The sequence below is a fragment of the Caballeronia sp. HLA56 genome (genome assembly GCF_054655155.1).
The window spans coordinates 1,139,154-1,226,598 of the sequence record NZ_BAAHOB010000002.1 but is presented as its reverse complement, the minus strand read 5'-3'; the positions used below and the strand labels follow the sequence as shown (position 1 = coordinate 1,226,598).

At 62.2% G+C, this 87,445-nt stretch carries 81 protein-coding genes (1 of these 81 running past the window's edge); 52 read left to right on the top strand and 29 right to left on the bottom strand.

From position 1 onward, the window contains the following. Positions 1–71: 71 nt before the first annotated feature. Positions 72–998 carry a LysR family transcriptional regulator gene (locus ACYQ47_RS11950; RefSeq protein WP_250468380.1) on the bottom strand — a complete coding sequence of 309 codons (927 nt, stop codon included), beginning with the start codon at positions 996–998 and terminating at the stop codon, positions 72–74. Positions 999–1,232: 234 nt separating this feature from the next. Here ACYQ47_RS11950 and ACYQ47_RS11945 point away from each other — a divergent pair, with 234 nt between their 5' ends. From ACYQ47_RS11945 to ACYQ47_RS11925, 5 genes are all read left to right on the top strand, one after another. Next, positions 1,233–2,564: a flavin-containing monooxygenase gene (locus ACYQ47_RS11945; RefSeq protein ID WP_459905473.1), complete on the top strand. Its 1,332-nt coding sequence runs from the start codon at positions 1,233–1,235 to the stop codon at positions 2,562–2,564. 57 nt (positions 2,565–2,621) lie between these two features. Beyond that, positions 2,622–3,053, top strand: coding sequence for a RidA family protein (locus tag ACYQ47_RS11940; RefSeq protein ID WP_244830202.1), 432 nt, complete (start codon positions 2,622–2,624; stop codon positions 3,051–3,053). A gap of 15 nt (positions 3,054–3,068) precedes the next feature. Beyond that, entirely contained in the window at positions 3,069–3,746 is a 678-nt protein-coding gene (locus tag ACYQ47_RS11935) for a DUF1028 domain-containing protein (protein WP_459905472.1), read from the top strand. Continuing rightward, entirely contained in the window at positions 3,739–4,902 is a 1,164-nt protein-coding gene (argE, locus tag ACYQ47_RS11930) for an acetylornithine deacetylase (protein ID WP_459905471.1), read from the top strand. The genes ACYQ47_RS11935 and argE overlap by 8 nt, the downstream gene beginning before the upstream one ends. A 108-nt stretch (positions 4,903–5,010) precedes the next feature. Beyond that, positions 5,011–6,447 carry a purine-cytosine permease family protein gene (locus tag ACYQ47_RS11925; protein ID WP_250468377.1) on the top strand — a complete coding sequence of 479 codons (1,437 nt, stop codon included), beginning with the start codon at positions 5,011–5,013 and terminating at the stop codon, positions 6,445–6,447. Positions 6,448–6,503: 56 nt separating this feature from the next. Here the strand turns inward: ACYQ47_RS11925 and hpxZ are convergent, their stop codons facing one another. From hpxZ to ACYQ47_RS11900, 5 genes are read right to left on the bottom strand one after another with little or no spacing between them, the layout of a single operon-like run. After that, positions 6,504–6,881, bottom strand: coding sequence for an oxalurate catabolism protein HpxZ (gene hpxZ / locus ACYQ47_RS11920; RefSeq protein ID WP_250527876.1), 378 nt, complete (start codon positions 6,879–6,881; stop codon positions 6,504–6,506). After that, a complete protein-coding gene (locus ACYQ47_RS11915) occupies positions 6,878–8,281 on the bottom strand; it encodes an AtzE family amidohydrolase (protein WP_250527875.1) in 1,404 nt (467 codons plus the stop codon). The genes hpxZ and ACYQ47_RS11915 overlap by 4 nt, the downstream gene beginning before the upstream one ends. Further along, positions 8,278–8,475 (bottom strand): AtzG-like protein, encoded by a 198-nt coding sequence (locus tag ACYQ47_RS11910; protein WP_250468374.1) that lies wholly within the window; start codon positions 8,473–8,475, stop codon positions 8,278–8,280. The genes ACYQ47_RS11915 and ACYQ47_RS11910 overlap by 4 nt, the downstream gene beginning before the upstream one ends. Before the next feature lie 50 nt (positions 8,476–8,525). Continuing rightward, a complete protein-coding gene (locus tag ACYQ47_RS11905; RefSeq protein WP_459905470.1) occupies positions 8,526–9,659 on the bottom strand; it encodes an amidase in 1,134 nt (377 codons plus the stop codon). Then, positions 9,656–10,459 (bottom strand): cysteine hydrolase family protein, encoded by an 804-nt coding sequence (locus tag ACYQ47_RS11900; RefSeq protein WP_250528106.1) that lies wholly within the window; start codon positions 10,457–10,459, stop codon positions 9,656–9,658. The genes ACYQ47_RS11905 and ACYQ47_RS11900 overlap by 4 nt, the downstream gene beginning before the upstream one ends. Positions 10,460–10,634: 175 nt before the next feature. Between ACYQ47_RS11900 and ACYQ47_RS11895 the strand changes: the two genes are divergently transcribed. The 6 genes from ACYQ47_RS11895 to ACYQ47_RS11870 all read left to right on the top strand — a co-directional run bounded on the left by ACYQ47_RS11895 (position 10,635) and on the right by ACYQ47_RS11870 (position 16,423). After that, positions 10,635–11,642, top strand: coding sequence for a BMP family protein (locus ACYQ47_RS11895; protein WP_459905469.1), 1,008 nt, complete (start codon positions 10,635–10,637; stop codon positions 11,640–11,642). Further along, on the top strand, positions 11,639–13,210 hold the full coding sequence (locus ACYQ47_RS11890; protein WP_459905468.1) for an ABC transporter ATP-binding protein: 1,572 nt from the start codon (positions 11,639–11,641) through the stop codon (positions 13,208–13,210). The genes ACYQ47_RS11895 and ACYQ47_RS11890 overlap by 4 nt, the downstream gene beginning before the upstream one ends. Then, complete coding sequence (locus ACYQ47_RS11885; RefSeq protein WP_459905467.1) at positions 13,207–14,313, top strand: ABC transporter permease; 1,107 nt, start codon at positions 13,207–13,209, stop codon at positions 14,311–14,313. The genes ACYQ47_RS11890 and ACYQ47_RS11885 overlap by 4 nt, the downstream gene beginning before the upstream one ends. Next, a complete protein-coding gene (locus tag ACYQ47_RS11880) occupies positions 14,310–15,227 on the top strand; it encodes an ABC transporter permease (RefSeq protein WP_250510672.1) in 918 nt (305 codons plus the stop codon). The genes ACYQ47_RS11885 and ACYQ47_RS11880 overlap by 4 nt, the downstream gene beginning before the upstream one ends. Positions 15,228–15,268: 41 nt before the next feature. Then, positions 15,269–15,973 carry a TetR family transcriptional regulator gene (locus ACYQ47_RS11875; RefSeq protein WP_250468368.1) on the top strand — a complete coding sequence of 235 codons (705 nt, stop codon included), beginning with the start codon at positions 15,269–15,271 and terminating at the stop codon, positions 15,971–15,973. Between the two features lie 174 nt (positions 15,974–16,147). Next, on the top strand, positions 16,148–16,423 hold the full coding sequence (locus tag ACYQ47_RS11870; RefSeq protein WP_244831042.1) for a hypothetical protein: 276 nt from the start codon (positions 16,148–16,150) through the stop codon (positions 16,421–16,423). A 29-nt stretch (positions 16,424–16,452) separates the two neighbouring features. On the opposite strand, the gene ACYQ47_RS11865 is transcribed toward ACYQ47_RS11870, so the two are convergent. Next, entirely contained in the window at positions 16,453–17,343 is an 891-nt protein-coding gene (locus ACYQ47_RS11865; protein WP_244830215.1) for a LysR family transcriptional regulator, read from the bottom strand. 219 nt (positions 17,344–17,562) lie between these two features. Between ACYQ47_RS11865 and sdhC the strand changes: the two genes are divergently transcribed. The 8 genes from sdhC (at position 17,563) to ACYQ47_RS11825 (ending at position 25,908) form a co-directional block, all read left to right on the top strand. Continuing rightward, positions 17,563–17,973 carry a succinate dehydrogenase, cytochrome b556 subunit gene (gene sdhC / locus ACYQ47_RS11860; protein WP_244829107.1) on the top strand — a complete coding sequence of 137 codons (411 nt, stop codon included), beginning with the start codon at positions 17,563–17,565 and terminating at the stop codon, positions 17,971–17,973. A 4-nt stretch (positions 17,974–17,977) separates the two neighbouring features. After that, positions 17,978–18,346 carry a succinate dehydrogenase, hydrophobic membrane anchor protein gene (gene sdhD / locus ACYQ47_RS11855; RefSeq protein ID WP_250511816.1) on the top strand — a complete coding sequence of 123 codons (369 nt, stop codon included), beginning with the start codon at positions 17,978–17,980 and terminating at the stop codon, positions 18,344–18,346. A gap of 5 nt (positions 18,347–18,351) precedes the next feature. Further along, on the top strand, positions 18,352–20,127 hold the full coding sequence (gene sdhA / locus ACYQ47_RS11850; protein ID WP_459905466.1) for a succinate dehydrogenase flavoprotein subunit: 1,776 nt from the start codon (positions 18,352–18,354) through the stop codon (positions 20,125–20,127). 19 nt (positions 20,128–20,146) lie between these two features. Beyond that, positions 20,147–20,851, top strand: a complete 705-nt coding sequence (locus ACYQ47_RS11845) for a succinate dehydrogenase iron-sulfur subunit (protein WP_244829110.1) — start codon at positions 20,147–20,149, stop codon at positions 20,849–20,851. 361 nt (positions 20,852–21,212) lie between these two features. Further along, a complete protein-coding gene (locus tag ACYQ47_RS11840; protein WP_459905465.1) occupies positions 21,213–23,645 on the top strand; it encodes a glucose/quinate/shikimate family membrane-bound PQQ-dependent dehydrogenase in 2,433 nt (810 codons plus the stop codon). A 75-nt stretch (positions 23,646–23,720) separates the two neighbouring features. Then, on the top strand, positions 23,721–24,752 hold the full coding sequence (locus ACYQ47_RS11835) for a porin (protein ID WP_250511115.1): 1,032 nt from the start codon (positions 23,721–23,723) through the stop codon (positions 24,750–24,752). A gap of 192 nt (positions 24,753–24,944) precedes the next feature. Next, a complete protein-coding gene (locus ACYQ47_RS11830; RefSeq protein WP_459905464.1) occupies positions 24,945–25,361 on the top strand; it encodes a rubredoxin in 417 nt (138 codons plus the stop codon). A 148-nt stretch (positions 25,362–25,509) separates the two neighbouring features. Next, complete coding sequence (locus tag ACYQ47_RS11825) at positions 25,510–25,908, top strand: hypothetical protein (RefSeq protein ID WP_250494272.1); 399 nt, start codon at positions 25,510–25,512, stop codon at positions 25,906–25,908. A 15-nt stretch (positions 25,909–25,923) separates the two neighbouring features. Here ACYQ47_RS11825 and ACYQ47_RS11820 read toward each other — a convergent pair whose 3' ends face one another. After that, positions 25,924–27,087, bottom strand: coding sequence for a GNAT family N-acetyltransferase (locus ACYQ47_RS11820; RefSeq protein WP_459905463.1), 1,164 nt, complete (start codon positions 27,085–27,087; stop codon positions 25,924–25,926). 300 nt (positions 27,088–27,387) lie between these two features. Here ACYQ47_RS11820 and ACYQ47_RS11815 point away from each other — a divergent pair, with 300 nt between their 5' ends. Then, positions 27,388–27,966 carry a DUF1993 domain-containing protein gene (locus ACYQ47_RS11815; RefSeq protein ID WP_244830222.1) on the top strand — a complete coding sequence of 193 codons (579 nt, stop codon included), beginning with the start codon at positions 27,388–27,390 and terminating at the stop codon, positions 27,964–27,966. On the opposite strand, the gene ACYQ47_RS11810 is transcribed toward ACYQ47_RS11815, so the two are convergent. Beyond that, the gene (locus ACYQ47_RS11810) at positions 27,961–28,827 is read right to left on the bottom strand and encodes a LysR family transcriptional regulator (RefSeq protein ID WP_250494336.1); all 867 of its coding nucleotides are present in this window, start codon (positions 28,825–28,827) and stop codon (positions 27,961–27,963) included. The genes ACYQ47_RS11815 and ACYQ47_RS11810 overlap by 6 nt on opposite strands. Positions 28,828–28,944: 117 nt before the next feature. Here ACYQ47_RS11810 and ACYQ47_RS11805 point away from each other — a divergent pair, with 117 nt between their 5' ends. Then, complete coding sequence (locus ACYQ47_RS11805) at positions 28,945–29,523, top strand: DUF4865 family protein (protein WP_250527514.1); 579 nt, start codon at positions 28,945–28,947, stop codon at positions 29,521–29,523. 75 nt (positions 29,524–29,598) lie between these two features. Here the strand turns inward: ACYQ47_RS11805 and ACYQ47_RS11800 are convergent, their stop codons facing one another. The 3 genes from ACYQ47_RS11800 to ACYQ47_RS11790 all read right to left on the bottom strand — a co-directional run bounded on the left by ACYQ47_RS11800 (position 29,599) and on the right by ACYQ47_RS11790 (position 35,539). Then, positions 29,599–30,771 carry an acyl-CoA dehydrogenase family protein gene (locus tag ACYQ47_RS11800; RefSeq protein ID WP_459905462.1) on the bottom strand — a complete coding sequence of 391 codons (1,173 nt, stop codon included), beginning with the start codon at positions 30,769–30,771 and terminating at the stop codon, positions 29,599–29,601. A 150-nt stretch (positions 30,772–30,921) separates the two neighbouring features. Next, positions 30,922–32,778 carry an AAA family ATPase gene (locus ACYQ47_RS11795; RefSeq protein WP_459905461.1) on the bottom strand — a complete coding sequence of 619 codons (1,857 nt, stop codon included), beginning with the start codon at positions 32,776–32,778 and terminating at the stop codon, positions 30,922–30,924. 328 nt (positions 32,779–33,106) lie between these two features. Then, positions 33,107–35,539 (bottom strand): two-partner secretion domain-containing protein, encoded by a 2,433-nt coding sequence (locus tag ACYQ47_RS11790; RefSeq protein WP_459905460.1) that lies wholly within the window; start codon positions 35,537–35,539, stop codon positions 33,107–33,109. Between the two features lie 344 nt (positions 35,540–35,883). Between ACYQ47_RS11790 and ACYQ47_RS11785 the strand changes: the two genes are divergently transcribed. The 11 genes from ACYQ47_RS11785 (at position 35,884) to ACYQ47_RS11735 (ending at position 46,399) form a co-directional block, all read left to right on the top strand. Further along, positions 35,884–36,162, top strand: a complete 279-nt coding sequence (locus tag ACYQ47_RS11785) for a hypothetical protein (protein ID WP_459905459.1) — start codon at positions 35,884–35,886, stop codon at positions 36,160–36,162. Between the two features lie 69 nt (positions 36,163–36,231). Next, a complete protein-coding gene (locus ACYQ47_RS11780; protein WP_244830228.1) occupies positions 36,232–37,476 on the top strand; it encodes an urea ABC transporter substrate-binding protein in 1,245 nt (414 codons plus the stop codon). A gap of 14 nt (positions 37,477–37,490) precedes the next feature. Next, complete coding sequence (locus tag ACYQ47_RS11775) at positions 37,491–38,363, top strand: branched-chain amino acid ABC transporter permease (RefSeq protein ID WP_250468144.1); 873 nt, start codon at positions 37,491–37,493, stop codon at positions 38,361–38,363. Then, positions 38,360–39,403, top strand: a complete 1,044-nt coding sequence (locus tag ACYQ47_RS11770) for a branched-chain amino acid ABC transporter permease (protein ID WP_244830230.1) — start codon at positions 38,360–38,362, stop codon at positions 39,401–39,403. The genes ACYQ47_RS11775 and ACYQ47_RS11770 overlap by 4 nt, the downstream gene beginning before the upstream one ends. Continuing rightward, the gene (locus ACYQ47_RS11765) at positions 39,400–40,125 is read left to right on the top strand and encodes an ATP-binding cassette domain-containing protein (protein ID WP_244830231.1); all 726 of its coding nucleotides are present in this window, start codon (positions 39,400–39,402) and stop codon (positions 40,123–40,125) included. The genes ACYQ47_RS11770 and ACYQ47_RS11765 overlap by 4 nt, the downstream gene beginning before the upstream one ends. Then, on the top strand, positions 40,122–40,838 hold the full coding sequence (locus tag ACYQ47_RS11760) for an ABC transporter ATP-binding protein (protein WP_244830232.1): 717 nt from the start codon (positions 40,122–40,124) through the stop codon (positions 40,836–40,838). The genes ACYQ47_RS11765 and ACYQ47_RS11760 overlap by 4 nt, the downstream gene beginning before the upstream one ends. A gap of 43 nt (positions 40,839–40,881) precedes the next feature. Next, positions 40,882–42,417 carry an amidase gene (locus ACYQ47_RS11755; protein ID WP_250511125.1) on the top strand — a complete coding sequence of 512 codons (1,536 nt, stop codon included), beginning with the start codon at positions 40,882–40,884 and terminating at the stop codon, positions 42,415–42,417. A 40-nt stretch (positions 42,418–42,457) separates the two neighbouring features. Next, a complete protein-coding gene (locus ACYQ47_RS11750) occupies positions 42,458–43,207 on the top strand; it encodes a DeoR/GlpR family DNA-binding transcription regulator (protein ID WP_244830234.1) in 750 nt (249 codons plus the stop codon). Further along, a complete protein-coding gene (locus ACYQ47_RS11745) occupies positions 43,182–44,492 on the top strand; it encodes an allantoate amidohydrolase (RefSeq protein ID WP_459905458.1) in 1,311 nt (436 codons plus the stop codon). Before ACYQ47_RS11750 ends, ACYQ47_RS11745 begins: the two co-directional genes overlap by 26 nt. Beyond that, the gene (locus ACYQ47_RS11740; RefSeq protein WP_459905457.1) at positions 44,489–45,445 is read left to right on the top strand and encodes a phosphotransferase; all 957 of its coding nucleotides are present in this window, start codon (positions 44,489–44,491) and stop codon (positions 45,443–45,445) included. The genes ACYQ47_RS11745 and ACYQ47_RS11740 overlap by 4 nt, the downstream gene beginning before the upstream one ends. 12 nt (positions 45,446–45,457) lie before the next feature. Beyond that, positions 45,458–46,399, top strand: a complete 942-nt coding sequence (locus ACYQ47_RS11735) for a phosphotransferase (RefSeq protein ID WP_459905456.1) — start codon at positions 45,458–45,460, stop codon at positions 46,397–46,399. A 242-nt stretch (positions 46,400–46,641) separates the two neighbouring features. Here the strand turns inward: ACYQ47_RS11735 and ACYQ47_RS11730 are convergent, their stop codons facing one another. Beyond that, positions 46,642–48,825 carry a hybrid sensor histidine kinase/response regulator gene (locus ACYQ47_RS11730; RefSeq protein WP_309958433.1) on the bottom strand — a complete coding sequence of 728 codons (2,184 nt, stop codon included), beginning with the start codon at positions 48,823–48,825 and terminating at the stop codon, positions 46,642–46,644. Positions 48,826–49,339: 514 nt separating this feature from the next. On the opposite strand from ACYQ47_RS11730, the gene ACYQ47_RS11725 reads away from it, so the two are divergent. Beyond that, on the top strand, positions 49,340–50,890 hold the full coding sequence (locus ACYQ47_RS11725; RefSeq protein ID WP_309848008.1) for a GGDEF domain-containing protein: 1,551 nt from the start codon (positions 49,340–49,342) through the stop codon (positions 50,888–50,890). Positions 50,891–50,908: 18 nt separating this feature from the next. Here the strand turns inward: ACYQ47_RS11725 and ACYQ47_RS11720 are convergent, their stop codons facing one another. Then, positions 50,909–51,628: a GNAT family N-acetyltransferase gene (locus tag ACYQ47_RS11720; protein ID WP_459905455.1), complete on the bottom strand. Its 720-nt coding sequence runs from the start codon at positions 51,626–51,628 to the stop codon at positions 50,909–50,911. Between the two features lie 94 nt (positions 51,629–51,722). On the opposite strand from ACYQ47_RS11720, the gene ACYQ47_RS11715 reads away from it, so the two are divergent. The 7 genes from ACYQ47_RS11715 (at position 51,723) to ACYQ47_RS11685 (ending at position 60,342) form a co-directional block, all read left to right on the top strand. Continuing rightward, positions 51,723–52,682, top strand: coding sequence for a GlxA family transcriptional regulator (locus ACYQ47_RS11715; RefSeq protein WP_459905454.1), 960 nt, complete (start codon positions 51,723–51,725; stop codon positions 52,680–52,682). Positions 52,683–52,726: 44 nt separating this feature from the next. Then, positions 52,727–53,701 (top strand): LysR family transcriptional regulator, encoded by a 975-nt coding sequence (locus tag ACYQ47_RS11710; RefSeq protein WP_244830242.1) that lies wholly within the window; start codon positions 52,727–52,729, stop codon positions 53,699–53,701. 202 nt (positions 53,702–53,903) lie between these two features. Then, positions 53,904–54,839: an ABC transporter substrate-binding protein gene (locus tag ACYQ47_RS11705; RefSeq protein ID WP_370652268.1), complete on the top strand. Its 936-nt coding sequence runs from the start codon at positions 53,904–53,906 to the stop codon at positions 54,837–54,839. A gap of 77 nt (positions 54,840–54,916) precedes the next feature. After that, positions 54,917–56,431 (top strand): sugar ABC transporter ATP-binding protein, encoded by a 1,515-nt coding sequence (locus ACYQ47_RS11700; protein ID WP_459905453.1) that lies wholly within the window; start codon positions 54,917–54,919, stop codon positions 56,429–56,431. Continuing rightward, a complete protein-coding gene (locus ACYQ47_RS11695; protein WP_250494290.1) occupies positions 56,428–57,465 on the top strand; it encodes an ABC transporter permease in 1,038 nt (345 codons plus the stop codon). The genes ACYQ47_RS11700 and ACYQ47_RS11695 overlap by 4 nt, the downstream gene beginning before the upstream one ends. Beyond that, the gene (gene yjfF / locus ACYQ47_RS11690) at positions 57,462–58,550 is read left to right on the top strand and encodes a galactofuranose ABC transporter, permease protein YjfF (RefSeq protein ID WP_250468155.1); all 1,089 of its coding nucleotides are present in this window, start codon (positions 57,462–57,464) and stop codon (positions 58,548–58,550) included. Before ACYQ47_RS11695 ends, yjfF begins: the two co-directional genes overlap by 4 nt. 49 nt (positions 58,551–58,599) lie before the next feature. Further along, on the top strand, positions 58,600–60,342 hold the full coding sequence (locus tag ACYQ47_RS11685) for an IlvD/Edd family dehydratase (RefSeq protein ID WP_459905452.1): 1,743 nt from the start codon (positions 58,600–58,602) through the stop codon (positions 60,340–60,342). Positions 60,343–60,361: 19 nt separating this feature from the next. On the opposite strand, the gene ACYQ47_RS11680 is transcribed toward ACYQ47_RS11685, so the two are convergent. Next, positions 60,362–60,556, bottom strand: a complete 195-nt coding sequence (locus ACYQ47_RS11680; protein WP_244830248.1) for a YqaE/Pmp3 family membrane protein — start codon at positions 60,554–60,556, stop codon at positions 60,362–60,364. A 123-nt stretch (positions 60,557–60,679) separates the two neighbouring features. Between ACYQ47_RS11680 and ACYQ47_RS11675 the strand changes: the two genes are divergently transcribed. The 3 genes from ACYQ47_RS11675 (at position 60,680) to ACYQ47_RS11665 (ending at position 64,721) form a co-directional block, all read left to right on the top strand. Next, the gene (locus ACYQ47_RS11675) at positions 60,680–61,708 is read left to right on the top strand and encodes a phosphotransferase family protein (RefSeq protein WP_459905451.1); all 1,029 of its coding nucleotides are present in this window, start codon (positions 60,680–60,682) and stop codon (positions 61,706–61,708) included. A 2-nt stretch (positions 61,709–61,710) separates the two neighbouring features. Further along, positions 61,711–62,994, top strand: a complete 1,284-nt coding sequence (eno, locus tag ACYQ47_RS11670; RefSeq protein ID WP_459905450.1) for a phosphopyruvate hydratase — start codon at positions 61,711–61,713, stop codon at positions 62,992–62,994. Between the two features lie 503 nt (positions 62,995–63,497). Further along, positions 63,498–64,721 (top strand): glycosyltransferase, encoded by a 1,224-nt coding sequence (locus ACYQ47_RS11665; RefSeq protein WP_250511134.1) that lies wholly within the window; start codon positions 63,498–63,500, stop codon positions 64,719–64,721. A gap of 16 nt (positions 64,722–64,737) precedes the next feature. Here ACYQ47_RS11665 and ACYQ47_RS11660 read toward each other — a convergent pair whose 3' ends face one another. From ACYQ47_RS11660 to ACYQ47_RS11640, 5 genes are all read right to left on the bottom strand, one after another. After that, positions 64,738–66,069 carry a hypothetical protein gene (locus ACYQ47_RS11660; RefSeq protein WP_250511135.1) on the bottom strand — a complete coding sequence of 444 codons (1,332 nt, stop codon included), beginning with the start codon at positions 66,067–66,069 and terminating at the stop codon, positions 64,738–64,740. A 556-nt stretch (positions 66,070–66,625) separates the two neighbouring features. Then, entirely contained in the window at positions 66,626–67,495 is an 870-nt protein-coding gene (locus ACYQ47_RS11655; RefSeq protein ID WP_459905449.1) for an ATP-grasp fold amidoligase family protein, read from the bottom strand. A gap of 334 nt (positions 67,496–67,829) precedes the next feature. Beyond that, positions 67,830–68,618 (bottom strand): MipA/OmpV family protein, encoded by a 789-nt coding sequence (locus ACYQ47_RS11650; protein WP_459905448.1) that lies wholly within the window; start codon positions 68,616–68,618, stop codon positions 67,830–67,832. Then, positions 68,615–69,490: an alpha/beta hydrolase gene (locus ACYQ47_RS11645; protein ID WP_459905447.1), complete on the bottom strand. Its 876-nt coding sequence runs from the start codon at positions 69,488–69,490 to the stop codon at positions 68,615–68,617. Before ACYQ47_RS11645 ends, ACYQ47_RS11650 begins: the two co-directional genes overlap by 4 nt. Positions 69,491–69,498: 8 nt before the next feature. Continuing rightward, a complete protein-coding gene (locus tag ACYQ47_RS11640) occupies positions 69,499–70,284 on the bottom strand; it encodes a DUF4118 domain-containing protein (RefSeq protein ID WP_250527533.1) in 786 nt (261 codons plus the stop codon). 161 nt (positions 70,285–70,445) lie between these two features. Between ACYQ47_RS11640 and ACYQ47_RS11635 the strand changes: the two genes are divergently transcribed. Beyond that, the gene (locus ACYQ47_RS11635) at positions 70,446–71,252 is read left to right on the top strand and encodes an alpha/beta hydrolase (RefSeq protein WP_250468164.1); all 807 of its coding nucleotides are present in this window, start codon (positions 70,446–70,448) and stop codon (positions 71,250–71,252) included. 44 nt (positions 71,253–71,296) lie between these two features. Here the strand turns inward: ACYQ47_RS11635 and ACYQ47_RS11630 are convergent, their stop codons facing one another. From ACYQ47_RS11630 to ACYQ47_RS11610, 5 genes are all read right to left on the bottom strand, one after another. Then, positions 71,297–72,172, bottom strand: coding sequence for a YsnF/AvaK domain-containing protein (locus ACYQ47_RS11630; protein WP_250527535.1), 876 nt, complete (start codon positions 72,170–72,172; stop codon positions 71,297–71,299). Between the two features lie 62 nt (positions 72,173–72,234). Further along, positions 72,235–72,696 carry a YsnF/AvaK domain-containing protein gene (locus ACYQ47_RS11625; protein WP_250468166.1) on the bottom strand — a complete coding sequence of 154 codons (462 nt, stop codon included), beginning with the start codon at positions 72,694–72,696 and terminating at the stop codon, positions 72,235–72,237. Positions 72,697–72,735: 39 nt separating this feature from the next. Continuing rightward, positions 72,736–73,458: a hypothetical protein gene (locus ACYQ47_RS11620; RefSeq protein ID WP_459905446.1), complete on the bottom strand. Its 723-nt coding sequence runs from the start codon at positions 73,456–73,458 to the stop codon at positions 72,736–72,738. Positions 73,459–73,697: 239 nt separating this feature from the next. Beyond that, positions 73,698–74,786: a zinc-binding metallopeptidase family protein gene (locus ACYQ47_RS11615; protein ID WP_250468168.1), complete on the bottom strand. Its 1,089-nt coding sequence runs from the start codon at positions 74,784–74,786 to the stop codon at positions 73,698–73,700. Between the two features lie 40 nt (positions 74,787–74,826). After that, entirely contained in the window at positions 74,827–75,636 is an 810-nt protein-coding gene (locus ACYQ47_RS11610) for a transglutaminase-like domain-containing protein (protein WP_250468169.1), read from the bottom strand. A 479-nt stretch (positions 75,637–76,115) separates the two neighbouring features. Here ACYQ47_RS11610 and phaP point away from each other — a divergent pair, with 479 nt between their 5' ends. The 4 genes from phaP (at position 76,116) to ACYQ47_RS11590 (ending at position 81,156) form a co-directional block, all read left to right on the top strand. Then, a complete protein-coding gene (gene phaP, locus ACYQ47_RS11605; RefSeq protein ID WP_250468170.1) occupies positions 76,116–76,658 on the top strand; it encodes a TIGR01841 family phasin in 543 nt (180 codons plus the stop codon). Positions 76,659–76,766: 108 nt separating this feature from the next. Then, positions 76,767–78,371: an acyl CoA:acetate/3-ketoacid CoA transferase gene (locus ACYQ47_RS11600; RefSeq protein ID WP_459905445.1), complete on the top strand. Its 1,605-nt coding sequence runs from the start codon at positions 76,767–76,769 to the stop codon at positions 78,369–78,371. Next, positions 78,368–80,032: an acetolactate synthase large subunit gene (locus tag ACYQ47_RS11595; RefSeq protein WP_250468172.1), complete on the top strand. Its 1,665-nt coding sequence runs from the start codon at positions 78,368–78,370 to the stop codon at positions 80,030–80,032. Before ACYQ47_RS11600 ends, ACYQ47_RS11595 begins: the two co-directional genes overlap by 4 nt. Beyond that, positions 80,029–81,156 carry a zinc-dependent alcohol dehydrogenase family protein gene (locus tag ACYQ47_RS11590; RefSeq protein WP_250468173.1) on the top strand — a complete coding sequence of 376 codons (1,128 nt, stop codon included), beginning with the start codon at positions 80,029–80,031 and terminating at the stop codon, positions 81,154–81,156. The genes ACYQ47_RS11595 and ACYQ47_RS11590 overlap by 4 nt, the downstream gene beginning before the upstream one ends. Before the next feature lie 196 nt (positions 81,157–81,352). Here the strand turns inward: ACYQ47_RS11590 and ACYQ47_RS11585 are convergent, their stop codons facing one another. The 3 genes from ACYQ47_RS11585 to tauA are packed head-to-tail and all read right to left on the bottom strand — an operon-like array spanning position 81,353 to position 84,029. Then, complete coding sequence (locus ACYQ47_RS11585; protein ID WP_309958749.1) at positions 81,353–82,171, bottom strand: ABC transporter permease subunit; 819 nt, start codon at positions 82,169–82,171, stop codon at positions 81,353–81,355. 50 nt (positions 82,172–82,221) lie between these two features. Next, positions 82,222–83,001, bottom strand: a complete 780-nt coding sequence (locus ACYQ47_RS11580; RefSeq protein WP_459905444.1) for a taurine ABC transporter ATP-binding protein — start codon at positions 82,999–83,001, stop codon at positions 82,222–82,224. Beyond that, a complete protein-coding gene (gene tauA, locus ACYQ47_RS11575; protein WP_244830267.1) occupies positions 82,998–84,029 on the bottom strand; it encodes a taurine ABC transporter substrate-binding protein in 1,032 nt (343 codons plus the stop codon). The genes ACYQ47_RS11580 and tauA overlap by 4 nt, the downstream gene beginning before the upstream one ends. A gap of 390 nt (positions 84,030–84,419) precedes the next feature. On the opposite strand from tauA, the gene ACYQ47_RS11570 reads away from it, so the two are divergent. Continuing rightward, positions 84,420–84,872: a DUF2501 domain-containing protein gene (locus ACYQ47_RS11570; protein ID WP_255784742.1), complete on the top strand. Its 453-nt coding sequence runs from the start codon at positions 84,420–84,422 to the stop codon at positions 84,870–84,872. A 138-nt stretch (positions 84,873–85,010) separates the two neighbouring features. Here ACYQ47_RS11570 and ACYQ47_RS11565 read toward each other — a convergent pair whose 3' ends face one another. Next, complete coding sequence (locus ACYQ47_RS11565; protein ID WP_250468176.1) at positions 85,011–85,898, bottom strand: SDR family oxidoreductase; 888 nt, start codon at positions 85,896–85,898, stop codon at positions 85,011–85,013. A 98-nt stretch (positions 85,899–85,996) separates the two neighbouring features. Here ACYQ47_RS11565 and ACYQ47_RS11560 point away from each other — a divergent pair, with 98 nt between their 5' ends. From ACYQ47_RS11560 to epsC, 3 genes are all read left to right on the top strand, one after another. After that, positions 85,997–86,827, top strand: coding sequence for a helix-turn-helix transcriptional regulator (locus ACYQ47_RS11560; RefSeq protein ID WP_250468177.1), 831 nt, complete (start codon positions 85,997–85,999; stop codon positions 86,825–86,827). Positions 86,828–86,956: 129 nt separating this feature from the next. After that, positions 86,957–87,184 carry a hypothetical protein gene (locus ACYQ47_RS11555; protein ID WP_244830270.1) on the top strand — a complete coding sequence of 76 codons (228 nt, stop codon included), beginning with the start codon at positions 86,957–86,959 and terminating at the stop codon, positions 87,182–87,184. A gap of 187 nt (positions 87,185–87,371) precedes the next feature. Continuing rightward, positions 87,372–87,445, top strand: partial view of a serine O-acetyltransferase EpsC gene (epsC, locus tag ACYQ47_RS11550; protein ID WP_244830271.1) — the 5' portion only. The gene runs 904 nt beyond the window's last position; only the first 74 of its 978 coding nucleotides appear in the window; its start codon is at positions 87,372–87,374; its stop codon lies beyond the right edge, outside the window.

The following is an 87,445-nucleotide window of genomic DNA, read 5'->3' as shown; positions in this document are numbered from 1 at the left end:
CCAGCCAAAATATTGTTTTCGGATACAAAGCAGAGCTTTTGCCTATGTAGCGTTCCTGGCTTTAGCGTTTCTTAGGCGTCTAGATGCAGCCGCCGGATATAGTTCTCACAAAACGAGGCGAAGCGTTGCACCACTTGGCGCGGCTTCATGGTGCGCGATTGCGCAATGCCTAGCGTCGTTGCGTTGACGTTGTCCTTGAAGCGCTTAATCACGAAGTCTTCACCATCTACGGTGCGATTCGATTTGAGCGGAAAATTGAGGATGCTATAGCCTAAGCCGTTAGCCACCATGCCGCGCACGACTTCAGGCTGCGACGACCGAAATGCGGGAACCGGCCGGTTGCCGACGGCATCGAAAAGGGCCGCGAAATATTCTCGGCTATGCGGTAAATCCAGCATCACGTAAGGCTCCGCTTCGAGATCCGCTAATGAGACCTTGCGCGCGCGGGCTAGCCGGTGCGTCTTTGGCAAGATGACATAAGGCGGCAGAGAGAGCAGTGGCGTAAACGCGATGTCCTCGGTCAAATCCAGGCTGTAGGTCAGCGCAATATCGAGCGAGCCGTCGTGCAAGCCTCTTAGCAGGCCATCCTGATGCGCCTCGACGGTCCTAAAGGAGATCCCTGCATGCTCGCCGGTAAAGCGGCTTATGAGCCCCGGCATGAGCGGCGGCGCAAGTGAAACGAGGCAGCCGAGCGCGATCGAGCCCGTCATGCCGCCATCCATTTCCTTAGCGGCCATTTGCAATTCTTCGGCTATTTTTAGCAGATTGCGCGCTTGCCCCAGAAGGTCTCGGCCTGCTTGCGTAAGCGACAGTCCCGCCGCGTGATGCCGTATGAAGAGCTGCACGCCAAACGATATTTCGAGGTCCGCGAGCGCGGTCGAGATCGACGGCTGCGAAATGTGCAGGCGCCGCGCGGCGGCTGTAAAAGACAGCACTTCCGCCGTCACGACGAAGTAGCGCAATTGCCGAAGCGAGTAACGCAAAGGGTGGTTTTCCATCGGAAACGCTCCGCCTCTAACCGGTTGACCGGCCGAATTGTGGCTTCGCCAAAAAGGATTGCATAGCCAAAACCGATGCTAAGCATTTTTTAAATATATTTTTAGAATTCTGCGCTCAAGCGTAAATTTGGGCTTCATTGGCAGCATGCCAGCCACGCACGACTGCACGTATCTCAAGGACGCTGACTTCGCCGGACACTTCCGCGAAGTAAAGCCATATCGAAGGACATAGCCATGACAGTGGAAATAACCTCAATCGACACGCTCGTCGTTGGCGCCGGTCAGGCCGGCGTGGCGATGAGCGAGCATCTGAGCAAGCTCGGCGTGCCGCACCTCGTTCTTGAACGCGACCGCATTGCGGAACGCTGGCGCACGGGACGTTGGGACTCGCTCGTGGCGAACGGTCCGGCGTGGCACGATCGTTTCCCCAATCTCGAGTTCGATGAAGTCGATCCCGATGGCTTTGCCAATAAAGATCAGGTCGCCGATTACTTCGTCACCTACGCCGAAAAGTTCGATGCACCCATTCGCACGGGCGTCGAAGTCAAGAAGGTGGTTCGCAATGTCGGGCGGCAAGGCTTCACCGTCGAAACATCGGAAGGCGTGATCGAAGCGAGCCGTGTAGTCGTCGCTACTGGTCCGTTCCAGAAGCCGGTCATCCCGGCTATCGCCCCGAAGGACGAGCGTCTTACGCAGCTTCATTCGGCTGATTATCGGAATCCCGAGCAATTGCCGGAAGGCGCGGTGCTCGTGGTCGGCGCGGGATCGTCGGGCGTGCAGATTGCGGATGAACTGATGCGCGCCGGCAGGAAGGTGTATTTGTCGGTCGGCCCGCATGACCGTCCGCCGCGCGCGTATCGTGGCCGTGATTTTTGCTGGTGGCTGGGCGTGCTCGGCGAGTGGGATGCGGAAGTCATGCGGCCGGGCAAGGAGCACGTCACGATTGCAGTGAGTGGCGCGCGTGGCGGACAAACAGTCGATTTCCGCCGTCTCGCGCATCAGGGCATGAACCTCGTCGGTCTCACGAAGTCATTCGAGAATGGCATTGCAACGTTTCAGCCAGACCTCACGGCCAACATCAACAACGGCGACGACAACTACTTGTCTTTGCTGAGCGCCGCAGACGCGTATGTGGCGCGCAATGGTATCGATCTGCCGGACGAGCCCGAGGCACGCATCATTCCGTCCGATCCGGAATGCATGAAGCAACCTGTTCTCGAACTGAACCTTGCCGATGCTGGCGTGAGTTCGATCATCTGGGCAACCGGCTACGCCGTCGATTTCAGCTGGCTCGATGTCAACGCCTTCGACGATAACGGCAAGCCCAAGCATCAGCGAGGCGTTTCCAAGGAGCCCGGCGTTTATTTCCTTGGCTTGCCCTGGCTTTCGCGGCGCGGCTCCGCTTTCATCTGGGGCGTCTGGCACGATGCAAAACATATTGCCGATCATATCGTCACGCAGCGCAAGTATCTCGCGTATCACGATGCGTCGCGCCGTCATGCCGACCAAGCCGCGACTTTCAGCGATCCGCGCGTGCACAAGGTCAGCGAGATGGGCGTGAACTGACGATCGCCCAAGACGCCGCATTCACTATTCAATCATTCTCAGCTTCGAGGTGCATCGATGAGCCAACCCACGCATACGCGTATCCGCATGTTCAACACGAAGGATACGTACCCGAACCAGACGCTCGATAACGATCTTTGCCAGGCCGTGCGCGCCGGCAACACGGTCTATGTGCGTGGTCAGGTGGGAACGGATTTCGAAGGCAATCTGGTGGGTCTCGGCGATGCACGCGCGCAAGCCGAGCAGGCGATGAAGAATCTCAAGCAGTTGCTCGAAGAGGCGGGCAGCGACATGAGCCATATCGTCAAGACGACCACGTATCTGATCGATCCGCGTTATCGCGAGCCGGTGTACCAGGAAGTCGGCAAGTGGCTCAAGGGCGTGTTTCCCATTTCGACGGGGCTGGTGGTGAGCGCGTTGGGACAGCCGGAATGGCTGATGGAAATCGATGTGATCGCGGTCATTCCTGAAGGTTGGAAGCCCGCCTAAGTCGAGGAGCCTTGCATGACATTCTCCGTGATCGGACGTTGCCAGGAAACCGGCCAGCTTGGCATTGCAATCAGTTCGTCGAGTATCGCCGTGGGCGCGCGATGTCCGTGGGCACGCGGCGGCGTGGGCGCGGTGGCCACGCAGAACGTGACTTTGCCCGCACTTGGGCCGCAGATCCTCGACCTCATCGACACTGCGCAACTCGATCCTCAGGCGGCGCTCGACCGTGCGCTCGATGCGAACGCGTACAGCGATTATCGGCAAGTAACGGTCATCGACGCTCATGGCCGCACCGCGTTTTTTAGCGGCAAGGAAGCGCTTGGCCTGCATCACGCGGTGGCTGGAGATCAATGCGTCGCCGCAGGCAACATGCTTGCGAGCCTCGGCGTGATCGAAGCCATGATTCCCGCGTTCGAAAACACCAAAGGCATGCTGGCGGATCGTTTGCTCGCTGCGATGCGGGCGGCGATGACCGCAGGCGGCGAAGCCGGGCCGGTGCATTCCGCAGCGCTCAAGATCGTAAGCGATCTGAGTTGGCCTATCGTCGATCTGCGCGTCGATTGGGCCGACGCCGACCCCATCGGCCAGCTCGATGGTTTGTGGCAGGCTTATGGGCCGCAAATGCAGGACTACGTGACCCGTGCGCTGAACCCGACAGTGGCACCTAGCTATGGAGTGCCGGGCAATGAATGAGATGTCGAGCCGCGACGTGCTCGAACGGCTGATCGGCTTTGCAACCGTCAGCCGCGATTCGAACCTGGAACTCATCGAGTTCGTTCGCGACACCCTTGCGAATCTCGGCGTCGAGAGCGAACTGTTTTATAACGCCGAGCGAACGAAGGCGAATCTGTTTGCGACGATCGGTCCGCGTGACAGGGGCGGCATCGTGCTATCCGGTCATACCGATGTCGTGCCCGTCGATGGCCAAGCCTGGACGCTCGATCCCTTTCGGCTTACCGAGAAGGAAGGGCGCTTACATGGCCGCGGCACGGCGGATATGAAGGGTTTTATCGCCTCGGTGCTGGCGTCGGTCCCCACGTTCCTTGAGAAATCGCTAGCCATGCCCATACACCTTGCCTTCTCTTACGACGAGGAAGTCGGTTGCCTTGGGGTGCGGCCCATGTTGGAGCAACTGGCAAGGCGCCCACACAAGCCCGTTTTGTGCCTGATCGGAGAGCCTACCGAACTGAAGCCGGTGCTCGGGCATAAAGGCAAGCTCGCCATGCGCTGCCAGGTGAAGGGCGCGGCTTGTCACTCGGCTTACGCGCCCTACGGCGTGAACGCCATAGCGTATGCAGCACGTCTTATCGGCAAGCTGGATGATATTGGCGAGCAGCTGGCACAGCCCGAGCACCATGACGCACTCTTCGATCCACCCTATTCGACCGTGCAAGCAGGCGTCATCAAAGGTGGGCGTGCGCTCAATATCGTGCCGGCGGAATGCGAATTCGATTTCGAAGTGCGTGCGCTTCCCGGCTTCGACGCGCATGAGGTGGCGGATGAATTGCAAAGCTTTGCCGAAGCCGAATTACTTCCGAAGATGCGCGCGGTGAAAGCGGACACGGACATTCGCTTCGAATCCTTGAGCGCTTATCCGGGCTTGGCCACACCGCCAGATAGCGAAGCAGCGCGCTTGCTGACGCTTCTTAGTGGCTCGAACGAGTTCGGCACGGTGGCGTTCGGCACCGAAGGCGGACTCTTCAATCAAGCGGGCATCCCAACCGTGGTGTGCGGACCGGGAAGCATGGATCAAGGGCACAAGCCCGACGAGTTCGTGAGCGTCGAGCAACTCGACGCCTGCGACGCCATGCTCGCGCGTCTTGCGGATTATCTAGCAACCGCTTCCTGACACGCGCCATGGCGCGTTCGAGAGCCCCGAGACTTTCGACGGGCTCCGCGGTGCGCATGGTCTTTCGAAACGACTCGCGCATGCGCCAAATCAATAAAGGAGACGACTTTGAATACGTCGGATAGCAACACGTCCTCGTTCATCGAGAAGCATACGATCGGCTATGTGCCGCCGGAGGATCGGCATGGCAAGGTGCGCGATCTATTCACGCTCTGGTTCGGCGGAAACATTGCGCCATTGCCTATCGTGACGGGCGCGCTTGGCGTGCAGATATTCCATTTGAACTTGCTGTGGGGAATCGTCGCGATCATCGTCGGTCAGGCAGTGGGCGGCGTGTTGATGGCGCTTCATTCGGCGCAAGGGCCACAGATGGGTATCCCGCAGATGATTCAGAGCCGCGCGCAGTTCGGATCATGGGGCGCGTTGCTCGTCACGGTGATTGCGGGCGTGATGTACGTGGGCTTCTTTGCATCGAATATCGTGCTCGCGGGCAAGTCGTTGCATGGCATCGAAACATCGATATCGGTGCCAGTCGGGATCGTCATCGGTGCGGTGGGCTCGGGGTTGATCGGAATCATCGGCTATCGATTCATTCATATACTCAACCGAATCGGTACGTGGGTGCTGGGCATCGGTATCTTCGTGGGCTTTGCATACATCTTCACGCATATCGCGACGGCCGACTTCTTCACGCGCGGCGGCTTCAATTTCGCAGGCTGGCTGGCTACCGTTTCCTTGTCCGCGCTATGGCAGATTGCGTTTGCACCTTATGTTTCCGACTACTCGCGCTATTTGCCGAGCAATGTGCGTGTAGCGTCGACGTTTTGGGCGACGTATCTGGGCTGCACCATTGGTTCCTCGCTTGCGTTTGCCTTCGGTGCGGTCGCCGCGCTTGCCGTCGCGCCCGGCGCCGATACCATGGACGCCGTCAAGACTGCGACCGGCCCCCTCGGCTTGCCCATGCTCGTCTTGTTTCTGCTTAGCGTGATCAGTCATAACGCGCTCAATCTCTATGGCGCGGTGCTCGCCACGATTACTTCGTTGCAGACGTTTGCTTATCGCTGGATTCCCACGGCCAAAGCGCGCGCCGTGCTTTCAGTCGCGATTCTGCTTGCCTGCTGCTATGGAGCGATTGGCGCATCGACCAACTTCGTGGGAAATCTCGTCGATCTGGTGCTTGCCTTGCTCGTGGTGCTCGTGCCCTGGACCGCGATCAACCTGATCGACTTCTATGTCATCCATAAAGGGAAGTACGATATTCAATCGATCTTCGAAGCCGATGGCGGCATTTATGGGCGCTTCAATCCGCAGGCTTTGATCGCTTACGCAATCGGCATCATCGTGCAGATTCCGTTCATGAATACGCCGATGTACGCCGGTCCCGTGCCGAAGTATCTCGATGGCGCGGATCTGTCGTGGGTCATTGGCCTGCTGCTGACTTCGCCGCTTTATTACTGGCTGGCTTCGCGGGATTCGGGCTATCGGCGCAGACAAGAGGGCGCGTTGACGATGCGGCAAGCGCGCACAGGTCCCGGATACGAGTGATGATGCCTGGCGTCGCGGCGATCCGTCTGCATGAGGATCGCCGCTCGCGGTCGCGTTTAGGTCATCCAGCTGACATGCGCGCTGACGACCTTCCATCCATCCTCGAAGCGTATCCACGTCTGACTTTGTCGGCCTATACGCGCGTCGCCTTCCCTCCGGAATTCGATATTTGCAACGGCCATCGAATCTCCATAGGTCGTCACCATTCGTGCCGTCACCTCGCGCGCTAAACCTGTCCCGGACCGTGCTGCACGAAACTCGCGTATGGCGTCGTAGCCGTAGAGATTTTCCGTCGCCCCATAGCGCACCGTTAGCGACGAATTAAAAAACAGGTCATCCAGCATCGCGACGTCATTGCTAGTCAGGGCCCGTTCATACGCGTCGAACACCGCATTCACTTCCTCGAGAACATCCGGTCGATTGATCTCGTTCACGCTTTCTCCTCGGCAAAACGCGGTGTCGCACAACCCGCTACGCCAGCTTGCTCCAGACGCCGGGCGGCTTCGAATGCCAGGTCTTCGCGCCACGGCGCGGCAATCAACTGAACTCCCATCGGCAAGCCGGCTTCCGTTCGCATAGGCGCGGTCACAACGGGCAACCCAAGGCACGAGATGGGTTGCGTCAACATGCCGAGGCTGGCTCGCACTGCCATTCGCTCACCGCGGACCTCCATGAACTCGTCGCCGATGCGCGGCGCCACGACTGGCGTCGCTGGCGCGATCAAGACTTCGTAGCGCTCGAAGAGTTCCAGCACGCGTCGCCGCAACGAAGCGCGGACGCGTTGCGCCTGAATGAACCATGCGGCAGGCAGCAACGCACCAGCGATCAAGCGGTCGCGCGACAAAGGCTCACGCTCGTCGTAGTGCGCGCGAAGGTCCTTCATATGCAATTGGCCGCCCTCGGCAGCGGTGATGAGAAACGCTGCACCACGCGCCGCATCGGCATCCGGATACTCGACGGTATCCGTCGCATCGAGCGCGGCCAACGCAGTGAGCGATGCGTTGCGCGCATCGTCGTTTGCGTAGTCGTCGAAATAGCCCGTCAGACGTGCAACGCGCAAGGTTCCGCTCATCGCACGCGCGGGTTCGAATTCACGCTGCGCGCAAGCCATATCGAGTGGATCGGCAAACTGTAGCGCCTCATAGACAGCGCCGAGGTCTTCGACACTGCGCGCGAATGCGCCCATATGATCCAGACTCGCGACGAACGGATACGTTCCGCGCCGCGACAAGCGTCCATAGGTCGGCTTCACGCCGAACACGCCGCACAGCGAGGCAGGCACGCGCACTGACCCATTCGTATCGCTTCCGAGAGTGAGCGGCACGAAGCCCGCCGCGACCGCCGCGGCGCTGCCGCCCGACGATCCACCCGCCGAGCGTTTCAGGTCGTGCGGATTGCGGCACGGTCCCGCGTGACTGTTCTCGGTGGTGAAACCGTAGGCGAACTCGTCCATGTTGAGCGCGCCGACCATGATTGCGCCATGATTGGTGAGTCGTGCAACGATCGTTGCATCCGCAGCGGCGGGCGCGGCATTGGCGAGCACGCGCGATCCCGCGATCGTCGTGACGCCCGCGATGTCGAACAGGTTCTTCGCCGCAAAGGGAACGCCTGCGAGCGGTGGCAAAGCAGCGCCGCTCGCGCGCCTTGCATCGAGGGCAGTGGCTTCATCGAGTGCGCGTTCGCGCGTGATCGTGGTGAAGGCGTTGATCTGCGCGTTAAACGTGTCGATGCGAGCGAGCGTTGTTTCGATCAATTCGCGCGCACTGAATGCACCTTCGGCATAGGCGCGTGCAATGGCAACTGCGCCAGCAGGGAATGCGTCGTTGATGGTCATGGGCGATACACCGGCGCAGGTTCGTCCTGGGCATCGACGGGATAGGCGAGTACCGGTGCCGCAAGTTGCGCGATGCGCGCGAATTGCGCCTTGACACGCGCGGCGGTGTCATCCGTTAGATGAGGGAAGTGCAGCCGAAGTGCGGCGTCGGCATAAGCGTCGAGCGTTCCATCGATTTCCGGTGGCATGTTCATGGTTCTCATTCGATGTTGAAAGCGATGATGAGTAGACAAGGTCGTCTACCTCATTCGATTTTGGAAAACAGACTTCGCGCCCGCGCAATCAAGGCACGGTCGCTGTTACGCGGACCGATCAAGGACAACGCGAGCGGGCCGGTCGATTCGTTCGCAATGGGTATGGTCACTTGCGGCAGTCCGGCAAATGCCGCGATGGCGTTGAAGGTCAAGGCATCGCGATAGAACGCGCCGATACGCTCCGACGTTTCATTCTGGCGCAAAAGCGAGACGGGCGTAGTTGGCAGCACAATCAAGGCATCGGCGACGATATGCGCAATACGTGCCGCATATTCCTCACGTAAAGCGTGGCACCGATTCACCTCCGCGTCGTCGATCGACTTGAGCCGCGCGAAGCGTGGCGCGATGTTCGCTCCGAAGCGCGGCGTATGCGTGTCGATCCATGAACCAAGAGACGCACGTATCGCGTCGTCCTGCAACTGCTGATAGACATGCAGCCAGTCCGAGCCCTCGCCCGCGAAGAGTTCGATCTCGGCGGATGCGGGTGCAAATTCGCGCAGACGCGCGGAACCGTGCGCGTCGAATGCTTCCTTGCAGCGCACGAGACGCGTGGGAGCATCGTGGGAAGCGACCTCATCGAGGAGCACGTCGGCAACGCGCGCAAGCACATCACCCGAGCGCGCGAACCATCCGACCGTGTCGAAGCATGATGCAAACGGCAGCACGCCATCGAGCGATACCGCGTCGTGCGTTGGCCGTATGCCCCAGAGTCCGCAGAACGCGGCAGGCACACGCACCGAGCCGCCGGTGTCGGTGCCGAGTGCGAAATCGACACTGCCGCTCGCAACCGCCGATGCCGATCCGCTCGACGATCCACCCGGCAACGCATGCGGCCAACGCGGATTGAGCGGCGTGCCATAGTGTTCGTTCGCGCCTTCGAGGCTGTAGGCGAGTTCATCGGTGATGGTCTTGCCATCCACGGATGCGCCCGCCGCTAACAGCTTCGCCACGCACGGCGCATGACATTGCGCGGCATCGTGCGTGGCAAACCAATCGGGATTGCCACCGCCCGTCGTCACGCCCGCGATATCGATCAAATCCTTCACCGCAAAACGCAAGCCATCGAGCGCGCCGCTGCCGGTTGCATTCACGCGAATACGCGGACCGGGAACGAAAGCGTTCATGCGGCCGCGCTGTTCAATGCGTCGGCGAATTGCAACGAATCCGCGACGAAGCCATAGCATTTCTTCACGTTCCAGATACTCGCTTCCGTGCAGAAGTCGGGCGATGAAGTCGCGCAACAATCGGTGAGCATCACGCAACCGTAGCCGAGAAAATTGGCATCGGTGAGTGTGTGCATCACGCATTGGTCCGTGTTCACGCCCGCGAAAAACACGGTACGTGTACCGAGATTACGCAGAATGCTGTCGAGCGGCGTGTCCCAGAAGCCGCTGATGCGGTACTTGTCCACGCAGATGTCTTGCGGTTCGATCTTCAGTTCATCGACCACGGCGGCTGCCCACGAATCTTTTTCAAGGACATGTGCGCCATGTTCAGGCAAGGCCTCGCCAAGCCCGATGCCCGTTCCCTTCGGCTTATACAGATGCAGTTGATTAGGCGGCATGTTGGCGAGATCGGGCCTATTGCCCCAATTCACCCAAATCACCGGCACGCCGCTTTCTCGCGCGATCGGCAGCAGGCGCTGCAATGGCGCTATTGGTGCACGGTCCGCACCGTAATCGCCCCCGATATGGTCGACCCACCCGCCTTTGGTGCAGAAGTCGTTCTGCATGTCGATGATCACGAGCGCTGTTTTCTCGATGTCGAAGCGCACTTTCTGCGGCTCAGCATCGAGTGTCGCGAGGCGCGGAACGGGCGTTGGCACGGCCATATCGACGAGCGTTTCCGTCGCTTGCCAGCGCGTCTGCGCGAATGCGCCGAGCAAGCCAGCGCCTGACGTGGCGGGGTTCGGGGCGTGGTCCATCGTGTTCTCCATCGTAAAGAGTTGAGGATGTTGCCGCAGGTCGCCGATGACACCGAACGCGACTGGCGCGAAGTATTCGTCATTCACGCGCGGGTTGAGCATGGCATTGAAGTTGCAATGTGCATTTCGCTCATGAATAACCTACTTACCGAAACTCAACGCAAAAGGAGTGCCAGTGATGTTCCGTTCGCAACAGCCTTCCATCCTGATGAAACGCGTCGTGGCCATTGCCGGCGTAGTTGCGCTCGGCGTGCCGGCGTTCTTTATCCGCCCTGCGCACGCGGCCGATGAAGCGATGCGCGTGGGCGTCCTGATCCCCGGTTCGAAATCCGACAAGGGCTGGATGGAGTCGGGGTATGAAGGCGTCGCGGCCGCGCAAAAGGAGTTCGGCCCGAAGCTGAAGACGCAGATCATCGAGAACATCAACTACGCGGACATGGAGCAGGCGCTCACGAATCTCGCGACGAAGAATCAGCTCGTTATCGGTATCGGCGGTCAGACGCAGGCTGCGGTACTCAAGGTCGCGAAGCGCTTTCCCAATGTGAAGTTCTCCATCGTCGGCGGCAACAAGGGCGAGAACATGCCGCCGAATGTCGCGGGCTATGACGTGAAGCAGGCCGAGATCGCTTATGTCGCGGGCGCGGCCGCAGCCATGCTGTCGAAGAACGGCGCGGTGAGTTATGTGGGCGGCATGGAAATTCCGTCGATCGTGAATGCGGGCAAGGAATTCGGCAACGGTGCGCGCTATATCAATCCGAAGGTCAAGTACTTCGAGGCTTATACCGGCGACTTCGACAACGTGGCGAAGGCGCGCGAAGCGACGGCAGCGGCCATCGCGCAGGGCGCGGACGTGCACTATCACATCCTGAATCTCGGCTTGCGCGGGCTCGAACAAGCGGCGAAGGAAAAAGACACGCACATCATCGGCAGCTATACGGACCGTTGCGGAAGCGATCCGCTTTACATCGCATACAGCATCACCGGCGTGGGCTATCAGGCGCAGTACGCCATCGAGCAACTGGAGAAGGGGCAATGGCAGCCGGGCTATAAAGCGTTCGGCCTTGCAATGGGGCCGAAAGCATCCGGCATGGTGATCTGCAAATCCACGCCCGCCATGGACGCCAAGATCAAGCAGATCGAAGACGATATCCAGAGCGGCAAGATCAAGATTTCTGAAGGATGAGCACGCTGGCTTCCCCATCCGCCGATAGTTCGCCCATTCTCTCGCTGCAGGGAATCGGCAAACGCTTCGGCGCGTTCACGGCGCTCGACGACGTCTCGCTCGACCTGTATCCCGGCGACGTGCATTGTCTGCTCGGCGAGAACGGCGCGGGCAAGTCGACGCTGTGCAATGTGATCTTCGGTGTGCATCAGCCGGATGCAGGCGCCATGCGCGTCAACGGCGCGCCGTATCGGCCGCGCAATCCGCGTGAAGCGCTCGCGAACGGTATCGCGATGGTGCATCAGCATTTCAGTCTCGTCGACGATGCCACCGTGCTCGACAACCTGCTGCTCGGTCAGGCGCGCGGCTGGCTCGACCGGCCAGCGGAAGCCACGCGCGTGCAAGACGTGTTGGCGAGCGTCGGTCTCGATCTTGCGCTCGACGCGAAGATCGCGGACTTGTCCGTCGGCGAACGGCAACGCGTCGAGATCGTCAAATGCCTGATGCGCGAGCCGCGTCTTCTTCTGCTCGATGAACCCACCGCCGTGCTCTTGCCCGCCGAGATCGATGCGTTGCTCGACACGTGCGAACGCGTGGCGAAACGCGGTTGCGCAGTGGTGCTCGTGACGCACAAGCTCAAGGAAATCGGCCGCATTGCGACACATGCGACCGTGCTGCAATCCGGACGCGTGGTCGCGCGTTCGTCGAATCCATCGAGGGATATCGACCGGCTCGTGCACGCGATGATTCATCGCGAAGACAGCGATGCCGCCGACGATCTCGCGACGCGTCTGTCACTCGTGCAAAGCGGCTCGCCGTACTCGCGACCGCTCGACGACGAAGTACTGCAACTCGACGGCCTGAGCGCTCGCGACGCGGAAGGCGTCACGCGTCTCGCGGACTGCACGCTCGTCGTGAATCGCGGCGAAATCGTCGGTATCGCGGGCGTGGAAGGCAACGGTCAAAGCGAACTCGGCGCGGTGCTCGCGGGCATGCTGAGCGCATCGTCGGGGCGCTTCTTTATCGCTGGCCGCGACATGTCCAACGCCAGCCCGCGCGAATTAACGGAAGCGGGCGTCGGTATCGTGCCGGAAGATCGTCACGCGGTAGGCTGCGTCACCGGCATGAGTCTCACCGACAACCTCTTGCTCAATCATCTCGACCGCTATACGCGCGGTGGCTTTCTGCGCCGCCGCGCCATGCGCGATGCCGCGCTCGAACTCATGCAACGTTTCGACGTGCGTGCAAGCGGCCCCGATGCGTTGTTCGGCGGACTCTCCGGCGGCAATCAGCAGAAAGCCGTTCTTGCACGCGAACTCACGCTCGACCCTTTGCTGTTCCTGCTTGCGGCGCAGCCCACGCGCGGGCTCGATGTCGGCGCGGTGGCCGCCGTCTATGCGCATATTCGCGCGGCGCGCGATCGCGGCGTGGGCGTGCTGCTCATTTCCTCTGAACTCGACGAACTGATGAGCGTCGCCGATCGCATCGTCGTGCTGTATCGCGGTCGCATCATGGGCACTTGTACGCCCGATGCGAGCAATCGCGGTCGTATCGGCGCATGGATGGCGGGCTCGGGAGATAACGCATGAACGTCAACATGAAGCTGCATCGGCCCTTCGCGGCAACGTCCGGCGCGCGCCATGCGCCGCAATTACGCGTTGCGTTCGTGATCGCGGCGGCCGTGCTCTTTGCAATGCTCGCGGCGCTCGGCTTGATCGCGGTGATGGGCGTATCCATTGCCGATGCGCTCGCCGCGTTCGCAGATGGCGCGTGGGGCTCGCCCTATGCAATCGGGGCCTCCGTCAATCGCAGCCTCGCGTTCGCGCTCGTCGGCACGGGCTTTGTCATCGCAAACCGCGCGAAGCTGACCAACGTGGGCGGAGAAGGGCAACTGGCGATAGGCGGCATAGTTGCCACGGCGATGAGTCTCTACGGCGGATGCGCGCACTTGCCTTTCGGCCTCGCCTTCATCGTGCCGATGCTCACGGCGGCCGCCGCGGGTGCGGTATGGGGCGGCGTGCCCGGCGTGCTGAAAGCTAAAGCCGGTACCAACGAAGTCATCAGTACGCTGCTGCTTTCGTTCATCGCCGTGTGGCTGCTTTACTGGTGCGTGCAAAGCGATGCACTGTTGCGTCAACCAATGACGAGCGGCGCGACCTTGCCTGAATCGCTGGAAATTCCCGATGTAACCAAGCTGCCGGCCATCTTCATGGCAAGCGGCATGAACCTGAATATCGGCTTGCCGGTGACGCTCGTGCTGGCTGTTGCATCGGCCGTGATGCTCGCGCGCACACGCTTCGGCCTGTCGTTGCGCGCAGCGGGGCTCAACGCCGTTGCCGCGAAGCGCGCGGGCTTGCCGATCACATCATCGCTCGTCGGCGCGCTTGCGATCGCAGGCGCGTTCAGCGGACTCGCCGGCGCGTTGATGCTGCAAGGCGATCAATACTCGCTGAAGGCGGGCTTCTCGTCGGGCTACGGTTTCGATGGCCTCGTCGTCGGTTTGCTCGCGCGTGGTTCGATAACCGGCGTGTTCGCGGCGGCCTTGATGTTCGGCTTATTGCGCTCGGGTGGCATCAACATGGAGATGGTCGCGCAAGTACCATCAGCGCTCGTGCTGATCGTGCAGGGCATCGTCACCATCGCTTTGGCAGGCGGCGCAATGTGGCTCGATAAAGGAGAAACTTCGCGATGAACCTCGAACTTCTCGCGGTCTTTGCCGGCGCATCCATTCGCCTGGCCGCGCCCATGTTGCTTGCTTCGACCGGCGAACTCATCAGCGAACGCGCAGGCGTGTTGAACATGAGCGTCGAAGGCATGATGCTGACGGGCGCGTTTCTCGGCGCGGTGTTTTCCTGGCTGACGGGGCATCCATCGCTCGGGCTTTTATGCGGCATGCTCGGCGTGATTCCGCTTGCCTTGCTGCAGGCGTTTCTGAGCGTGACCTTGCGCGCGAATCAGATCGTGACGGGCATCGGCATCAACATTCTCGCGCTTGGTGGCACGACGCTCGCATACCGGGCAGTTTTCGGCGAACGTTCCAGCGCGGTCATTCCCGGCCTCGCGCACTGGTCGCCGCCCGTGCTCGGCAAATTGCCGTTGATCGGCGAGCCGGTGTTCGGTCAGGTGTGGCTGCTGTATGCGGGGTTTGCAGTTTTGATCGCAACGTCGGTCATCATGCGCCGCACCGCGCTCGGCATTGCGCTGCATGCGACAGGCGTCGCGCCACGCGCCGTCGATCAATCGGGGCTGCCTGTCACGCGCATTCGTTATGGCGCGGTGCTGTACTCGGGCGTGATGTCGGCGGCAGCGGGCTGCTTCATTTCCATCGGCGACATACACACGTTCACGGAGAATATGACCAACGGTACGGGTTATCTGGCAATTGCCGCCATCATCTTCGGCAACTGGAAGATCGGCCGCACGGCGCTCGCGTGTCTCTTGTTCGGTGCCGCCACGGCCATGCAGTTTCAGCTCCCGATGTTCGGCCTGCACGTGCCCACCGCGTTGCTCATCATGTTGCCGTATTTGCTTGCGTTGATCGCGGTGGCGGGGCTCATCGGCAGACAGACCGCACCGCCCGCGCTCACGCTGCCGTTCAGACGTTAAAGGCGGGTAACATCGACATGTCCTTATCAACGACACGACTCATGGCCCCGCCCAAGCTGAAAAGTGCCTCGAAAGAAGATGCAGCGCCCACACGCCGCGCGCAGCTCGCGGCGAAGACGAAGGAGCGCATCTTCAGGATCGCCATTCGCGAGTTCGCGGACAAGGGCTTTTCCGGTGCGCGCGTAGAGACCATCGCGAGCCGTTCGAAGGTCAACATCCGCATGATCTATCACTACTTCGGCGGCAAGGAAGCGCTTTATGTCGAAGTCCTGGAGCATGTGCTCGCGCGCCTTCGCGAAGCCGAATTAGCTGTCACGCTCGACGCGCATACCGTCGATCCCGCCGCGGGCATTTTGCAACTTTATGACTTCACCGAAGGCCATTTCGCGGCACACCCCGAGCTGCTGTGTCTGCTTTCATGGGAGAACCTGAATCGCGCGCGCTACATGAAGCGTTCGAAGGTCATTCCAGCAATGTCGTCGCCGGTGCTCGACATGCTGCGCACGCTGATCCGTCGTGGCGAGACGGCAGGAACGTTAAGACGCGGCATCGACCCATTGCATCTCTATGTCACGCTGGTGAGTCTCGCGTATTTTCACAAATCGAACGCGTACACGCTGTCACGCATGTTCGATACCGAGATGCTCGCCGCATCGTGGCAATCCGCGCACAAGGATCAGGCGCATCAACTCGTGCGCGCGTTTCTCGCAAGAGAAGGTACGATGAAGCTCGCGGTGAATGCGTGATGCGGTGAATGCGTGATGCGGTGAATGCGTGAATAAGCGTGCGATTCAAGCCGCGCGCAGGCATGTTTGCGAAGGCCGCAGCAAAGAAGCATTGCGATGCGCCGCCTCTTTGTGATAAAAGCCGAGCCACGCACGCGTCCGTTATCGACGCGGGACATGCATTGGGAGTCAAGGTTGAGAAGGTCCGCCGAAAACAAGTTGAAGGTCGTCGCGGTTCGTGTCGAGCCCGCGATCGAACAAAGATTACGCATACTGGCGGAAGCGACTGGGCGCAAGCAGTCGTTTTTTCTGCAGCAGATGATCGAAAGCGGCATCGCCGCAATGGAAGAGCGGTGGCTCTCGCCGCAAGTGCTCGAACAGGTCAGGAGCGGCGCGTTGCAGTCGTTGCAGCCATCGAGCGGTGCGACGTCGGATTTGTTCGGCGATTTGCACGACGCTCAGGCCGAATGAGCGGCTTCGCTCACGCGGAAGCGGCCACCCTAAACCTGAGCAAAACCCAGTGCCATATCGAGAAAGTTCGCGGTCTTGGCTTGCGTGGCTTCAATCCGCGATGCCAACGCAAGCCTGATCGATACGGCTTTGCCGGTCATGTCGGCATACACGACACCTTCGACCTGTATCTGGCACACGGAAGCCGGCACGAGCGACACGCCGAACTCGGCTGCGACGAGGTTCACGACCGACGAAAGCTGCGGCGCCTGCTGGCCTGCAACGGGCTCGAAACCGGCCTCCCTGCATGCGCCGACGATCACATCGTGCAGCGTCGGACTCGCCACGCGCGGCAGCATGACGAAGGGATCTTCGGCCAGCGCTGACAATGCGATCTTCTTTTTCTTCGCCAGCCGATGCGTGACGGGCAGCACCACGCGCATGGGCTCTACCGCGATGTGGTGAAACTCGACGCCCACGGGCGACTGACTGCCGAGCCGCACGAACGCGACATCGACGGTGCCTGCATCGAGATAAGCCAGCAATTGGGCGGTGTTGCCTTCGGCCAACGTAAGCGTAACGTTAGGAAATGCCTGCCGATACGCGCGAATCAGTTGCGACACAACGGGATTGAACGCCGCCGAACCCGTGAAACCGATGTTGAGTTGCCCCATTTCACCGCGTCCCGCGCTTTGCGCGTTTTCCACGGCAATGCGCGTGTCGTTCAGGATGCGTCTGGCATCGGCCGCAAACGCTTCTCCGGCCTCGGTCAGCACCACGCCGTGCCCCGTGCGACGGAACAGACGCACGCCGATTTCGTCTTCTAGAGCGTGAATCTGCTGACTGAGCGGCGGCTGCCCGATGCCAAGCCGCTCCGCCGCGCGCGTCACGTTTAGCTCTTCGGCCACGGCCAGAAAATAACGAATATGGCGCAATTCCATGCGATATCTGTTAAAGCTATTTCAGAAAGACGAGATAGATATTGGACAGTATAACAACGACGCGACAAAATAACGCTATCGCGCAGACCGCGCGCCTATAACTCTTCCTCCAATACACGCGGCCGGTTTTCGACTGAGGCCGACGGGACGAGTCGCGCTCGACGAGCGTGCCGGCGACGTGCTGCGGTTGCTCAATCCAAAGTGAGAAGGGGTCTTCCCGTGGCTGAAGCCGTAAAAAAACCAAGGCCCGAGTTCCGGAACATCGGGCTTGGTCAACTCGCGAAGTATCGCTTGCCGCTCGCGGGGAAGGTGTCCATCCTGCATCGCATCAGCGGCTTGCTGCTTTTCGTGTCGCTGCCGTTCATTCTCTATCTGCTCGATCAGAGCCTGACCTCGGAACTCAGTTTCGACGCGTTCAAGGGCTTTCTGGCCAACCCCATCGTCAAGATCATCACGCTCGTGCTGTCGTGGGCGTATCTGCATCACTTCTGCGCGGGCATTCGCTTTCTGCTGCTCGACACGCACGTTGGCGTGAACAAGGAAGGCGGCAAGCAAAGCGCGTTGATCGTGCTCGTCGTCTCGCTGCTTCTCACGGCTGTGATGGCCCTTAAAATCTTCGGAGCCTTCTAAGACCATGGCAACCCAAAACAGAGTTGGCCCGAAGCGCCTGGTCGTGGGCGCGCATTACGGCCTGCGCGACTGGCTCGCGCAACGCATCACCGCCGTCGTGATGGCGGCGTACACCGTCATTTTGCTGTTCTGGTTCTTCGCCGCACACAGCTTCTCCTATGAAGGCTGGGCGTCCATCTTCGCCATGCAGTGGATGAAGCTTGCCACGTTCGTGACTCTGCTTTGCCTGTTCTATCACGCGTGGGTCGGCATTCGCGATATCTGGATGGATTACGTGAAGCCCATGGCCGTGCGCCTGTTTCTTCAGGTGCTGACCATCCTCTGGCTCGTCGGATGCGCCGGCTACGCTGCACAGATTCTCTGGAGAGTTTAAAGAACATGGCTGCAATCAAGACTTCCCTGCCGCGTCGCCGTTTCGACGTGGTCATCGTGGGCGCGGGCGGCTCGGGCATGCGCGCATCGCTGCAGCTCGCGCGTGCGGGCCTGTCGGTCGCTGTGTTGTCGAAGGTGTTTCCCACGCGCTCGCATACGGTCGCCGCGCAAGGTGGCATCGGTGCCTCGCTTGGCAACATGAGCGAGGACAACTGGCACTATCACTTCTACGACACCATCAAGGGCTCCGACTGGCTCGGCGACCAGGATGCAATCGAATTCATGTGCCGTGAAGCGCCCAACGCCGTGTATGAGCTCGAACACATGGGCATGCCGTTCGACCGCAATCCGGATGGCACGATCTATCAGCGTCCGTTCGGCGGACACACGGCCAACTACGGCGAAAAGCCCGTGCAACGCGCCTGCGCCGCGGCCGACCGTACCGGCCACGCGTTGTTGCACACGCTGTATCAGCAGAACGTCGCGGCCAAAACGCACTTCTTCGTCGAATGGATGGCGCTGGACCTGATCCGCGACGCCGAAGGCGATGTGCTCGGCGTCACCGCGCTGGAGATGGAAACGGGCGACGTGTATATCCTCGAAGGCAAGACCACGCTGTTCGCCACGGGCGGCGCGGGACGTATCTTCGCGGCATCGACGAATGCGTTCATCAACACGGGCGATGGCTTGGGCATGGCCGCGCGCTCGGGCATCGCGTTGCAGGACATGGAGTTCTGGCAATTCCACCCGACCGGTGTCGCGGGCGCGGGCGTACTGATTACCGAAGGCGTGCGCGGCGAAGGCGGCATCTTGCGCAATTCGAACGGCGACCGCTTCATGGAGCGTTACGCACCGACGCTGAAAGACCTCGCGCCGCGCGACTTCGTTTCGCGTTCGATGGATCAGGAAATCAAGGAAGGCCGCGGCGTGGCTCCGAACAAGGACCACGTGTTGCTGGATCTGTCGCACATCGGCGCCGAGACGATCATGAAGCGCTTGCCGTCGATTCGCGAGATCGCGCTCAAGTTCGCCAACGTCGATTGCATCAAGGAGCCCATTCCCGTGGTGCCGACCATCCACTATCAAATGGGTGGCATACCGACGAACATGCACGGGCAGGTCGTGGGTACGTCCAATGGTTATAACGAGCCGGTCAACGGGTTCTACGCGGTGGGCGAATGCTCGTGCGTCTCGGTGCACGGCGCGAACCGTCTGGGCACGAACTCGCTGCTCGACCTGGTGGTGTTCGGCCGCGCGGCGGGCAATCACATCATCAAGCACGCGAAGGAGTTGAAAGAGCACAAGCCGCTGCCGGCCGATGCCGCCGACTTCGCGCTCGAACGCCTCGCGGTGCTGGAGAAGTCAACGTCGGGCGAATACACGCAGAACATCGCCAACGACATTCGTTCGACCATGCAGGCGCATGCGGGCGTGTTCCGCACATCGAAGCTGCTCGAAGAGGGCGTGAGCAAGATCGACGAACTCACCGCGCGCGTGAAGCACGTGCATCTGAAGGACAAATCGAAGGTGTTCAACACGGCGAAGGTCGAGGCGCTGGAGTTGGCGAACCTGATCGAAGTCGCGCGCGCGACCATGGTGTCGGCCGAAGCGCGCAAGGAAAGCCGTGGCGCGCACGCGCACAGCGACTTCGAGCATCGCGACGACGAGAACTGGATGCGCCATACGCTGTGGTTCAGCGAAGGCGATCGCCTCGACTACAAGCCGGTGCAGATGAAGCCGCTGACGGTTGAATCGGTGCCGCCGAAGGCACGGACCTTCTAAGGCACAAGGGAAAATCGAAATGGCAAAGAGAATCTTCGAAGTCTATCGCTACGATCCGGACAAGGACGCAGCCCCGCGCATGCAGACCTACGAGCTGGAGATCGACTCGCACGAACGCATGCTGCTCGATGCACTGCTCAAGCTGAAGTCGGTCGACGAGACGCTGTCGTTTCGCCGTTCGTGCCGCGAAGGCGTGTGCGGCTCGGACGCGATGAACATCAATGGCAAGAACGGTCTTGCGTGTTTGCAGAACATGAACGATCTGCCGCAGCGCATTGTGCTGCGTCCGCTGCCGGGCTTGCCGGTGGTGCGCGATCTGATTTGCGACTTCACGCAATTTTTTAATCAGTATCATTCGATCAAGCCGTATCTGATCAACGACACGCCGCCGCCGGAAAAAGAGCGTCTGCAGTCGCCGGTCGAACGCGACGAGCTCGACGGGCTGTACGAGTGCATTCTGTGCGCGAGTTGCTCGACGTCGTGCCCGAGTTTCTGGTGGAATCCGGACAAGTTCGTCGGACCGGCGGGCTTGCTGCAGGCGTATCGCTTCATTGCGGATAGCCGGGATGAAGCGACCGGCGAGCGTCTGGACAACCTGGAAGATCCGTATCGTCTGTTCCGTTGCCACACGATCATGAATTGCGTCGACGTGTGCCCGAAGGGGCTCAACCCGACCAAGGCGATCGGCAAGATCAAGGAATTGATGGTGCGCCGCGCGGTGTAGCGCGAATGGCGTAACAAGCATTGAACGACTGCCGAAGCTGAGCGTGAGCCAGCTTCGGCAGTTGTCGTTTGAGAGCTAGCTCAAGCGCGCAAACGTCCCGTCGAAAAGGGACAGATACTGAGAGTAACTAAGCACATTTTTAACTATCCGGTTAGAATATCGAGATTGCACAAGTGCCGTCGTCGGCACCGTTAATCGCCATGCTCCCCGCATGGCGTTGAGAAGGGCCGTGCCGCGCGCAACCCTGCGCCGTGCAGCAACGCTTCGTCTGCAAGCCTGTTTCGCCGATGCGTTCCCATCCAGCGTACCGAAGGCTCCATCCTTCGCGACCGACCGCGCCCGAGCTTCTTGGAGAAAATAGATGTCTACGAGTAATACCCGTGTTTCAGCCGCGCTGAGAACCGGTTGTGTGTTGTTGGGGCTCGCAATGCTGGCCACGGGTCTGTTCTTCGTTGCAGGCGGCGCCAAGCTCGTCTTGCTGCACGGCAGCCCGTACTTCGTGATCGCCGGGATCGTGATCGCCGTGGCCGCGGTGCAGTTGATGCGCGCGCGGTCTTCCGCGGTCATCGTGTATGGCGTGGCGTTCGTCGGCACGCTGATCTGGGCCTCGATCGACGCAGGCTTCGATTTCTGGCCGCTGGTGTCGCGTCTCATGTTGCCGACGGGCTTCATGGTGCTCGCGTTGCTGCTATGGCCGTCGTTGCGCAAGCATGAGAGGGTGACGCCCGCGTCGAAATGGGCATACGGTTTGAGCGCGCTGTTTGCGTTGGGCATGGTCGTCACGTTCGTGCAGATGTTCGAACCGCACGACCCGGTCGCCTTCGAAGGCACGGCTGCGCCGCTCGCACCGCTTGCACAGAACGACGCGCAGAAGAATTGGAGCAACTATGGCAATACGCCGGGCGGCAGCCGTTTCGTGGCGCTGAACCAGATCACGCGCGACAACATCAAGGACCTGCATGTTGCATGGACTTTTCATACGGGCGACGTGCCGGTGAGCCCCGGTGGCAACGGCGCGGAAGATCAGCAAACGCCGTTGCAAGTGGGCGATCGCATCTTCATGTGCACGCCGCATAACAACGTGATCGCTGTCGATGTCGACAGCGGCAAGCAAATCTGGAAGCGCGAAATCAATGCGCAGGCGCAGGTGTGGAACCGTTGTCGCGGCCTTGCATACTTCGATGCCACGCAAGCGCTTACGCAGCCTTCGGTCGCGGGTTCGACGCCCGTGATCGCGCCGACGCTTGCATCGGGCGAAGCGTGTCAGCGCCGCATTCTGATGAACACGATCGATGCGCGCCTCGTTGCCATCGATGCGGATAACGGCGCGCTCTGCGAAAGTTTCGGCGACCATGGTTTCGTGAATCTGAAAGCAGGCCTTGGCGCGGCGGATGACCCCAAGTATCAGCTTACTTCCGCGCCGACGCTTGCAGGCACGACCGTGGTCGTAGGCGGGCGAGTAGCGGATAACGTGCAGACCGACATGCCCGGTGGCGTGCTGCGCGGTTTCGATGTCATCACGGGGCAAATGCGCTGGGCTTTCGATCCGGGCCATGACGATCCCAACGCGCAACTCGAGCCGGGTCAGACCTTTGCTCGGAGCACGCCGAACTCGTGGGCGCCCATGTCGTACGATCCCGCGATGAACACGGTGTTCATCCCGATGGGCAGCTCCTCGGTGGATCTCTGGGGCGCGAACCGCACGGCTCTGGATCATCGTTATGCCACGTCCATCCTCGCGCTCGATGCCACGACGGGCAAGGAGAAGTGGGTCTACCAGACGGTCCACAACGACTTGTGGGACTTCGACGTTCCCATGCAGCCGAGCCTGATCGACTTCCCCGAGAAGGATGGTTCGACCAAACCCGCCGTGGTCTTCGGCACGAAGTCCGGGCAGATCTTCGTGCTCGATCGGCTTACGGGTCAGCCGCTCACGCGCGTCGCAGAAAAGCCCGTCAAGAAGGGCAGCATTCCCGGCGAGCAGTATCCCGATACACAGCCGTACTCGGTCGGCATGCCGCGCATCGGCGCCGATACGCTGAAGGAATCGGACATGTGGGGCGCCACGCCTTTCGATCAACTCATCTGCCGAATCAGCTTCAAGTCGATGCGTTACGACGGTCTCTTCACGCCGCCCGACACGGACATCTCGCTGAGCTTTCCAGGCTCGCTCGGCGGCATGAACTGGGGCAGCCTTTCGACCGATCCGAATAGTCATTACATCTTCGTGAACGACATGCGCCTCGGCCTCTGGGTGCAGATGATTCCGCAGAAGACCGACAACGTGCAGGCCAGCAACGGCGGCGAGTCCGTAAACACCGGCATGGGCGCGGTGCCGCTGAAAGGCACGCCTTACGCCGTCAACAAAAACCGCTTCATGTCGCCGCTCGGTATCCCTTGTCAGAAGCCGCCTTTCGGCACGCTTTCCGCGGTCGATCTGAAGACGCAGAAGATCGTATGGCAAGTGCCTGTGGGCACGGTGCAGGACACGGGTCCCTTCGGTATCAAGATGGGGATGAAGATGCCCATTGGCATGCCGACGCTCGGCGGCACGCTGGCGACGCAGGGCGGCCTCGTGTTCATCGCGGGGACGCAAGACTACTACCTGCGTGCCTTCGATAGCGCGACCGGCAAGGAGGTATGGAAGGCGCGTCTGCCGGTGGGAAGTCAGGGTGGACCGATGAGCTATGTATCGCCGAAAACGGGCAAGCAGTACGTGCTCATCTCGGCGGGCGGCGCGCGACAGTCGCCGGATCGAGGCGATTATGTCATCGCCTATGCACTAGATCATTGAGTACGCGCCGTCGCTTGGTTAAAGTGACGGCTTCTCTTCGAGCCTGTCGGCCTGGCGCGTCAGCACAACAACAATATGCGTCTTACATCTCTTTCGGGCCGCTGTCTGGCCCTGACCCTGCTAGGCACGTTTGGCATGGGCGCTACGGCGGTTCATGCGCAAAGCGCCGTGACCTTGTATGGAACGATCGACACGAGCATCGAGGTGACGAATCCCGGTTCAGGGTGGACGCCGCGCATGGATTCGGGCGCGTATCGCGGTTCGCGCTTCGGCATGCGGGGCGCCGAACCACTGACTGGCGACACGCGTCTCCTGTTCGATCTCGAAAGCGGCTTCAGTTCCGCTGATGGGACGCTTGCGACCGCGGGCACCTTGTTCAATCGTCAGGCATGGATCGGCGTCGGCGCGCCGTGGGGCGAAGTGCGCATGGGGCGTCAGTATTCGCCGATCTACATTCCGTTCAAGGGACAACTCGACGCCTTCGGTGCCGGGACGATCGCATCGGGTCTCAACAACCTGTCGAAGATCACGCCTTATACGGACAACGGCATCACGTATCTGTCGCCGGACATTCACGGCTTCACGACGACCATCATGTTCGCCTTGCGCGATGCCGGCGCGGGCAATGGCTTGTCGGGCAATTACGAAACCTTCGCGTATCGCAACGGGCCGTTCCGTATTGCTTACGCGCATCAGGACACGCAGGGCAGCACGGGGCTACGTTCGAATCTAGGTGGCGTGTCGTATCGCTTCGGCAAGACGACGGCGTTTCTCAACTTCTTCAATGGCGATGGCGGATCGCCGCGTTATCACGACGACGGCATGTCCGTCTCGATGCGCTACGCGTTCTCGCCGGCTCTGCGCGCATCGCTTGGTTATGCTTATGCGCGCGATCGATCGGGCGGCGACAATAACGCGGACCAGTTCAGCATTGCGTGCGAATACGATCTTTCGAAGACATTGATGTTCTACGCGACAGGCGCGATGCTGCGTAATCGCGGCGATGCCACCTTCACCTTGCGCGGTGTGAATGTGACGGGGCTTCCGGCCGCGTATCCGGGTGCGCCGATTCGCGGCGTGCAGATCGGCGCAATCGAGCGATTTTGAGCGGCTCCAGGCGGCTTTAAGTGACTCTAGGCGGCTTTATCGAAGTGTGCCGATCAGACCGCGCAACGCGACGCGCAACAGATCGTCCGATGTCGGCTTGCCGACGAACCTCATCGCGGGCGCGCATGTCAAGTCAGGCATCGAAATTCAGCATCATTTGACCTATCCGAAATAAGAAGTCGAACAGAATCCATGTACAAAAAAGGCGCGGCACTCGAATTGCAGTTTGCTCCGGCTCGTTTGAATAGCGGCGCTGGCGATCCCTACTGGATCGATCTGACCGTGGAAGAAGCGCGACGTCTTCATGCCGAACTCGACGCGTACCTCGCCGCCGATCGCGAGCGGGGCGCAGACCCGCTGGTGGTCACGCTCGACCGTGGCGCAGCGGACGAGACGCTCAAGGACGAGCAGCCGCCAGCGGCACGCTCCCACGTCGAATCCGAATTCAAGCAATGGGTCTGCGTGATCTGCGGATGGATCTACGACGAAGCCACGGGTGATCCTGAACACGGCGTTGCAGCCGGCACGCGCTGGAGCGACATTCCGGACGACTGGCGCTGCCCGCTGTGCGATGTCGGCAAGGAAGACTTCGCGCTGGTCGAGTTCTGAAAGACCTTCGTTCGTTTCAGCGAGTTACCGAGTTGCCGAGTTGCCGACTTGCCGATTAGCGGGCGACCTTGCATCGGCGCTTGTCCGTGGTCTGTCGCGATGGAAGGTATCTACGATAATCGGCGCATTGCATCGAGACCCCACCGCCATGCATCCATTGCTCAACGCCGCAGCACTCGCAGAACGCGCGCAAGCCGCCGAAGATCGCGCGCGGGGTGTTGCATGCGACTGCACGAAGACGGCCCTCGATGGCTGGCAATCGCAGCCTTTATCGCTAGACGAAGCGGCGCTCGTTCAGGTCGGCACGCTCATGCCGCCGAATGTTCCCGAGCCGACTTACGCGGAGTATCCGCCGGGGAATTCGCAATACTGGTCGGCGGAGGCACCTATCGCGCCGCGCTACTTTCCGTATAACCGCTGCGACGTGTGGGAATGCTCGAAGTGCGGCAGGCTCTATTTGCGTTATACGGAAGGCGGCGGTTATTTTGTCGATCGTCGCATTCGCGCGCTCAAGGCGCGTCTCGTGGAAGACGCCGCGCTTGAATAAAGCGCGCGGCGCGACTCATCCCTTGCCGCGCGCGGGAGCGCTTTCCCCCTCGGGCGCAGGCGTTCCCTTCGATGTCCCTCGCGCCGCGCTGACGAGATCGCGCAACGTCCGCACGACACGGTAGCCGATCAATCCCCATGTCGTATTGGCAATCTGCATCGTCCATGCATGGCTGCCGTTGTTGCGGCTCCAGTAGGTCTTGAAGCGCTCGGAACCCACCCCGAAGTCGATGTCATAGCGCTGCTCGAAGGCCCACTTCACGCTGTGTTCCCATGCAATGGAGCCCGGCCCGAACCGGCCGTATTCCGCATTGAATCCCGCGATAACGGCGTTCGCCATCGGATTGCCGTGACTCATGATGACCGCGGCCATTGGCTGGTCGTCGAGTGTCACCATCATGAGTCGCGCGGGCGGTTCCTTGTCGGACGTCTCGCCGCGATAGGTGAGCGTGGAGATGAGAAAGCGTTCATAGTACGGCGAAAACAGCCATTTTCCGCGCTTGCCGACACGGTCGCTCCAGCCACGCTTGGATTCGAGCATCCAGCGCACGTAGCGCGAGATTGCTTCGGTATCCGATGTATTGACCATACGAATACTCAGTGCGCCTTCCTTGGCCAAGCGACGTTCGAGCTGACCGGGCTTCTTGCCGAACATCGTGCCGAGCGAACCGGAGAACCTCTTCCAGTCGCTTTCGTCGCGCAATTTCGCTATCCACGATTCATGTCGCGACCGGCCGAGAATATGCCGCTCCGCCGACGCAATGCGATGCAACTCCGACCCTTCGTTCATATAAGGCAGGTGGATGAAATCCGTCTTGAAGCGTTCACACGCAATACGCCATGCGCGCTCGATCAGCGCCCGTGCGTCCTGACCGTCCTCGACGAGCACGCTGGTGTAATCGCCGGCATCGGGGCTAAGGGGCAGCAGATACGTCCACAGTGCGCGTCGATAAGTAACGAGCGGCCACACCAGCCGAAGCTCGCCGTTCTCGCGCAAGACGATACAGCGCAACTTGCGGCGTCGCGGTTTGGCAACGTGCAGCCACGCAAGCAGACACACATCGAAACGCTGGAAGTAGCGGCCCTGTGCTTTCAGCCAAAGCGTCTCCCATTCGTCCTTGAGCGCACGCAAGCCAGGCTCGTCGCAGACGAGTTCGATTCGTATCTCGGAGTCGCGCATCGGGTCGCTCTTGACTGACTGTCCATCCTTGAATATCCCACGACTTCAGAGCGACTTAGGTTCGGGATCGCTCATAGGTTTTCATGATTTGCGCGCCGTCACGCAGACCGTAAGGTTAGAGTAATTTAGGCGTCGGATTGTCGATGCTTTGCCGAAGCGATGGCGCATGTATCGCACGACATGCGAGCGCTCGACGATGAATCGCATGTAAGCGTTTGCGCACCGCAACGTGCATGTGCGAGGGGGAAGCCCGACGCGCGAGGCGTATATGATGGCAGCGTCTTACTTCCGGGAGCGACCATGCAGCCGACTACCTTGCTTGTCCCCACTTTCACGCAAATGCTGAAAGGACTTGCCGCCTGGCTCGACAAGGCCGACGCGCATGAGAAAGCGCGTGGCATGACCGCCGATGCATTGCTGCCGTTGCGTCTCGCGCCCGACATGTTTCCGCTCGCGGCACAGGTGCGCTTCGCCTGCTTTCAGGCGCAGGAGCCGGTGCATCGTCTGCTTGGCGCGGCGCTGCCCGATGCGCTGATAGCGCTGCGCGCGGAAGGCGCTCATTCGAACGAGCAACCCGGCACTTTCACGGATGCAAAAGCCTGCATAGCGGATGCCATCGGCTTTCTGTCGAACGTCGCCCCGAACGCATTCGATGAAGTAGGCGGCCGGCCCATCGCGCTCGATCTTCCCAACGGCGTCGTCTTCGATATGACTGGCGAGCAATACGCGCGCGACTGGGCGCTGCCGCAGTTTTATTTCCATATCATGACGGCCTACGCGATCCTTCGTCATCATGGCGTGCCGCTTGGCAAACCCGATTACGTGGCGCACATGCACGCGTACATCAGGCCAGGAACGCTACCGGGCGCGAATTCATGACGCAGGGTTGCCATATGCCGTCGAACGAATTGCTGCGCCAAGCGTGCGCAGCGTTTCGCGCGCTTGCCGGTCGGTGAGACTGGAGTACATGACGACATCGCGTGCGGGCAGCGGCGGCAACTCGAAGCGCGATCCGACATCGATCGTTCCCTTCGGCGTGACGCGTCGTCCGAGCGCGGCAGCTGCCAGTCCCGCCGATACCGCCGCGCCTATCGTGCCCAATCCGCCGCCCACGAACACTTCCGTCCACGCGATGCCGGCTGTATCGAGTGCATCGATTGCCATGCTGCGCACGCTGCACGGCGGAGGCTGAGTCGCAAGCCGCAGCGGCTCGCCATCGCAATGCTGAAAGTCGGGCGCGGCCATCCAGCCGAACGCTTCCTCATGAATGGTCTCGCCGTCCAGACGCCGGCTGTCGTGGCGCAGAACGACGGCGGCATCGAGCAGGCCTGCGTCGAAATCCTCGAGCAAGTCGCGCGATGACGCGATTCGCATTTGCAGCACGACGCCCGGTTCCGCCTCGCTCACGCGCCGCAGCAAAAGCGGCAGTTCCGTACCGACGATATGGTGGCCGATACCGATCGCCATGCGGCGAGTACCAGCGCCGAATGAACCGAGCGCGCCCTGATGCGCGGCAAGCAGCGCACGCGCCGGTTCGAGAAACGCGCTGCCTTCCGCCGACAGACGCACGAGCCGTGGCGTGCGTTCCAGCAGCCGGCGCGCGAGGCTATCTTCCAGACGCTTGATCTTCAGGCTGATAGCGGATTGCGTGGAATCCATCGCCTCGGCCGCGCGGGTGAAGCTTTTGAGGTCCGCGGTGAGCACGAATGCCTGCACGGCCTCGATATCGAGAGTCTTCATGGTCATTCGTTTTTCGAATCATTGAAATATCGATTCATATCGTTTTCAAATGATAGGGCGATGGGTATTCTGAATGCAAGCATCTTCCACGCTCGTTCACTCTCGAAAGGATCGATTATGCTGCTCGCTCAATATGCTCATCGTCTCCCGGCCGATTACGACACCGGCATCATTCGCGCGCGCGCTAAAGAACGCGGACCCTTGTGGGACGACTTGCCCGATCTGCACTTCAAGGCGTTCCTGCTGCGCGAGAGCGGCCGTCATGGCGCGCTCGAAAACACTTATTCGTCGCTTTATCTGTGGCGTCGTGACGAGGCCTTCGGATCCTTTCTCGTCGATGGCCGCTTCAAGACGGTGACGGACAGTTTCGGACGGCCGCGAATCGAAACGCGCTTCGCGCTCGATGCCGCGAGAGGCCCGGCACGCATCGCACGCTTCGTGTACAAGGAAGAACTGGCTGTCTCACCGGACATGGATTTGCAAACGGTGTTCAAGGCGGAGATCGAGCGCAACCGGCAGACGGCCGCCGAGTCGCATGTGGTCAGCGCGGCGGTCGGTGTGGACGCACAGCAGTGGAAGTTGACGCGCGTAGTGGTGAGCGAACGCGAGCCCGTTGCAACGGGCAAGGCGATCGCCTACGAAGTGCTGCATTTCGCGACGCCGTTGCTGCACGAGCTGGAATCGGCGAGCCGTTGATGATGCGCGAACCGGCGTATGGGCCGTGGCTCATCTTCGCCGTCCATATGCCGGTTTGTATCGATGGAAGCCGGACTATGAGTAGAACGATGGCGTCGGCATGCGTCCGTTGAGCGCCCACTCGCCAAGCTCGCGCACCTTGTAGTCGATCGGATCGTGCAGCGTATGCACGCGCACGTTGCGCCAGAAGCGGTCGAGTCGTAACGCGGCGGCGGTCGATCGCGCGCCGGTCACGTCGAACATGCGATGCGCTACATCGAGACCCGCACGCGCCGCCGCCACACGCGATGCCGCCACCGCGACGGCCACTTCACCGCGTTCGTCTTCGGTGAGCGCGAGGCCGCGTTGCCATGCGGTATCGAATTTATGCATGGCGCGTTCGGCAAGGAGCCGCGCGCTTTCGAGCGCGAGCCAGAAGTCGCCGTAATGCGCGAGCACGTATGAGTCTTCGCTCGGGCGCGCCGCCGGCGATGCGATCCACGGACGCGTCTGCGCAAGCGTCGACTCGCGCGCCGCCTGCAGCGCGCCTTCGCCGATGCCGAGATAAATGTGGCTCAGGATCGATTGCGCGAGCAGCGGCCTTAAGCACGCGAACGGGCTGGAGAGCGGGCCGGGATCGTCGAGCAGTTCGTCGGCTGCGACTTTCACCTGATCGAAGCGCACCGTGCCGCTATCGGTCTGGCGCTGTCCCATGTTGTCCCAGTCGTCGAAGATGGTGATGCCTGCGCGCTTAGTAGGCACCACGCCGATCAGAAGACGTCCATCGGACTTGAATGCGGAAGCGAGAAGCCGGTCGGAGTCGGTGGCGCCGGAGCAAAAGCTCTTGCGGCCGTCGAAGATATAGCCGTTCGCGCCGTCCGCTTCGGCCCGCGTGCCCTGATCCAGCGGGTTGAGCGCGTTGCCCCAGAACCATCCTTCCTCGATGGTTTGGCCGAGCCACTGGCGAATCTGCGCGTCGCGGCCGAAGAGGCGGATAGTCGCGAGTTGCAGATGATGGAACGCGAAGAGATGCGCGAGCGAGCTATCGACTTGCGCCATGCGTCGGACGACATCGAGTGTCGTGGACCAGTTCGCGCCACCGCCGCCGTATTGTTCGGGCACGCTCAAGCGCAGCAGGCCGCTTTCACGCAGGAGACGGCGCTCGTGCAGAGCGGTGCCGCCGGCTTTGTCGCGTGCAGCGGCGGTTTGCGCCCATTCGCGCAGCAAGGCTTCGAGGGTTGCGCTCAAGGCATCGTCGATGTGGGTCATGCCGGTGTCTCCCGATAGCGTTTCGCCATATGCGGGGACACGAGCGTATCCCGGCGCCTCGCAAGGTAACGCACGATAGCGCGCCGGGCAAGTTATCGCTTGATAAGAGCCTGTCTTGCGGATGACTTCTCGCGCGAGCCAGGTGCCGCACTACGCAGCCAATGCCTCCACCACCTCATCGACTTCGGCCAAGGCAGCCGCATGCTCGCGAATCAGCCGATAAACCGTATCACCCGGCACCGTCTCATCCTCCAGCAACTGCGCGGCAATCGCGCGCAGCACGGGCTCGTTCGCGCGCAGCAGCGCGTAGCAGGCATCGTTCAGATCGTGCAGGAGCCGATTCGCGTGTTCGATCGCGTTCTTGAGCTGCAAGCCCGCATACTGCTGCGGCAGCGACGCAAGACTGAAGAGATCGCCGTCCGCGTTGAAGCCTTGCTTCGACACCATGTCGAGACCGATGCGCGATGCTTCCTGAAGATCGTGCGCCGCGCCGCTCGATGCTTCGCGGAACATCAGCAGTTCCGCATTGCGCCCGCCGAGCAGCACCTGAATCTCGTTGCGCAGTTCGGTTTCGCGGTACAGGTGCTTGTCCTGCATCTTCGTGATCAGCGCCACGCCCAGCGCGCCGCCGCGTGGCAGGATGGTGACTTCTTCCAGCACGCCCGTGCCGAGCAGCGCGGCGACGAGACCGTGTCCGGCTTCGTGAACCGCGATACGCTTGCGCTCGCTCTCCGACAACGCACGTTCCGCACCGTTGATGTCGCCGATGCGCGCAATCTTCACCGCTTCCACGAAATGCTTTGCACCGACTTCGCGCTCGCCCGCCTTGCGCGCGACGAGACCCGCCTGATTGACGATCATCGACAGCGTGGCCGGCGACACGCCGGTAGTCAGACGCGCGAGCTGATCGAAGTCGATATCGTCTGGCTTCGTCTTCAGCTTGGCCGCATAGAAACGCAGGATCTCGGCGCGATCCGCGAGATCTGGCAGCCGCACCTGAATGGTCCGGTCGAAGCGGCCCGGGCGTCGCAACGCTTCGTCGAGACTGTCCGGATGATTGGTCGCCGCGACCACGATCACGCCTTCGTTCGAAGCGAAGCCGTCCATTTCCGCGAGCAACTGATTGATGATGCGGTTGCTTTCGGCTTCCACCGGACCGCCGCCGCTATCCGTGCGCTTGCCGAGCCCGTCCGCCTCGTCGATGAAGATGACCGTCGGCGCGTTCTTGCGCGCCAGTTCGAACAGATGCTTGACCTTCTGAATGCCCACTCCGTAATACTTCGCGCTGAAGTAGCTGCCCGTGATCGCGATGAAGTTGGCGCCGCATTCGCCCGCGAGCGCTTGCGCGAGACGCGTCTTGCCGACGCCGGGGCCGCCCGTCATGAGGACGCCGCACGGCGCGCGCACGCCCATGCCGGTGAATTGCGCGGGTTCGGTGAGCCACGCCTGCACATCGGCGAGCGCCGCCTTGGCTGCACCCGCGCCGATGACGTCGGCGAAACGCAGCGTCGGCGATTTGGCGAGCAGACGCGCGCCGCCTCGCATTTCGCGGCGCATGAACCAGATCAGACCGCCCATCATCAGCATCGGCAAGAGCAAGCTCAAGGCGTCGCGCACGAGGTCGAACCGGTCGGTCCAGCGCGCCATGCCCGTGCGCACGTTGACATCGGGGAGCCAGACCAATTGGTAGGGCGACGCGTTGCCTGATTTCAGGTCGCCGAGCAGCAGGGCGTTGGAGAAGGCGCCGTTATGATCGGCGACGAAGTATTTGTCGGCACGAAGCGTCGAGACGAGGATGGCGTCGCGGCTGACGCCGATCGCGGCGACGTCGTGTTCGCGGATATCGCGCATCATCTCCGAGACGTCTTTTTCACGATGCGTCCACGGCGACGCATCGCGGCGCATCTGACTCGCGACGCCTGCCACCGTCGGCGTGGTCTGCGTAGCGGCCGGTTCGTCGCGCGAAAGCAGCACGCTCACGGCTGCCACGAGCATGGCTGCGGTCATGCCACACGCGATGAAGCGGCCGATGCGCGACCGTAGCAGTTTTCTGAGCCTATCCATTAAACATGTCCTGAGGGGCGCGGCGAGGCGGCCGTTGTAGCTGTCGTGATTCGATCTGACGAGGCGCTTGCAATGGAGCGCGTTACGCACTGTGCGAGCGCTCGAGTGACGCGTGTCGTACTCAAATTGAATGACGGCAGAGGGCGCGCCAATCTTTAGTGGCGGCTTGAGGCGGGACGCTGAAGCGCGAGGGCGGCTTCGGTAAAAATGGGGAGTTGCGGGCTGCCGGGCAGCTTGCGTCGTGACGTCACGGTGTTAAGTCGCTGGCCACTCAAAACGGCTCGGTCTGCCACCGCAACACAGGATGCGTCGCTCCCGCGGGCATTGCCCAGACGCCGTTCGTGCCGAAGTTATATGTCGGGCCAAAACTCGCTGTCTGGCTCATCTGGGCCGTAGTGCGTCCTTGCGAGGCGGGAACGGTATTGCCCACGGTGACGCCCGCCGGCGCGCCCGTCGTCTGCTTGTTCCAGTACACGTCCTTGCCGATCAAACCATCGTTCTCGAAGGCGATTCCGCCGGGCGGTGGCCCTTCGGTTACCGTCAGATCGTCGACTAGCATGCCTGTTGCGAACGACTGCGTAATCTTGCCTGTTTCGGTGTTGATCCGCACAAGCGCACCCGGCGCCGTTGCGCAGAGCGTGCCTCCACCGAAGCCGCAATAGTTCGGGCTGAATGAGGCGCTGCCCGTCGCGTACGACTGCGTAATCGTTCCAGCGTTTCCGTCGACCAGTCCACCGGAGCCATCCGTATGTGCGTAACCTTCCACGTCGCCCGTCGCATAGGATTGACTGATTACACCGGTGATAGCGTTGACCGCAACGAGCCCGCCTGCATTCCCATCCGAACGAGCGCTCGCGCTGCTCGACGAACGTATGATAAGTCCGGCATTCTCTCCCACGAGACCGCCCGAACTGATCAGCGTGCCGCTTGCGTAGCCGCTAGAATGCGCGTTCACTATCGTGCCCTGATTAAGGCCCGCGAGCACGCCGACCGCGCCGTTGAAACCACCACCACTGCTCGCAGCGCTGCCATCCACGTTGATGTTGCGCACGACGCCCGTTGGGCCTATCACGCGGAACATTCCGCTTGCGGCGTAGCCTTCCGGTCCGCAGCATTCGCCCCGCTCGACGCTGTTCAGATTCGTGACGGTCCGACCCATGCCGTCGAATTGTCCGGTGAAGGGCGTCGCGACGCTGCCGATCTGCGTGCTGTAGCCGAAGGCCGAACGGTTCGCCGCAATGTCCTTCCCGAGCGCATAGTTACCGGCCAGATCGAGCACGACGTTATCCAGATCGGCAGGCGTATTGACGAGCTTGTATGCCGTCACCTGACCGACGAGCCCGCTGTAGACGGGCGCCTTCCACGCCCCGTTCGCGCGGATGGTTCCTCGCGTGAAGCTGCCGGTCATGTCGTAGAACGCGCTGACGGTCCCGGTGCTTTTCGACCAGTCGATGGTGCCGCCGTTCTTCACGCTGCCGCCGTTATCGATAGCCGATGCATCCGCGCGCAGCACGACGCTGCCCGAGCCCGCGTTGCGCAGTGTCGTGTGAGGCGCAATCGAGACGTTGCGATACCCCGCGAGCGTGAGACCGGCGGCGCCTTTCCACCGCATATCCGCCGATACGGCCAAGTCACCGTTCGTCCCCTGTCTGCCCGTCGTGGTCAGCGCAACCGAGGTTCCCGCGCCGAGGCTATCTTGCAGCGCGTGCGCCGTGGCTGACCGTACCGTGATCGATGGCGTCGCGATGTTCCACTGCGCGGCGTGCACTTCGGCGTTGTCGCCGAACGCGAGTTGCGCCGCTTGCGTATCGACCGTGCCGCCGCTGCCATCCGCGTTCTTCGCCGTGACGACCCCACGTTGCGTGACCTTGCCGTCGCCTGCGACCAGCCAGACGTGGCCATCGCGCGTGGCCGTGCCCGTCGCACGCACGCGCGTGCCTTCGCCCGCGAGCGCGTAGACGTTGCCATCGGCGGCTTGCAGGTCGATCTGCGCGGCGTCGATGCGCCCCTTGTTCACGATCACGCCGTCGCTGCCCGTCTGCACGAACACCTGCTTGCTGCTCTTCGAGTCCTGCAGCAAGACCTTTTCGCCGACAGCCAATTCCGCCGTGCCTTTGGGCGCCTTCACGCTGCCGGCATTGACGACTGCGCGTTGCGCGATCAGGAACACGTCGCCGCCGCTCGAACTAATGCTTCCGAGATTGATGACGAAGCCATCGGTCTTGCCCGCCAGGGTGAGCGCGCCGCTGTTTTTCATGAAAGCGTCGTTGGCGACGTCCAGCGTCGAGGCGACGAAGCGCCCGCCCGTAGTGACGACACCCGAAGGCCCCACGACGATGCCCTGCGGATTGATTACGTAAAGGCCGCCCGTGGCGCTCAGGCGTCCGAGGATCTCCGAAGGCGAGCCGCCGGTCACGCGGTTGAGTGTCGCGCCCGTGCCGTTGTTGAACACGACCGCATTGCTTGTGCCGATGGAAAAGCTCTTCCAGTCGATGACGCCGCGCGTCGAGCCTGGCTGCGTGATGACGAGTTGACCGTTCTGCCCCGCGATGCTTCCCGCGCCCGCCGCATAGTGGCCTCCCTGCGGCAGAACACCGGCTGCCATCGCCGTTTGACCGACGATCGTCGCAGCGAGCGATACACCGAGCACAAGCGGCACGAGTCTCGAAGAAGCACGGAGGCGTTGCAGCGAAGGCGTAATCATGGACGTTCCTTTCCACATGTGGCGCATCTTCACGACGAACGACGCTTCGCCGTTGTTACTTCGACAACCGGTTCCCTGTGAAAGACGACGGGCGCGGTTCGTTCGCCGCGTCAGCGGGCGGGGCGGTCGCCGGCATGAATCGTGACCGTGCCGTGACGATTAACTGCACCAGGGAAGTGGGTCGAAAGCAGGCATCGGGAATACATCGGAATGCTAGGTATTCCAGGTCTGATCGGAATGCCCGAACGTTCGTCGAGCGTGGCAGATGTTGCCTTTGAATATAGTTTGGATCACGAGATTATTCAACTTGGCGGATACCCGCCATGAGGCTCGATGTTCGATGAATGTCGCGTCGTGTTGGCCTTGACCGCAGCATTGCCGACACGCCGCTGTCGCTCCGAGCCGCCTTCGCTCCAACCACGCATCGCGACACGGACATCGTCGATTTCGAACGCAAGCCGCGTACGCGCTTGAAGGGCGGACTCACCGCGCGCAGGGCCTACGAGCGCTCGGCCTCTTGCGAACCGATGAGCCGACTTGCGGCCATCGCGTCGAATGAAGTCCATTCCTCATACCAAGTCGATGCCCGATTTGCCCGTTCTGTGGTTTTTATTGACAAATAGTTTGCTTTATTTTGGCTTCGTACACTTGAACCGGGCAGATCACACACATCTCGCATGCGGAGCGGACAGATGACAATGGAATCCGGATCACGTCGTAAAGCGTTGAAGTTCGGTGCGGCGGCAGCCGTCGGCGCGCTGGTCGGGCCTTACGTGACCCGTAGCGCACAGGCGGCCGAACCGATCAAGCTCGGCAGCCTGCTCGACGGAACCGGTGCGCTCGGCCTCGAAGGCCGTCGCATGATTCAGGCAACCGAATTCGCCGTCAATCAGATCAACGACAAGGGCGGCCTGCTTGGGCGTCCCATCAAGCTGATTGCCTACGACACACAGAGCAGCATCCAGCTTTACACGCAGTACGCGCAGCAACTCGTCTTGCAAGACAAGGTGGACGTGATTCAGGGCGGGATTACCTCGGCGTCGCGCGAAGCCATCCGGCCGATCTTCGATCGCAGCAAAACGCTTTATTTCTACAACACGCAGTACGAAGGCGGCGTGTGCGACCGCAACGTGTTCTGTACCGGCACGACGCCCGCGCAGACGGTGAATCATATCGTCGACTACGCGATGAAGAACTGGGGCAAGAAGGTCTATATCATCGCCGCCGACTACAACTACGGTCATATCACCGCAAGCTGGATGACCAAGTTCGTGAAGGCCGCGGGCGGCTCGGTGGTCGCTACGGACTTCTTTCCGCTCGATGTCACCAATTTTTCATCGACGATCAGCCGCATTCAGGAAGCCAAGCCCGACATGGTGCTCTCGGCGCTCGTCGGCGCGAATCACGTCGGCTTCTATCGGCAATGGGCGGCGGCCGGCATGAAGTCGAAGATTCCGATCGGCGCGACCGTGTTCGGTCTCGGCGACGAACTCACCACCATGGATGCCGCGACGACCGACGGCATCATCACCTGCTTCGGGTTCTACAACAACCTCGGCACGCCCGCCGCCGATGCCTTCGTCAAAGGCATGCAGGCGAAGTACGGCCCGAGTCTGACCGACCTCGGCGAACTCGATACCGCGACGTACGAGGGCATCATGCTTTGGGCGGAAGCGGTGAAGAAGGCCGGTTCCGTGGAGCAGGCGAAGGTCGTGGCGGCGCTCGAAACGGGCATCACCATCGACGGGCCTTCGGGCAAGGTCAAGATGGACCCGGCCACGCATCACACCATTCGCAACGCTTATCTCGCGCGTCCGAAGAACCAGAAGTGGGAGATCCTGCAGACTTTCAACGACCAGTTCCCGTCCGATACCGGCGGTGCGTGCGACCTCATCAAGTCGCCGCGCACCAACAAGCAGTTCACGCCGCAAGTCTGAGCGGAGTCTAAGCGATGGCAACGGATCTCGTGGGATTGCTCGCCTTCAACGTGCTGACGGGCATCGCCACGCTCGCGTTGATCACGATCGGGCTGGGCGTCATCTACGGCATGATGCGCATCATCAATCTCGCGCACGGCGAGTTCATGATGCTCGGCGCATACACGGCGGTGACGGCCAGCACGGCCGGGATCAACATCTGGATCTCGATGCTGATCCTGCCGCCCATCGTGGTCGGACTGTTCGGGCTGCTGTTCGAGCGCGTCATCATCCGCTTTCTCTATGGCCGGATGATGGACACCATGCTCGCGACCTGGGGTATCAGTCTCGGGCTGATCGGGCTCATTACGTCGATCTTCGGCAACGTCATCAAGTCGGTGCCCATGCCCGTGGGCAGTTTCTCGATCGGGCAGTATCACGTGAGCGCCTATAGCCTCGTGCTGATAGGCGTCTGCGTGGTCGTGATGGTCGCGATGCTGCTACTCCTGCGCAAGACGCGCTTCGGCCTGATCCTGCGCGCCACCATGCAGAACCCGGCGATGGCCGCGTCGCTCGGCGTGCGGCCGTCGGCGGTATACATGGCGACGTTCTCGCTGGGCGCGGCGCTCGCGGGACTCGCGGGCGGCGTGCTCTCGCCGATCTCGGGTGTATCGCCGGGCATGGGTGCCGCGTATATCGCGAAGGCATTCATCACCGTGCTGGGCGGCGGTCCGGCGATCATCGCGGGCACCGGGCTCGCGGCGGGTCTCTTCGGCTTCATCAACGAGATCGTGTCGTTTCTGTCGACGCCGGTCATCGGCGACATCGCGCTGCTTGCTTCCGCGGTGCTCCTGATCCGCATCCTGCCGCAAGGCATCACTGGTCGATTCCTGAGGCGCAGTTCATGAAATCGCTTCGTCTGGGCGGCGCGGGCGCCGTCATCATCGTCGCGCTCGTCGTCATGTTCGCGTTGCCGAAAACCATCAGTGCGTTCGGCGTGATGCAGGCTACGCTCTTCGCGGCCATGGCGGTCTACGGCCTGAGCCAGGGCTTCGTGTGGGGCTACGCCGGCATCCTCTCGTTCGGGCAGGCGGCGTTCCTCGGCATCGGCGGCTATACCTATGCCATTGCCGCCATCAATCTCGGCGACACCACCGTTTCCGCCGCGCTCGCGATCGTCGCGCCCATGCTGTTCGCGGCCTTGCTCGGCTACTTCATGTTCTTCGGGCGTATCAGCGATGCGTATATCGGCGTGATCACGCTCACCGTGTCCGTGATCCTGTTCGAGTTGATGAACTCGACTTCGGGCAGCCAGTATCACATCGGCGAAGCGGTGCTCGGCGGCTTTAACGGTATTCCCGCCATACCCGTGCTCGCGCCGCCCGGCGCGCCCGACGAGCCGCTCGATCAGATCGGCGTGTGGTATGTCGCAATGGGCACGCTCATCGTGGCGTATGCGCTCCTCAAGTGGATACTCGCGTCGCGCTTCGGCCGCGTCGTCGTGGCGATCCGCGAGAACGAAACGCGCGCCATGCTGATCGGCTACGACCCGCGCGTCTTCAAGCTGCTCGCGTTCGTGACGGGTGCGGGCATCGCGGGGGCTGCGGGCTGTCTCTTCGCCAACTGGGGCGGCTTCATCAGCCCGACCGTGTTCGCGCTCACGATGTCCGCGCAGGTCATTATCTCCGTGCTGATCGGCGGGCTCGGCACGCTCATCGGGCCGATTCTCGGCGCGGTCGCGATCCAGTATCTGATCAACGTGGCGGGCACGCAGCATGTAATCGACCCGAGCCTCGGGCTCGGCATCGTGCTCGTGGCCTTCGTGCTGCTCGTGCCGCAGGGCGTGGTGCCGGTCGTGCGCTCGGCGATGTTGCGCGTGTTCAGCTCATCGAAAGAAGTCAAGGCCGTGGCGCCCAACGCGGCGGCCAACCCGGAATCACGCCCATGAACGCGCTTCCTCCGCTTCTTCAGGCCAAGGGCGTCACCATGCGTTTCGGTGGCGTGACCGCCGTGCGCGAGGTGGACTTCTCCTTGCGCGAAGTCGAACTGCGCTGCCTGATCGGACCGAACGGCGCCGGCAAGAGCACCTTCTTCAAGATGCTCACCGGGCAGCTCAAGCCGACCGAAGGCAGCATCCACTTTCGTAACAACGACGTGACCGGCAGCAATCCGCATCAGATCGCGCGGCTGGGCGTGGGCATCAAGACGCAGGTGCCTAATGTCTTCAACGGGCTTTCGGTGCGCGAGAACGTGTTCATCGGCGCGGGACGCAGGAAGTCGATAGCGCAGGCGCGGCGCATCGTCGATGAAACCCTCACGCGGCTCAAGCTCGACAGCATTGCGGACCGTATCGTGGGCCAGCTCGCGCACGGTCAGCGTCAGTGGGTGGAGATTGCAACGGTTCTCGCGCAGCAACCCGAACTCATACTGCTCGACGAACCCGCCGCCGGCATGAACCACGACGAAGTGCATCGCACGGCGGAGCTGATCCAGGAAATCAACCGCACGCAGGCGCTCGTGGTGGTGGAGCACGACATGCAGTTCATCCGCATGATCGCGCGCACGGTCACGGTGTTCTCGCAGGGCGCGGTGTTGGTGGAGGGTTCCGTGGATACGGTGCTCGCCGATCAGCGCGTCAAGGACGTTTATCTCGGGAGGCGCGCGGCATGAGCGACACGATTCTCTTCGAAGTTTCGCAACTCTGTTCGGGCTACGGGCGCATTCCCATTCTGAATCAGGTCAATTTCACGGTGAGGGAAGGCGAGCGCGTCGGCATTCTCGGGCATAACGGCATGGGCAAGACCACGCTTTTGCGCACGCTCACCGGCCATTTGCCGACCACGGCCGGACACGTGCGCTTCAACGGCGCGGACATCACGCATCTGTCGGCGACGGCGCGGGCGAAAGCGGGTATCGGCTATGTGCCGCAAGGGCGCGAGATCTTCCCGCAGCTTTCGGTGATGGAGAACCTGCGTGTCGGATGCTTGTTGTCGAAGCGCGCGGAAGGCGAAACCATCGAGGACATTCTCGGGCTCTTTCCGCGGCTCAAGGCTTATCTCGACCGGCCGGGCGGCGCGCTGTCGGGCGGCGAACAGCAGTTGCTCGCGCTCGCGCGATGCCTGTGCGGCGGCCCGAAGATCATCTTGCTCGACGAGCCGACCGAAGGCATCCAGCCATCGATCATCGATGAAATCATCGACACGTTGAAGAGCGTGGCCGAAGCACGCAGCCTGACCGTGCTGCTGGTCGAACAGAACCTCAACTTCATCGCGTCGCTGTCCGAGCGCATTCTGATCCTGCAGAAAGGCACGGTCACGCGCGAGATTCCGCCCGAGATCGTCACCGATCCCGCCATGCTCGACGAGTTCGCGGGCATTGCCTGACGCGCCTTCCTTCCGCCAATCCATAAGCAAGCGATCAAACATCATGACGAAAACTATCGATGTAACCGAGCTGACGGTCGAACAAGTCCAGGCCGGCTTTGCGAGCGGCGCGTTCACGTCGGAGACGCTGACGGCCGCGTTCCTCGATCGCATCGCGACCTACAACCCGCGCTACGTGGCGCTCAACTTCCTGAACCCCGCCGCGCTCGACGATGCCCGCGAGATCGACCGCCGCCGCGCCGCTGGCGAGGCTCTCGGGCCGCTCGCTGGCGTGCCGGTCGTGGTCAAGGACACGATGGACATGGCAGGCTTTCCGACGACCGGCGGCTGGACGCTGCTCTATAGCAAGACGGGCGGCGTGGACCTGATGCCATCGACGGATTCGCCGGTCGTCGCCCGCATGCGCGCGGCGGGCTGCGTGATCCTCGGCAAGACCAACGTGCCGGTGCTGAGTGCCACCGGCTCGCACGCCAACGATAGCTGGGCGGGTCCGACGCTCAATGCCGTCGATACCGCGTTCATGCCGGGCGGCAGCAGCGCCGGCACGGCCACCGCCGTGGCGGGCAGCATGGCCGTGCTCGGTCTCGCGGAAGAAACGGGCGGTTCGATCCAGAATCCGGCGTCGGCGCAGGCGCTCGTCGGCATCAAGCCGACCTTCGCGCTCGTGCCGAATGCAGGCGTGATGCCGCTTGCGGGCAGCACGCGCGATGTCGTCGGTCCGATCGCCCGATGCGTACGCGATGCCGCGCTCACGCTCGATGTACTGGCCGGATTCTCGGCGGAAGACTTGAAGACGGTGGCGGGCGTCGGCATGAAGCCCGCTGGCGGCTATGCCGCGGGACTGCGTGAAGATGCGCTCAAGGGCAAGCGTCTAGGCTTGTACGGACCGGGATGGCGGGATCGCGCGTTGTCGGAAGAGACGCGTCACTTGTACGAGCGCGCGCAGGCGGAACTCGAAGCGCGCGGTGCGGTGCTCGTCGACGATCCCTTCGCCGGCAGCGGCTTCGCGGCACTCGGCATGCCCGCGCCAGGCTCCGATTACTTCGACGCGCGCGGCATGGAAAGCCTGCCCTACGACATGCAGAAGTACCTCGAACGCCTGGGACCCGGCAACACCATCACGACATGGACGCAATTCGTCGAAGCGACGCGCGCCGAAGATCCGTTCGGCGCAACGGGCGTGCTGACCTATATGTCGAGCCTGCCCGACATGGCCGCCAATCTGCGCGATGCAGCCGCGCCGCCTGTCATCGATGCCTTCTATGCGTTGCGCGAAACCTATCTCGCCATCTTCGAAGACGTGATGACGAAGCACGCGCTCGACGGCCTCGTATTCCCGCAATTGCGCGACGCCTTGCCGCCGCGCGAGGGAACCGAGACGCTGCACGAGACCACGGTCTGCGAAATCAACATCGCCGGATTGCCCGGCGTGACCATTCCCGCCGGCTATTACGAATCGGGTTCGCCGTTCAACCTGATCTTCGTGGGACGGCGCTTCAGCGAGCCGGCGCTGCTCGCCATGGCTTACGATTACGAGGTCGCCGGACGTCATCGGCGCGTCCCCGAACTGACCGCTTGAGGAGCGCGCGAGAGACGAGGCAGTTTCCAGTAACGAGACCATGTCCGAGCACCGCTACCAAGAAATTCTCACCCGCCTTCGCGACGAGGGCCGCGTTTCGGTTACGCCGCTCGCGAAGATACTGGACGTCGCCGAGGAAACCATCCGGCGCGATCTGAAGGAACTGGAGCAAAGCGGCTTGCTGCGCCGCATCTACGGCGGCGCCGTGTTGCCACGGCTCGATGTCGAGCGGCCCGTGACCGAACGCGGCAAGGTCAATGTAAAGGGGAAGGCGCGCGTGGCGGAACTTGCGGAACCGCTCATCGAAGACGGCATGTCGGTGTTCATCGACTCGGGCACGACGACCATTGCGTTCGCGCGGCGGCTGATCGGCCGTAACGTGACGGTGACGACCAACTCCATCAACATCGCGCTCTTGCTCGGCACGAGCGTGAGCCGCGTCAACCTTACGCCGGGCATGTTGCGCGGCAAGGACAACGCGCTAGTGGGTTACGAGACGCTCGCTTATGCAAGACGCTTTTTTTACGATGCCGCGTTCATGGGCATCGCGGCGTGCGACCTGAAGCACGGCTGGATGGACTACGAGGAACACGAGTCCAATTTGCGTGGCGTGCTCAAGTCGCAGACACGTCATTCGGTGATTCTCGCGGATATCGACAAGTTCGGGCGCGAAGCTTATCTCAACACCTTTCCCATTTCCCAACCTGTCACGGTGGTGTGCGACCGCGCGCCGCCCAAGCCTTTCATGGATAAATTCGCCGAGCATGACATCACAATCATTCATGCCTGAGGCGCTCGGCGCGGGTGAACCGGGTACGCTTGCGGCCTTGCTGACGCGCTTTGCCGCGTTCGGCGGCTTGAAGACGGGCGGCGTCACGCGCCTCTGTGCGAGCGCGGCAGACGGCGCGGCGCGCGATGCCTTCGCCACGCTGCTTCGCGATGCCGGCGCGCATGTCGTCACCGATGCGGTGGGCAACCAGTTCGGCGTTTTCACCCTGACCGACGCGGCGGCCGATGCGCCGCTCGTCATGATGGGTTCGCATCTCGACAGCCAGCCGCGCGGCGGACGCTTCGACGGTGTGCTGGGCGTGCTTGCCGCGTTCGAGGCGGGCCGCCGGCTGATGCTGGCCAAGCGCGCGGGCGCATCTTTCAACGCCAACTTCTGCGCGGTGAACTGGACGAACGAGGAGGGCGCGCGCTTTCGTCCGAGCTTGCTTGGCAGCGGCACGTTCACCGGCAAGATCGCCGTGGCCGATGCCCTTGCCAGTATCGACGACGACGGCGTGACGCTCGCCGCAGCGCTTGCCGCCATCGGTCATGACGGCGTGGATGCGCCGCCGCCCGTGCCCGCGTGCTATGTCGAAATGCATGTGGAGCAAGGCGGGTTGCTCGAAGCCGAATCGGTGCCTGTCGGTGTGGTGACGCGCAACTGGGGCGCCGCGAAAATGGACGTGCGCTTCATGGGCGAGCAGGCGCACACGGGGCCCGCCAAGATGCACGCGCGCCGCGACGCGCTCTTCGCTGCGTCAAAGCTGATCTGCGACGTGCGCGCCATCGCGGACGAATGGCCGGAGCGCATCCATACGTCTGTCGGCAGGCTCGTCGTGCAGCCGAACTCGCCGAACGTGGTGCCGGCGCAAACCGACTTGTCCGTGGAACTGCGCGCCGTGGATAACGCCATTCTTCGCGAAGCCGAAGCGCGCATTCTCGCGTGCATCGACGAAGCCGCGAAGCGCGCGAACGTGGGCGTGCAAATCCTGAGCCGCACGAGCCGGCCGATCCGAGAACTGCCGCCCGCAGTGGGCAATCTCGTGCGGACTTGCGCGCGGGCGGCGGGCGTGCAGAGCCGCGACATCGACACCATTTCGGGCCACGACGCGTTGAGCCTGCTCGATGTCTGCCCGACCGGGCTCATGTTCGTGCCGAGCGTGGGCGGCATCGCGCATAACGAGAACGAAGAAACACATGGCGAGGACCTCGACACGGGCATGACCGTGCTCATGGGCGCGGCGTATCGCTTGTGTGTATCGCGCGGCGATCCGGTCGCGGCGGCCGCCTGGGAGCCTCGGCGATGAACACGACCGCGCGCGAGCGCAACCCCGCCGAAGTGGCGGCCAGAGCGGCCGCAGCGGCAATCGCCTCAATCGATGCATGGCGCGGTGTCGACGTACGTCACGAGCCCGCGTTTGCGCCGGTCATGTCGCCGATGCATCGCGGCGTGTCGCATAGCGCCTGGCGCGTGCGCGTGGACGACAGCGCGACGTTCTTCATGAAAGTGGCGCACGGCGATCTGACAGAATTCATCGATACCGGCGCGTCGTTTCTTGCGGCGCGAGCGGCGGCATCGCTGGGTCTCGCACCGGCGGCGCACTACGTGAGCGAAGCACACGGCGCGACCGTCTTCGACTTTCTCGATGACGGCTGGCGCACCGCGCATCTCGACGATCTCGCACGACCCGCCACGCTCGACGCGCTCCTGCAAGCGAAGCGCGCCATCCATTCGCTGCCTGCGTTTGCGCGCACGACGAACGTTTTCGAGCGTATCGAGCATCTTGCCGAAGGCATGCCGTTGACGCCGGATCAGGTGTCATGGGTCGATCTCGCGGGCGACTTGCGCGCGGCAATCGACGCGGCCGGTGCCGACGTTCGCCCTTGCCACGCGGACGGCGTGACATCGAACGTCATGCTGCACGACGATGGCGCACTCATGCTGGTGGACTTCGACGAAGCCGCGAACACCGATCCCGCGTTCGACCTGGCCGTCACGTTGAATGAAGTGCTTGGCTTCGGACACGACTGGATGCAGGCCATCGAAAAGTCGATGGGCGCCGCCTCGGAACGCATGCTCGCGCGCTGCCGCGCCTACGCGTTCGCCGACGACTTGCGCTGGGGCTTGTGGGGCATGCGCATGGACCGCGACTCGCCGCGCCGCAACGTTGAATTCCTCAAGTATGCGCAATGGCGGTTGCTGCGTTGCTCCATGGCGCTGCCGCGCTGGAACCTCGACGCCGCGCCGGCATCGATTTGAGAGGTCATGCTCATGCAAATCAAGACGATGGGCGCCGCCGCGTGCGACGCCGAGCGCGAGGTGGAAGCGGTGCTTGCAAGGATCGAACCGTGGTCGGGCCGCGCGTTGCGCTATGCGCCCGTGTTGGGCGGCATCAGCAACACGAACTGGCGCGTGTGGGTCGACGGCGAAGCGCAAAGCTATTTCGTCAAGGTGCCGGGCCGGGGCACGGAGCAGTTCATCGACCGCAAGGCTGCGTTTGCCGCAAGCCGGCTCGCGGAGCAGATCGGCATTGGTCCGCGTCTTTACGACTATGCTTTCGAGCAGGGCGTGGAGATCAACGATTTCGTCGAAGGCCGCGCGACCTGCTCGAACCGCGACTTTCTGGAGCGCAACGTGCGCGCTTCGGTCATGCACGCGTATCGCACGCTGCACGGCGCGCCGCCATTGCCGCTCACGAAGACCATTTTCGATCTGATCGATGAACACGTCGCGCAAGTGCATGAAGTAGGCGGCACGCTGCCCGCCGACTTCGCGCTGATTCACGCGCGCTATCGCGAGGCGCGCGCGGCGCTGGAGGCATCGGGACTGGATATCGTGCCGTGCTTCAACGATCCCATGCCGGGCAATTTTCTGCGCGACGATGCGGGTACGATCTTGCTTATCGACTACGAATACGCATCGAATAACGACCGCTGCTATGACATCGGCGCGCTCTCCGGCGAGATGTTCTTCACGGCCGACGTGGAAACGGAACTGGTCGAGACATACTTCGGCCGCGTGAGCAACGACGTCATGGCACGCGTCACCGTGCACAAGGCGCTCGCCGATATCAAGTGGGCCACTTGGTCCATGTTGCAGAACGAAATCTCCACGCTCGATTTCGACTACGCCAAATACGGCGCGTGGAAGTTCATGCGCGCACGCTCGGTGATCGAGGCGCCGCGGTGGCAAGACTGGTTGCGCAGTCTTTGAAGAAAGTCGTCGAGCGTTACGACCGTCCAAAAGAAAGGGCGTGCTCTCGCACGCCCTTCAAGTCGCCACGCAGCGAATCAGACTTTTGACAACCCCCTGGGACTGCAGCGCTTTATGTGATCGACGATCGCCTGAATCAGCGGCAGTCTCTTGCACAATCAATCCGTGACCAGATTAACGACCGAAAGGTCGCGGACTTGAGAAAACTTGCGAACGCCGGTTCGAAATTCAACGCTCAAGTTTCACGCATGGCGTGACGATAGCGCCACGCCCTTGAGCAACATGTCCAGATCGTCTGCGTTGAACGGCTTCGAAAGCACGGCGACACCGAGCCGTCGCGCCTGTTCGAGATGCTCCGCATAACCCGTCATCAGCGTCACGGCCTGCTTGGGGCGTTGCCGCTTGATCCATTCGACGAGGCCGATGCCATCGCAAGTTCCGGGCATCTGGATGTCGGACAGAACGAGGTCGAATTCGAGGCCTTCTTCCAGCACCTTGAGCGCGGCATCGCCGGAAGGCTCGTGACGCGCGCTCCAGCCGAGCACATCGAGAACGGCGACGAGCCCTGCCGCCACTTCCTCGTTGTCTTCGACGAGCAGTATGGTGGACTTCGCGCCGCCCGGTTCGATGGCACCCTCGCGCTCCGCCGGAGATGCTTCCGTGACGCCCGCCGTCCAGTGCGGAAGGTAGAAGAAGATTGTGGTGCCGCGCCCGACATCGGTTTCCACGCGTGCCTTGCCGCCCGCCTGTTCGGCCATGGCGAGCACTTGTGCAAGGCCGAGCCCGGTTCCCGCGCCAGCCTGCTTGGTGGTGAACAACGGCTCGAACGCGTGCTGCGCGACTTCTCGCGTCATGCCGGTGCCGCTGTCCTGGCAGGAGAATTCGACATACTCGCCGGCTTCGAGCTCGTAGCGCCCTTGAGATAACGCCACGTTCCTGCAGCGAACGACAAACGTGCCGCCTTGCGGCATCGCGTCCTTTGCATTGACCGCGATGTTGATGATCGCCGAAGTGATCTCCGACGGATCGACCTTGATCGGCCACGACGCCTCCGCCACTTCGATCTGCACGGCGACCTTGCTGCTTACAGCCGAGCGGATCAGCGCCTCGGTTTCGAGCAGCCACGCGCCGGGTAGCAGGGTCTGCATCTGCAACGGCTGTCGGCGCGCCACGCTCATGAGACGGCGCGCGAGCGCCCGCGCGCTCGTGGAGGCGCGCTCCACTGCATCGATCTCGTTCTTGACGCCGTTGTAGTTCTTGCGCCGGACGATCTCCATGTTGGCCGTCACGACCATCAGCAGATTGTTGAAGTCATGGGCGACGCTCGCGACGAGATTGCCGAGCGCGCCCATGCGCTGCATCTTGCGCGTGGCTGCTTCCGCCGAGCGGCGCCGCGACAGCTCGCGCCGCCAGTTCTGCCAGGAGGTTTCCTCCGCGCGAAGACGCCGCAGCGAAAACACGATCAGCACGCACAGACACATGCAAGGAATTAGCGCGACGGCCACGAGGGACATGTCGTCGCGCAGCCAGTTGCTGACCACATCGTCGATTGCGTAGCCGGCGGAAACGTAGACGGGGTACTGACCGGCGCGCCGGTACGCGAGCATCTTGCGGGTGCCGTCCAGCGGCGAATCGATTTTGATGATGCCCTGTTCCGCCCCTCGCGCGAACGCGGCCGCGAGAGGCTCGTGCTTCGGTGGCGGGTTCGCCAGACGTGGCGCGGGCAGGCGAAGCAGAATGCCGCCATCGGCGCGATAGAGGCCGACCGTCAACGCAGGCGTCTCGGCGATGAGCCGCTGATAGAACTGCAGCAAGTAGGAGCGATGCAGGGAAACGACGATGGCGCCGAGAAAGCGCCCGTCGGGAGCGGTGCGGGCGGCGAGCGTGTTCACGATATCGGTGCCCTGAACGCGGCCGCGCTCGGGCAGCGAGACATAGAGCTGCGAGGAGGCCGCGCGCGTCGCCATGAAGTCGCCGCGGTCGCCGATAGAGACGTCGGGCGTCGGGGAGAAGCGGCTGCTGACGATCAACTGGCCGTTTTTATCGACGATGGAGAGCGCGACGACCTGCGGATGATTGGCGACGAGCGCTTCGAGTTTCCTGTGCAGGCTTGCCTGTTCGCGCAGAATCTGCCGCTCGTCCGCCGTTCCGACCACGTCCTGGACGCGCGAGATGAGGTCGCGGTTCGAGTCGAGCAGATTGGTGAGTTTGCCTTCCGCGACCCACGCCAGCCGATTGAGTATCTCCGACTGCTCCGCGACCGCACGTTCGTAGGTGTAGTAGGCGTAAAGCGCCGACAGACTCAGCGGCACGACCACCGAGGCGGTCAGCGCGAGGACGAGCCGCCGGCGGGCAGCCCTGAAATTGAGCGGAGGAAACGAAACCCGGTCCGACGGGTCGGAATGTTGAGTCGCGAACTCAGTCATTAAACACCCCGGTCACGCTAAGGGGAGTCATCCGACGCCGGCACATGTTTGCGCGAAACATCGATTCAAATTCCTTGGCGGTGGCGCGCCCGCGACCTCCTGCCCGTATCACGCCTGGTTTCTAGCTGCGGATGTTCGCTCCGCTAAGCTTGCTCGCATCGTGCCGAAGGGGGCTTTGTCAGGCGAACGGGAAAGGTCTGGACGTCGTAAGACGTACCTACTATTTCATAATACTCATACGGTTGATGGTAGCACGCCTTGTTGCCGACTTAATTGCCTGTGGTTTTTTGATTGCTAGACGGCAGCGGAATGGCCGTGGCGCTTGGCTCCGGCTCCGGTAAACTCCGCGTTCATCGTTTGGCCGGCACGGGCTCAAAAGTTGCGCAATCTGGCCGTAAACCTTGATGCGAGCCGCGCGGACAGCGAGCAGAAGTCCGCTATACCGGCTCTTTAGCAACGAATAAGAAAGCGAGTCGTCGAGCGTCGCGTGGCGGGGTTCGGCAGGAGAGAATCGTTGGGACCGTGGTTCAAGAGGAGCGTCCGAGCAGAAAGCCCGGCATCGTGGGTCGACAGACACTCGGTGCTGGTTGCGCTCGGCGCGACACTGGCGAGCGTCATCGTGTTGATCGCCACCGTCGCGGTGCTGATCTCGAGCCGCGAGGAAGCCATCGCGAAGGCGCGCCGCACGTCGGCGAACGTCGCGGTGGCGCTCGCGCGCGACATGTCGAGAAACCTCGAAATCTACGATCTCTCGCTGCAGGCCGTCGTCGACGGCATGGCGGACCCGACCATATTGAAGCTGCCGCCTGAACTGCGCCGGCAGATTCTCTTCGACCGTTCGACCACCGCCGCTTATATCAGCGGCATCTATGCGCTCGACGAACACGGCCGGATCGTGCAGGGCCGCGCGCGGCTTCTTCCGACCGTCGATCTCTCCGATCGGGATTACTTCACGGTGCATCGCGCCAATCCGAATGTCGGGCTCTTCATCTCTAAGCCGTACGCGTCGCGTCTGCGAAACGGCGCGCCATCGATTGCCCTCAGCCGGCGGATCTCCAAAGCCGATGGCAGCTTCGGCGGTGTCGCGCTCATCTCCATCAACCTCGATTACTTCCAGCAACTGGTGGATGACATCAGGCTCGGCCACGAAAGCGCGGCGACGATCGTACAGAGCGATGGCGACATCGTCGCGCGCAATCCGAAGCTGCGTCCGGGCAGCGTCAGCAGCATTCGCGGCTGGCCGATCTTCTCGAAGATGTTCGGCGTCGAGAGCGGCTCGTTCGACGCGCGCTCGCCCGTCGACAACGTCGACCGCATCATGACGTTTGCGCGCGTGCGCGGCAGCAATCTCGTGATGATGGTGGCGCTCGGAAAGGACGACGTGACCTCGGAATGGCAGCAGCACTCGCTTATCATCGGCACGCTGGTGGTGGCCGTGGCGGGCGCGTTCACCATCGTGGTCTGGCTGCTGGTCTTCGCGGTGCGCCAGCGCGACGCGGCGCAGGCGAAGCTCGTCGAGATCGCGGACACGGACGGTCTGACCGGCGTCGCCAACCGCCGCAAGCTCGATGCGGCGCTCGACGAACTCTGGACCTCGGCGGCGCGCGAAGGTTATCCGGTCGCGCTGCTTTTCGTCGATGCCGATCGCTTCAAGGCTTACAACGACACGCACGGCCACGAAGCCGGCGACCGGGCGTTGCAGTTCATCGCCGAATGTCTCGTGAAGCATGCGAGAGGACCGCACGATCTGGTCGCGCGCTACGGCGGCGAGGAGTTTGTCGTGGCGCTCGCCGACTGCACCCGCAGCCGCGCGGAGGCGGTGGCGGAGGCCATGCGTATCGATGTGGCCAATTCGAACGGCGCGCGACTTCGCCAGCAATTTCCTCCGACGACCGTGAGCATCGGCGTGGTGGTGGCTCGACCCGATAGCGGCTCGACTATCGACGACGCCATGCGCCGCGCCGACGAAGCCTTGTATGTGTCGAAGAGCGGCGGACGCAATCGCGTGACGCTCGCGGCTGTGTCCGAGAAGCGGCGCGGCGAACCGGTCGGCACCGCGCCTTGATGCCTGACGCCTGATGCTTCAAATCGATTCGCGCGAGGCCGCATGCTCGACTCGCGCGAGATGAAACGCGCGCCGCAACTCGAAGCCGAGACGTTCATATAGACCGATAGCCGCGAGATTGTCGCTGAACACGTGCAAGAACGGTGTCTCCGCGCGCGCCTCGATCTCTCGTTGCAGGATCTGCATGAGCCGCCCGGCAAGGCCTCTGCCGCGATGCGTTTCATCGACACATACGGCGCTGATCTCGACGTGACCATCCAGATGCAGGCGTTCACCGGCCATTGCAATGAGCCGCCCGTTGTCTCGCACGCCGATGTAATTGCCCGTCTCGCGGGTCCGCACGGAGAACGGCCCGGGCCGCGTTCTTCCGGCAAGATCCAGCATGTCGTCGTTATCTGCCTGCGTGAGTCGGATCACATCCAGCTTTTCGACGCTTGTGGCTTTGGGCGCTTTGCGAATGTTCGCGACCATCTGATGAAGGATGCCGACACGCGTTATCTGCAAGGCATCGTATGACGGCAAGGGCTCCGTGGAGAGCAAGGCTACTTGCTGCCCAGGCTGCAGAAGGCGGTGAAGGGCGTCATACGCATCCGGCGTTGCGGTTGCCAGCGCGGCGAACGGCGCGACGTCGGGATGATATCGACGAACGAGCGTGTCGCCGAGCGCGAGGTGTGCGTGTCGGGTCGTCAGCGCCTCCCAGATAGGGCGGTCGAGGTCGGCAGGTTTCGGATGGCTCATGGGCGCTCCAATGGCGTGTGATTGCTGTGCAGTCTAGACGGCCCGGGCGCACGGGGCTATAGTCGCAAATGACATTATTAGCACTATTTGCGACATGAGACTGGCAATCCTCGCGCTCGACGGCCTGTTCGACACCGGACTGACCGTGTTTCTCGATACCTTTTCGATGGCCAACGAAGTGGCCGCCGCGCAAGGGTTCGAGGCCGCGCCGTTCGAGGTGAGGCTCATCGGCATGCGCAGACGTATTCGCACCGCGCATGGCTTGTCGACTTCGGTCGAATTGGCGAGCAGCGCGCCGTCGCCGGACTGGATCGTCGTGCCCGCGCTGAACGTGAGGCAGCCGGAGCGGCTTGCCGAGGCGCTCGAACGTCGCGACACGCGCGAGGCGATCGCTTATCTGCAAGCGCGGCACGCTGCGGGCGCGGGCGTAGCGGCGGCGTGCATCGGCACGTTCATATTGGCCGAAGCCGGTTTGCTCGATCATCGCAAGGCCACGACCACATGGTCGCTTGCACCGTTTTTCCGACAGCGCTATCCGGCCGTCATGCTCGACGATTCGCGAATGGTCGTCGCATCGCAAGGCGTCGTCACGGCGGGCTCCGCAATGGGTCATCTCGATCTCGCGCTATGGTTGCTGCGTCAGGCGAGTCCCGAACTGGCGACGCGTGTCGCTCGCATGATGCTCATCGACAAGCGTGCGTCGCAGGCGGAATACATCATCCCCGATCATCTTGCGCATGCCGACCCTTTGGTCGCGCGTTTCGAGCGATGGGCGCGCGACAATCTCGCGGCGGGCTTTTCGCTTCAGGCGGCGGCGAGTGCCTTGTCGGTCGGGCCGCGCACGTTGCAGCGCCGTACCGAGTCGGTGCTCGGCAAGTCGCCGCTGGCGTTCTTTCAGGATTTGCGCATAGAACGCGCGCAGCACCTCGTCGCTATCGGCTACGACATCGAGAAGATTGCAAGCGAAGTCGGCTATGCCGATACGGCGACCTTGCGCACCTTGCTGCGCCGCAGGCTCGGCCGTGGCGTGCGCGAGTTGCGCGCCGGGCGATAACGCCAGGCATCGGGCGACCACGAACATAAAACCGGGAGACGGCATTGACACAGGGACACTCGAACTGGTTCGTGCGCGCGCGGCTCAAGACGCGCCAGCTCTTGTTGCTCGCCGCGATGGAGGAAGAGGGCAACGTGCGCCGTGCCGCCGATGTCCTCGGCATGACGCAGCCAGCGGCATCGCGGCTTCTGAAGGAACTCGAAGATGTGCTGGACGTGCGTCTCTTCGATCGCACGCCGCACGGCATGCAGGCGACGCTCTACGGCGAAGTGATGATCCGTCATGCGCGCATGGTGCTGTCGAATCTCAACAAGGCGCAAGACGAGATTGCCGCCTTGCGCGCCGGTCTGGTGGGCGAAGTGCGCGTCGGCGTGATCGCGGCGGCGGCGGCCAGAATGGTTCCGCTCGCCATCGGACGCGTGAAGGCGCAGTATCCGCAACTGCAAATCTGGCTGCAGGTGGAGACTTCCGATGTCATGCTGCCGCTTCTCACGCAGGGGCAACTCGACGTGATGATCGGCCGCGTGCTCCAGCAGCACGTGCAACTGAAGCCCGCCGTGCAATACGCGCCCATCGCCGATGAACCGCTGTGCGTGGTGGTGCGCCCCGGGCATCCGCTCGAACAGACTGCGGGGCTCACCATGAGCGGTGTCGCCGACGCCGAATGGGTGCTGCATCCGCCGGGGAGTGTCTTGCGGCATCGTATCGACATGGCGTTCGCGGAGCTTGGGCTGAACCCGCCGCGGAATGTGGTCAACACCAACAACTTTCTGGCGATATCGAGCCTTCTGTTGCAGAGCGACATGCTCGCCGTCATGCCCGATGAAGTGGCGCGGCAATACGAGCGCTTCGGCACGCTCAAGCGTCTTGCAATCGACCTGCCTTGCCGCATGGATGCATTCGGCATCATCACGCGGCAAGCGCATGCGCTTTCGCCCGCGGCGACCGTGGTGCTGCATGCGCTTCACGACGCCGCCGCCGAAGTATACGGCGTATCCGCCGATGCCCTGAGCGCCTGACCGGGTAAGCCCGAATCGCGTTTTCCACTATATCAACATTGGTATCGGGATCGCTGAATAAGTGATTGGACCATCATGGGAGTGAGGGCTAACCTTGCCCGGGGCTCAGCCTGAGCCTTCGACCCCGGACTTCGAGCCGCGGCGCACATGATCCAATCAGGAGACAGCCATGAAACAGACCCGACGCGCGGTGCTCGGCGCAATGCTTGGTTCGGTGCTGGTACTCGCCGCGAGTGTGAATGCACACGCCGACGACAAGAAGATCACGCTCGGCTTCGCACAGGTCGGCGCGGAAAGCGCCTGGCGCACGGCCAATACGGTCTCGGTCAAGTCCGCCGCGAAAGACGCGGGCATCAACCTCAAATTCTCCGACGCCCAGCAGAAGCAGGAAAATCAGATCAAGGCCATACGCTCCTACATTGCGCAGAAGGTCGATGTGATCGCGTTCTCGCCGGTCGTCGAGTCGGGCTGGGAGCCGATTCTCATCGAAGCGAAAAACGCCAAGATTCCCGTGATCCTGACCGACCGCAACATCGACGTGAAAGACAAGTCGCTCTATGTGACGATGATCGGCTCGGACTTCCTCGAAGAAGGCCGGCGCGGCGGCAAGTGGCTGGAAGAACGCTACAAGAACGAGAAGGGGCCGATCAATATCGTCGAGTTGCAGGGCACGGTGGGATCGGCGCCGGCGAACGACCGGCGTGCGGGTCTGCTCGAAGTCATCAAGAACGATCCCAAGTTCAAGGTGATCGCCTCGCAAAGCGGCGACTTCACGCTCGCTGGCGGCAAGCAGGTCATGGAAGCCTTCGCGAAGACCTACGGCAAGCAGATCAACGTGGTCTACGCGCATAACGACGACATGGCGCTCGGCGCCATTCAGGCAATGGAGGAGGCGGGCATGAAGCCGGGCAAGGACATCACGGTCGTCTCGTTCGATGCAACCAAGGGCGGTTTCGACGCCATGGTCGCGGGCAAGATCAACGTGGACGTGGAATGCAGTCCGCTGCTCGGCCCGCAGTTGATGACCGCGGTGAAGGATGTGGTCGCGGGCAAGGAACTGCCCAAGCGTATCGTGACCGAAGAGACCATTTTCCCGATGAGCGTCGCCGCGGCCACGCTGCCGCAGCGCAAATACTGAAGCTCGGGCGCCATCGCACGTCCATCGCGCCATCATGTGAGCGCGATGGACGACTCATTCCCTTTCCGGCGATATCCATGACCGACACACCCGTGCTCGAAACCATCGGTTTGTCCAAGTCGTTCCCCGGCGTGCGCGCACTGCACGACGTCGATTTTCGTTTGTTTCCGGGCGAGATTCATACGTTGATGGGGCAGAACGGCGCCGGCAAATCGACGCTCATCAATGTGCTGACGGGCGTCCACGAGCACGATGCAGGCGAGATCCGGCTCGGTGGCAGTCCCGTGAATTTCGCCGCGCCCATGGAAGCGGAAGCCGCCGGAATTCGCACGCTCTATCAGGAAGTGAACCTGTGTCCGAATCTCTCGGTGGCGGAGAACGTTTTCGCGGGCAGACAGTTGAAGCGGCATGGCGCGATCGACTGGAAGAGCATTCACATGCGGGCGCAAAAGGCGCTCGCGGACCTCAACGTTTCGGTGGACGTCACGAAATCGCTCGATACGTATCCCATCGCCGTGCAGCAGATGGTGGCGATTGCGCGTGCCTTGTCGGTCGATGCGCGCGTCCTGATCCTCGATGAACCGACCTCCAGTCTCGACGACGGCGAAGTCACGCGACTCTTCGACGTGTTGCGCAAGCTCCGCCATTCAGGTCTCGCTATTCTCTTCGTGACGCACTTTCTGGAACAGACCTACGCGGTATCGGATCGCATCACGGTCATGCGCAATGGCGAGCGCGAAGGCGAATATCTCGCGAAAGATCTTCCGGTCGAACTGCTCGTGTCGAAGATGGTGGGCCACGAACGCATGACCGAGCGCCTGAAGCACGCGGCTTCCGAGCCGCCCGTGCAACGAGGCGCGGCTGCGCCGTTTCTCGAAATGCGCGGCGTGGGCCGTCGCGGCTTGATGAATCCCGTGGATATCGACGTGCAGCCGGGTCAGATACTCGGGCTCGCGGGCTTGCTCGGTTCGGGGCGCACGGAAACCGCGCGGCTTCTCTTCGGCGCGGAGCGTTCCGATGCAGGCGCGACGAAGGTGTCCGGCAAGCCGGTCAAGCTGCATTCGCCGCGCGATGCGGTGCGTCAGGGCATCGGCTATTGCCCGGAGGATCGCAAGAAGGAAGGCATTATCGCGGACCTGTCGATTCGCGAGAACATCATCCTGGCGCTTCAGGCGCGGCTCGGGCTTTGGCGCTGCATTCGGAAGGCGAAGCAACGCGAGATCGCCGACGACTATATCGAGCAGCTAGGCATCAAGGCGCGCGATGCCGAGCAGCCTATCGGTCTGCTCTCTGGCGGCAATCAGCAAAAGGTGCTGCTCGCGCGCTGGCTTGCAACGGAGCCGCGCATGCTGATTCTCGATGAACCGACGCGCGGCATAGACGTGGCCGCGAAGTTCGAGATCATGGACCGCGTGCTCGCGCTCTGCGCGAAAGGGCTCGGCATTCTCTTCATCTCGTCCGAAGTGAGCGAGGTCGTGCGCGTGAGTCACCGGATTGCGGTGTTGCGCGACCGGCGCAAGGTCGCCGAGGTCGCGGGACATACGACCTCGGAAGACGAGGTGTATCGGCTGATCGCGGGAGGATCGCAATGAACCGTATCAAAGGTGTCTTGCAGCATCCGCTCGTGTGGCCATGCGTGACGCTCGTCGCTCTGTGTCTGCTCGATCTGGCGCATAACCCGCGGTTCCTGTCGATTGCCATGCTCGATGGCCACCTGTTCGGCGCGCCCGTCGATATTTTGAATCGCGCGGCGCCGCTCGTGCTCGTCGCGCTCGGCATGACGCTCGTGATAGCGACGCGCGGCATCGATATCTCGGTGGGCGCGATCGTCGCGATTGCCGGCGCGACGGCCGCCACGATCCTCGCCGACGATCCTTCCCGCGTGACGCTTGCCATCGCGGCGGCGCTCGCGGTCGGCGTTCTCGCGGGCATGTGGAACGGCTTGCTGGTGGCGTTCATCGGCATGCAGCCGATCATCGCGACGCTCATCCTGATGGTTGCGGGACGCGGCGTCGCGCAGTTGCTGACGGGCGGCCAGATCATCCCGATCGGCGCGCAGGCTTATTTGATGGTCGGCGGCGGCTATCTGGCGGGCGTCCCGTGTTCCGTGTGGATCGCGGCGGGCGCGCTCATCCTCACGGCGCTTCTCGTCGATCGCACCGCGCTCGGGCTTTTCATTCGGGCTATCGGCGTGAATCCGGTTGCAACCCGGCTCGTCGGCTTGCGCTCGAACGTGATCGTGTTCGGCGTGTATGCATTCTCCGGATTGACGGCGTCCATGGCGGGCATTCTCGCCAGTTCGAACGTGCGCAGCGCCGACGGCAACAACGCCGGTCTCCTGCTCGAACTCGACGCGATTCTCGCCGTCACGCTCGGCGGCACTTCGCTGCTCGGCGGGCGCTTCAGTCTTGCAGGCACGGTGCTCGGCGCGCTCATCATCCAGACGCTCACCTACACGACTTATTCCATCGGTGTGCCGCCCGAAGCGACGCTCGTGGTGAAGGCAGCGGTGGTGCTCGTCGTCAGCGTGATTCAGTCGTCCACCGCGCGCGCCGTGCTGATGCGGCAGTTGCGACGCGTCTTTCCGTCCGCTTCGAAACAGCCGCTCGCGGAGGCATCCCGATGAAAAGTTTCTTCGACCGTCTGACGGACCCGCGCATCTTGCCTATCGTCGTCACCGTCGTTCTGTTCGCGGCTCTGTTCGGCTTCGGCTCGGTGATGTACACCGGCTTCTTCTCGCTGCAAGTGCTGCTCGGCTTGCTGATCGACAACGCGTTCTTGCTGATCGTCGCCATTGGCATGACGTTCGTGATCGTGTCGGGCGGCATCGACTTGTCGGTCGGCTCGGTCGTCGCTTTGACGACGATCCTGTGCGCCGTGTTCGCCGAACGTCTGCACTGGCCGGTGTGGATCATCGTGCCGCTCGTGCTGGCCTTCGGCGCCTGCTATGGCGCGGCGATGGGCGCGCTCATCCACTTCTTCAGGCTGCAACCGTTCATCGTCACGCTGGCCGGGATGTTCCTCGCGCGCGGCGCCTGCTTTCTCATCACGACGCAATCCATCACCATCACCGATTCCACGTTCCGCGCGCTGTCCGCCTTTCATGTGGATGTCGGCGGCGCGTCGCTCACGACGGGCGCGCTGATCGCCATCGTCACGCTGATCGTGGCGATCTTCGTCGCCCACTTCACGCGCTTCGGACGCAACGTGTATGCGGTCGGCGGCAACGAACGCTCGGCGCTGCTGATGGGCTTGCCCGTCGCGCGCACCAAGGTCGGCGTCTATGCGCTCTCGGGTTTCTGCTCGGCGCTCGGCGGCGTGGTGTTCACGCTATACGTGCTCTCGGGCTACGGATTGCAAGGGCAGGGCATGGAACTCGACGCCATCGCCGCGACGGTGATCGGCGGAACCTTGCTCACGGGCGGCGTGGGCTATGTGATCGGTTCGGTGTTCGGCGTCGGCATTCTCGGCACCATCCAGACCTTGATTACCTTCGACGGCACGCTCAGTTCATGGTGGACGCGCATCGTGATCGGCGCGCTTCTGTGCGCGTTCTGTCTGCTGCAGCGAGTCATCGAACGTCATGCCGCGCGCCGTAAATCGAATGGGACGAAGCTCGGCGAAGGCATCGGATCGAAAGAGCCGCGCACGCCTTTGCCGCCCGATGCCGCGAGCAAAGCCGAGCCGCTCGCGATGGTCCCCAGAACCTGAAGCACGCACATAAGCACGCACACCCTGCCACCCTCGTCGAGAATCCGTCATGCCCAATGAAAAACGCCTGCTCCGTTCCGCTCAATGGTTCGGAACCCAGGACAAGAATGGCTTCATGTATCGAAGCTGGATGAAGAATCAGGGCATTCCGGACCACGAGTTTCAGGGCAAGCCGATTATTGGCATCTGCAATACGTGGTCGGAACTCACGCCTTGCAACGCGCATTTCAGGAAGATCGCGGAGCACGTGAAGCGCGGCGTCTTCGAGGCGGGCGGCTTTCCGGTGGAGTTTCCGGTGTTTTCCAACGGCGAATCGAATCTGCGGCCTACAGCCATGTTGACGCGCAATCTCGCCAGCATGGACGTAGAGGAATCCATTCGCGGCAATCCCGTCGATGCCGTCGTGCTGCTGGTCGGCTGCGACAAGACCACGCCCGCCTTGCTGATGGGCGCGGCGAGTTGCGACGTGCCCGCGATCGCGGTCAGCGGCGGCCCGATGCTCAACGGCAAGCATCAGGGTCGCGATATCGGTTCGGGCACCGTCGTGTGGCAACTGAGCGAGCAGGTGAAGGCGGGCAAGATCACGCTGCATGAATTCATGTCGGCGGAAGCGGGCATGTCGCGTTCGGCTGGAACCTGCAACACCATGGGGACGGCATCCACCATGGCGTGCATGGCCGAAGCGCTCGGCGTGACCTTGCCGCACAACGCGGCAATTCCCGCGGTGGATGCCAGGCGCTACGTGCTCGCGCACATGTCGGGCATGCGGATCGTGGAGATGGCGCTCGACGACTTGCGGCTCTCGAAACTCCTCACGCGGCAGGCGTTCGAAAACGCGATTCGCGTCAACGCGGCGATTGGCGGATCGACGAATGCGACCATCCATCTGAAGGCGATTGCCGGCCGTATCGGCGTGGACCTGGAACTCGACGACTGGACGCGCATCGGCCGCGGCACGCCGACGCTCGTCGACTTGCAACCGTCCGGACGCTTTCTGATGGAAGAGTTTTACTACGCGGGCGGTTTGCCCGGCGTGATCCGGCGTCTGGGCGAAGCGGGCTTGCTGCCGTATCCCGACGCGCTGACGGCCAACGGCCGCTCACTCTGGGACAACACGAAAGACGCGCCCATCCACGACGCCGAGGTGATTCGTCCACTCGACCGCCCGCTCGTGGAAGACGGCGCGCTGTGCATTTTGCGAGGCAATCTCGCGCCGAACGGCGCGGTGCTCAAGCCGTCCGCCGCGACGCCGGCGTTGCTCAAGCATCGCGGCCGGGCGGTCGTGTTCGAGAACTTCGACGACTACAAGGCGAGGATCGGCGATCCCGAATTGAACGTCACCGCCGATTCGATCCTGGTCATGAAGAACTGCGGCCCGAAGGGTTATCCGGGCATGGCCGAAGTCGGCAACATGGGCTTGCCGCCGAAGCTGTTGGCGCAGGGCGTGACCGACATGGTGCGCATCTCCGACGCCCGCATGAGCGGCACGGCTTACGGCACGGTGGTGCTGCATGTAGCGCCCGAAGCGCGCGCCGGTGGTCCGCTCGCGGTGGTGGAAGATGGCGACTGGATCGAGATGGACTGCTTCGCGGGGCGCCTGCATCTGGACATCAGCGACGAAGAGCTGAGGACGCGTCTCGCCCGCTGGGCGGAAGAACCGCGCAAAGCGGGCGAGAACACGAGCGGCTACGGCAAGCTGTACATCGATCACGTTTTGCAAGCCGATCAGGGCTGCGACTTCGACTTTCTCGTGGGATGCCGTGGCGCCGATGTTCCGCGCCATTCCCATTGACGCCCGCGCGTTCTGCCTGTCAGCCGCGCGCTCCGAAGGCGCGCTGGATTTTTTTCTCGGTGTTGTACTGGCTGAGCGCATAGACCGACCAGATCGCGGCGGGAATCCAGCCAATCAACGTGATCTGAAGAAGCAGGCAAATGATGCCGGCAATCGGTCGGCCGATCGTGAAGAACTGCAGCCACGGAAGGATGAGTGCGAGCAAGAGACGCATATGCGGTCCTCGGATGTGATGGTCTGGTGACTTTACCATCCGCGTTGCACCTGCTTGCGCGATCCCATAACATGAGGCCGGGACCTACTTTGCCGAACTCGCCAAACGCCCGGCCGACATTCGATGACCGAAGCCACCGACCTCGCGCACCTTGTTGACGCGTTGCGCCAGCATCGCCTGCTCGATGCCGACGAAGAACCGCGCTTCACGCGCCTGACGGGTGGCGTGTCTTCGGATATCTGGCGCGTCGATGCGCGCCGCGCTACGTTCTGCATCAAGCGCGCGCTCGGCAAGCTCAAGGTCGCGGCGGACTGGCATGCGCCCGTCAGCCGCAATGCCGCCGAAGCCGCGTGGCTGCGCTGTGTCGCGACCTGGCTGCCGCACGCGGTGCCTGCGCTTCTGTTCGAAGACGCGCCGCTCGGCTGCTTCGCGATGGCGTATCTTCCTGCGGAACATAACCCCGTCTGGAAGGCGAAGCTGCTGAAAGGCGGGATCGACGACACCTTCGCCGCGCAAGTCGGTTTCCTTCTCGCGCAGATTCATGAGCGAAGCGCGGGTTCGGCTGCGCTCGCGGTGCAGTTCGCGAATCACGATACCTTCGAGTCCATCCGCATCGAGCCTTATCTGCGGGCGACAGCCGCGCGTCATCCCGACCTGGCGAACACACTCGGCGATCTGGCGGATTCGGTTTCGGCTGCGCGCATCGCGCTGGTTCATGGCGACGTGAGCCCGAAGAACATCCTATGCGGTGCCGACGGCCCCGTCTTTCTCGATGCCGAATGCGCAACCTACGGCGATCCGGCCTTCGACCTCGCGTTCTGCCTGAATCACCTCGTCCTGAAGAGCTTTCTCAATCCGCATTGGCGTGAACGCTATGCCGGAAGCTTCGACGCCCTGAGCGGTCGATATCTGGCGGCTGTCGATTGGGAACCGGCGGAACGGATAGATCTGCGTTGCGCGCGGCTCTTTCCGGCGTTGTTGCTCGCGCGGGTCGATGGCAAATCGCCCGTCGAGTACCTGCAAGATCCAGCCGACATACAGGCGGTGCGCGAACTTGCGCGCGGTCTTCTCATCGAACCGGTCGATTCCCTTGCGCAATGGCGAAAGCGCTGGAACGAGGCGGCATCCATCGATAAACCCGCGGGAGTCTGAACATGAGCAGCGCGATTGCATCCGTCCACGGCCGCCGCATTTGGGATTCGCGCGGACGTCCGACCGTGGAAGTGGAAGTGACGCTGGCAAGCGGCGCCAAAGGACGCGGCATGGCCCCGGCGGGTGCTTCTCGCGGGCGTTTCGAGGCGGTGGATCGGCGCGACGGGGCGGCCGCGCTGGGCGGCTTCGGCGTGAGCGATGCGTTACGCGGTATCGACGATGAAATCGCGGCGGCGCTTATCGGCATGGATGCGCTCGGGCAGACGCAAATCGATGCGCGTCTGATCGAACTCGATGGCACCGAGGACAAATCGCGGCTTGGCGGCAATGCGTTGATCGCGACGTCGCTTGCGGTTCTGCATGCCGCGGCGGCAGACCGTCGGCAGCCGCTGTGGGCTTATGTCGCCAACGGCCGAACCGTCAGCGTTCCGATCCCGGAAATCCAGATCTTCGGCGGCGGCGCGCATGCTGGCCGGCGTATCGATATTCAGGACCTGATGGTCATGGCGCCATCCGCGAAAAGTTTCGACGAAGCGCTGGAGATGACCGCCGAGGTCTATCTGGCTGCGGGCAGGATCATGGCGAAGCGTGGTCATCTTGCCGGTGTCGCCGACGAAGGCGGGCACTGGCCCGTGTTCGAGAGCAACGAAGCGGCGCTGGATACGCTCGTCGCGGCTATCGAAGAAGCGGGGTTCGTTCCGGGCGAGCAAGTCGCCATCTCGCTCGATATCGCCGCATCCGAATTCGGCTCGGGCGGGCGTTACAAGCTCGGCCTGGAGCGCCGCGAGCTCGACAGCGACGCCATGTGCGAACTGATGCTCCGATGGTGCGACCGTTACCCGATCGGGTCGATGGAAGACCCGTTGAGCGAGGACGATGCGGCCGGCTTGCGCCGATTCACGGCAGCGGTGGGAGGACGCGTGCAGGTGATCGGCGACGATTACCTTGTGACGAACGCGGCGCGCATCGCAAAGGCCGCCGAGCAACGCGATGTCAACGCTGTCCTCATCAAGTTGAATCAGGCGGGTACGGTGACGGAGACGTATGCGGCGCTCGAAGCGGGAAAGAACGCGGGGTTTGGCACGATCGTATCGGCGCGCTCGGGTGAGACGGAGGATACGACCATCGTGCATCTTGCCGTTGGCTGGAATGCGGGCCAGCTCAAGGTCGGCTCGTTCTCGCGCTCGGAACGCATGGCCAAGTGGAACGAGGCGATTCGCGTGGAAGAAGCGCTTGGCGACGCGGCACAGTTTGCGGGTATGTCGATGCTCGGTCGCAGGCGATAGGAGCGCGTCCGTTGAGAGGCCGAAGCGAACCGTCCCTGTGCCTTTTTACAATATCCAGACGAATAATCAGCTTATATTCCACGAAAAATACATAACGTGTGGAATTTAACCAGTGGCTGCTTCGTTCATTCCTCAAGCGATCGCGAGCGTTGGCGCGTGCGCGAATATGTTGCGTTCGACGGTCTGGCAAATTGCTTGCTCATGTTGTCGGTCCTAAAGCGTGACTCACGCCTTTGTTCAACATGGTCTGGAACTTGCCGCGATGAAAGCATGATCCATCGGTGTGCGTAATTGCGCATCGACGCGCAAAGATAAAGGCACCGATGAACGAAGCGCCAGCGGCAAAGCAACAATGCGTGGCATTTTGGACTATGCTGGCCTGAGCACTATCGAACGATGGGCAGGTGTGGACAACAAGGCATGGCAAGCGTGCACACCATTTGATTCGTCCCCCTTACTAGCGTACCCGCAACATGAATAATGATGCGGAAGCGGAGAGGCGCATGAAAATCGCGTTTGTTGTCGACAGCTATCCTGTTGCATCGGAAACCTTCGTGGTCCGTCAGATCGCGGGATTCGCGGAACGAGGACATCATGTGGTCGTCCTTGCCGCGCGCTATGACGAAGGCGCCGACGATCCGCTCAAAGGCCAGATCGAATTACGCATATTTCGTCGCAAACAGGGCACGGCGGCACGCATTGCGCATCTGGCGCGCTTCGGACTGAGCTCACTGTCAACGCCGGAAGGACGCAAACGCATCGGCGTGGCCTGGCGCGCGGCGACATCCGGTTGCCGCTCGACGCTGTTCGACCTCTCGGGCGGCGGAGCGATGTCGCACGAAAGTTTCGATGCGGTGATCGCACATTTCGGTCCCCTCGGCGTGCGCGCCATGTATCTGCGCGATGCGGGCTACTTTGAAGGCCCTATCTCCACCGTCTTTCATGGCTTCGACATGAGCGATGAAGCGCTCGTCAAGCGTTATCTGCCGCACTACAAGCAGCTCTTCGGACGGGGGTCGCTGTCGCTGCCGGTCAGCGAATTCTGGCGGATGCGCCTGATCGACTGGGGCGCGCCTGCATCGCGGACGCTCGTGCATCACGTGGGAGTGGATGTCGAGCAACTGCCGCTTGCCACCGACAAGCAGAAGCCCGGACGCCCGCTCAAAGTGCTGAGCGTGGGAAGATTCGTCGAGAAAAAAGGCCTTGAATATGCGATTGCCGGCGTTCGCGATTGCAGCCTGCCCGTGGAATACAACGTGATCGGCTACGGCCCACTTGAGGCCGACTTGCGCGCGATGGCCGCGAATAACCGCAATCCGGTCAACTTTCTCGGCGCGCGCGCACAGGACGAAGTGTTCGCGGAACTAAAGCGCACCGACGTGTTTCTGCTGCCGTCCGTGACGGCCGCCAACGGCGACATGGAAGGCATTCCGGTGTCGATCATGGAAGCAATGGCTACCGGCGCGATCGTCGTCGCAACGCGTCATAGCGGCATTCCCGAACTTGTGGTGGATGGCGAGACCGGCGTGCTCGTCGACGAGCGCTCGGGGCCGAGCATTTCCGCCGCGCTCGAAAAAATCGCCAAAGGACAGATCGACACCGACAAGATGCGCGCGACCGCGCGGCACACTATCGAAACGAACTTCAACAACCGCACGTTGCACGCGGAACTGGAGGCCATTCTGGTCGAGGCGTGTGCGGGCGAAGCGCGCGAGATCGCAACGTGATGCGGTTTGCGCGGTATCAGGAATCTGCATGCGAGCGGACGAAATTCACGAAGCTCAGATACGTCGGCAAGATCGGCACGCTGTTGTGCATGATGCCGAAGGTGTGGTCGCCGCTGTCGAGCACGTAATACATGGTGGATTGAATGTTGTGCGTCTTGCGGGCGTCGTAGAACGATTGCAATCGGGACTGCACGAACGCGCTCCGGTAGTCGTCGCTTTGTTCGGGATTGGCATTCCACTCGGTAATCATGAAGGGAACGCCGTAACGCGCCTTGCAGTATTGCGGCAGGTCGAAGTGCGGGCCCGCGCCATCCGAACCGATATCGAACAAATCGCCATAGACCTCGTAGTTATGCCATGTCGTCATGTCCCAGCGGACTACGGGATGACCGCTCGTGCCGTCCGGCTGATTGCCTTCCCATAACGCGTCCGATGCACCGATATCCGCCACGCAGAAGTTGATGCCGCACATGGCGTCGGGCTGCGCGGCCTTCACGCCGTCGATCAATCCGCGCATGACGCCGCGCATGACCGGCCAGTTATCGTTGTTGAAGTCGGCGACATCCGTTCCGGCGCGATTCGAGTCGATTACAGTCTGAGCTCGGCGCGTGAGTTCGTTGCCGCATTCGTACATCGTCACGCCGTACGGCTTCAGCGTGCTCGCGACCGTCACGCCTGTGCTGTAGGCCTTGGCGTATGCCGCGGCCTCGCTCCCGAACAGGTTACCCCAGTCATCCGTCAAACCTTGTTGAATCAGACAGAACAGTTCGATGCCCGTTCCGTTCATGGCCCTCGCCATCCTTGCGACAGGTCTGAGTTCAGCCGACGTCTCATTGCACCCGAGCCGATAGATACTGCAACCCATGCCATTCAAAATGGCGATGGTTTGCGCGGGCGTGTAGAGATAATCGTAATGACCGTTCATGCCGAAGAACATGCCGGATTGCGCTGCGAGCGGTGTGCGCGGGTCGCGGCAAAGTAGCCAGTCATTCGACCACACATAGAATTGCCCGCTCGTGTTTCTCTGATAGATCTTGCCGCCCGACCAGAGAAGCATCAAAACGTTGGCAATGGATATTGCCGTGTCGTTCTGAAATACGACGCCGTTATTCACCGTCCAGACGGAGCCGCGTTTGTCCACGATCGCGGTTGCGTCAGGAATGGTCGTGCCATCCGGCGATGGGCCTTGCGACTCCGCTCTTGCAGTGGGATTCAGTTGTCTGGACCGCCCGGAAGCGCTCGATGTCGAGTTCGGTACGTCGCTTTCGCTTCCGCCTCCGCAGGCGGCCAATGTATAGGTTCCGGACAACGCGCCCAGGCTAGCTAAAAATCTACGTCGATCAATCATCGAATATGCTAATCCGCCTTCTCGCGGAAAACTCCAATTACTCTGCGATAAAATTGCGATTCTTTAAACATAGTAGGAATGCGAACTAATAAATCGAAGGCGAAAGGATGCCTGCGCTGCCTTGACCAGAGGCGCGGTCGAGAGCCCTCGAGACCTGCGTTAAGCGATGACTGCGTTGACGCCAGGGACTACGCGGAACACTTCGAGTCTGAACGAATTCGGCCGGGATTTGCAGGTCGCTTCTCGAACTACAGAGTTGCGCAAACGCTTTTCCTTAACGGCGCTTTGTGAGGCGGCAATATGAAAAAACGTGAATGCGTCGTAAAGACAATGCAGAGAGCGTGATCGAAATTTTGAACCATCGATAACGCACGAACGCTTCGGGTAGCGAAGGCTTGCGAAATGCAACCCAACCGCGGACGCGACGTTGTTCAAGAGAAAGAGCCTTAGGGAAACGATGTGACGTGACGTGAACCGATGGCCCAGTGTGTTCACGTCACGCCTGAGTGACCAATGCGGGCGGTGTCAGCGTTTCGACAACCGTACAGACGCCGATTCACCCGATCGTCCGCGTCGACATTTTCGGCGTAGATAAGAGAGGCGCTGCCTGCAACATTTGCCCCCACTGATAATCCACGCTGTCCGGGAAGAGGGGATATAGTCCACCGCCCGGCGTGAAGGTCATTTCGCCGAAGAAGATCTTGCAGTCGGGTGCATAAAGATCCACGCGCACATAGTCGAAGGATGCCGACAACGCTCTCGCCTTGGCGAGGATCGCGTCGAGGTTGACCGGGCGCTCGCAAGGCGTCGCACTACGCGGATAGTGTCCGATCCTGATGTCGAGATGGTTCCACGATTCATCGAAGAAATCTCCGCGCGGATGGCCCGTATAGCGATCGGAGATCAGCAGGACAAACAGCTTGGAAGGTCCTTCTTCGGGATTGAAGCAGTGGATCTTGAAGTCGGCGGGAATGTTGCCTTGTTCATCGAGAAGCAGGGCTTCGAAAAGCAGCCGTGGTTGAATCGCGCGGTAATGCCGCTCGCGCCCGGTTCTGGAAAAGTCGGTTGCAAGCCACCGGTCGGCAAGCGTCCTCAGTTCCTGATAACTCGTTTCCGCTTTGTCGCGGACGATCTTGACGAAGCCGCTGCCGTGATTGGCCTTCATGACGAAGGAGTCGGGCAACGCCTCGAAATCCTCTTCGGTGAAGAGCTCGGACGCCTTGAGCAGCGGAATCAGATGTTCTTCGCCGATCACGCGCCTGACGAAGTCACGCACAATGAGCTTGTCGGCCAGATCGGTAAAGCGCGCGTCCGGGTTCAGACTGCGCCGGAGCATTTTCTCGTTGAAGGTTTCGGGATTTGCAAGACTCGGGAATCGCCCGATCTTCCTGCGATGCTGCAGACGGAGGAAGAGTTCGTCGGGCATCCAATTTTTGAAGGCGTTCGCGATCATCGTGAATTAGATATTCATTCCGTTTTGGCGAAGCAGGGCACGCACAATGTGCCATATTCAAAATAATGCAGTTACTGAATAAGTCGCGGTGAAAATTGCAGCCTTTCAGACGTGAAGAAGGTCACGTGGGTCAAGTATGGCCAGCGACGTGGCTGGTTTTGTGCGCTAACGCACGTTGCGATGGAACGTAAGGGACGTCAAGTTCACGTCTTACTAAATGCGCGGAGTTTATTTCCAAAGCAAGCGCGTGAGGCCCGATATCTCAAGCTCTTTCGAATCTGTATGTAATCAGGTTGATAGATTGCGTTCAGAAGCGATATGCGACCGAGGCCATTCCGTTCACATCCAACCTGCGTTCTGTAATCGGGCTGCCGGCAGCGAAGCGTTCGAGCCGGCCAACGACTGCGACCAGGTTGGCCGACCAGTGCGAAGAGATCGTGTAATTCGCGGCCAGATTGAAGTGGACGTCGCGCAGGCCCGAGCCGGTGGAGTATTGCGGCAATCCGGACGCCACGCTTTCCGGCTGTGAAACGCCGAAGAACGTGCGCGTATAAGCGCCATTGGCCCAAGTCAGCCCCGGCCCCGCCGACAGCAGCAATTTGCCGATGGGCGCGGAGACATAGAGATCCGCCATCGCGGTGAGTCCTTGCCCGGTGCCACCGATGTCCTGATAAACGGCTGTCGATCCGGTGAAGGCCCAGTAAGTGTAATCGGCGAATAGTCGCAGCTTCGGTCCGTAGTGCACGTTGGGCAGGCCGTCGAGTCGCGCGTCATCGGACGATGATCGCGACTGAAAGTCGAAACTCACCGACATGCCTGCGTGGTAGTTCTCCCCGCGCAGCACGTTGAGGCCGAGCACGTCCGGACCTTGCGAAAAGATACGGTCGCGCCAGGAAATATCCTGCACGGGCAAGGGAAATACCTTGATCCGCGACGATCCCGGAAATTCGGGGAACACGTACAATCCTGGCCCGATCGAGATTTTCCAGTCACCGTTCGTTTGCGTGTCCGCGTCGGCGGCGTGTGCCGGTCCAAATGCGAGCAAAGCCGCAAGCGCCACGCAGGTGCGCGCGATGAACGTTTTCGCGCGCTTCATGCTCTTTTCGCGCCTGCAGCCGTTTGCCGGAGCCGACGCGCCAGGGCACGCGACATCACGGGACCTGTGCCATCGGTGGAGTTGCAGGCAGACGCGCTCTCGCGCAGGAACATCGTGCACTCGCGCGCCACCACTTCGCGCTCGTTGTCGGACGTGATCATGTGATAGGAGTCGTCGAGCCAGATGGTCCGCAAGAACGACGCGCCTATGTTTGCCGCGACGAATCGCGCGTTGTGCGGGCTCGAGGTCTCGTCGTCGATAGCGTGAATGACGAGGCAGTCGCTCGTGACGCGCTTCAGCTTGCCACGCACCGATGCCGCGAGACGGCTGGCCTCGTGCAGCGCGGGCATCGAAATGGATGCCGGGCCGACTTCGCTGATCTCGCCTTTTTGCATCGCGCGGGCGATCTTCGTGCGCAGCGCTTCATTGCGCAGACCATAAGGCTCGTGCTCGCGATAGCGATAACGCGTACGCAACGGCGTGTAGTACGCCCAGTCGAGCAGGAATCGGTACCACGGGATGGCCCAGCCGTCATAGTCGAGCGTGACCGAGAGCAACAGCAGGGCGCGCGCGGAAGGGCGTTCATGGGCGACCGCGGCGGCGAGCGCCGCGCCCATCGACAGGCCGCACACCGAAACGTGCCGATGCCGCGCCGCCAGCGCGTCGAATTCCGCCACGGCCGCGCGCAGCCACTCTTCCATCGAAGCGTGTCCGGCGCCCGCGCTGTATCCGGGCAACTCCGGCGTGTGCGTTGCGAAGCCCTCTTCACCGAGATAGCGGGCGAGAAAGCGCAATTCGAGCGGCGAACTGGACAGGCCGTGCAGCAACAGGACCGCGTGATCCCGGTTCTGGGCGGGGGGAAAGTAAGGCATGTTCATGGTCAGGCAGCCGAACGGAGGACGAGATAATCGCCGGATGGTGTGGCGAAGCGCTCGCAAACACATTCGACGGGCCGCCAGTCCTGCTCGTCCGACTGGAACCGGATACGGTGAAGCCCCGGCAGAAGGGCATCGCTGACGCGGGCAATATCTTCGCCGTGGGCATCGGCATGCTTGGCGCCATATGCGATGCCGGCGCGCGGCGCGTCATCGTCGATAACTGGGGAATTCGCCGCCGCGACGAAATTGGCGGGCGAGACACGCGTCGTCGGATCGAGCGCCTTGATGAGAATCAGCGAACGGTTGTATTGCGTGACGTGCTGGAGCATCCGGTGCATTTCCTCGGTCGCCCGGCGCGTGATGAGGCGTTCGTTGTCGTGACGCAAGAGCATCTCATAGCGCGACTGCGCCACCGAAGCGAGCAACTCGGCGCGATACTGCGCGCGCTTGAGCCGCTCGACGAGCGTCATCATGACGATGGTGATCAACGGATACGACACGAGCAGCTTGATATCCGCGCGGTCGAAGTCCTCGATGCGCGCATAGGGCGGCACGAAGAGAAAGTCGGCAATACATAGTCCGGCAAGCATCACGCAAACCGCCGGCGCAAGACCGCAGTAATACTCGACGAGAACGGCGGCAATGAGAAACGCCGTTCCGGGCATGACGGGTCCAAGCAGCGGGTGCAGCAGCGTGCGGATGAGTGCGGCGGTGAAAAGCGCGCTTGCCGCGATGATCCATCGTTTGCCGCCGCGCGGCGCCCATCGGCGAGAATTACTGATATGCATGCTATTGCACGAGGCGTGTGACTGTCCTCGTGGTATCGGCGTTCCGGCGCGCGACTTTAATGCCATGTGAGGCATAACGGGCTTTCGCGGCGCGCGGGCGCTGGAATGATTATGCTTTCAACGTCTGAAAAAGCTTGATGATGTCGAACGAGAGAATTCGCATGCCCCTGCTGTCCCACGGTCTACGCTTTGCCATTGCCGCCTATCTGCTTGCGGCGCTGACGCTCTTTATGGTGCAGGACCGGATGCTTCTGCCTTCCACTCCGAGCGCGCCGGATCTTCGCACAGTCCCGCACGCCGGTGCAAGCATCGACCTGTTGCAAGTGCGCGACCAATTCGCGGGCTATGTCGTCACTCCGGCCGGGCGCGAACCGCGCGGGACGTTCATGGTTTATCACGGTAACGAGGAGTCGGCCGACACCAAATTGCCGCTCGCCGACGTGTTCGTGCGTGACGGGTATAGGGTGGTGATCGTCGAGTATCCGGGGCACGGCAGACGCCCGGGAGAGCGCACGATGAAGGCGGCGCTAGCCGCATCGCGGGAAGCGTTGGCGGCCACCATCGCGCAGTGGCGCGGGCCGCTTTATCTCGTTGGGGAGTCGCTCGGTGCGGGCATGGCCGCGCAGGTCGTGAAGGGCAATGAAGCAGCGCTCGCGGGCGTCGTTTTGATCACGCCGTGGGACTCGCTCGCCGACGTCGCCGCCGAAAAATATCCGATTTTTCCGATCCGCTGGATGCTGCACGACGGCTTCGATTCCGTCGCCGCCGTGTCGCATTACGACGGCCCGCTCGTGATCGTGGGCGCGCAATTGGACACGCTGATCCCGGTGATGCATGCGCGCCGCTTCGCAAACGAACACGAACGCGCGCGTTTCATGCTCCTGCCGACCGCCGATCATGACCACTGGTTCGGCGTCATGACGCAGGCGGACTGGCGGCAGGTCTTGCAGTGGATGCACGCCGGCTGACGAAGCCCGGCGCCGGCGTTTCCTCGTCGGTCAGTCGCGCGGGCTCAATGCGAGGTCGGCTTGACAGGCGCAACCGGGCTCACGCCGTCGATCGCACGCACCGGGTCGACGTTCTTGGCTTCGACGTGTTCAACTTCGACATCCGTGCCGCGCAGTGTCTCGTTGATCGTCTCGGTGCGCTCGGTTGCCTGCCGGCCCACGACGACTTCCTCGACGACATGCGCGGTCTTCGCGACGACGGCGTGTTCTGCCGTCTCGCGAATTTCCACGAAGCCTTCCTTCAGGTCAGCGGCCGTGGCGGGCCGGTCGACCGGACGGCGCTCGATCGTCGCATGCTCGTCACGCAGATTGACGGTCTCGCTGACAGGCGTTGCAGTGGCGCGCGAATAAACGCGCACGCCGCCGGTTTCGACTTCGCGCTTGCCGACTTCGAGCGACTCACGCGTCACCGCAAATGACTGGCGATCGGCCAGCACTTCATCCGAAGTCAACGGCTTTGCGGATGCGTCGAAGCCCGCATAACCGCCGCTTTTCCAATGCGCCACGCGTTCGTCGATATCCACGACGCCCGCCTCGTGCATCGTCGAACGCACGAGCGGCACCTGTGATTCTTCCTTCACGTTGACCGTGAGTAACGCGCCACCGCGACGAACCGCTTCCTGATAGTTGCCGATGTCTTCCGACCGGTCGTCGCCAGCAAACATGTTGCCGAAGAAATTCTCGATCTTGCCGACGATGCCGACTTCTTCCGTGGCAGCGGAAGCGGGTCGATCTGCAACCACGGGACGTTCCGCTCCGCTCGTCTCGTCACTGGCGTGCACTTCCATGTCGGCGCGGTCTAGACCGCCTTCCACGAGACGCGCGACCGCGCTTTCGGCTTGCTGAAACGAATCGAATACACCAACGATTGCTTGAGTCATGTTTTGCTCCGGGTAGATTTGAGTGATTTGAATGGCGGCCAGACGTTGCTTCGAAGAACGGCTCAGGAAGATGTCTTGCCCGAGCCCGAGGACGGTATCGCGGGGTCCGCAATCCAGTCTCCAACCGTTCCAGCGCGCCTTTCCACGACGACTTCCTGACGTTGCAACTCGGCTCTGTGCACGTCATTTTTTTCGGTCACTACAGTGGTGATGCGGATTTCTTCCTTGAGCATCAGCCTCAGTTCGGTCACGGGCACGTACTCGAAGACGGGCACGACCAACGTGTCGCCTTCATGGCGCGGCGCAAACTCCGCGTCCACGAAACGATTGAGGGCAACGCGTTCTATCTGTGCCGTGCGGTTGTGCAGAACGACAGGCACCTCGCGCGACTCGGTGTGCGTCACGACACGCACGCGCACCATGCCGGTTTCGAGCGTTTCCGTCGATACGTGCAGACGTTCTTCAGTGGCGGTCAACGTCGACGTCTCCACGACACCTGTCGCCGTTCGATTCTGCGTGCTCATGCGCGACTCCAGGTTTCGTGGATCAGTCGGATAGGGCGTTTAGCGTGTGACACGATTGTCCGGCGCAAGGCGTCCTGCGGCACCGGCGCGCAAGGCGACGTCATCGCGAGCGCTGCCGCTTGCATCTTCGAACGGCGGTTGGTGGCGGAATCCCGCACCACCCGACACGATCGCGATGATCGCGCCGACGAGAAGTGCAGCGAACGAGAACCACGAAGCGCGGGCGACGCCGCGTGCGGCGGTATCGGCGGCCTGACGTGCATCGGCTTCAGCTTGCGGGCCGGATGCAGCGGCCGTTGCGGAAGCAACCGCGCCTTGAACCTGCGCCTTGAGCGAACCCAGCATCGTGCCGCTTGCGGCCGAAGGGTTGGCCGCGGCGGTAGCCGTCGCACCGGTCGATGCGATGCTGCCTGCCGCACTCACTGCGCTGCCGACGAGCGACGTTGCGCTGTATGCCATCGCGATGATCATCACGGCCCATGCAAGCAAGCCGTGCAGCCAGCCAAGAACCGGCGCGCAACGCCCTGCAAAATAGGAACCGATGAACACGGCGATGACCGTCATCACGATCATGTAGGCGCCGGAGCCGAACGCGAAGCCTCGCGATGGATCGGGCTGAGTCAGTGGCGACAGCACCGATGCCCCGATAGCGGTTCCGAGCACCGTCAACATGAGGTACGCGATCAGCGAGAGGATGACTCCCGCGATGACGGCGCCCCATGAGACGCGGGGTAGACCATATTGTGTAGTAAGCAGGCGCATAGCGGTATCCAAAAGAATTTAGGAAGCCAAAACAGGCACGTCTAGTGAGCAACGCGTGCTGGCCAACTTGTAGGTGCAATCACCATTCCCACGAAGTACCGGAGGCGGCTTGAACCGGCATGGACGAAGGTTCGCGCATGCGGTCGGGAGCAAATAGGTGGGATCTGCTTGAGGGTGTCGCGCGGCGGGCGAAGAACACTTATCGCCGCGTTGACCTATCGATGTCCTTCAATGCGGACTCAAGGCGAGTTTGCTTCCACGCGATCGTGTTCATGCTCGAGGCTCTGCGCCTCGATCAGACGATGGATGAACCTCAGCTTTTTCACGGCGCCAGGCGCAAGCGTGAACGGATACGGGTCCGGCATGCCGAGGCTTCGGTTGAGGCTGTTCATGGCGTAGGTCAGCATCGTCCATTGCTTCATCAGCAATTCGAAACTCGGCGAGTGAGGCAGCACTTGCGCGGCGAAGTTAGGACCTTTGCGGCTCACTGGCGCGATGTTGATGCCGCATGCGCGCGCGGTGCCGGTGGTATCCACGATATGAAGATAGTGCGCCCAGGTTTCCGCCCAGTCTTCCCAGGGATGCATGGTCGCGTAGGCGCTGACGTGATTCGTCGCCCAGTCGGCAGGCGCGCCGTTGCGATAGTGGCGGGAAAGCGCTTCGCTGTAACTCGCCCGATCGTCGCCGAAGAGCGTGCGGAACGACGCCGTTCGCCGCGCGCCCACCACGAGGCGATCGAAGTAGTAATGGCCGATCTCGTGTCTGAAGTGACCGAGCAAGGTCCGGTAGGGCTCGCGCATGGCGATGCGTACGCGTTCGCGACGCACGTCGTCTGCCTCGGCGATGTTCATCGTGATGAGGCCGCTATGATGGCCCGTCAACACCTTTTTGCCTCGGCGGCTTTCGAGAAACTCGAATTCGAGCCCGGTTTCCGGATGCTCCTTGCGTGTGTCAACGCGCAATCCCAGCACGGCGAGCGTGTACAGCAAACGACGCTTCGCGGCTTCGAGTCTGGCCCAGTAATAACGACGGCGCGGCGCTTTCAGATTCGGGATCACGGCGGTCAGACGGCAAGAATGACAGAACGGGTCCGGCGAGTCTTCCGGCACCATCCAGTTGCAAACCTTTTCGACCGAATAGTTGTGGCACGGCTTGTAGCGAACGTCGCCGTCCGCCGGCTTCGCTTCCCACCGAGGCCCCTTCAGCTTGACGAATGCGCTCATCTCGCCCGTTTCCGGAATGAAGCCGAGCATCGACCCGCAGCGTTCGCATTGAACGTTTTCGAAGAAGATGAGATGTCCGCAGTCGGTGCAGTGAAACGCTTTCATAACGGACGATTCGTGGGCGTTCTAAAGGTGGACGCGAAGATCATTCGCACGGCTCGCAAATCACCTTGAAGTCGACCAGGGCCGCGCTCCCGAAGGTCATGCTGATAGGCACGTCGGTCGCATCGCGGCCGCGCGCCATGAGTACACGGCCAGTGCGCGGTGCGTTGTTGCGCGGATCGAAAGTCTGCCAGGTTCCGCCGAGATAGGCTTCGAACCATGCACAGAAATCCTGGTCCGCATAAGGCGGCGGCAGGTTTACGTCGCTGATGTAGCCGGTGCAATACCGCGCCGGAATGTTCAGGGCGCGGCAGAGCGCCACCGCGAGTTGCGCGTAATCGCGGCACACGCCGATGCCTTCCTGATGCGCTTCGGAAGCCGTGCGCGTGGGCCGTGCCGTCTTGTAGTCGAACTTGATGTGTGCGTGCACGTAATCACAGATGGCGAGCACCTGGGTTCGCCCTTGCGACAGTCCGCCGAACCGTTGCCACGCGAAGTTGGAAAGCAAGTCGGTTTCGCAATAGCGGCTGCCCAGCAGAAACTGTAGACACTCGTCGGGAAGTTGTTCGACCGGGAGTTGACCATCTTCCAGGGGATAGCTTTCCGGCGTATCGGGCACTTCGAGCACGCCTTCGGTCGCCACGACGAGCGGACCCACAGACGGCGTCACGATACGCGTGCACAAGTTGCCGAAGCCGTCGTAATAGTGTGTGAACGCGATCGGCGGATCGAACGTAATGCGATCGGCAACGACGACCTTGTCCGACATGGAAGGATGCGTGTTGAGCATGAGCACCGCAGGCGTGGCCTGAGTGCAGTTATAGGTCAATTGAAAACCGACGCGGAGCTTCATGGAGGTGGGTCCAAAGGATTAACGGGCGTACTAGGGCGATCAACCGAACGCCTCGACCTTCGACACGACCCAGGAGATTTTGCCAGCTTCGCCAAGCGCCGCCATTCACCTGATGTATGCATCGGATGAGGACGTTCTTGTTGCATGCCAGCATGAGATAACTTGTTCCAGCAACATCGGGGCCTGGAACCATCGATGCTTGTGAATACACGATAACACCATTACTTTGTCCCAACGCTTTGGAAAGAAAAGCAGCATCCACTCCGAAGCGCGCCAAAACCGGTTCATTCGACTTGACGCACCTTGCCCGAATCGCTTCAACGGTGTCGCCGTTGAAAAACATCAGGAAACCGAAGGATCACAAAAACTTTGCTTGACGCATGCGACCACTCCCGTATGATGGACTCATTGTTGCAATGCAGCAAAACGGGCGCCGTACCCACGGATCGGCTCGCACGTACCTCTTTATGGAGCGGACAATGTTTCCTATTCTTCAATCATCGGCACCGGCGGCAACGACACAACTCGAAGCGTTTTTCGGCATCACGAAGCGCTATGCGATGGGACTTCAACAGCTTGCCGATCTGAATGTGCAGACGGTCAAGGCTGTGTTCGAGGAAAGCGCCTCGGTCCTCACGTCGGGTTCGGACGTGAAACCGAGCGACTTCATGGGTTTTCAGTGGACGCTGTTCGCGGAAGTGCCGGAGAAGTCGGCCGCTTATGCGCGCCACTTCTTCCAGATCGTTCGTGAGACGGAAGCCGACATCCTCAAGGAAGCGCGCAGCCAGTACGAGCAATACGGTTCCGGCATGAAGGGCGCGTTCGAATCGGCCATGCAGCAAGGCTCGTCGCAAGTGCAAAAGTCGATTGCTTCGATATCGGATGTGGCCTCGTCCGCGCATGCGGCAAGCGCTGCGCCCAAGCTCATTCTCGATGCAAGCGAGAGCACGGTGGATAGCGTGACTGGTGCGACCAACGCCAGCATCGAGCTATTGAACACCAGCCCCAAACATTCGGCGTGAAGTTTCCGGGAATGTGACATCCGTCGCCAACGCCCGCTTAAGCGGGCTTTTTATTGCGGCCACGCCTGGAGCACTCCGGTGATTTTGCTGGCTTAGAGAGGTCCCGCCATGACAGACAAGATTGCGACCGCCGACGAAGCGATCGGACTGATCCGCGACGGCGACGCCGTCTGCTGCTCGGGATTCGTCGGCATCGGTACACCCGATGAATTGCTGATCGCGCTGGAACGACGTTTCCGAAGCGCCGCCACGCCACGCGATCTGACGGTCGTTTTCGCCGCCGCACCGGGCGACGGCGGCGAGCGCGGACTCAACCGCATTGCGCTGCCGGGGCTCATCAGGCGCGCTATCGGCGGACACTGGTCGCTCGTGCCGAAGCTTGCACGCATGGCGACCGACGACCTGATCGAAGCCTACAACCTTCCGCTCGGCACGATGTCGCATCTGTTTCGCGATATCGCGGCGCATCGCGCCGGCACGATCACACAAGTCGGAATCGGTACGTTCGTCGACCCGCGGCTTGGCGGCGGAAAGATCAACGCGAGCACGACGGAAGAGCTCGTCAGCGTCATCGAGATCGATGACAAACCGTGGCTGCTCTACAAAGCCTTTCCGCTCGACGTGGCGCTGATTCGCGGCACCACGGCCGACACCGACGGCAACATCACGATGGAGCGCGAAGCGCTCGTGCTCGACGCGCAAGCTATCGCCATGGCCGCGCATAACGGCAAAGGTCTGGTGATTGCGCAAGTGGAGCAGATCGTTCCAAGCGGCACGCTCGATCCGCGCGCGGTGGTGGTGCCGGGCATTCTCGTCGATCGCATCGTGCTCGCGCCCGCCGGCGCGCAGCCGCAGACATACGGCACGGCCTATGACCCAGCGTTCTCGGCCGAAACGAAAGCCGTGGTCGGCGAGATGAAAAGCCCCGTGCTCGACGAGCGCAAGGTGATCGCACGCCGTTGCGCGTTCGAGTTGCCGCCAGGCGGCGTCGTGAATCTCGGGATCGGCGTGCCTGAAGTGGTGGCGGCTGTCGCGGGCGAGGAGCACTTGCTGAGTCATCTGACCTTGACCGCCGAGCCAGGCGTGATCGGCGGCATGCCGCTCGGCGGCCTCGATTTCGGCGCCGCGATCAATGTCGATGCGCTCCTGCATCAGAATCAGCAATTCGATTTCTACGATGGCGGCGGTCTCGATCTCGCCTGCCTGGGCATGGCCGAAGTGGACCGCGGCGGCAATGTCAACGTGAGCCGCTTCGGCGCGCGGCTCATCGGCGCGGGCGGCTTCATCAACATCAGCCAGAACGCGCGCTCCGTGGTGTTCGCGGGCACCTTCACGGCGGGCGGACTCAAGGTGCAGATCGAAGGCGGGCGGCTCGCGATCATCTCGGAAGGCGCGAAGAAAAAGTTCGTGGAGCGCGTCGAACAGATCACTTTCAATGGCGAATTCGCGGCCGCGCGCGGTCAGCCCGTGCTGTATGTGACCGAACGCTGCGTGTTTCGTCGCGTGCCCGAGGGACTCGAACTCACGGAGATCGCACCGGGTATCGATCTCGAACGCGATATCCTCGCGCATATGGACTTTGCGCCCATCGTGCGTCAGGTCCGGCTAATGGACCCGCGCATCTTCCTTCCGCAGATCATGGACCTGTCGACCATTCTCACCGAGCGCGGCGCAATGACCCGCGAACTCGCGTTGCAAGGAGACTGCCAATGAAAGCATCCGACCTGTTTGTCAGGGCGCTCGAAAACGAAGGCGTCGATCGTATCTTCGCCGTGCCGGGCGAGGAAAACCTCGATGTCGTGGAATCGCTGCGCAAATCGAGCATTCAGCTCATCGTGACGCGCCATGAGCAGTCGGCGGCCTTCATGGCGGCCACGCACGGTCGTCTGACCGGTCAGCCGGGCGTGTGCATGGCGACGCTCGGTCCCGGCGCGCTGAACCTCGTCACCGGGGCGGCTTACGCGCAACTCGGCGCCATGCCGATGATCCTCATCACCGGCCAGAAGGCCATCATGACCTCGCGGCAGGCGCGCTTCCAGATCGTCGATATCGTGGCGACGATGAAGCCGCTCACCAAGGCATCGCGGCAGATCGTGAGCGGCGCGAGTATTCCGACGGTCATACGCGACGCGTTCCGGCTCGCCGCCGAAGAGCGTCCCGGCCCCGTGCATCTCGAACTCCCGGAAGACGTGGCGGCCACCGAAGTGAGCGACGACGTGGGCATCGTTCCCAGGCATCCGGTCGAACTGCCCGTCGCGCACGACGCCGCGATCGAACGCGCCGCGAACCTGCTGATGCACGCCGAACGGCCGCTCGTCATGTTCGGCGCGGCGAGCAACCGGCCGCGGCTCGCGGGCCAGTTGACCGACTTCATTCGCCGCACCGGCATTCCGTTCTTCAACACGCAGATGGGCAAGGGCACGGTCGCGGCTATCGGCAACGACGAAGCCACCGAGCTGTGGATGGGCACGGCCGCGCTCAGCGAGCGCGACTATCTGCACGAAGCGATCGACCGCGCCGACCTGATCCTCGCAATCGGTCACGACACGGTCGAAAAGCCGCCGTTCTTCATGGGACCGAAGGGGCCGCAGGTGATCCATGTGGGCTACACGCCCGCCAATGTCGAGCAGGTGTTCTTTCCGCATGCGGAAGTGGTCGGCGATCTAGGCTTGAGCCTGTCGCGCCTCGCCGCGCGCGTCGAAGGCAGGTTGCCGTGCGCGGGTGCGCTGGCGCCGCTGCGCGAAGGCATTCTGAAGCGCACGCTCGACCGCGCCGACGAATCGCGCTTTCCGCTGACGCCGCAACGGATCGTCCACGACGTGCGCGAAGTCATGCCCGCCGATGGCATCGTCGCGCTCGACAACGGCATGTACAAGATCTGGTTCGCGCGCTGTTACCGCACACGCAGCGCCAACACGCTGCTCCTCGACAACGCCCTGGCGACGATGGGCGCAGGCCTTCCATCCGCGATGATGGCGGCGCTTCTCCACCCCGAGCGGCGCGTGATGGCGGTGTGCGGCGACGGCGGATTCATGATGAATTCGCAGGAGCTGGAAACTGCGGTGCGGCTGAAGCTGAACCTCGTGGTGCTCATCATTCAGGACGACGCGTACGGCATGATTCGCTGGAAGCAGGCCGTCGACAAGTTCATCGACTGGGGCCTCACCTTCGGCAATCCGGACTTCCTCAAGTATGCCGATGCCTACGGCGCGAAAGGGCGGCGCGTAGAATCGGCCGAAGGACTGGTTCCGGCGCTGGAGGGCGCGTTCGAGGACGGCGGCGTGCAGCTCGTGATCGTGCCGGTAGACTATTCGGAAAACATTCGCGTGCTTGTCGAGGAACTCGGCAACCGCGGCATCGAGGGGACGAAATGAAGATCAAGGCAGCAGTTCTGAACGCGATGGGTACGGCCACGCCTTACGCGGAATCGAAGCCGCTTCGCATCGAAGAGGTCGAGCTTGCGCCGCCCGGCCCGGGCGAAGTGCTGATCAAGGTCGCGGCGGCGGGGTTGTGTCATTCGGATCTGTCGGTCATCAATGGCGACCGGCCTCGTCCCATGCCGATGGCGCTGGGGCATGAAGCGTCCGGCATCGTCGAGGAACTCGGCGCGGGCGTGACCGATTTGAAAGTGGGCGATCACGTGGTCGTCGTGTTCGTGCCGAGTTGCGGACACTGCGCCCCGTGCGCCGAAGGGCGGCCGGCGTTGTGCGAGCCGGGCGCGGCCGCGAACGGCGCCGGCACGCTGCTGTCCGGCGAGCGGCGGCTTTCGCATGGGGGCGGGCCGCTCAACCATCATCTCGGCTGCTCCGTGTTCGCCGAGTACGCGACCGTGTCGCGCCGCTCGGTCGTGAAGATCGATCCCGCCGTGCCGCTCGGCGATGCCGCGCTCTTCGGCTGCGCGGTGCTCACGGGCGTGGGCGCTGTCGTCAATACGGCGCAGGTGCGAGTCGGTGCGTCGGTGGCGGTGATCGGGCTGGGCGGTGTCGGTCTCGCCGCGCTCATCGGTGCACACGCGGCGGGCGCGCGGCAGATCATCGCCATCGACCTGGCCGACGACAAGCTCGAACAGGCACGCGCGCTCGGGGCCACGCATACGGTCAACGCGGGTCAGGACAATGCGCTCGAACAGATTCGCTCGCTGAGTTCGGGCGGCGTCGAATTCGCATTCGAATTCGCAGGCTCGATTCGCGCGCTGGATCTCGCGTATCGCATCACGCGTCGCGGCGGAATGACGGTGACCGCCGGGCTGCCGCCATCGACCGCCAACTGGCCGCTGCCAGCGGTGAGTCTCGTTGCGGAGGAACGCACGTTGAAGGGCAGTTATATCGGCACGTGCGTGCCGTCACGCGATATTCCCCATTACGTCGATCTCTATTCGCAAGGCCGCTTGCCCGTGAACAAGTTGCTCACGGGACGCCTGAAGCTCGACGAGATCAACCATGGCTTCGACCTGCTGCATGAGGGAAAAGCGATTCGGCAGGTGGTCGTGTTCGATTGATTCGGCTTGACCACGCGTAGCCGCATGAAGTCGTTCGCGAAGGAAGGCAATCGCGCCTTGCCTTCGAGAACGATGTCTTTCGGTTCGCGAAGCTGCCTTGTGACCGCCGCAGTCCATCGAGAAACGCGCTTCGACGACTGCTTGAGGAACGCATCGCGCTTGTCTTCGCTGTGATGATTGCGTGGAAGGCGCGCCTTCAACGCCCTTTCCACGGCACGAGCCGCCGTTCCAGCGCGCGCATGCCGAAGTCGAAGATCCACGCAATCGCACCGATGAGCACGATGCCCATCACCACTACGTCGGTGCGCAGAAAGCTCGACGCGTTCAGCACCATCTGTCCGAGACCGGCGTTAGCCGCGACCATTTCCGCCGCGACGAGCGTGGTCCAGCCAAAGCCGACCGCTATGCGCAAGCCCGTCAGAATCTCGGGCAACGCGGCGGGCAGCACGACATGCCGCACCACTTGCCGGAAGCTCGCGCCGAGCGACCACGCGGCGTTCACCTGCTCGGTGGTCGCGCTGCGCACGCCCGCGCGCGCGGCCATGGCGATCGGCGCGAAACACGCGAGCCAGATGACGACGATCTTCGCGGTTTCATCGATACCGAACCAGATCACGACGAGCGGCAGATAAGCGAGCGGCGGCAGCGGCCGGTAAAACTCCAGAGGCGGATCGAGCACGCCGCGCGCAATCCGGCTCACGCCCATCAAAATGCCGACCGGCACCGCCGTCACGACCGCGAGCGCGAACGCGCCGAACACGCGAATCGCGCTCCACAGCAGATGCTCCGATAGCGGCAGACCGCCCTGAATGCGCCCGTGCACGGCATCGATGAAAGCACGCCACACGGCCTCGGGCGACGGCAGAAAAAGCGGTGGCAACCAGTGAAAATGCGTGGTCGCCCACCACAGCACGGCGATCGCCACGACGCATAACGTGCTCGGCATCGCGGTGGGTCCCGCGCCCGGCATGCCGCGATAGCGCTTGCCACGCTTCGCGCGCCGGGCGCGAGGCACTGCCGCGCTTTCTGAGGGTGGAGCGAAGCGGGCCTCCTGAACGGGCTGCGTCACACGGCCTCCGTGACAGGACGATGCAATCGCCGCGTCAGACGCTCGCGCCACTCGATGAACGCGGGCGATGCCTTCACCGCGCGGGCATCGCGATTCGCGACGTACTCGCGCGAGAACGGCAGTTCGTGCACTTCCTCGATACGGCCCGGACCCGGCGTCATCAACACGAGACGGGTGGCGAGAAAGAGCGCTTCCTCCACGCTATGCGTGATGAAAAACACCGTCTTTTGCGTGCGCGCCCAGACATCGAGCACGAGTTCCTGCACGGTTTCGCGCGTGAGCGCATCGAGTGCGCCCATCGGTTCGTCCATCAGCAGCACTTCGGGATCGCTGGCGAGCGCCCGCGCGATGCCCACGCGCTGCTGCATGCCGCCCGACAGCGCATAGACCTTCGCGTGCTCGTATTGCGCGAGGCCGACGAGGCCAAGCGTGCGGCGCGCGATCACGCGACGCTTGTCGCGCTTGACGCCGCGAAAGCGTAAGCCGAGCGCGACGTTGTCGAGCACGTCGAGCCAGGGCATGAGCGCGTACTTCTGGAACACGACGCCGCGTTCCGCGCCCGGCCCGAGAATCGGCTCGCCGTTGAGCGACGCTTCGCCTTCGGTTGGATCGAGAAAGCCTGCAAGGCAATTGAGCAGCGTGGTCTTGCCGCATCCGGAAGCGCCGAGCGCGACGACGAACTCGCCGCTGCCGATTTGCAGATCGACGCCCTTGAGCGCGGGCGCGCTCGCGCCTTCATACGTGACGCCGAGATTGCGGATGGACAGCGAAGTCATTTCGCGGCCTGCTGCGCGAAGCGCGGATCGACGCCCGTCGAATAGTCAGCAAGGACGTTCTGGATCGTGCCTTGTTGCTTGAGGAACTGTGCGGTGGCCGTGAGCGACTTTGCAGCGCCGGATTGCTGACCGCCGCCGAGCCAGGTTGGCGACGCCTGTTCTCTCGCGCTTGGAAAGGCGTAGAGCGAGAGACTCGCGGGCACGTCGGCGGCGGTTGCACCGGACTCTCGCGCCACGGCCTCGACCTGTTTCGAACCGGCGGTCCAGTCGGCTTTGTGATCGCGGTATTGCGCGTCGGTATCGGCGAGCACCTTGGTGAGACCCGCCATGAACGCGGCGTTGTCCTGCGCGAACTTGCGCGAGGCGACGAAGCCATCGAAGGTCGCCTTGCCGCTTTCCTTCGCAACTTCGCCCGATGTCACGAGCACCTTGCCGTTCTGCTTGACCTTGGCGAGCACCGGGTCCCAGATGTAGGTCGCGTCGATATTGCCGCGTTCCCACGCCGCCGCCACTTCAGGCGGCCGCAGGTTGACGATCTTCACCGATGAAGGATCGACGCCCGCCTGCTGCAACGCCACGAGCGCATGAAAATGCGAGGTCGATACGAACGGCAGGCCCAGCGTCTTGCCCTTCAGATCAGCGAGCTTCGTCACGCCGGAGCCGTTGCGCACGACGAGCGCTTCAGCGTCGTTGATGTTGTCGAGAATCCAGAAGAGCGAGAGATCGACGCCTTGCGACAGTCCGGCCGCGATCGGGCTCGACCCTGCTTCGCCCACTTGTATCGAGCCGGACGCCAGCGCGCGGATCACGTCCGCGCCGCTGCCTAGCTTGCGGTACGTGACCTTGTAGCCGGTCGCCTTTTCGACCGCGCCGCTTGCCTGCGCATAGCGCCACGGCACGACCATGTCCTGATAGCCGATGACGACCTCGCGTGTCTCCGCTTGCGCGTGCATCGGTGCGAGAACGACGGTTCCAAGTGCGAAAGAGGCGAGGCTGGCGAGGAGTTGACGACGGGTCGTGTGTTTCATGGAGCAGGCGCTAAGGTCGTTGTAAAGCCTTCGACTATAGGCACTTCACGTGCCGCGGCTACCAATGTTTTATGCGTAGCAAATCACATCGCGACTGCTTTGGTCTTCATTGAAACCGCACCCTGATGCGCGGCGTAAAAAGCGGCGCGACACTTGGCGCCGACACTCGAAGATGCGCTCCGCATCCACGAGCCGATCGCACAGTTCGACAAGTCGGACCGTTTAGGCAAGCGCATCGGGTCGACATTCCGTAAGCTTGTCTGAACCCGTGGCGCGCGTGCATTGCTCGATCTCGCGAGCACTGTTTCATCGAAGGGTTCGAGTCCGGGTCGCCGCTTCTTCGAAACGCACTATAGTGGAGGATGTTTTCAACGAAGAGAGAGGGCTCGCATGATCTCACGCACTCGTTCCACCCTGGCCGCTACGATGCTCGCCGCGACGCTCGCGTATGTCCCCGCCGCGCATGCGCAGCTCGGCAATCTGCTCAATCAGGGGGGCAATAGCGGAGCCGGTGGCGGACTGAGCAGCCTCGGCAGTCTGGGCAGCGGGATGTCGTTGCAATCGCTGACATCGAACAGCACGGGCAACGTAGCCGGCGTGCTCCAGTATTGCATCAAGAACAACTACCTCGGCGGTGGCGCGTCATCGGTCAAGGACGGCTTGATGAGCAAACTGCCGGGCGGTGCATCGACGAGCGATAGCGGATACACCGACGGCTCCAAGGGCATTCTCAATAGCGGCAGCGGCAAGGTCGATCTGAGCGGCGGGGGGCTCAAGGAGCAGATTACCAAGCAGGTCTGCGACAAGATACTGTCGCAAGGCAAGTCGTTGCTGGGTGGTTGACGGTTTGACGTCGGCAATGGAACGCTTCCGCGAGAGCGTCCTCGACGTTTGCGTCGAAGACGCTCCACGGCTTCTTAAGCGATCCAGAAGCGATGCGCAGCGCTCTCATGCCGAGGCGCCGCGCCGCGCGTTCAAGCGTTAAACATACCGCGCCTCGTCCAGATCGGCGATCAACGTCGGCCCGGTCGGATGCCAGTCGAGCCGCGCCTGCGTCAACGCGCTCGATGCGGGCATATCCAGAGCGACGAACATGGCCATCCATCCGAAATGCGCGGCGGCTTCCTCCGGCGCGATGGAAACGGCCGGCAGCTTCAGGCCTCGTCCCAGCGACTCGGCGATCTCACGGCTGCTGACGCCTTCTTCACCCACCGCGTGATATCGCGCGCCCCGTTCGCCCTTTTCCACGACCAGCCGATAAAGCCGCGCGACATCCGACAGATGACCCGCCGGCCAGCGGTTCTGGCCATCGCCGACATAAGCGGATACGCCTTTCTCCCGCGCGACCTCGACGAGCGGCGTAATGAGTCCCTGCTTAAACGGATTGTGGACTTGGGGCAGCCGCACGACCGAGACGTTGATGCCCGCGTCCAGCAACGCATGACCCGCGAGTTCCGACGCGATGCGCGGGTTCGGATGACTCGCGTTGAACACATCCTCGCTCGCCGCCTCGCCATGCGCGCCACCGCCCATCCCGGTTCCCGACGTGATGACGAGCGGCCGGTCCGAGCCTTCGAGCGCCGAGCCGAGCGCGGCAATGACGCGCTTGTCCTTCTCGCAGTTCTCGATGAACCTCGAGAAGTCGTGATCGAAAGCCGTGTGGATGACGGCGTCTGCTTGCGCCGCGCCAGCGACGAGACTGTCCGGCTCTTCCAGCGTGCCGCGATAAACGTCGGCACCCGCTTTCTCGAGCGTTTGCGCACCCGCATCGGAGCGCGTCATGCCGAGCACCTGATGCCCGGCGCGAATGAGTTCGGTAACAAGGGCCGAGCCGATAAAACCGGTCGCGCCTGTCAGAAAAATACGCATGGTCAAAGCTCCCTGGTCGTGACCCGCTTACTATCCGATCGTTTCTTATCCCGTTAAAGTAGTGACTTCATCATGGTAAAGCGACTAACAGGGTCTTCATGTCAGTCAACACCGCACGATCGCTGGGCGATTTCCTAAGGAGCCGTCGCTCGCGGCTCGACCCGGCGAGCTTCGGATATTCCGGGCGCAGACGAACGCCCGGCCTGCGCCGGGAAGAGGTCGCGCAGCGCGCGCATATCAGCCCGACCTGGTACACGTGGCTCGAACAAGGGCGGGGCGGCGCGCCATCGGCGGAAGTGCTCGACCGCATCTCCGGCGCATTGATGCTGACGGATACCGAACGGGAGCATCTCTTCATGTTGGGCCTCGGGCGGCCGCCCGAAGTGCGCTACAAATCGGTCGAAGGCGTTCACCCCCGCTTGCAACGCCTGCTCGATTCGCTCGAAGCGAGTCCGGCAATCATCAAGACCGCCATCTGGGATGTGGTCGCGTGGAACCGCGCCGCCGCTGTCGTGCTGACCGACTACGGCACGCTGCCGCCCGGTGAGCGCAATATCCTGCAGTTCCTGTTCCGCAATCCCACCGTCAGGGCCAAGCAGCACGATTGGGAAAGCGTCGCGCGCTTCGTCGTGGGCGCGTTCAGAGCGGATGTGGCGCGTGCCGGACTCGCTTCCGAGGTGAGCGAACTCGTGGACGAACTCTGCGGCGCAAGCCCGGAATTCGAGGCGTTATGGCGCGACAACGATGTGCTGAACCACGGCGACAGCAATGGCATCAAGCGCCTGCTTCATCCCGTGCTCGGTCAGATCGAGTTGGAGTATTCCGCATTCTCCGTCGATGGCCGGCCCGATCTCGGCATGATCGTCTACACGCCAATGGACCCGGCGATAGCCGCGCGCGTCAAGGTCCTCGCTGCCGCGAAGGCGTAACGATCCTATCCAAGTGAGCGCGTTGTTAATTTGCTAAGACCAAAGGCTTCGTTGGTGCGGCATGGCGCGCATACTAGGATAAAAACATCGCGGACGCTACGGTCCGCACGCGCATAAACGGAGACCTCCATGCGATACAAGGGATACGACGTGGCACCGTCTGCCCATGCCATGCCGAGCGGCCTGTTCGCGGCAAACCTGACTATCGAGAACAAGGTGTCGCCGCACGGCTCGTCGTTCACGTTCGATGCACTCGATTACTTCTTCGAGGCGGATCACGCGGTCGCGTATGCGTTGCGCTGGGCGCGGATGTGGATCGACCAGCGCAACAAGCGGTTTGCGGCGCTCAGGCGCTAGCAGCAATCTTCACCGCGGCGCCGCGCCGCGCCATCCGCACCATCTTCTATGCAAATGAATTTTGCTTGGTTCCACTTTCCCGCCATGTCTCGCATAGTCGGGATTGATGGCTATAGACGGTTGCCTTTTTGTCGGGCGACTGTCGGGTGACCAAGACGTCGAGCTTCAAACATAGAGGACTGCAACCGTGGCCGTATTCGATATCGATGACATCGTCCAGTCGCTTCAGACGGTGCGCCAGCAATGGCGGGAAGTGCAGCG

Coding starts and splice junctions, on each gene's coding strand:
- ACYQ47_RS11555 (WP_244830270.1), top strand. CDS start 86,957: ATGCGATACAAGGGATACGACGTGGCACCGTCTGCCCATGCCATGCCG.
- ACYQ47_RS11735 (WP_459905456.1), top strand. CDS start 45,458: ATGCAAATCAAGACGATGGGCGCCGCCGCGTGCGACGCCGAGCGCGAG.
- ACYQ47_RS11720 (WP_459905455.1), bottom strand. CDS start 51,628: ATGAGCCATCCGAAACCTGCCGACCTCGACCGCCCTATCTGGGAGGCG.
- eno (WP_459905450.1), top strand. CDS start 61,711: ATGAGCAGCGCGATTGCATCCGTCCACGGCCGCCGCATTTGGGATTCG.
- ACYQ47_RS11755 (WP_250511125.1), top strand. CDS start 40,882: ATGACGAAAACTATCGATGTAACCGAGCTGACGGTCGAACAAGTCCAG.
- ACYQ47_RS11650 (WP_459905448.1), bottom strand. CDS start 68,618: ATGAAGCGCGCGAAAACGTTCATCGCGCGCACCTGCGTGGCGCTTGCG.
- ACYQ47_RS11590 (WP_250468173.1), top strand. CDS start 80,029: ATGAAGATCAAGGCAGCAGTTCTGAACGCGATGGGTACGGCCACGCCT.
- ACYQ47_RS11620 (WP_459905446.1), bottom strand. CDS start 73,458: ATGCGCCTGCTTACTACACAATATGGTCTACCCCGCGTCTCATGGGGC.
- ACYQ47_RS11730 (WP_309958433.1), bottom strand. CDS start 48,825: ATGACTGAGTTCGCGACTCAACATTCCGACCCGTCGGACCGGGTTTCG.
- ACYQ47_RS11775 (WP_250468144.1), top strand. CDS start 37,491: ATGGCAACGGATCTCGTGGGATTGCTCGCCTTCAACGTGCTGACGGGC.
- ACYQ47_RS11625 (WP_250468166.1), bottom strand. CDS start 72,696: ATGAGCACGCAGAATCGAACGGCGACAGGTGTCGTGGAGACGTCGACG.
- ACYQ47_RS11595 (WP_250468172.1), top strand. CDS start 78,368: ATGAAAGCATCCGACCTGTTTGTCAGGGCGCTCGAAAACGAAGGCGTC.
- ACYQ47_RS11740 (WP_459905457.1), top strand. CDS start 44,489: ATGAACACGACCGCGCGCGAGCGCAACCCCGCCGAAGTGGCGGCCAGA.
- ACYQ47_RS11610 (WP_250468169.1), bottom strand. CDS start 75,636: ATGAAGCTCCGCGTCGGTTTTCAATTGACCTATAACTGCACTCAGGCC.
- ACYQ47_RS11630 (WP_250527535.1), bottom strand. CDS start 72,172: ATGACTCAAGCAATCGTTGGTGTATTCGATTCGTTTCAGCAAGCCGAA.
- ACYQ47_RS11715 (WP_459905454.1), top strand. CDS start 51,723: ATGAGACTGGCAATCCTCGCGCTCGACGGCCTGTTCGACACCGGACTG.
- ACYQ47_RS11680 (WP_244830248.1), bottom strand. CDS start 60,556: ATGCGTCTCTTGCTCGCACTCATCCTTCCGTGGCTGCAGTTCTTCACG.
- ACYQ47_RS11645 (WP_459905447.1), bottom strand. CDS start 69,490: ATGCCTTACTTTCCCCCCGCCCAGAACCGGGATCACGCGGTCCTGTTG.
- ACYQ47_RS11945 (WP_459905473.1), top strand. CDS start 1,233: ATGACAGTGGAAATAACCTCAATCGACACGCTCGTCGTTGGCGCCGGT.
- ACYQ47_RS11705 (WP_370652268.1), top strand. CDS start 53,904: ATGCTTGGTTCGGTGCTGGTACTCGCCGCGAGTGTGAATGCACACGCC.
- ACYQ47_RS11845 (WP_244829110.1), top strand. CDS start 20,147: ATGGCAAAGAGAATCTTCGAAGTCTATCGCTACGATCCGGACAAGGAC.
- ACYQ47_RS11915 (WP_250527875.1), bottom strand. CDS start 8,281: ATGACCATCAACGACGCATTCCCTGCTGGCGCAGTTGCCATTGCACGC.
- ACYQ47_RS11830 (WP_459905464.1), top strand. CDS start 24,945: ATGTACAAAAAAGGCGCGGCACTCGAATTGCAGTTTGCTCCGGCTCGT.
- ACYQ47_RS11760 (WP_244830232.1), top strand. CDS start 40,122: ATGAGCGACACGATTCTCTTCGAAGTTTCGCAACTCTGTTCGGGCTAC.
- ACYQ47_RS11750 (WP_244830234.1), top strand. CDS start 42,458: ATGTCCGAGCACCGCTACCAAGAAATTCTCACCCGCCTTCGCGACGAG.
- ACYQ47_RS11910 (WP_250468374.1), bottom strand. CDS start 8,475: ATGAACATGCCACCGGAAATCGATGGAACGCTCGACGCTTATGCCGAC.
- ACYQ47_RS11885 (WP_459905467.1), top strand. CDS start 13,207: ATGAACGTCAACATGAAGCTGCATCGGCCCTTCGCGGCAACGTCCGGC.
- ACYQ47_RS11635 (WP_250468164.1), top strand. CDS start 70,446: ATGCCCCTGCTGTCCCACGGTCTACGCTTTGCCATTGCCGCCTATCTG.
- ACYQ47_RS11600 (WP_459905445.1), top strand. CDS start 76,767: ATGACAGACAAGATTGCGACCGCCGACGAAGCGATCGGACTGATCCGC.
- ACYQ47_RS11615 (WP_250468168.1), bottom strand. CDS start 74,786: ATGAAAGCGTTTCACTGCACCGACTGCGGACATCTCATCTTCTTCGAA.
- ACYQ47_RS11890 (WP_459905468.1), top strand. CDS start 11,639: ATGAGCACGCTGGCTTCCCCATCCGCCGATAGTTCGCCCATTCTCTCG.
- ACYQ47_RS11780 (WP_244830228.1), top strand. CDS start 36,232: ATGACAATGGAATCCGGATCACGTCGTAAAGCGTTGAAGTTCGGTGCG.
- ACYQ47_RS11800 (WP_459905462.1), bottom strand. CDS start 30,771: ATGACCCACATCGACGATGCCTTGAGCGCAACCCTCGAAGCCTTGCTG.
- ACYQ47_RS11745 (WP_459905458.1), top strand. CDS start 43,182: ATGACATCACAATCATTCATGCCTGAGGCGCTCGGCGCGGGTGAACCG.
- ACYQ47_RS11810 (WP_250494336.1), bottom strand. CDS start 28,827: ATGAAGACTCTCGATATCGAGGCCGTGCAGGCATTCGTGCTCACCGCG.
- argE (WP_459905471.1), top strand. CDS start 3,739: ATGAATGAGATGTCGAGCCGCGACGTGCTCGAACGGCTGATCGGCTTT.
- ACYQ47_RS11790 (WP_459905460.1), bottom strand. CDS start 35,539: ATGATTACGCCTTCGCTGCAACGCCTCCGTGCTTCTTCGAGACTCGTG.
- ACYQ47_RS11665 (WP_250511134.1), top strand. CDS start 63,498: ATGAAAATCGCGTTTGTTGTCGACAGCTATCCTGTTGCATCGGAAACC.
- ACYQ47_RS11675 (WP_459905451.1), top strand. CDS start 60,680: ATGACCGAAGCCACCGACCTCGCGCACCTTGTTGACGCGTTGCGCCAG.
- ACYQ47_RS11840 (WP_459905465.1), top strand. CDS start 21,213: ATGTCTACGAGTAATACCCGTGTTTCAGCCGCGCTGAGAACCGGTTGT.
- ACYQ47_RS11640 (WP_250527533.1), bottom strand. CDS start 70,284: ATGCATATCAGTAATTCTCGCCGATGGGCGCCGCGCGGCGGCAAACGA.
- ACYQ47_RS11560 (WP_250468177.1), top strand. CDS start 85,997: ATGTCAGTCAACACCGCACGATCGCTGGGCGATTTCCTAAGGAGCCGT.
- ACYQ47_RS11835 (WP_250511115.1), top strand. CDS start 23,721: ATGCGTCTTACATCTCTTTCGGGCCGCTGTCTGGCCCTGACCCTGCTA.
- ACYQ47_RS11900 (WP_250528106.1), bottom strand. CDS start 10,459: ATGGACCACGCCCCGAACCCCGCCACGTCAGGCGCTGGCTTGCTCGGC.
- tauA (WP_244830267.1), bottom strand. CDS start 84,029: ATGAAACACACGACCCGTCGTCAACTCCTCGCCAGCCTCGCCTCTTTC.
- ACYQ47_RS11765 (WP_244830231.1), top strand. CDS start 39,400: ATGAACGCGCTTCCTCCGCTTCTTCAGGCCAAGGGCGTCACCATGCGT.
- ACYQ47_RS11655 (WP_459905449.1), bottom strand. CDS start 67,495: ATGCCCGACGAACTCTTCCTCCGTCTGCAGCATCGCAGGAAGATCGGG.
- yjfF (WP_250468155.1), top strand. CDS start 57,462: ATGAAAAGTTTCTTCGACCGTCTGACGGACCCGCGCATCTTGCCTATC.
- ACYQ47_RS11660 (WP_250511135.1), bottom strand. CDS start 66,069: ATGATTGATCGACGTAGATTTTTAGCTAGCCTGGGCGCGTTGTCCGGA.
- ACYQ47_RS11785 (WP_459905459.1), top strand. CDS start 35,884: ATGTCGCGTCGTGTTGGCCTTGACCGCAGCATTGCCGACACGCCGCTG.
- ACYQ47_RS11815 (WP_244830222.1), top strand. CDS start 27,388: ATGCAGCCGACTACCTTGCTTGTCCCCACTTTCACGCAAATGCTGAAA.
- ACYQ47_RS11875 (WP_250468368.1), top strand. CDS start 15,269: ATGGCCCCGCCCAAGCTGAAAAGTGCCTCGAAAGAAGATGCAGCGCCC.
- ACYQ47_RS11685 (WP_459905452.1), top strand. CDS start 58,600: ATGCCCAATGAAAAACGCCTGCTCCGTTCCGCTCAATGGTTCGGAACC.
- ACYQ47_RS11865 (WP_244830215.1), bottom strand. CDS start 17,343: ATGGAATTGCGCCATATTCGTTATTTTCTGGCCGTGGCCGAAGAGCTA.
- ACYQ47_RS11935 (WP_459905472.1), top strand. CDS start 3,069: ATGACATTCTCCGTGATCGGACGTTGCCAGGAAACCGGCCAGCTTGGC.
- phaP (WP_250468170.1), top strand. CDS start 76,116: ATGTTTCCTATTCTTCAATCATCGGCACCGGCGGCAACGACACAACTC.
- ACYQ47_RS11825 (WP_250494272.1), top strand. CDS start 25,510: ATGCATCCATTGCTCAACGCCGCAGCACTCGCAGAACGCGCGCAAGCC.
- ACYQ47_RS11940 (WP_244830202.1), top strand. CDS start 2,622: ATGAGCCAACCCACGCATACGCGTATCCGCATGTTCAACACGAAGGAT.
- ACYQ47_RS11565 (WP_250468176.1), bottom strand. CDS start 85,898: ATGCGTATTTTTCTGACAGGCGCGACCGGTTTTATCGGCTCGGCCCTT.
- ACYQ47_RS11820 (WP_459905463.1), bottom strand. CDS start 27,087: ATGCGCGACTCCGAGATACGAATCGAACTCGTCTGCGACGAGCCTGGC.
- ACYQ47_RS11795 (WP_459905461.1), bottom strand. CDS start 32,778: ATGACCGCAGCCATGCTCGTGGCAGCCGTGAGCGTGCTGCTTTCGCGC.
- ACYQ47_RS11700 (WP_459905453.1), top strand. CDS start 54,917: ATGACCGACACACCCGTGCTCGAAACCATCGGTTTGTCCAAGTCGTTC.
- sdhD (WP_250511816.1), top strand. CDS start 17,978: ATGGCAACCCAAAACAGAGTTGGCCCGAAGCGCCTGGTCGTGGGCGCG.
- ACYQ47_RS11905 (WP_459905470.1), bottom strand. CDS start 9,659: ATGAACGCTTTCGTTCCCGGTCCGCGTATTCGCGTGAATGCAACCGGC.
- ACYQ47_RS11880 (WP_250510672.1), top strand. CDS start 14,310: ATGAACCTCGAACTTCTCGCGGTCTTTGCCGGCGCATCCATTCGCCTG.
- ACYQ47_RS11695 (WP_250494290.1), top strand. CDS start 56,428: ATGAACCGTATCAAAGGTGTCTTGCAGCATCCGCTCGTGTGGCCATGC.
- ACYQ47_RS11770 (WP_244830230.1), top strand. CDS start 38,360: ATGAAATCGCTTCGTCTGGGCGGCGCGGGCGCCGTCATCATCGTCGCG.
- sdhA (WP_459905466.1), top strand. CDS start 18,352: ATGGCTGCAATCAAGACTTCCCTGCCGCGTCGCCGTTTCGACGTGGTC.
- ACYQ47_RS11570 (WP_255784742.1), top strand. CDS start 84,420: ATGATCTCACGCACTCGTTCCACCCTGGCCGCTACGATGCTCGCCGCG.
- ACYQ47_RS11580 (WP_459905444.1), bottom strand. CDS start 83,001: ATGACTTCGCTGTCCATCCGCAATCTCGGCGTCACGTATGAAGGCGCG.
- ACYQ47_RS11805 (WP_250527514.1), top strand. CDS start 28,945: ATGCTGCTCGCTCAATATGCTCATCGTCTCCCGGCCGATTACGACACC.
- ACYQ47_RS11950 (WP_250468380.1), bottom strand. CDS start 998: ATGGAAAACCACCCTTTGCGTTACTCGCTTCGGCAATTGCGCTACTTC.